At 39.3% G+C, this 82,259-nt stretch carries 79 protein-coding genes and 2 pseudogenes (1 of these 81 only partly in view); 24 read left to right on the forward strand and 57 right to left on the reverse strand.

Annotated elements, in window-relative coordinates; all coding sequences use genetic code 11:
* Together FFM68_RS01710 and FFM68_RS01715 are read left to right on the forward strand one after the other, a co-directional pair.
* A protein-coding gene (locus FFM68_RS01710) for a TPM domain-containing protein (protein ID WP_137617706.1) crosses the window boundary here: on the forward strand, window positions 1-757 show its 3' portion. The gene continues 38 nt to the left of window position 1, outside the view; the window shows 757 of its 795 coding nt (coding positions 39-795); its start codon lies beyond the left edge, outside the window; its stop codon occupies window positions 755-757.
* 135 nt (window positions 758-892) lie between these two features.
* The gene (locus FFM68_RS01715; RefSeq protein WP_137617707.1) at window positions 893-2,218 is read left to right on the forward strand and encodes a serine hydrolase; all 1,326 of its coding nucleotides are present in this window, start codon (window positions 893-895) and stop codon (window positions 2,216-2,218) included.
* Window positions 2,219-2,343: 125 nt separating this feature from the next.
* Here FFM68_RS01715 and FFM68_RS01720 read toward each other — a convergent pair whose 3' ends face one another.
* Window positions 2,344-2,829 carry a GyrI-like domain-containing protein gene (locus FFM68_RS01720; protein ID WP_137617708.1) on the reverse strand — a complete coding sequence of 162 codons (486 nt, stop codon included), beginning with the start codon at window positions 2,827-2,829 and terminating at the stop codon, window positions 2,344-2,346.
* 183 nt (window positions 2,830-3,012) lie between these two features.
* Between FFM68_RS01720 and FFM68_RS01725 the strand changes: the two genes are divergently transcribed.
* On the forward strand, window positions 3,013-4,206 hold the full coding sequence (locus FFM68_RS01725; protein WP_137617709.1) for a YdcF family protein: 1,194 nt from the start codon (window positions 3,013-3,015) through the stop codon (window positions 4,204-4,206).
* Between the two features lie 37 nt (window positions 4,207-4,243).
* Here FFM68_RS01725 and FFM68_RS01730 read toward each other — a convergent pair whose 3' ends face one another.
* Window positions 4,244-6,592, reverse strand: a complete 2,349-nt coding sequence (locus FFM68_RS01730; RefSeq protein WP_137617710.1) for an ABC transporter ATP-binding protein/permease — start codon at window positions 6,590-6,592, stop codon at window positions 4,244-4,246.
* A 130-nt stretch (window positions 6,593-6,722) separates the two neighbouring features.
* On the opposite strand from FFM68_RS01730, the gene FFM68_RS01735 reads away from it, so the two are divergent.
* The 3 genes from FFM68_RS01735 to FFM68_RS01745 all read left to right on the forward strand — a co-directional run bounded on the left by FFM68_RS01735 (window position 6,723) and on the right by FFM68_RS01745 (window position 8,838).
* Window positions 6,723-7,397 (forward strand): response regulator transcription factor, encoded by a 675-nt coding sequence (locus FFM68_RS01735; protein ID WP_137617711.1) that lies wholly within the window; start codon window positions 6,723-6,725, stop codon window positions 7,395-7,397.
* The gene (locus FFM68_RS01740) at window positions 7,394-8,443 is read left to right on the forward strand and encodes a sensor histidine kinase (RefSeq protein WP_137617712.1); all 1,050 of its coding nucleotides are present in this window, start codon (window positions 7,394-7,396) and stop codon (window positions 8,441-8,443) included. Before FFM68_RS01735 ends, FFM68_RS01740 begins: the two co-directional genes overlap by 4 nt.
* Window positions 8,444-8,529: 86 nt before the next feature.
* On the forward strand, window positions 8,530-8,838 hold the full coding sequence (locus FFM68_RS01745; RefSeq protein WP_137617713.1) for a hypothetical protein: 309 nt from the start codon (window positions 8,530-8,532) through the stop codon (window positions 8,836-8,838).
* Between the two features lie 102 nt (window positions 8,839-8,940).
* On the opposite strand, the gene FFM68_RS01750 is transcribed toward FFM68_RS01745, so the two are convergent.
* From FFM68_RS01750 to FFM68_RS01765, 4 genes are all read right to left on the reverse strand, one after another.
* Entirely contained in the window at window positions 8,941-9,258 is a 318-nt protein-coding gene (locus tag FFM68_RS01750; RefSeq protein ID WP_137617714.1) for an AzlD domain-containing protein, read from the reverse strand.
* Window positions 9,251-10,006, reverse strand: coding sequence for an AzlC family ABC transporter permease (locus FFM68_RS01755; protein WP_137617715.1), 756 nt, complete (start codon window positions 10,004-10,006; stop codon window positions 9,251-9,253). The genes FFM68_RS01750 and FFM68_RS01755 overlap by 8 nt, the downstream gene beginning before the upstream one ends.
* 280 nt (window positions 10,007-10,286) lie before the next feature.
* The gene (locus tag FFM68_RS01760) at window positions 10,287-10,934 is read right to left on the reverse strand and encodes a hypothetical protein (RefSeq protein WP_137617716.1); all 648 of its coding nucleotides are present in this window, start codon (window positions 10,932-10,934) and stop codon (window positions 10,287-10,289) included.
* Between the two features lie 24 nt (window positions 10,935-10,958).
* Window positions 10,959-11,660: a helix-turn-helix domain-containing protein gene (locus FFM68_RS01765; RefSeq protein ID WP_137617717.1), complete on the reverse strand. Its 702-nt coding sequence runs from the start codon at window positions 11,658-11,660 to the stop codon at window positions 10,959-10,961.
* A 108-nt stretch (window positions 11,661-11,768) separates the two neighbouring features.
* Here FFM68_RS01765 and FFM68_RS01770 point away from each other — a divergent pair, with 108 nt between their 5' ends.
* Both FFM68_RS01770 and FFM68_RS01775 read left to right on the forward strand, forming a co-directional pair.
* Entirely contained in the window at window positions 11,769-12,668 is a 900-nt protein-coding gene (locus tag FFM68_RS01770; RefSeq protein WP_137617718.1) for a hypothetical protein, read from the forward strand.
* Window positions 12,669-12,736: 68 nt separating this feature from the next.
* Window positions 12,737-13,426 carry a YoaK family protein gene (locus FFM68_RS01775; RefSeq protein ID WP_137617719.1) on the forward strand — a complete coding sequence of 230 codons (690 nt, stop codon included), beginning with the start codon at window positions 12,737-12,739 and terminating at the stop codon, window positions 13,424-13,426.
* A 33-nt stretch (window positions 13,427-13,459) separates the two neighbouring features.
* Here FFM68_RS01775 and FFM68_RS01780 read toward each other — a convergent pair whose 3' ends face one another.
* The 3 genes from FFM68_RS01780 to FFM68_RS01790 form a co-directional block, all read right to left on the reverse strand.
* Entirely contained in the window at window positions 13,460-13,975 is a 516-nt protein-coding gene (locus FFM68_RS01780; RefSeq protein ID WP_137617720.1) for a VanZ family protein, read from the reverse strand.
* 28 nt (window positions 13,976-14,003) lie between these two features.
* Window positions 14,004-14,816 (reverse strand): DUF4097 family beta strand repeat-containing protein, encoded by an 813-nt coding sequence (locus FFM68_RS01785; protein WP_137617721.1) that lies wholly within the window; start codon window positions 14,814-14,816, stop codon window positions 14,004-14,006.
* Between the two features lie 75 nt (window positions 14,817-14,891).
* Complete coding sequence (locus tag FFM68_RS01790; protein ID WP_137617722.1) at window positions 14,892-15,842, reverse strand: aromatic acid exporter family protein; 951 nt, start codon at window positions 15,840-15,842, stop codon at window positions 14,892-14,894.
* 248 nt (window positions 15,843-16,090) lie between these two features.
* Here FFM68_RS01790 and FFM68_RS01795 point away from each other — a divergent pair, with 248 nt between their 5' ends.
* The 4 genes from FFM68_RS01795 (at window position 16,091) to FFM68_RS01810 (ending at window position 19,892) form a co-directional block, all read left to right on the forward strand.
* On the forward strand, window positions 16,091-16,552 hold the full coding sequence (locus FFM68_RS01795; RefSeq protein WP_137617723.1) for a DUF441 domain-containing protein: 462 nt from the start codon (window positions 16,091-16,093) through the stop codon (window positions 16,550-16,552).
* 140 nt (window positions 16,553-16,692) lie between these two features.
* Complete coding sequence (locus FFM68_RS01800; protein ID WP_137617724.1) at window positions 16,693-18,432, forward strand: ABC1 kinase family protein; 1,740 nt, start codon at window positions 16,693-16,695, stop codon at window positions 18,430-18,432.
* Window positions 18,433-18,595: 163 nt separating this feature from the next.
* A complete protein-coding gene (amaP, locus tag FFM68_RS01805) occupies window positions 18,596-18,943 on the forward strand; it encodes an alkaline shock response membrane anchor protein AmaP (RefSeq protein WP_137617725.1) in 348 nt (115 codons plus the stop codon).
* A 229-nt stretch (window positions 18,944-19,172) separates the two neighbouring features.
* Entirely contained in the window at window positions 19,173-19,892 is a 720-nt protein-coding gene (locus tag FFM68_RS01810; RefSeq protein WP_137617726.1) for a DUF8817 family protein, read from the forward strand.
* Window positions 19,893-20,017: 125 nt separating this feature from the next.
* Here the strand turns inward: FFM68_RS01810 and FFM68_RS01815 are convergent, their stop codons facing one another.
* The 4 genes from FFM68_RS01815 to FFM68_RS01830 form a co-directional block, all read right to left on the reverse strand.
* The gene (locus tag FFM68_RS01815; protein ID WP_137617727.1) at window positions 20,018-20,968 is read right to left on the reverse strand and encodes a P1 family peptidase; all 951 of its coding nucleotides are present in this window, start codon (window positions 20,966-20,968) and stop codon (window positions 20,018-20,020) included.
* 174 nt (window positions 20,969-21,142) lie between these two features.
* Window positions 21,143-22,147 (reverse strand): nucleoid-associated protein, encoded by a 1,005-nt coding sequence (locus FFM68_RS01820; protein ID WP_137617728.1) that lies wholly within the window; start codon window positions 22,145-22,147, stop codon window positions 21,143-21,145.
* Window positions 22,148-22,307: 160 nt separating this feature from the next.
* The gene (locus FFM68_RS01825) at window positions 22,308-22,979 is read right to left on the reverse strand and encodes an ABC transporter ATP-binding protein (protein WP_137617729.1); all 672 of its coding nucleotides are present in this window, start codon (window positions 22,977-22,979) and stop codon (window positions 22,308-22,310) included.
* 1 nt (window position 22,980) lies between these two features.
* Complete coding sequence (locus FFM68_RS01830; protein WP_137617730.1) at window positions 22,981-24,048, reverse strand: ABC transporter permease; 1,068 nt, start codon at window positions 24,046-24,048, stop codon at window positions 22,981-22,983.
* A 99-nt stretch (window positions 24,049-24,147) separates the two neighbouring features.
* Here FFM68_RS01830 and FFM68_RS01835 point away from each other — a divergent pair, with 99 nt between their 5' ends.
* Window positions 24,148-24,741, forward strand: a complete 594-nt coding sequence (locus FFM68_RS01835) for a TetR/AcrR family transcriptional regulator (protein WP_137617731.1) — start codon at window positions 24,148-24,150, stop codon at window positions 24,739-24,741.
* A 26-nt stretch (window positions 24,742-24,767) separates the two neighbouring features.
* On the opposite strand, the gene thrS is transcribed toward FFM68_RS01835, so the two are convergent.
* The 4 genes from thrS to FFM68_RS01855 all read right to left on the reverse strand — a co-directional run bounded on the left by thrS (window position 24,768) and on the right by FFM68_RS01855 (window position 31,529).
* Complete coding sequence (thrS, locus tag FFM68_RS01840) at window positions 24,768-26,675, reverse strand: threonine--tRNA ligase (RefSeq protein WP_137617732.1); 1,908 nt, start codon at window positions 26,673-26,675, stop codon at window positions 24,768-24,770.
* A gap of 374 nt (window positions 26,676-27,049) precedes the next feature.
* Window positions 27,050-29,731: an FtsX-like permease family protein gene (locus FFM68_RS01845; protein ID WP_137617733.1), complete on the reverse strand. Its 2,682-nt coding sequence runs from the start codon at window positions 29,729-29,731 to the stop codon at window positions 27,050-27,052.
* A 172-nt stretch (window positions 29,732-29,903) separates the two neighbouring features.
* Window positions 29,904-31,247 (reverse strand): PFL family protein, encoded by a 1,344-nt coding sequence (locus FFM68_RS01850; RefSeq protein ID WP_137617734.1) that lies wholly within the window; start codon window positions 31,245-31,247, stop codon window positions 29,904-29,906.
* Between the two features lie 12 nt (window positions 31,248-31,259).
* The gene (locus tag FFM68_RS01855) at window positions 31,260-31,529 is read right to left on the reverse strand and encodes an ACT domain-containing protein (RefSeq protein WP_137617735.1); all 270 of its coding nucleotides are present in this window, start codon (window positions 31,527-31,529) and stop codon (window positions 31,260-31,262) included.
* Between the two features lie 239 nt (window positions 31,530-31,768).
* Here FFM68_RS01855 and FFM68_RS01860 point away from each other — a divergent pair, with 239 nt between their 5' ends.
* Window positions 31,769-32,500, forward strand: a complete 732-nt coding sequence (locus FFM68_RS01860; protein WP_137617736.1) for an NADPH-dependent oxidoreductase — start codon at window positions 31,769-31,771, stop codon at window positions 32,498-32,500.
* Between the two features lie 165 nt (window positions 32,501-32,665).
* Here the strand turns inward: FFM68_RS01860 and FFM68_RS01865 are convergent, their stop codons facing one another.
* From FFM68_RS01865 to FFM68_RS01875, 3 genes are all read right to left on the reverse strand, one after another.
* A complete protein-coding gene (locus FFM68_RS01865; protein WP_137617737.1) occupies window positions 32,666-33,604 on the reverse strand; it encodes an NADP-dependent oxidoreductase in 939 nt (312 codons plus the stop codon).
* Between the two features lie 172 nt (window positions 33,605-33,776).
* Entirely contained in the window at window positions 33,777-34,457 is a 681-nt protein-coding gene (locus FFM68_RS01870; protein ID WP_137617738.1) for a fructose-6-phosphate aldolase, read from the reverse strand.
* A 162-nt stretch (window positions 34,458-34,619) separates the two neighbouring features.
* Window positions 34,620-35,576, reverse strand: coding sequence for a sugar-binding transcriptional regulator (locus FFM68_RS01875; protein WP_137617739.1), 957 nt, complete (start codon window positions 35,574-35,576; stop codon window positions 34,620-34,622).
* Window positions 35,577-35,761: 185 nt separating this feature from the next.
* Between FFM68_RS01875 and FFM68_RS01880 the strand changes: the two genes are divergently transcribed.
* Window positions 35,762-36,238 carry a YbaK/EbsC family protein gene (locus FFM68_RS01880; protein ID WP_137617740.1) on the forward strand — a complete coding sequence of 159 codons (477 nt, stop codon included), beginning with the start codon at window positions 35,762-35,764 and terminating at the stop codon, window positions 36,236-36,238.
* A gap of 27 nt (window positions 36,239-36,265) precedes the next feature.
* Here FFM68_RS01880 and FFM68_RS01885 read toward each other — a convergent pair whose 3' ends face one another.
* Window positions 36,266-36,913 carry a B3/B4 domain-containing protein gene (locus tag FFM68_RS01885; protein ID WP_137617741.1) on the reverse strand — a complete coding sequence of 216 codons (648 nt, stop codon included), beginning with the start codon at window positions 36,911-36,913 and terminating at the stop codon, window positions 36,266-36,268.
* Between the two features lie 107 nt (window positions 36,914-37,020).
* On the opposite strand from FFM68_RS01885, the gene FFM68_RS01890 reads away from it, so the two are divergent.
* Window positions 37,021-37,704 carry a metal-dependent hydrolase gene (locus FFM68_RS01890; protein WP_137617742.1) on the forward strand — a complete coding sequence of 228 codons (684 nt, stop codon included), beginning with the start codon at window positions 37,021-37,023 and terminating at the stop codon, window positions 37,702-37,704.
* Window positions 37,705-37,928: 224 nt separating this feature from the next.
* Here FFM68_RS01890 and FFM68_RS01895 read toward each other — a convergent pair whose 3' ends face one another.
* Window positions 37,929-38,513: an ATP-dependent Clp protease proteolytic subunit gene (locus FFM68_RS01895; protein WP_137617743.1), complete on the reverse strand. Its 585-nt coding sequence runs from the start codon at window positions 38,511-38,513 to the stop codon at window positions 37,929-37,931.
* Window positions 38,514-38,739: 226 nt separating this feature from the next.
* On the opposite strand from FFM68_RS01895, the gene FFM68_RS01900 reads away from it, so the two are divergent.
* From FFM68_RS01900 to FFM68_RS01920, 5 genes are all read left to right on the forward strand, one after another.
* Window positions 38,740-39,438 carry a DUF554 domain-containing protein gene (locus FFM68_RS01900; RefSeq protein WP_137617744.1) on the forward strand — a complete coding sequence of 233 codons (699 nt, stop codon included), beginning with the start codon at window positions 38,740-38,742 and terminating at the stop codon, window positions 39,436-39,438.
* A 329-nt stretch (window positions 39,439-39,767) separates the two neighbouring features.
* Window positions 39,768-41,210, forward strand: coding sequence for an amino acid permease (locus FFM68_RS01905; protein WP_137617745.1), 1,443 nt, complete (start codon window positions 39,768-39,770; stop codon window positions 41,208-41,210).
* A gap of 148 nt (window positions 41,211-41,358) precedes the next feature.
* Entirely contained in the window at window positions 41,359-42,078 is a 720-nt protein-coding gene (locus FFM68_RS01910) for a methyltransferase domain-containing protein (RefSeq protein ID WP_137617746.1), read from the forward strand.
* A 29-nt stretch (window positions 42,079-42,107) separates the two neighbouring features.
* A complete protein-coding gene (gene pepA / locus FFM68_RS01915) occupies window positions 42,108-43,181 on the forward strand; it encodes a glutamyl aminopeptidase (protein ID WP_137617747.1) in 1,074 nt (357 codons plus the stop codon).
* Between the two features lie 354 nt (window positions 43,182-43,535).
* The gene (locus tag FFM68_RS01920) at window positions 43,536-46,205 is read left to right on the forward strand and encodes a cation-translocating P-type ATPase (RefSeq protein ID WP_137617748.1); all 2,670 of its coding nucleotides are present in this window, start codon (window positions 43,536-43,538) and stop codon (window positions 46,203-46,205) included.
* Window positions 46,206-46,321: 116 nt separating this feature from the next.
* Here FFM68_RS01920 and FFM68_RS01925 read toward each other — a convergent pair whose 3' ends face one another.
* From FFM68_RS01925 to FFM68_RS13315, 5 genes are all read right to left on the reverse strand, one after another.
* Entirely contained in the window at window positions 46,322-47,053 is a 732-nt protein-coding gene (locus FFM68_RS01925) for an amino acid ABC transporter ATP-binding protein (protein WP_137617749.1), read from the reverse strand.
* 16 nt (window positions 47,054-47,069) lie between these two features.
* Complete coding sequence (locus tag FFM68_RS01930; RefSeq protein ID WP_137617750.1) at window positions 47,070-47,723, reverse strand: amino acid ABC transporter permease; 654 nt, start codon at window positions 47,721-47,723, stop codon at window positions 47,070-47,072.
* Between the two features lie 77 nt (window positions 47,724-47,800).
* Window positions 47,801-48,580 (reverse strand): amino acid ABC transporter substrate-binding protein, encoded by a 780-nt coding sequence (locus FFM68_RS01935; protein WP_137617751.1) that lies wholly within the window; start codon window positions 48,578-48,580, stop codon window positions 47,801-47,803.
* A gap of 68 nt (window positions 48,581-48,648) precedes the next feature.
* Window positions 48,649-49,788: a cystathionine gamma-synthase gene (locus tag FFM68_RS01940; RefSeq protein ID WP_137617752.1), complete on the reverse strand. Its 1,140-nt coding sequence runs from the start codon at window positions 49,786-49,788 to the stop codon at window positions 48,649-48,651.
* A 417-nt stretch (window positions 49,789-50,205) separates the two neighbouring features.
* A complete protein-coding gene (locus tag FFM68_RS13315; protein ID WP_239585023.1) occupies window positions 50,206-52,173 on the reverse strand; it encodes an ABC transporter ATP-binding protein in 1,968 nt (655 codons plus the stop codon).
* 140 nt (window positions 52,174-52,313) lie between these two features.
* Here FFM68_RS13315 and FFM68_RS01950 point away from each other — a divergent pair, with 140 nt between their 5' ends.
* The gene (locus FFM68_RS01950) at window positions 52,314-52,967 is read left to right on the forward strand and encodes a TetR/AcrR family transcriptional regulator C-terminal domain-containing protein (protein ID WP_244925801.1); all 654 of its coding nucleotides are present in this window, start codon (window positions 52,314-52,316) and stop codon (window positions 52,965-52,967) included.
* 89 nt (window positions 52,968-53,056) lie between these two features.
* Here the strand turns inward: FFM68_RS01950 and dapB are convergent, their stop codons facing one another.
* Both dapB and FFM68_RS01960 read right to left on the reverse strand, forming a co-directional pair.
* Window positions 53,057-53,968, reverse strand: coding sequence for a 4-hydroxy-tetrahydrodipicolinate reductase (gene dapB / locus FFM68_RS01955; protein ID WP_239585024.1), 912 nt, complete (start codon window positions 53,966-53,968; stop codon window positions 53,057-53,059).
* 50 nt (window positions 53,969-54,018) lie between these two features.
* A complete protein-coding gene (locus FFM68_RS01960; RefSeq protein WP_137617753.1) occupies window positions 54,019-54,663 on the reverse strand; it encodes a hypothetical protein in 645 nt (214 codons plus the stop codon).
* Window positions 54,664-54,870: 207 nt separating this feature from the next.
* Here FFM68_RS01960 and FFM68_RS01965 point away from each other — a divergent pair, with 207 nt between their 5' ends.
* On the forward strand, window positions 54,871-55,092 hold the full coding sequence (locus tag FFM68_RS01965) for a hypothetical protein (protein WP_137617754.1): 222 nt from the start codon (window positions 54,871-54,873) through the stop codon (window positions 55,090-55,092).
* A 100-nt stretch (window positions 55,093-55,192) separates the two neighbouring features.
* Here the strand turns inward: FFM68_RS01965 and FFM68_RS01970 are convergent, their stop codons facing one another.
* The 13 genes and pseudogenes from FFM68_RS01970 to FFM68_RS02030 form a co-directional block, all read right to left on the reverse strand.
* Window positions 55,193-55,957, reverse strand: coding sequence for an acyl-CoA dehydratase activase (locus tag FFM68_RS01970; protein WP_137617755.1), 765 nt, complete (start codon window positions 55,955-55,957; stop codon window positions 55,193-55,195).
* A complete protein-coding gene (locus tag FFM68_RS01975; RefSeq protein ID WP_137617789.1) occupies window positions 55,939-57,123 on the reverse strand; it encodes a double-cubane-cluster-containing anaerobic reductase in 1,185 nt (394 codons plus the stop codon). The genes FFM68_RS01970 and FFM68_RS01975 overlap by 19 nt, the downstream gene beginning before the upstream one ends.
* Before the next feature lie 541 nt (window positions 57,124-57,664).
* The gene (locus FFM68_RS01980) at window positions 57,665-58,603 is read right to left on the reverse strand and encodes a serine hydrolase (RefSeq protein WP_137617756.1); all 939 of its coding nucleotides are present in this window, start codon (window positions 58,601-58,603) and stop codon (window positions 57,665-57,667) included.
* Between the two features lie 30 nt (window positions 58,604-58,633).
* The gene (locus FFM68_RS01985) at window positions 58,634-59,563 is read right to left on the reverse strand and encodes a zinc ribbon domain-containing protein (RefSeq protein WP_137617757.1); all 930 of its coding nucleotides are present in this window, start codon (window positions 59,561-59,563) and stop codon (window positions 58,634-58,636) included.
* A gap of 149 nt (window positions 59,564-59,712) precedes the next feature.
* Window positions 59,713-60,702, reverse strand: coding sequence for a serine hydrolase (locus FFM68_RS01990; RefSeq protein WP_137617790.1), 990 nt, complete (start codon window positions 60,700-60,702; stop codon window positions 59,713-59,715).
* Between the two features lie 192 nt (window positions 60,703-60,894).
* On the reverse strand, window positions 60,895-61,257 hold the full coding sequence (locus FFM68_RS01995) for a hypothetical protein (protein ID WP_239585026.1): 363 nt from the start codon (window positions 61,255-61,257) through the stop codon (window positions 60,895-60,897).
* Between the two features lie 302 nt (window positions 61,258-61,559).
* Window positions 61,560-62,297 (reverse strand): 2-dehydro-3-deoxy-phosphogluconate aldolase, encoded by a 738-nt coding sequence (gene dagF / locus FFM68_RS02000; RefSeq protein ID WP_137617758.1) that lies wholly within the window; start codon window positions 62,295-62,297, stop codon window positions 61,560-61,562.
* A gap of 90 nt (window positions 62,298-62,387) precedes the next feature.
* A pseudogene (locus tag FFM68_RS02005) lies at window positions 62,388-62,534 on the reverse strand (SelA-like pyridoxal phosphate-dependent enzyme); the annotation flags it as partial.
* Window positions 62,534-64,201 (reverse strand): BglG family transcription antiterminator, encoded by a 1,668-nt coding sequence (locus tag FFM68_RS02010; RefSeq protein WP_137617759.1) that lies wholly within the window; start codon window positions 64,199-64,201, stop codon window positions 62,534-62,536. The gene FFM68_RS02010 and the pseudogene FFM68_RS02005, both read right to left, overlap by 1 nt.
* A gap of 336 nt (window positions 64,202-64,537) precedes the next feature.
* Complete coding sequence (locus FFM68_RS02015; RefSeq protein ID WP_137617760.1) at window positions 64,538-65,443, reverse strand: magnesium transporter CorA family protein; 906 nt, start codon at window positions 65,441-65,443, stop codon at window positions 64,538-64,540.
* 115 nt (window positions 65,444-65,558) lie between these two features.
* A complete protein-coding gene (locus FFM68_RS02020) occupies window positions 65,559-65,771 on the reverse strand; it encodes a DUF2922 domain-containing protein (RefSeq protein ID WP_137617761.1) in 213 nt (70 codons plus the stop codon).
* Between the two features lie 14 nt (window positions 65,772-65,785).
* Entirely contained in the window at window positions 65,786-65,986 is a 201-nt protein-coding gene (locus FFM68_RS02025; protein ID WP_137617762.1) for a DUF1659 domain-containing protein, read from the reverse strand.
* 98 nt (window positions 65,987-66,084) lie between these two features.
* Window positions 66,085-66,564 (reverse strand): RNA polymerase sigma factor, encoded by a 480-nt coding sequence (locus FFM68_RS02030; RefSeq protein ID WP_167483430.1) that lies wholly within the window; start codon window positions 66,562-66,564, stop codon window positions 66,085-66,087.
* Between the two features lie 245 nt (window positions 66,565-66,809).
* Here FFM68_RS02030 and FFM68_RS02035 point away from each other — a divergent pair, with 245 nt between their 5' ends.
* Complete coding sequence (locus FFM68_RS02035) at window positions 66,810-67,685, forward strand: GH25 family lysozyme (RefSeq protein WP_174784490.1); 876 nt, start codon at window positions 66,810-66,812, stop codon at window positions 67,683-67,685.
* A 96-nt stretch (window positions 67,686-67,781) separates the two neighbouring features.
* Here the strand turns inward: FFM68_RS02035 and FFM68_RS02040 are convergent, their stop codons facing one another.
* From FFM68_RS02040 to FFM68_RS02110, 15 genes and pseudogenes are all read right to left on the reverse strand, one after another.
* A complete protein-coding gene (locus tag FFM68_RS02040) occupies window positions 67,782-68,102 on the reverse strand; it encodes a hypothetical protein (RefSeq protein WP_239585027.1) in 321 nt (106 codons plus the stop codon).
* Window positions 68,103-68,147: 45 nt separating this feature from the next.
* The gene (locus FFM68_RS02045; RefSeq protein WP_137617765.1) at window positions 68,148-68,747 is read right to left on the reverse strand and encodes an alpha/beta hydrolase; all 600 of its coding nucleotides are present in this window, start codon (window positions 68,745-68,747) and stop codon (window positions 68,148-68,150) included.
* A 105-nt stretch (window positions 68,748-68,852) separates the two neighbouring features.
* Window positions 68,853-69,419 carry a VanZ family protein gene (locus FFM68_RS02050; protein WP_137617766.1) on the reverse strand — a complete coding sequence of 189 codons (567 nt, stop codon included), beginning with the start codon at window positions 69,417-69,419 and terminating at the stop codon, window positions 68,853-68,855.
* 228 nt (window positions 69,420-69,647) lie between these two features.
* On the reverse strand, window positions 69,648-70,616 hold the full coding sequence (locus tag FFM68_RS02055) for an ATP-grasp fold amidoligase family protein (protein ID WP_167483431.1): 969 nt from the start codon (window positions 70,614-70,616) through the stop codon (window positions 69,648-69,650).
* Window positions 70,617-70,693: 77 nt separating this feature from the next.
* The gene (locus FFM68_RS02060) at window positions 70,694-72,127 is read right to left on the reverse strand and encodes an oligosaccharide flippase family protein (RefSeq protein ID WP_137617768.1); all 1,434 of its coding nucleotides are present in this window, start codon (window positions 72,125-72,127) and stop codon (window positions 70,694-70,696) included.
* Between the two features lie 122 nt (window positions 72,128-72,249).
* Window positions 72,250-73,299 carry a glycosyltransferase family 2 protein gene (locus FFM68_RS02065; RefSeq protein ID WP_137617769.1) on the reverse strand — a complete coding sequence of 350 codons (1,050 nt, stop codon included), beginning with the start codon at window positions 73,297-73,299 and terminating at the stop codon, window positions 72,250-72,252.
* The gene (locus tag FFM68_RS02070) at window positions 73,292-74,242 is read right to left on the reverse strand and encodes a glycosyltransferase (RefSeq protein ID WP_137617770.1); all 951 of its coding nucleotides are present in this window, start codon (window positions 74,240-74,242) and stop codon (window positions 73,292-73,294) included. The genes FFM68_RS02065 and FFM68_RS02070 overlap by 8 nt, the downstream gene beginning before the upstream one ends.
* Window positions 74,235-75,647 (reverse strand): hypothetical protein, encoded by a 1,413-nt coding sequence (locus FFM68_RS02075; RefSeq protein ID WP_137617771.1) that lies wholly within the window; start codon window positions 75,645-75,647, stop codon window positions 74,235-74,237. The genes FFM68_RS02070 and FFM68_RS02075 overlap by 8 nt, the downstream gene beginning before the upstream one ends.
* The gene (locus FFM68_RS02080) at window positions 75,640-76,785 is read right to left on the reverse strand and encodes a glycosyltransferase family 4 protein (protein WP_137617772.1); all 1,146 of its coding nucleotides are present in this window, start codon (window positions 76,783-76,785) and stop codon (window positions 75,640-75,642) included. The genes FFM68_RS02075 and FFM68_RS02080 overlap by 8 nt, the downstream gene beginning before the upstream one ends.
* 19 nt (window positions 76,786-76,804) lie before the next feature.
* Window positions 76,805-77,608, reverse strand: a complete 804-nt coding sequence (locus tag FFM68_RS02085; protein ID WP_137617773.1) for a glycosyltransferase — start codon at window positions 77,606-77,608, stop codon at window positions 76,805-76,807.
* 1 nt (window position 77,609) lies between these two features.
* Complete coding sequence (gene cps2T / locus FFM68_RS02090; protein WP_137617774.1) at window positions 77,610-78,791, reverse strand: beta 1-4 rhamnosyltransferase Cps2T; 1,182 nt, start codon at window positions 78,789-78,791, stop codon at window positions 77,610-77,612.
* An 11-nt stretch (window positions 78,792-78,802) separates the two neighbouring features.
* A complete protein-coding gene (locus tag FFM68_RS02095) occupies window positions 78,803-79,516 on the reverse strand; it encodes a sugar transferase (protein ID WP_137617775.1) in 714 nt (237 codons plus the stop codon).
* Window positions 79,517-79,535: 19 nt separating this feature from the next.
* Window positions 79,536-80,305 (reverse strand): annotated as a pseudogene (locus FFM68_RS02100) (tyrosine-protein phosphatase).
* Window positions 80,306-80,308: 3 nt separating this feature from the next.
* Window positions 80,309-81,082 (reverse strand): CpsD/CapB family tyrosine-protein kinase, encoded by a 774-nt coding sequence (locus FFM68_RS02105; RefSeq protein WP_137617776.1) that lies wholly within the window; start codon window positions 81,080-81,082, stop codon window positions 80,309-80,311.
* A gap of 14 nt (window positions 81,083-81,096) precedes the next feature.
* Entirely contained in the window at window positions 81,097-81,858 is a 762-nt protein-coding gene (locus FFM68_RS02110; protein WP_137617777.1) for a YveK family protein, read from the reverse strand.
* Between the last annotated feature and the right edge of the window lie 401 nt (window positions 81,859-82,259).

Genomic DNA, 82,259 nt, shown 5'->3' on the forward strand with positions numbered 1-82,259 from the left:
GTTCAATCCACTGAAAGTTTTCGCCGCGGACAACACAATTGACGATCAAGCCAATCTGCTGACAACTGAAGAACGAGTAAAACTTTCAAATCAAGCGGATGCGATCAATCAAAAAAACAAAGGCGAAGTCTTTATTTTGACGACAACTGACAATACCGAAGAACCGCGAACATTTGCCAATGAACAGTTGATGACTCGTGTTGGTAAAAATAATAACGGTGCCCTACTTTTATTAGATATGACTCAGCGCGAAATTTATTTATCAACTTCAGGCAATATGATCGATTATATAACTGATAAACGGCGTGACCAGCTTTTGGACGATGTGGAAGCTGCAATGAGCGCTGGTGATTATTATCAAGCCAGTACGGATTATTTAACCAACGCCGAACAATTCGTAGACGACGGCATTCCCAGCGGATCTTACCGCATCGATGAAAAGACTGGCAAAGTGACCTATTACAAATCAATCACTGGAATCGAGCTTACAATTGGCTTGATCATTGCATTAGCCGCGGCTATCGGATTCTTCTTTACGATTCGTTTGCGCTATCAATTAAAAATCGGTACCTATCGTTACCCTTATCGAGAAAATGCCCAGTTGGAGCTGACTGAACGGCAAGATCAATTGGTCAATTCTTTCGTTACCACTCGTCGAATCCCTCGGCCTACTAAAAATAATGGCGGTGGTGGCGGTGGAAGTACAACAAATTCCAGTGGCGGCGGAACATTTGGCGGTGGCGGGCGCGGCTTTTAACTATGACATACGAATAGTTTTATACCAGAGTCTTTCAAAAATTAATAAGAAACTCTGGTATTTTTTGTGTTTTCTTGAATTCATCCAATGATTTTGCTAAGCTTTTAAAGGTAAAAGAAATAAAGGAGCCCATCGATGAATAAAAAGAAAAGATTCCCCCTTATTTTGGTTGTGCTAGTACTTTTTCTCCAAGGCCTCATAGGAATCACCGCTCAAGCTGCAGACGATTTTACAGTTAATGCAGATGCAGGATTCGCTATCGATGCTGATTCAGGGAAGGTCTTTTTTAATCAGAATGGAGATACCCCAAAAGGCATCGCATCTATCACTAAAACGATTACGGCATATCTCGTTTTAGATGCGATCAAACAACAAAAAATTACTTGGGAACAAGAAGTACCTATTTCAGAATATGCTGAAAAATTAAGTACAGTTCCCGATCTATCCAACGTGACCTTAGTCCGTGGACAGAAATACACGGTCAGAGATCTTTTTGAAGCGATGATCGTCGAGTCAGCTAATGCCTGTGCCGTTGCTTTAGCAGAACTGGTCGCTGGTAATGAGCACACGTTTGTTGATCAAATGCGGGCACAATTAGTAAAATGGAACATTAACGACGCGACTATCATCAATGCTTCTGGTTTAAGTAATGTCTTTCTGGAAGACCAGATTTATCCCGGTACTCAAAAAGATGATGAAAACTTGATGTCTGCTCGTGATGTTGCGATCGTAGCACAACATCTGATCAAAGACTTCCCCGAAATTTTGGAAGTCTCTAAAATCAAAGAAAAGACATTTGCACCGAATACATCTCATCCAGATGATATGAAAAATGTGAACGTCATGCTGTTTGATGGGCCAAACCATAAAGACGGTGTCGATGGTTTGAAAACTGGGACCACTGATTTAGCGGGTGCTTGTTTCGTTGGGACGATCCAAAAAGACGGACGACGGGTCATCACCGTGATCCTGAATGCTTTGGATCAAGACAATGACAACGAAGCACGTTACGTTGAAACGAACAAATTAATGGATTATTGTTTAACTAATTGGAGCCAACAAGATGTGACTACTGCTGGACAAACACCGACTGATCAGCCAGAACTAGCCGTTACTGAAGGCGCACAAAAATCTGTCGCTTTAGCAATGGAAAAACCTGTCAAACTCTGGGTTCGAAAAGATATGGATCCTACAAATCTAACGTTTAAAACGACGTTGGATCAATCTTTGTTAGACAACGATACAATAATCGCACCGGTGTTCAAGAATGAAAAAATCGGGACTGTCACCGTTTCGCTGACCCAAGATACTTTAGGTTATGTTCAAACAAATGAAGGTGCCGAAACAAATCTCATAACTAAACAGGCGGTAGAAAAAGCGAATACCTTTGAGATGATTTGGCAAAAAACTACGGATTTATTCGCAGACATTTGGCAAAAAACTACAAATCTATTTGCTTAACTCAAACAAAAAATCGATCTAAGGGTTGTGTGACAAACGTTTTGTCACAACCCTTTTTTATATTCCATGCAAAATGGTCAGAAACAGATTTGTTTCTGACCTTCAGTTTGTAGTTAGGAAATTTTTTATTGTGTTTTAAAAGGAAAATACAATTCAACTTCTCCTTCTGCAAAATGCGGCAAATAATGTTCATGGATCGCACCGGCAAGCTCTAATTTCTCTAATGGAAAAATCTCGCCCAACATTAAATTTGTTGCTTCTTCAATTTTTTCTGCACTGGCTTTCACGGTCAAATAACTCATTGGCGGCAGTTTCCAACCGACCCAGCCTTCAGGAACTTGCGTATCTTCGGGTACTTGAACACCTGCTAAATAACGACCTTCTTGCTGCCACGGCTCCAACCAATGGTCACCATCACTCATCAATCCCCACAAATGCAGCTCCTTGATGTCTTGTCCTGCTAAACATTCGACTAGTTCCTCAAAATGAGCATTCAGCTGATCCCATAGCAATGGAACCCAGGATGGTCCTTCTTCTGCTTGCCCTCGTCCTTCTTTACCGATCACAAAAAGTGTCGGTAAATCTACTCGATCAATTCCTTTGATTTTCATGTAGATCTCCTCCCTGCATTAGCACTGACTTACTATTAATTCTACTAATCTTTTTCTAGAAAACCAACGAATCGTTCTTTACTGCTCTTTGTCGTGTTCTTTGATATACTGAATATCGAAGCTGTTAAGTTCGACTGTACAGCTGAAAAATCATTTATCGCTACTTAAAAAGGATGTGACACAGTGGATATCCCACGAGATTTATTTGCTTTAGCCTTTTATTTCATCATTTTGCTTGGTGTGCTACTTCGTTTCAACCAACGAAAGTTCAGCAAATTTTTATTATGGACTAGTATCTTTCTAGCCGGCTATTTTTTTACCATCGAGATTCAGAACAAAACATTTTTTATTTTGATCCCGCTCTTCTTTTTTTTATTGTTCTGCTATTTTTATTTCAAAGAAAAATGTCGGTTGCGAAACGGCTGGCTGTTGAATCTTTTCTTACTCAGTTTTGTGGGGTACGTAACGTTTATCACTGTTACTTCCACTTCTTTGATTGGGATAGGAATCCTTAGTATTTTGATATTCGTCTTCTTCTTGGTCGTTTTGTTTGGCTTGTATGCGGCGATTATTTTTCTGATTGGTAATAGTTTCATCGTTTTACGTCACGAATCTCGCAGACTACCGAATCTTTTGACTTTGATTTTAGCGCTGGCGATCATTGGGTTAGTGGTCTTGCAGACGTTTGGACCAAAAATTCTACCTAGTTGGTCAGTCATTTTATTAGCGATCCCGACGACAATCGCCTCTTACTTTTTTGTCGTCTTTTGGAATTTTTTATCGATTTCGATACTTTATCAATTCAACCAACCAAAATACGATCAAGACTATGTGATCGTTCTAGGAGCCGGCTTGATTGATGGACTAAAAGTTACACCACTGCTAGCGAAACGGATCGATCGTGCGATCCAATTTTACCGCAAGCAAAGTGCAGAAACTTTATCACCGCCACAACTTTTAATGTCGGGCGGACAAGGCGGCGATGAAAAGATTCCCGAAGCTCAAGCGATGCGCGAGTATGCTATCGAACAAGGGATTCCTGCTGAAGACATTTTGATGGAAGCACAATCGACTAATACATTGGAAAATATGCAGTTTAGTAAAGAAATCATGGAACGTGAACGACCTGCAGGGTACCATGCGATCTTTACGTCTAACAATTATCATATTTTCAGAGCTGGGATGTATGCCCAAGATGTTGGTTTGAAAATTGATGGGATTGGTTCAAAGACTGCGCGTTACTATTTGCCAAATGCCTTTTTAAGAGAGTTTATCGCTGTGGCTTTGATGAATAAACGGCTCCATCTTATTATTTGCGGATTGATCGCACTAGGCTTTAGTTTGATTTCGATCATCAACTATTTCTTTGTATTTTAACCAAAAAAGGAACGCCAAATTTGGCGTTCCTTTTTTATTATTCTGCCCGTAAAGCGATCGCAGCATCTTTTTTAGCTGCCATCCTTGCAGGGATATGTCCGCCGATCATTGTTAAAACAGTTGAAACAAGGACCAAAATAATTCCATGAACTGGATTTAATTGTGCGACATCTTTTAATTCAGTCATGTTATACAAAATTGCATTGATTGGGAAAGTTGCTAAGTACGCGATCACTACCCCAAGTGTTCCAGAAGCAACACCTAAAATACACGTTTCTGCATCGAATACCCGAGTGATATCTTTTTTTCGTGCTCCTAAAGCTTTCAAGACACCGATCTCTTTTGTCCGTTCAATCACAGAAGTATATGTGATGATCCCGATCATGATCATGCTGGTCACTAACGAAATTCCAGCAAAAGCAACTAATACATAAGTGATCGCGTCCATCAAGCCGCCGGTCAATTCCGTCATCGTTCCTGCCAAGTCAGTATAGATGATCTTATCTTCTTTTTTCTTGCCTTTATTGTACGCATCCAAATAATTCAATATTTTATCTTTATCTTTGTAATTGTTTGGATAGATCATGATGTTGCTAGGGATACTGTCGCCGCCTAAATAGGCAAGCGTGCTCTCTTTTGCTTCAGTATCCAGTTTTTCATTAGTCATGACATTCGTATCTGTTTCTTTTTGGGCTTTTACAATCTCAGAATTTTCGTTATCACTCACGATTTTAGACGTCAGTTCATCGCTGTAAGCAATTCCTGGTGCCAAAAGATTCATTGTTGACGATTGTTTTACTCGCAAGATTCCTGAGATTTTTAAAACTTCGTTATTCCCATTGTCGTACATTGCTTGGTAATCAGTATTAGGAATAAAGTTGCCGGTTGGTATTTTTTTGTAATACTCATTGTTGTTAACCAATTTAAATTCCGTTCCAACAATTTTAGCAAAATCTAGTTTGTCGCCATCTTTAACATCGAAACCTAAATTTTTCAATGAATTGATATTTGTACTGTTATTGGCATCCACAATCAGAACTACATCTGTATTGGTTTTAGGATATTCACCTGACAACAATTTATAGTTTTCTTTTAAGAAGTTGCCGGAACTTTTATCCAACTGTGTTGGAAAGGAAGAAACACCCATTCCTGTCATACTTGCCATTGCACTCATCATGGATGGACTGCCGTCTGACGCTTCATTAGACAGCTTCACAGGTTTTACAGTGCCGTCGACGTCTCGTAACAGATTCATTCCTACCACACGAGTAAAACCGATATTGTTGCTCAACTCAGGATTGATATCATTGATGTAATCCACGTAGTCTTGATCAATTTTATTTGTATGTTGCGCTTTGTCTTCATCACTGATTTTAGCGACGATTTGATTTTTGTTTTCTTTACTTGCTTTAGCGGCTTTGTCCGATCCAAGCGCCTGGTTTTGATTGGCTGTTTGATCGGTCGTTGTTTTTGCGATCGTGATTGGGTATTTCGCCATCGCTTCTGCTTGTGTGCTGTCGATTTGTTTTTGGAATCCACTCGACAACGAAAGTACGATCCCGATACTGATGATCCCGATACTTGAAGCAAAAGCCGTCAAAAATGTCCGACCTTTTTTCGTTCGTAAATTATTGAAAGAAAGTTTTAAAGCCGTCGTAAATTTCATCTTCGTACGTTTTAATTGAAATTCTGAGCCCTTCTTGCCTTCAATGTGGGGATGCGAATCATTCAAAATTCGTCCATCAGAAAACTCGATGATCCGATCGGCATATTTATTGGCCAATTCAGGGTTATGGGTCACCATGATAACTAATTTTTCTTTTGATAACTCTTGGATCAAATTCATGATTTGAACACTAGTTTCTGTGTCTAGCGCTCCTGTTGGTTCATCACAAAGCAAAATATCAGGATCATTGGCTAAAGCCCGCGCGATTGCAACCCGCTGCATTTGTCCACCTGAAAGTTGGTTTGGTTTTTTGTGCATGTGATCGGCTAGACCGACTCTTCGCAAAGCTTCTTCTGCCCGCTGTTTTTTTTCTTCTTTTGAAACACCGCTCAAGGTCATTCCAAGTTCTACATTTTCGATGATCCCTAAATGGCTGATCAAATTATAACTTTGGAAAACAAATCCGATTGAATTGTTTCGATAAGCATCCCAGTCAGCATCTTTGAATGTTTTTGTGGAAGTCCCATCGATCACCATGTCGCCTGAGTCATAGTTATCCAATCCCCCAATCACATTCAGCATCGTCGTTTTACCAGACCCACTGGCTCCTAAGATTGCGACAAATTCTTGTCGGCGGAATGAGACGGATACGCCGTCTAACGCTTTGGTCGTCGTATCGCCTACATGATAATGTTTCTTTATATCTTTTAGCTCTAACATCGTGTCACCTTTTCCCTATTAATTTACTTCATCAAGATAGCATGGCATTATTAACTCAAAATGAACAAAAATTCACACTAGGTTCATAGTAAGCTGGTACTATTATTGAGCAAAAAGGAGGGCAAAGCAAATGAATCGAATACTTATCGTAGAAGATGACGAAAACTTATCCTTACTTTATCAAACAGCGTTGAAAAATGAAGGATTTGAAGTTTTTCGGGCAATGAACGGGATCGAAGCCTTAACCATTTTAGACAAACAGTTCATTGATTTGATTATCAGCGACATCATGATGCCAGAAATGGATGGCTACGAGCTCGCAGAAAGTCTGCGTGAGACAAAATATACGCTGCCGATCTTGTTTATCACGGCCAAAGATGCTTTTGAAGATAAAAAACGCGGATTTATGATCGGGATCGATGATTACATGGTGAAACCGATTGACGTGAAGGAAATGCTTTTGCGGGTGGAAGCCTTATTGCGTCGAGCTAAAATCGTCCACACAAAAGAATTAGTTGTAGGCAGCACACAACTCAATCAAGAAACTTATGAAATCAAAACAGCAGCTGACACTGAGACGCTGCCGCAAAAAGAATTTTTGCTTTTATATAAACTATTGGCTTACCCGAATAAAATCTTTACTCGTCAGCAATTGATGGATGAAATCTGGGGATTGGACTCAGATACAGATGAACGGACGATTGATGTTCATATCAAACGGCTGCGCTCCCGGTTAGAAGCCAATCCTGATTTTTCGATTGAAACGATTCGCGGACTGGGATACAAGGCGGTCATTCGCTCATGAGAAAAAAACTATTTCCGCAATTATGGATGTATTTCGTTGCGATTACCTTTTTATTGATGGTAGTCGTACTGTCTGTTTTTGTCTGTCTGCTCTTTATTGTCAATCATTTTAAACTATTGGCGCCAGAACGTGAAAATCATCTTTTCCCGTTTTATTTCATCATTTTTTTGAGTTTGGTCATCGGTGCTGTGCTATCGATTTTTGTTGGAAAACGAATTTTGCAACCGATTGAAAATTTGCGGCAAGCTATGAACAAAGTCGCTAAAGGCGACTTCACGCTGCAATTAGGTGAAGAACAGCAAGTAGAAGACGTCGCTGAGCTCTACCATGACTTTAATGTGATGGTAAACGAACTCAACAGCATCGAAACATTGAGAAACGATTTTGTTTCAACTGTCTCCCATGAATTCAAAACACCGCTAGCAACGATTAAGGGCTATGTCCAACTGCTGCAAAACAACTCGTTAGCCGAAGAAGAACGGCAAAGTTATTTAGAACGTATGTTAGAGGGCACCCAGCAATTGACTCATTTGACCGATAATATTTTAAAATTGAGCAAACTTGAAAATCAGGGAATCGGTTTAGATTTTCAGTCTTTTCGCTTAGATGAACAGATTCGCGAAGTGATTTTATTTTTACAGCCAAAATGGGAACAGCTGGATTTGACACTAGATCTAACCTTGCCTCGAACAAATTATTACGGCAATGAAGAGTTTCTTTACCAAGTTTGGCTGAACCTCATGGATAATGCGATCAAATACAGTCAAAAAAACAGCAGTATTCGTGTCCAATTAATCAATGAAACGCAGGGTCAGCTCATCATTATCAGTGATGAAGGGATCGGCATGACGGAAAAAGTCGCTGATCGGATCTTTGATAAGTTTTATCAAAGCGATACGAGCCGTAAAACTAGCGGAAATGGATTGGGCTTAGCATTAGCCAAGCAAATCATTGAACTACACCATGGAACGATCAAAGTCAATAGTATCCCTGGTCAAGGCAGCAGTTTTAAATTATTTTTGCCAAATGACTTAGAAAATTCATAATTGTTTGCTAGAAAAAACGAATTAATTCATTATTAGTTAATATTTCTTTTGTAAGCTATAGATAACTTAAAGAAGGAGTGACCGATATGATGGAGGAACAAAAAGTTACCAAGTCCGTGTACTTTGTTGAAGAAACACAAAATATCGAGGGTGCGTACGTTGAAGTCAATACACTTTTTGTCGCTGACAATCAAAAACAAGCGACTGAAGTTTATGAAAAATTAGTCAAAGAACAGCCAAGAAAATCATTTGGCCTTTTATTAAACGAGTATACGATCAATGCAGAAGGCGGCTTTTTTCATAACTTATTCAAATCATGGAAAAACTTGCCTGCTGAATTTTATCGTAAAATGCAAATCTTAACTTACCGTCCAATCGCCGAATATCAAAATTAAAAGACCGCGACCTTGATGGTTTTCTTTCCTTAATAAAGGAAACAACCGCCTTCCCCAAAAGCAAAAAAATCGGAAACACATTCAGGATGTGTTTCCGATTTTTTAAATCAAGGATAGTAAAAATACAGCGGCTATCCCGGTGATTACCGAGACTGCCATCGAGCGTGTTTTGTAGGCAACACCTGCGACTAAGAACATCGCGATAATCCGGCCGTTGCCGATGAGTTCAAATTGATTGTCACTGATGAAGACATCTTTGAACACTAATGCTGCAAACAGTGAAATCGGCACATATTTCATCCAATCACTAAACCATTGCGGAACTTGTCGTTGTGAAAAATACAACATCGGAAACAATCGCGGCAAATAGGACGCGCCGAATAGACATAAGATCAACAGCAACAAAGCAGTATTACTCATGATGGACCTCCCCGCCAGTCAAATCATAATGATCTGGCCCATCTGTATTTGTATCCGCAGTCTTATGGATCCGTTCGATCAAGTAACCTACAAACGAGGCCAACAACGTTGCTAAGATCAAGCCGAAAGTATTTTTAAATACTAGCATGAAAACAACCGCTAAGCCGCCAGATAATAAACCAGTAACTAATAACAAGCCATTGTTCAACTGCATCATAAACATAAAAATAAACATCGCAGTCAACGCAAAGTGGACCAATTCAGTATCGACATGGATGACTGAACCAAAAATCGTTCCGACTACCGTACTGATCGTCCAAGAAGCCATTGAAAACCAGTTAACGAACAAAGCTTTTTTTCGATCCCATTCAGGATCAGTAGAATATTTCAAATAATTTACTGCATAGTTTTCATCATTCATTGACTGCGAGAACAGAGCAATAAACGATCGTTTTTCTTTTTTAAAAAATTGTGACAAGCTGGAGCCTAGCAGCGCATAACGCAGCTCCAAGAAGAAAACCATTAAGATTGTGGACACAAATGATGCATGAACACTTATCATCGAGACGACTAAAAATTGTGCGCCTCCTGAAAAAACAAGTATCGAAAGCAAGGCCGTTAAAAAGATGTTAAATCCTGCCTTTTGCAAAAGCATGCCGCATGCTAAGCCGACTGGGATGTAACTAAAACAAAGCGGCATCGCCGCGTATAACGCCTCTAACCATGGTGTCCTTTTTTTTACAGGCATGGTGTGGTCTCATTTCCCTTCACGTTCACAGGATAAAAAGCATTTTCATTCTAACACATTCCTGTAAAAAAGATAATATTCACTGGATGCTTGAATCTTTTCTCATTTCCAGTCAATCATTCGTAAAAAATACTTTATCTAATTATTTTACGCTAACTTTCAGGGCCATCCTAGCACCTAACACGAATTATTATTCTGTTATACAGAACAAACATCTGCTTTCGATAAATAAAAAAAAGGAAAGTTTTAAAATTTTCTTATGAAAACTTCATGTACGTTTTCAACTGCTTCTTTTTTTCAATAACTGCCGAATCATCCGCAAATCCCGTGCATCGATGGTGGAACGAACTTGCAACGACTTCTTGTCAGGAGTGGGAAGATTCGATAAAGTCAAATCTGCGCCTTCTTCTGATCGAACAAACTCGATTCGATAATCATTGCCTAAACCGGCGATCAGCAATTCTTTTTGCATCGCTTCAAACGACTGCCCCAAATCTGACAAAATAAATACCTTGATGCTTGGACGATAGGATAAATAGGAAACGACCGTGTTAGCCAGCAGCAATGAAAAAAGTGCCGTCATTTTTGGATTGTGTGAACCAATTGCAGCAAATAATTTTTCAATAAAAGCTGAAAAATTTTCCATATATCCAGGCGCGTTTTTCTTCAAGCGTTCTTCATCTACGATCGGAAAAAGACCGGTCAATGTATGGACTTCATTCAAGTAACGATTGAACAAAAACAACTGGTTGAGTTGATCGCTGATACATGCTTTATCCTCGATCAAAACATCGAAAGTTTCTTCAAACAACGCAAGCCAGGCAGTATTTTTTTCAGTGATTTCTTTTTGGAGTTTTTGCGGAATAATTACTAAAGACCGCTCCTTGCTCAAATCAAAAAAGAGCGGCAGCAACTGTAAAAAGAACAATAACATTCCCCAATCATCTTGCTGTCAATGGCTGAATAAAGACGGAGCTTCAAAAGCTGGTTTTAGACTGCCTTCATAGCTAGGCTCGATTTTAGTTCGACACTGAAAAACAAATAGCAATACACCTAATTGACTTCGTTGGACACTTGTAAATTCAAACTCAAAAAGAGTCGCCAATTGTTCGATTGGATAAAACATTTGTTTTTCGATCTCCCAAGGCAGTTCTTTGACTCCTCGATAGATCGTCCAAAGATATTGATAAAAAAGATACCGAATTTGATGCTCTGGTCCGATCATTCGTATCGTTGTTCCTTTTGTTAGACTCAAACCCAACGGCAGCAACTTTTTTTCTAACTTGCGAATATTTCGACGCAAAGTTGATGTACTGACAAAATGCTCCTCGCAAAAAATTTGGATATCAATCTCTCCTTGAAGTAGTAACTCTTCAAAAAAGGATGTGAGGATACTTTGACAGATCACTTCACTAAATAAACGTTGCATAGGAAAATCTGCTTTTCGATTAAATCGTGCGCCATAATTTCGATGTTTTTCTAAAGAGACATCTGAAAAGTCTTTGATCAATTCCTGTAAATGATCCAAATATTTTTGAACAGTATTCACATTCAATCCACTAGCCTGCGCCAACTCTACCCCACTGCACCAACTATCCTTTTGCTCCAGCAACATTAAAAGTTGCAGCTGTCCATATATTTCTTTAGTAAACACCAAACCCCTCCATTATTTTAATTATTAGGTTAGCCTAACTGAAAAAGTGACCTATCCTTTTCTTTTTCCGCGTTATACTCCTACCTAGCTTATTTAGGAGGAGAAAAAATGAAAAAAACCTTTTATTGTCTAGCAGCCTTTTTGTTTCTTTTTCCGTTAACAACATTTGCTGCAAACAAATCTGCGTCACCATCAATGGATATCAACAATATTACTGTCTCATTGGACGGCAAAAACGTCAACTCAGGGATCGTCAATGTCACACCCGGTCAGCAACTACAGATGCATGTCTCTTTTACTTATTTCGGTGGGGAAATTACAAATTATCCGGCGACACAACTTAAACTGATTGATGAAACTGGCGGCAATAATATTCAGGCATCTGCCAATCATTTTCAAAAGGTCACGAATACTCAAGCCGCTGAAGATGTGATTCTCTCAGTTTCACCGACTGTCAAAGTTGGAGCCGTTATCCCAGTGAAATTCACTATTGTCGGACCGGATATCAATAGTGTCAGCAGCCAAACCGTCACTTTTATTATCAATGAACCTGCAACTAGCACGACTGACACGAGTTCGTCAACTGAGTCTAGTTCATCAAACGAATCTAGTTCATCAAACGATTCTAGTTCATCAAACGAATCTAGTTCATCAAACGAATCTAGTTCATCAAACGAATCTAGTTCATCAAACGATTCTAGTTCATCAAACGATTCTAGTTCATCAAACGATTCTAGTTCATCAAACGAATCTAGTTCATCAAATGAGTCTAGTTCTGCAACGAAGGAGAGTTCCACAACTGACTCGCGTTTATTGCCAAAATCAAACTCTAAGGGCTCTAATCCCCCTGTTCAGTCGGAAAAATCTATTCCTAAAAATGCCACTCAGCCTTTAAAACGAGCCTTTAAACTTTTGCCGAGAACTGGGATGAAAAGTTCAGCGCTTGCTTGGCTAGGACTCGGTGTAACGAATATCGTCGTTGCAGTCTATCTGTTGCGTAAAAAATAATCATGAAACTATTTATCTGTTTTCTGAAAAATATGGTAAAATAGTCAGCGAAAAGAGTTGATTTACAGATGAATACTAGTTTCCATGAGAATCGTTCTGTTGGTCTGCTGCTGACTTTTATCGGTGGAATGATTGACAGCTTCACTTATATTCGTTACCAAGCCTTCGCTTCTGCTCAGACCGGCAACTTGATTTTGGCGATCATCCAAGCTTACGAGCGCGAATGGAACATGGTTGGAAAAAAATTACTTTCCACCTTATTCTTTTTTATTGGAATTCTTTTAGCAAAATTTATGATTGATTACTTCAAAAGAAAAGCGCTACATTTTTGGCGCTTGTTTCTGCTTTACTTTGAAGCGGCAATCTTTTTTATCATTAGTTTACAATTTTTGCAGCCGCACCCTGCAATCATCACGATCATGATCGCCTTTACCGCCGCGATTCAATGGGTGTCTTTTGACAAAATCAATGGACTGGCTTACACGAATCTATTTACGACTGGAAATCTAAAAGGGGTTGCGACCAATCTTTATGATTACTTGAGTACGAAAGATCAGGCGGCTAAAACACGCTTTATCCATTTTTTACTCGTCGTGATTGCTTTTATCTCTGGTGCGATTGTCTCAGTTTTTGCTTATCGGATGCTGGGAACCCGCGCAGTATTGGTTATCGCCGGCTTATTTCTTTATTTAGCACTTTCCGAAACCTTTTTAGTTTGGCAGTTCCAACGCGATACGAATATCTTGCAAAAAAAATAACTCTTCAGCCTCTGCTGAAGAGTTTTTTGCTGATTAATGATACGAAAAACGCAGTAAAGAGACCATACCTAAAAAGAGAATACCGATTGTTAGACCAACGATGATCAACCCTCTATCCAATTTTGTTTCAGGAACCAATAAAGCCAGTCCGTAGTAAACACCAACTCCTAAGATTCCACCAACAGAATTCATTAAAAGATCGGTCACATCCGTCACTCCGATTCCTAAAATAAACTGCATAATCTCAATAGCAAAGGAAAACAAGCAGATAAAAACAAACTTTTTTATCAGTGATAAATTTTTAGCCGCGATTCCCAGCAGAACCCCCAGTGGTACAAAAATGAGTCCGTTCAAAATAATTTCATTAAGCACGAGCTTGCCGTTCACGACTTTTGATCCTTGAAACGGCAGCAGATTGACCGATCGAACAGCTTGATCTAAACGAGCAGCGATATCGGAAAAAGATAGCGAAAATTTGAATAATAAGATCCAGATCAATAATAACAGGTAACTGATCAGCAGCACGCTGCTTAGTTTTTTATGACTCACTCTGCCGCCTCCTCTAAAAAATTTTCAATTAATGGATGAATGTGACCGCAATATCTCCATTACTTGTTTTGACTGTTAACTCTTTTGAACCGTTGGTTTGATTCGTTAAAGTATTTGATCCGTTACTTGTTTTGGCCCGCGTTGAAAAATCGGCTTGATCCCCGATTATCGTACCAGTTACTTGAGCATTGCTCGTTGCCAACAATACAGATTCCGCAGGTTTTACATTCTTCAAATTGATCTTGCCATTTGATGTTTGAAAGTCACCTTCCCCAAAATCCAAGTCTTCCAAGTTTATTTTACTGTTGCTTGTTTCAAAGTCTCCCTCGTTGAACGTTAGTTTCGCAAGATCAATTTCACCGTTGCTTGTTTCAGCATCAACCGTCTTTGCATCGACATTAGTGATATGCAATTTGCTGTTACTCGTTTCTAACTCTAACTGATTCAATGTAAGATTTTCCGTTAAAATTTTACTATTGGACGTTTCGACCTGAAGCTCGTTCAACTCAGCTTTTGGTACCTCGACAGTTACTTTAGGCTCCCGTCTACCAAAATCAAAAAAGTTGAAGTTGAAACCAAATACTTTTTTTCGTTCCATGTCTAATGTATTACCCGTTTGTTTGATTTTATATTTGATGTCTCGACTTTGATTGTATTTTATCCGAGTCTGTTCGCCAGATACACCAACGATCTCGATCGGTATATTTCGATCCTCTATGATCAACTGTTTAACGGACTTTTCTGTAGTAAATGTTTCATTGCTTACGCGCTGTGAAGACAAATTGACCATCCCCACTAACGCAATACCAATCAAAACCAAACCAGCAATTATTTTTTTCATTTTCCACCTCAACTATTTTCTTTTTATTATAAAGAAATTTCTACCTGTTTCTATCAGACAAAAGACTGATTTTTCTTATTTGTTCCGATGGAAGCCAGCTTTGATCTCAATAAACTCTTGAAATAATCGAAAAAGTTGAAAAAGCATGGCGCGTTCTTCAAATGTCTGACGATCTTCTGGTAATTTTTTTTGCTGGTAACGCTGATCTAGCGCTACAATTTTCGTCAAGATCGCTGAACCATCGTTGTCTTCAGCTAAAGTCTGGGCAGTAAACTCAAACAGTTCTTGCAATTCTTTCACATCGACTGGCGACGCGTTTAATTGATTCAAGATTTGCAGCATATCGGCTAAAACGTTCAGCTGCAGGCGGCGCATCGCAAAATATTCAAAATAATAACTATTTCCCGAAAAGAAACGATTCTCTTCAAATTCTTGTGCACGAATTTGCGCGGTTTTTATGAACTCCCTCAAAGCCAAGCATTCGCTGACCAACTGTTTTTCTTTGTCCAATTGATTCAAATTATTAGACATCGCTCCTAACATTTTTCGTAAGGAAACTTCAACGACTGCTTGATCTTCCTGAATTTTTTTCTCCGTGTTAGGCATGTAAAGATTAACTGCCAGCGCACAGCCGACACCGATGATCATCAACAAATATTCATTGATAATCAAATTCACAGACATTTCGCCTGCCACCAGATAATGTGTGATCAAGACTGAGCTGACCGCGATCCCTTCTGCTAAACCCAAGCGAATGGAAAGCGGGATAAATAATAACAGATACAAACCAAAAACTAGTGGATGAAATCCTAAAAGAATAAAACACCCAGCTGCGATACTAGTCGCCAGTGTCAGCGAAACCAAACGGTTGATCGCAGTCCTAGCAGTAGAGCGTTTTGTATTGGTTACAGTCAATAGCGCGATGATCGCCGCTGAAGCAGCCGATTCTAGGTCGAAACTGCTGGCTATCAGTAAAGCAATCGGTGCAGCGGCAGCCGTTTTGATTGTACGTAATCCGATCTTCATTGGTTTCCTCCTTTATTATTTAAACTAACATGCTGTTTTTTTCCACAAGTTAATTAAAAACTGCCTCTTGCAAGAATCGTTTCTACTTTAGCAAAATAAAACTGGCAAATCTATTTAGAAGCTTGTGGTAACGCCGTTTTGGAAAACAGTCGCAACTTCTTGAATTATCTTGTATAGTAATTACGATGGATCATCAGATGACGTATTAAACAAACATCTGATTACGATGTAAGAAAAGGAGTGAAAAGATGGAAAGTTGGCTTTTCTTAGGGATCATTTTATTGATCGCATTGCTCGCAAAAAATCAAAGTCTCTTGATTGCAACCGCGGCAATTTTGCTTTTAAAATTGATTCCTTATTCAGATAAATTTTTATCAATCCTAAATAAACAAGGGATCAATTGGGGCGTTACCTTGATCTCAGCCACGATCTTAGTGCCGATTGCAACAGGCGATATCGTTTTGAAAGATCTTTTGAACACCTTAAAATCGCCCCTCGGCTGGGTAGCGACGATCTGTGGCGTATTAGTTGCCATCTTATCTGCCAAAGGCGTCGGTTTGATTAATCAATCGCCGGAAGTTACGGTAGCATTAGTTTTTGGTACGATCATTGGCGTGGTCTTTTTAAAAGGCGTGGCTGCTGGACCTGTGATTGCCGCCGGTATCACTTATTCTATCATGCAAGTCATCCAAATCGTGACTGCTAAATAAAACAAACCTCTAATTCTTTTTGATCAAAGAGCATTAGGGGTTTGTTTGTATCTTGTAAAAATCTTTTGTAAGATAGAAATGAGCCGAAAATTCTCGGTCATCTCTGTCACGGAGCTAGCTTACCTTAGGAGGTGGAATCAATGCGTGAACAATCTAAAGCTGCTCGTTTGCGGCAAATCGTAAAAATCCTCAACCACTATCATGTTGTAAAAAATATTACACAACAAAAAGATCCTGTAGCGGTCCGAAAAGCGTTTGAAGAATTGGGACCGACCTTTATCAAAGTAGGACAAATGATGTCGGTTCGAACAGATATTTTCACGTTGGCTTTTACAAAAGAACTACGAAACTTGCAAGACGATGTAAAAACAGATCCTTTTGAGTCAGTCAAAACACTTGTTGAAAAAGAGCTGGAGTTGCCGTTGACCGAAATTTTTGAGTCTTTCGAAGAACAGCCCTTCGCTTCTGCCTCGATCGCACAGGCACATCACGCCCGTTTAAAAAATGGACAACCCGTCGTGGCTAAGGTCCAACATCCAGGAATCGCGGCTGAGATTGATTTGGATCTTTCCTTATTTGAAAAGGCTGTGCCAATAGCTAACTGGGTTCCTGAAAGCAAAGTGATCGACCTAAAAAGCATTTTGAAAGAGATTCGAGAGTCTTTACAAAACGAATTGGACTTCCAAAAAGAATTAGTCCTAGCGGAAGAATTCTATCGCTTGAACAACGGGTGGAAAGAAATTCGCGTACCTAAAATGGAAGACGCCTACTCTACAAAAAAAGTCATCATTATGGAACTAATGTCTGGAACGAATTTAAAAGAATTGATCAGCGCACCAGATGACACGATTGCTCAGGGAAAGACGACCTATAAGGAATTGAAAAAAACAGTCAGTGAGTTGCTGATCGAACACTTCATGAAAGAAGTCTTCGAAGACGGTTTTTTCCACGCCGATCCCCATCCGGGAAATATTTTATTGCATTTGCTAGCAGAAAGCGAGCAGCCAACCCCGCAAATAAAAAGCCGCGAACATCAAGGACAGTTTGGCAAAATTCCCTATAAGATCACCTATGCAAAAGCCGAAACACTGCGTCCTTTTCGCTTGAATTTTATTGATTTTGGCATGATGGGCACGCTCAATCGCGAGATGCAAGTCAAAATGAGCAATGTGATCATTGCGATCTATAGCAAAGACAATCAACGAATCACCAATGCCGTCCATGCAATCTGTAAACAAGTCGGTCCTTTTGATGAAGAAAAATTTACTGATGAGTTGGATGATTTTTTAAATCGCTATTTGAATCTGCCGGTAAAAGAAATCGATTTGCAAAAAGTCTTCTCGCAAGTCATCCTTATCTGCCACGATAATAATTTACAGATTGATGACTCTGCCACGATGCTGATCAAAGCTTTCGGCACATTAGAAGGTGTCATCGAAGATCTGAATCCAGATCTGTCTTTATTCGAAGTTATTGCACCTTTTGCCCAAAAATATTTCATTCAACAATTGAATCTAAATGACACGCTGCGAGAAACCGGCTTAGATTATTTATCTACCTTAAAGGCGCTACCGAAAATCCCTAGTCACGCGCTAAATGTTTTGGATACTTTTGCTAAAGGAAAGGGCAAACTGAATCTTGAATTAAAAAATCAGCGAAATCTTTTAGAACGAGCAGAAGCAATGGTCAATCGTTTAGTGATCGGGTTGATTCTTTCTGCCTTAGTCATCGGCTCTTCAATCTTGGTCCAGACTTCACCAAAAGGGGATACCTTGATTTCTGACTTAGGAATCTTCGGTTACTCAATTGCTGCACTTTCGATCCTTTTTTTGATCATCGAAAGTCTCTACCGTCGTTATCGCAAATGGAAAGATCATTGATAAAGGCAGTGACAGATTGCTGTCACTGCCTTTTTTGCTATAACTAATCCTCTTCGTGCAATGAATCTTATGATTGAGTGAGCAGATTCGTTTACTTAAGCAAAAGAATATTTTATCATTTTTATGAAAAGCATTCTATTTTTTTGACAAAAGGAGGCAGAAAATGAATCGATCCCTCAAAATCATTTTGATCATTTTTTCTTTTGTTCTGCTCTCTATTTTTCTATCTACTGCGGCTATTTATTATTTTATCGCCAAAAATCCATTAAATTTCAGTTCGTTGCGGTTGTTCATTTTAACAAATAATTACGCACAGCTGTATCTATTTTGGGTAAGCGTGATTTTAGCCATTTTAACAATGATCACTATCTTTGTGATTTTATTTTATCCAAAGCGGATCATCAAATTTACTTTAAAAGAAGAACACAAACAAATAAATCCCCAAAAAAAATTTTTAGATGAACAAACTAGACGCAGTGACGACTCAGAAACCGAACAACGAGTCAAATGAGCCTTCCCCACTGACTAGTTTTTTGCTAGTCAGTTTTCTAAAGAAACAGCCAAGAGCGCTCTTGGCTGTTTTTTATGTCTCACAACCAATTTTCTGAATGGCTTTTTTTGAAATAGGAACTTCCTAGCATTTTTCTTATCTATTTTTGCCAAAATGATACAATCAGAGTCCCATAATATAAAAACAAGTAGAATCCGTTTCAAAAAAATCTCAACTTAAGGAGAAATAAATGACTTTCAAAATTTCAGCAACGCTCCCTACAGTTCCAGCCAAAGACTTTGCAGCAACGGTTCAGTTTTTCAAAAATCTTGGTTTTGTCAATCAGTATAAAGATCAAGAGCGTTCCGGCGGGTATGCCGTCATGCAATATCATGAATTAGTTTTTCATCTATTTGCCTATAAAAAATTAGCGGTCCCTACGCCAACGAATATCGTATTAGTGATCGTAGAAAATGTTGACGACTTGCAAACGACTTTGCAAAAAAATTTCCAAGAAAGTACAGGAAAGAAAATAAGCCGCTCTGGTCTGCCAAAAATGAGTCTGCCGCGTGATCTTAATTCCGATCGCCGTTTCACGCTGACAGATCCCAACGGCAATTATTTTATTTTTGCGCAAAGCCATGAGAAAAAGACAACGACTGAAATGACACGGTTGGAGAAATTGTATAAAGAAAGCAATACGTTGGCTTATTCCCATGAAAGTCCCCGCGAAGCGATCCAAATGATGACACGAGCATTAGCTAAAAGTAATCTGGCTACAGAAAGCGACTGGGTCATTTTCCAAGCATACGTGCTGCTTGCCGATATGTATGCTTTAGAAGAAGACGAACCGCAATCTTTTGACTACTTGCAACAAGCGGAAAACCAACTAAAGCAACTTTCGACAATTGATCGAACAAGCGATAGTTATCAGTATTATCAAAAATTGCAAAATAAAAAAGAACACTAATTTGTTAAATTAACAATCACACCGTTTGCTCTTCTATCCGGTGGAAAGCTATTCTCTGCTTAGAATACACAGCACAAAAAAACGACAGCGTCAGACTCAAAATCGAACGCGGTCGTTTTTTATAGTTAAATATCCCGATAGGCTAAATAATCCCCATATGTTTTAGCCGCCTTTGTACCTTTAAGGATCGCTTGACGAACGGCTTCAACGGCTAAAATCGATACCGCCTCAAAGCTCGTTTCAATTTGATTGGCACCTAGAACAAATAAAGTATCCCCATCATAAGTTGTATGCGCTGGACGAATGGCCCGTGCGATTCCATTGTGACTGAGGTCTGCCAATTTATTCATCTTAGCTTTAGAAAACGTCGCATTCGTCATGATACAACCAATCACCGTATTGCCATCAAACAATGCTTGCTCATTTTGATAATGTTCTAGAAAAAGTGCTTCAGAAAAACCAATTTTCTGCTCGCCAGGTTTGCGTGCACCCGCGATGATTTTGCCCAACGCTTCATCATAAACATCGCCCACTGCATTGACTGCGACTACCGCAGTAACCCACAATTTTTTATGACGCATCGTGTGCAGACCAATCCCGCCTTTCATGGCATTTCTTTCACCATTGATCGTCCCAACACTGCAGCCTGTTCCCGCGCCATAATTTCCTAATTGAAACGTTTGATTGTTGAAAGCCTGCTCGCAAGCTTTATACCCTGCTTGAAAATCCGGTCGAACATCAAAACGTCCGATCCGAAGATCAAAAAGACTCGCACCGACAACGTTCGGGATATAGGTGATTCCCATATCTCGCCCAATTTTATGCTTTTCTAAAAAATCTACGACGCCTGCATTGGCTGCTAAGCCAAACGCACTGCCGCCAGATAACGTCACTCCATGGACAAACTTTCGATTGTTTTCTGATTTCAAGGCATCGGTATCTCGCGTATTCGGCGAACCGCCTCGAACAGAAACACCGCCAGTTACACCATCTTCACATAAAATCACGGTACAGCCGGTCATCGCTTCTGTATCAGTATATTGTCCGATCCGAAAAAATTCTTGGTATTCTTCCATGTGATTTCCTCCGACTACTTTTTGCTGCTTTGCTTTAAGCTAGTTTAACTTTTTACAAACTTTTTTTAAATAGAAAAAGTCGGCTTTTGCATCTTACATAGCAAATTATTGCTCGTTGGATCATTACATTTATTTTTGTATCTAATCAATTCTGCCTCAAAACTAGGCATTTTTTTACAAGCGATTGATCACTTCGTCGACATTTTTGATTGTTACAGAGATCGTCCCATCTGGATTATTGATAAATTCAATCAACTCAGGATTGCGATAGACCTCAAGCGGTACGATCAATTCGATTCCGTTCGATAATTTTAATTTTTGTTTGCCGTATTTTTTCTCCGTGATCTCGCGAACTTCCCGTAAAAGCGGCGCTTGATCGACATACCCTTTTTCTACGACTTCTTCTTGAAAAGCAATCTGAGCCGATACATTATCTTTGAAAACTTTTTGGGCCACGATTTTAGCATCAATCTGACCACTTTCTTCTACTACATCATAAACAGCTTCTTTCACATCAGCGATCACATCATGTTTTGGACTTTCAAACTTTGCACCGATTTTTTCCGCTACTTTCTTGATGACCCGTACATTTTCTTCCAATGAAGGAGCTGGACGACTTTCAATCACTTGGGTTGAAAAATACAAACGTTTCTCCCCGGAAAAAGGATATTTTTTTTCAATCAATTCATAACTTAAGTTGCCTAAATTAACGACGATTCCTTCGTCGGCTTTTTGTGTTTTATTTGAAAGTAGTGCACGATGAAGGATCAATTCATTTTTCAATCCCGCTTCATCGGAATCAACGATATGGGTGTAACCTTCATGATAATTGACTTTCAAAAAAGCTAGATAGAGCTGCGTATCTTCTTCGTATAATACGACAAACGCATCCGCACTAGGCGCCTCTTCACTTTCTTTATAGGCTTCATACCAGCGAGCTACGATTTTTTCACTAGCCGATAAAAAATCATGTTCTGCTTGCCGGCTCAATAGAGCAAAAGGTGAATCTTCTGCTAATGTTCCTGTCTTTGTTTGGGCCGAAGATAATTTTTGAACTTTTTTCGTTACATAGTCGTGAATGTACTCTTTCGTCAAATCTAATTCACTTTGACTGTAGATTGGATCGCCAGATTCCCGGTCAACGATGTGAAGGGCGGCCTTTTTTAAATAGATATCCATCTGTTCCCTGCTTTCTATTGAATTCGTTGGATCCTTAAACGTTGCGCCTTGCTAAACTTAGATTTAGTCAGACGGTTTCATCTATTTTATCCTAACTGCTTCTCGCTTGAATAAAATCAGCAGCCTAACTATCATACACAGGAAACAGGAAATTTAGCAACTATTGTTTTAGCAACAATTCTCCATCTTTCATTTGATAAATATGATCACTCCACTGCGTCATTCGTTCATCATGAGTGACCATGACAATCGCTTTCTTGCGCTCATGGGCTTCTTTGGCCAAAAGTTTTACTACATCATACGCGTGCTCAGAATCAAGGCTGGCTGTCGGTTCATCCGCCAAGATCAACTGCGGGTCGTTAAATAGCGAACGCGCGATGGCGACTCGCTGTCTTTCGCCGCCGGATAAGGCTTTGGGATATTGTTCTCGCAACTCCCAAATATCTAAAGATTTCAGCAACTCTTCGATCTTTGCCGATTTTTTTTCTCCCTCGATTTTTTCTACCAATTGAAATTGTTCTTGAACTTTTAGAAACGGAATTAAATTGGAACTTTGTAAAATAAAACCGATTTCTTTGAACCGCGCTTTTGAACGTTCTTTCTCATTCATCTGACTGAAATCTGAGCCATTGATGCTGATTTTTCCTTCAGTCGGTGTCTGTAAACCACCGGCGATCGTTAAAAACGTACTCTTACCTGAGCCTGAAGGCCCGATCACACTTACAAATTCGCCTTTTGCAACAGTAAAATCAATCTTTTTTAATGCCGTGACTTCTGTATGTCCTTGACCAAATTTTTTTACGATTTTTTCCATCAGTAAGACATTACTCATCTTATTCTCCTCCAATCGCTGTTACTGGGTCTACTTTTGTGACAGTCCGCATCGAGAATAATCCGCCGATCATCGCGACAATTACTAAGATCACACTATACAACGCCCATTGAGTAGCATGGACCGCAAACGGCAACGCGCTTGGTAGAATCAAACTAGTGAGTACACTTAATCCAACAGCGACGGCAACTCCGATTATTCCTACGAGAAATGCTTGTGCTAAAACTGAGCGCACTAAATAGCTAGTCGCTACTCCTTGCGCTTTCATCACACCAAAAATCGACGTTTTTTGCAACGTGATCACATACATAAAAATTCCAATAATCGCAGTTACAACAACAAACAAGAAATAGATCATTGTATTCAGCGTCAATTTCTCTGGAGTGTACCCGGGAATATTTTCAATAAATGTTTCTGGAGTTATTTTCTCCAACTTTGTCTGACCTTCTTGTTCAATTGTCGTTTGACCTTTTGTCGCGATCATATTGATGGGGTCATTTCCGTTAGTATGCGTCCCATATTTCAATGTATTGAATACAGTTGGATTCAAATAGATCACCGGCGCGATCATATATGTCGTTTCTTTGATCACTCCAACGATCTTCAATGTTTGATCATTGATTTTTATCGACTGATTCAAACGATAGCCTTCTGCTAATAAATTTTCAGATACGATCGTTTCATCTTTGTTTTGATACAGGCGGCCTTTGATGATTTTTGGAACGATAAAAGCATCATTAGCAGTCCCAAAAATTGAAACATTTGTTTTTTCACCGCCGCCTTTTTTCTTAACAGCAGTTGCATAGACGCCTACTTCGGCTTTTTCTTTCGCCGTTACACGATTCGCATCGCTTTGTTGCAACTGTGAAGCATTGACTACTTTGTTGCTATCTTCTGACAAAATAATTGCCGTTGCGTTCCAATCATCGATCGCCTTGCGATTGCCATCAGCCAGCCCGCCGGCTAATCCTGACAACATAAAAACTACATACGCAACTAAAATCATGATCCCTACGATCAATCCGTATCTCAATTTCGCATAGCGAATTTCTTTCCAAGCTAAAAACATCTACTCACCCTTTCTGAAACTAGCGTACACTTATAGTGACAAAATGTCACTAGTTTTGCTCCTATGTTATAATGAAAAAAACATGATTCGAGGTGCCCGATGCCTAAAAAAACTTTTCAAAATTTACCAAAAGCACGTCAGGCTGAGATTCGTGACTTATTGCTGACGATTTTTTATGAAAAACCTGTCAGTCAAGTAAAAGTCAGCGAGATCGTAGAAGCTTTACAGATGTCGCGGGGAATTTTTTATAAATATTTTGAAGATTTAAATGATGCCTATGATTATTTGATCCACTTCTACGCTGGACAGATCCATGGAGAGATCATCCAATATATGATCGAGCAAGAAGACGATTTCTTTCAAGGAATCGAAGCCTTCTTATTGCTTTATGTCGATTTAACTCAAGAAGATCCCCGCTACCGTCAATTGGTTCTGTTGTCTCAAAATAGTCATCTCTTTTCCTATCGCTCAGCAACAGAGCATAGTCTCTCTGCCTGGACACAACTTTTGGCAAAAAATCATTTTATTATGCCTGGCTTAGACGAGCAAATTAGTTTTTTATATTTTTCAATGAAATTAGTCATCGATTCGTTAACAGACATGCTGGCAAATCATTGGAGCGCGGCAGAGTTGTTGCGCGATTTCCATTTTAAGACACATTGGTTGCTTGAAGGAATCAAAAAGGGGTCGTGACCAAGTCACAACCCCTTTTCAATGATTTAGTAAGATTGATGATTTTTTTCTAGTGCTTGCTGCTTTAATACGTCCATAAACTCTGCTTTTGACATTTGTTTAACACTGGCACTGCCGTGTTTGCGTACGGCAAAACTGCCGTCTGCTAATTCCTTGTCGCCAATAACTAAAATATACGGAATTTTCCGCAGCTCTGCTTCGCGGATTTTTTTGCCTAATTTTTCATTCCGCAGATCTTTTTCGACTCGGATCCCGGCGGCATGAAATTCTTGGAACAATTCTTCTACGCCAGTATCATGTGCTTGCGCAACGCTGAGCAGTGCTACTTGTTTTGGCGCCAGCCAAAATGGAAAGGCACCTGCGTAATGTTCAATCAAAATACCTAGGAAACGATCCAGTGAACCAAAAACTGCCCGATGGATCATTACTGGTTGCGCCGCTTCGTTATTCTCATCGATATACGTCAAATCAAATTTCCCCGGCATTTGAAAATCTAATTGAACGGTCGCACACTGATGGCTGCGATTCAAAGCATCTTTGATATAAATATCGATCTTCGGTCCATAAAAGGTGCCGTCGCCCTCATTGATATTGTATTTATAGCCAAGGTCCGTCAATACTTTTCCTAAAGAAGCTTCGGCTTCGTCCCACAATTCAATCTCGCCCATGAAATCATCTGGCCGCGTCGACAGCTCGACAGCATATTCAAAACCAAAGATCTTATAAACTTCATCAATGATTTTTAAAGCTAATGCGATTTCTTGTTCGATTTGATCTCGTCGTACAAAAATATGTGCATCATCCTGACAAAATGTCCGAACTCTAAGCAAGCCGTTCAATGCTCCGCTGAATTCGTGGCGATGGACTTGACCAAACTCAGCCATTCGCATCGGCAGATCGCGATACGACCGCTTGCGGTCTTTAAAGATCAAACAATGTCCCGGACAGTTCATCGGTTTTAATGCATAATCTTCATCTGCGACTTTTGTGAAGTACATATTGTTTTTATAATGATCCCAATGACCAGAACGTTCCCATAAACGCTGATTCAAAATCAATGGAGTCTTAACTTCTTTATAATCATATTTTGCTTGCAGTTCACGCAAAAATTTCTGCAATTCATTGCGAATGATCAGCCCATTTTCCAAGTAGAAAGGCATTCCTGGTGCTTCTTCAGAAAACATAAATAGATCCAGTTCTTTGCCGAGCTTTTGATGGCTGCGTTTTTCCGATTCCTCTAAATAATCCAAATGCGCTAAGAGCTGCGCTTTTTCCGCAAAAACGACACCGGTCACCCGTTGCAGCATTTCATTATCCGGGTTTCCCTGCCAGTAAGCGCCAGAAACTTTCAATAATGAAAAATATTTGGCAGTTGCTAGTTCCAAGGCGGCCGGTTCAAGGAAAAATTCCGTCACATCCCCGAAAGAGTAAACGAAAACGAGTCGGTTTTCTTCCAATTCCGATAAGGCAAAAAGCTTCAATTCATTGTCTTTGAAGATCTCTTTTGCTTCTGACACGGTCAATGTCAGACTTTCGATTTTTGCATCGGCTTTGATTCTTTTTTTGATGTGGTATTCCAGATCTTTCAAGGCTAGCGCACTCAGTGGTTGATTTACGCGCAAGTCGACCCAAATCGTTTGATCTTCACGTTGCGGTTTAGCAAAAAGAGCTTCAGGATGTTGTGCTTTGATCGCTTCTTCCAGCAAAAGACTGACCAATTGACAGATTGCTGTCGCCCCTTCAGGAGAAGTACAATCATAAAAAGCAATCTCTGAATTTTTTTTGACTGGAGTTGATAAGTCAACAAGCTCGCCATCAATACTGCCTACAACTGCGTCTTCTTGCAATTGATTTTTTATTTCAAATAAGGTGGTGTTTTCTCTCACCTTTTGTTTGCTTCCATCCGGTAAAACAATTTCGATTTCTTTTGACATTCAACTCAACTCCGATCCGCTTTCTCACTAAAAAATTTATTGTTGCGTACCTTTTCTTTTTAATTCTAACAAAAGGTCTGGAGGGTTTCCAATAAAAAAACGTCCCTATAAAATAGGGACGTGAATAAACGTGTTACCACCCAGGTTCCCAAAAAGTTTTATCCTTTTTGGCTCATAAGATACATAACGAGTATCGACCGGACCGTTTACGGCCGCTCAAAGGGAGTAATCTATTTTTCCCAATCAGAAGCTTCCAGCCATGGCCTCTTTCTCTTGTGATGGAAATTAAAATCAGATCGTATCCTTCTCATTGCATTCAACTATTGATTAAAGCATAGACTGGGCTAAAATGTTTGTCAACGCTTTTTTGATGGTTATTCATTTGATTTTAAGGCATCGATCATATTGATGTGGCGCAAGCGGAAATGGGTCGCGAACATCACGACTCCTGAGAATAAAATCGTCAGCCCGCCCGAAAGAAGATAGGCGCCCGGTCGAATAACTAATGGGAACGTAATTGTCTCCATCGAAGCCTGGTCCAAAATGAATTTCGTCAGAACGATTCCTAAGCCATACCCGAACAAAATACCAAGCAGTGTAAAAACAAAATTTTCCCGGAAAATATAGGCGGTAACTTCTCGATCGTAAAAACCTAACACCTTGATCGTAGACAATTCCCGCAGTCTTTCAGAGACATTAATATTCGTCAAATTATAAAGCACGATAAACGCCAACAGTCCTGACAAGACGACAAAGATCCAGACGATTCCATCGAGGTTTTCCATTGAATGTTCTTGTGTTTTGATTTGAGTAGACATAAATGACGTATTCATCACTTGATTACTGCTTAACAATTTTTGGGACAATCCTTTCTCTTCATTCCTAGTCATTTTTTGACTTTTTAATAGATAACTATTCATCACAAACGCTGTCCCGCGAGTTTTTTGATAATAATCTTTTGATAAATAGAGAAAATTTCCTAAATAGTTCTCAGTGATTTTAGCTATTTTGACTTTAAAAGTTTGCTGGTCTTCATCATAGACCGTCAAGCTGTCCCCTTCGGTCAAATCAAATAATTCAGCCATTTTTTGCGTGATCACCGCACCGCTAGCTGGCAGCTCGAATGAATTCCCCGCTTGTTTTAAATGCAGGTAGTTGCCGAATTTTTGCCGGTTTTCCGGCACCATCATCATCAACCTTTGATTTGCTTGCCCTTTTTGTTTTAATTCGACCGTTTGATTCAGCGCAGCTAAGTGGCTCGTGATTTTTTTATTCTGTGAAAAGAGCGCTTCTATTTTTTTCTGATCTGGTTGATCTTTTAACGTAACCGTAGCCTCATAATCGATGATCGGTCCAAATTGCTTGTCCCCGACAGAGCCAATCGAATCTTTCAAACCGACACCTGCCACCATCAAAGCCGCACAACCTGCAATCCCGATCACCGCCATGATCATGCGCGACTTATAACGAAATAGATTTCGATAGCTGACCTTTGAATTAAAACTCATCCGTGACCAAATCGGCGTGATTCGTTCTAAAAAGATTCGTTTCCCAGGCTTTGGTGCTTTAGGCTGCAGCAGTACTGCTGGTTTTTCATGAAGTTCCCGTAATAAAACAAGTAATGCCGCACCTAAACTAGCAAATAAAAAAGCGAGCGCCGCTTGGATCATCGGCCGTACTAAGTAAAAAGCCTCGACTCCGGGTAAATTGTACCGATCGCTGGAAAGTTCAAAGATCAAACGCGGCAACGTATGTGTCCCAATCAAACTACCTAAAACGATTCCGATCGCAGCAGCCGATAAGGCGTAAATAATATACTTGATCGAAATTTCAAAGCGCGAATAGCCTAGTGCTTTCAAGGTCCCGATCTCTCGCCGATTTTCTTCTACCATCCGCGTCATCGTCGTAAATGTGATGAGTGCTGCGATAAAGAAAAAAAAGACTGGAAAGACATTGGCGATCGCGGCGATTCGCTCAGAAAGATCGCCGTATTCTTGAAAACCAGAATTATCTGCTCGCTGATTATATGAATAGCTAGGCGTTTTTAATTCGCTGATTTCTTTTTCACTAGCGTTGAGCTTTTCTTGCGCAGCCAACAGCTGTTCGCGATTTTTCGTAAGTTCTTTTTGCTGTGCTTGTAATTCTGCTTGCGCTTGCATCAATTGCGGATTTCCTGCTGGAATCGCACTCGCTTGCTGTTCTAGCTGCGTACTTGCCTGATCCAACTCTTTTTGAGCGGCTGTCAATTTTGTTAAATGATCCGTCACTTCAGCTTTTTGGGGCGACAATTCTTTTTCTGCGTCGGTTTTGATTTCTGCCAACCGTTCTTTCGGCCGATCCGCAAATAATGTTTCGGTTTTCTCAATATTTTTATCCATTATTGCTTTATAAGTTTTGCCGTAGGTTTCTTTGTTTTTAACATTTGCAAAACGAACATAGATTACCGATTTTACTTCGTTAGAAAAATTATTTTCTGGCAAATAAGCAAAAAAATCAACACTGCCATTTCCAATAGTCGAAAGCCCGCGTTCTTCTGTATTGATATAAAGCGGAGATTGGACAAAGCCTACGATCTTAAAATTTTGGCGCTCCAATTGATCTGGCTGTTTGATTTTAAATGTCTGATTCAATCGATACCCTTCGTTTAACGCCTTTTCATCCAAAACAATCTCATTTTCTTTTTTAGGCAGACGACCTTTTTTGACGATTAATTGATTTTGCTGATTCTTTTCAGCGTATGAATACAGTTTGATTACTTGATTTTTTTCATCGTCTGCATAAAAAAATTGATAACCGCTTTCAACTTGTGCATGAGGAATTTTTTCTGCCATCGCTTCATCTTCTGCTGTCAAACCGCCGGTAGAGATAATCTGCAAATTAGACAGCTCCTGCTCGTCCATATATCGACTCGCTGAGTGATTCAAGATCGGACCGGTAGCTTTGATCCCAACATACAGCAAAGTTCCCAATAAAATAATTAGAACGATCGCAATGAACCGTCCTTTTGAATAAAAGATTTCGCGTAAACTTGCCTTTAAATACGTCTTGTTTTTCATTTGTCCGCTCCTGTTTTTTTGTCCATTTCATTCTAACACAAAATTTTTTGATCGCTGACTTGAATATTTCTGACTAAATAAAAAAATGGTGCAAAAGAAAAACCTTCGCCCCATTTTTTATGATCTAATTCAGTTCGTGTATTCTCAGAAAAACGCGACGCTTTCGACTAACTTAATTTTTAAAGGAATGAATCGGTGCCGGGATCCGCCCGCCGCGAGCGACAAAATCTGCAGACCCCGCTGAATTGACCGCCATGACTGGTGCCCTTCCTAATAAACCACCAAATTCAACCATCTCGCCAATCTTTTTACCTTTGGCAGGAATAATTCGGACAGCCGTTGTTTTGTGATTGATCACTCCGATTGCTGCTTCGTCTGCGATCATCGCTGCGATACTGCTTGCTGGTGTTGCGCCAGGAATCGCAATCATGTCCAATCCTACTGAACAGATTGCAGTCATCGCTTCCAGTTTTTCGATCGTCAACGAACCATTATTGACCGCATCGATCATCCCAGCGTCTTCTGAAACCGGAATAAATGCACCTGATAGTCCACCTACGTGATTACAAGCCATTACGCCGCCTTTTTTAACTGCGTCGTTTAGCAATGCTAATGCTGCTGTCGTGCCATGGGTCCCGACACTTTCTAGCCCCATCTCTTCCAAAACGTGCGCGACTGAATCCCCAACTGCCGGTGTCGGTGCTAACGATAAATCTACAATTCCAAATGGCACACCCAAGCGTTCCGATGCGATTTTACCGACCATTTGTCCCATTCGTGTAATTTTAAAAGCTGTTTTTTTCACAACTTCGGCTACTACGTCAAACGGTTCACCTTTCACTTTTTCTAAGGCACGTTTTACTACACCTGGTCCGCTGACACCAACGTTGATGATGCAATCAGCTTCACCTACACCATGAAAAGCTCCTGCCATGAAGGGATTGTCTTCGACTGCATTCGCAAAAACGACCAGTTTGGCACAACCTAAATCAGAAGCTTCGGCGGTTTTCTTTACGATTTTTCCCATATGAGCGACGGCATCCATATTGATTCCTGCTCTTGTTGAACCAATATTCACCGAAGCACAGACAAAATCTGTCTCCGCCAAAGCTTGCGGGATCGAGTCGATCAAAATTTTGTCGCCGTGTTGATAGCCTTTTTCGACTAATGCAGAAAATCCGCCTAAAAAATTCACGCCGACAGCTTTGGCCGCTCTGTCTAAAGTTTTAGCAAATTTCACATAATCCGTATCCGGAGTCGCCGCAGCAATGATACCGATTGGTGTAACAGAGATTCGTTTATTAATGATGGGAATCCCATATTCCGCTTCGATCGCCTCGCCTACTTTGACAAGATCGCGAGCTTTAGTCGTAATTTTTTGATAGATTCTTTCACATGCACGATCGCTGTCGCTATCGATACAATCTAACAAAGAAATCCCCATTGTAATCGTTCGAATATCCAGATTTTCCTCTTCGATCATTCGAATCGTCTCCAGTATTTGATTCGTTTCCACAAGCAGACCTCCTTATAATTTATGCATTGCATCAAAAATTTCTTGGTTTTGAATACTGATCTTAACACCCAACGTTTTTCCTAATTCATGAAACTGTGCTTTTGCCGCTTCAAAATCAACTGTCGCAGCAGACAAATCGACTGACATCATCATCGTAAAATATTCGTCCATAATTGTTTGCGAAACATCAAGAATATTGATATTTTGTTCCGCTAGGTTTTGACTGACTCCGGCAATGATCCCGACCTTATCTTTTCCAATAACCGTTACTACTCCCCGCATTTACCTATCTCCCTTCAGATAATGTTTTTCATTATAACACAACGATTATAAAACAATTAAAATTTTATTAATAAAAATAATGTTTTTCCATCGATTGTTCGTGTTTTCCTCACTTGTGTTGATTGCTCGTCGAACTGAATCCTTTATTAAGGTGCAGCAAATGATTGTTCTAAAGAAACAATTCTTCTTTACTTCTAGATTCGTCAGCATTATGCTGATTAAAAAAAGGAGGTTCTTTAATGGAACTTTTTGAAACAATGATTCAACACACATCCGTCCGCTCATTCACCTCGCAAACATTAAACTCAGAATTAAAAAGAAAATTAATCTTAGCAGCTCAAAGTGCCAGCAGCTCAAATTTTTTACAAGCCTTTTCCGTCGTTGAGATCACCGACCAGAAAAAAAGGGAAACAATCGAACAGCTCGCAAATTTTCCAGTCACTAACGGAAACAACGGTGAACTTTATATTTTTGTAGCAGACCTGAATAAACACGCACAAGTCTTGGCACTGAATGAAGATACGGACGATCATTTACGAAAGATGGAGTCGTTGGTCACAGCAATTGTCGATACGGCCTTAGCTGCCCAATCGATGGCGGTTTTTGCAGAATCAGAAAAACTAGGTATCTGTTATGTCGGCGGTATTCGTAATGATTTATTCAAAATGAAAGAATTGCTCGAACTGCCTGAATTAACTTACCCGGTATTTGGGATGTTCGTTGGCTATCCTGCCGAAAAAAATGAAGTCAAACCACGTTTGCCCCTCGATGCAGTGCTTGGAACCAACACGTACCGCTCACTCACACCCACGTTGATTGAAAACTATGATAAAAAAACTGCAGCCTACTATCAGCAACGTAATGCCAACAATCAGCAGACCAACTGGTCAGAAAAAATTCGTCACCATTTTAACTACCCGCGCCGACAAAACACCGGCGAATTTCTAAAAGAACAAGGCTTTATTTTCTAAAATACTTGCTCATTTATTGGCGAAACTAAATCTGATTTTAATCATTTCACTCAGGTTGACTGCTCATAAAAAAAGCAACTCTTGCCGCATTCATTTTTACTTGAATACAACAAGAGCTACTTTTTTTATTTAATTATTGGATTAAAGCAAAAATCGATTCCATTTTTATTCATTGCTTAAAACGATTTTTCCTTTGGCATGATGGGTCTCGCTCAATTCATGAGCAGCTTTTACACCTGCTGCTGTGAGGGGATAGGTATGCCCCACGATACTTTTTACTTTACCTTCAGCCATTAGATCTGCGATTTCTTGCAGTTGTTTCCCATCTGGTTGCAACCAAATACTTTCCGCTACTGCAACCTTTTTAGCCAATTCTTCATCTGGCTTGCCGACGATCGAGATCAAACGGCCATTTTCAGGTAAGACTTTGAAACTATTTGCTTGAACCTCGCCGCCCATTGTATCAAAAACTAAATCAATCTCTGATACTACTTCTGAAAAATCTGTCGTATGATAATCGATCACTTGATCGGCACCTAATTCTTTTAGCAACGCATGATTTTCTTCACTGGCTGTCGTAATGACTGTTGCTCCAGCATTTTTTGCTAATTGGATAGCATAGATTCCGACACCACCCGCACCTGCATGGATCAAAACTTTTTCTCCAGCTGTTAATTTTCCATGAGTAAATAATGCTTGATATGCGGTTAAGCCCGCCAAAGGAACTGCGGCTGCCTCTGCAAACGAAACAGTATCCGGCTTAGTTGCTAATAAATGGTCGTCAACGATTGCATAATCTGCGTAAGTACCAAAACGAGTCGTTTCAGGCCGAGCAAAAACAGCTTGACCAACTTGCCAATCAGCTACTGCCGAGCCCACTTCTGCAATCTCGCCAGCAACATCCCAACCTAAAATAATTGGAAAATCCCATGGCATCATTTGTGCCAAGTAGCCCTCCCGCAACTTCCAATCAATTGGATTGACAGACGTTGCTTTTACTTTGACTAAAACTTGATGTTCACCTAATTTAGGCAACTCCACTTGACTTTCTTTTAATTGGTCTGCATGACCATATTGTTCGATAACAATTGCACGTGTTTCCATCCATACATCCCCTCTCGTACCTGTCATTATAGAAGTCTATCCAAAAAATCGGAAATGATTTGCTTTTAGATGCTCCTCACAAAGATTTATTTGGCTGAACTAGCTGTCAAAAAAACTGCAGACATCAATCATCGTGTCGTCTGCAGTCTGAATGTCGCACTTTCTTTGCGACTTATAAATCAGAAATAGTTGTTCCTTCGCCAAAGATTGTTTCCCAATCACCGGTAAAATCAGTCACTGCTTGAGCAATCGAAGGCATCGATAGCGCTTGCTGGATGATATCGACCCCCATTGTTGCCGCTTGACTGCCATTTTCCAATGCGGCATTGACTTGACCGACATTTTTAAAACTTGCTGCCAAAATTTTTGTTTTACTCTTTGTCCGTTCGATTTCTTCTGCCATTTCAAAAATCGCTTCTCGCGGATCGATGTTCAAATTTTCCATCCGATTAAAGTATGGTGCAATGTAATCAGCACCTGCTGCGATCGCTAAATACGCTTGAAACTTTGTATAAATAGCGGTCGCTGTCACATTGATACCTCGGCTTTTTAATTCTTTAATCGCTTTTAATCCAGGTTCATTTACTGGGATCTTGATGAAAACGTTTGGATCAATCTTCGCTAAGATCGTTTCTGCATCTCGAATGATTCCTTCATAATCCGTTGCTACGACTTGAACATGCAATGAACGCTGTTCGCCAATAATTTCGTGAATTGCTTTCATGTGTTGGAAGAATTCGATTTTCCCTTCTTTTTTTACGATCGAAGGGTTCGAGGTAACACCAGCGATCGGTAAACTAGCAACAAATTTTTTAATATCGGCGTGGTTGGCTGTGTCTAACATAAATTCCATTTAAAAAAATCTCCTTTGCACTTTTCTATAGCTCAAGCGTAGCATCCAAACAAAGAGATTTCTGTATTTGCTCGCTAAAAAAAAACGAAAAGCCCCGTAACAAGCCTTTCGCAAATAAATTTTATTCACTAATCGCACAAATGTGCATTTTTTATAAAAAAACTACTTTCGTTCGTTTAATCGCAAAATTTCTTGTGCGGTTTCTTGATCAGTGATCAATGTTTTCAAATACCCTTTTTTCAATAACGGTACGATCGAACGAGCCTTAAAAATCCCACGTGCGATTCCCACCGACTGCGGAACTTTTGCCAATTCTTCTAAAGACAATCCGATCGTGCGCCGACTCAGCTCACCAGTCAACTCTTTTCCGTAACTGTCATAAAACCGGCAGCAACAATCGCCAACTGCTTCGCGTAATTTTAATTCGGCATAATCTGCTGGGGATAATAAATCACGCCACTGGCTTTTATGATAGCTCAACGGACCGCCGATCCCAACGATTACTAGATCCAGATGCTGCCAAGCTTCCTTTAAATCATAAAAATATTTTGAATTGAAGATCCCTTCAGCCAATTCTTTAGTTTCTTGGATCACCGTAGCATTCACGAATAAACTATTGCCGTTTAATTTACGTGCAAGTTCATAGACCAATGTATTTACATGATAGCGCGAATTGATGTGGCTCGGACCACCGACTACCGGTACAACCGTGATATTTGATAACTGTTTTGACTCAATTTTATTGACCGCCTCGCCGACACTGGCACCCCACGACAAACCTATAGTCATTCCATCTGTCAACTGACGGCGGATCCATGCGCCTGCGGCTGTTGCCAACCGTTCTTCTTTTACTTCTTCACTAGTATTGCTTTCTGTCGATACTAATTCAACAGCGGTTAAATTAAAAGTCCGTTTCAACTGTTCTTCTAACTCGAACAGACTCGCATCAAAATGATTGATTTTGATCTCCACGAGGCCGCTTGCTTTAGCTTGGCTCAACATTCGGCTGACTGTCGTACGATAGATTGCTAGTTCTTTGGCAATCTGCGCTTGCGTCAGCTCTTGTTCATAATACATATATGCTATTTTAGCTAATAATTTCTTCTTGTCCTCTTTCATCGCGGATCCCTCCTATCAAAAACTCTTCTTCTATTTTAGCAAACGACCATTTACTGTGTTGGGCAAAGCGCGTATGATTATTAATTAATCCAAATGAAAAAAATTTTTAGATCTTAACAAACTAGTCTGCAACAGAAAAGCTATTTTCTGCTGAAAGAAAGTCGAATAAACAAGGAGGAATTTGTATGTCTGCTGAAGCTGTAAAAACATTTTTTTCACAATATGGTCTGGCCGAACGTATCCAAGAATTTTCCATCTCTAGCGCTACAGTGGAACTAGCGGCGCAAGCGCTGCATTGTGCACCGGAACGTATCGCTAAAACGTTGTCTTTTAAACAAAAGAAAGCTCATAAAAATATTTTGATTGTTACTGCTGGTGATGCCAAGATCGATAATGCTAAATACAAAGCAGCTTTTGGCGAACGAGCTTTGATGTTGAAAGCAGATGAAGTGGAACCGATCATCGGACATCCAGTCGGCGGTGTTTGCCCGTTTGCTGTTAATCCCGGAGTTGAAATTTATCTGGATGAGTCGCTGAAGCGCTTTGAAAGCGTCTATCCCGCCTGCGGCAATCCAAATAATGCGATTGAATTGACACTTCCAGAATTGGAAAAATATGCTCCATTTGAACAGTGGATCAATGTTTGTAAAAATTGGGAATAGAGGCGGCAGAAAGTTTGTCTCGTCTTTTTAACTGATGCCTTGTTCAACGACTCGACAATCAGATAAATAGTTTTCTAAAATAGTTTTTACTTCAGTTTGTTCAATGACTGAGTCGCTTGCAAATTGATAGCCAATCAATAAGGCCTTCGTCGTCTTTTCAGTGATCATTCCTCTAGTTGAATCCGCGGTTGGACTGCCAAATGCGCCTGCTTTATCCGTCAAAATTAACAGATTTTCGAGGTTGAGCGATTTATTTCCGATCCCCGCATAATGTTCTGCTTGTCCGACCGTTAATTGGATCGGCTCTGTTATCTTTGCAAGGTCATAGACCCCAAAAGGCAATTTCCATTTTAAAGAAAAGTAATTATTTAAATCGACAAGTGCATTGATCTGATACAGACCCTTTTGCTGAACGATTCGCCGCCACAGACTCTCAGACGACGGTCTAAAACGCGCCGGATCTTTTCCAAAAGTTCGATACACTTTTTTGGTCGCACTAATTCGCGGCTCCTCTCTGATCCTTTCGATCGTGTCCTCCGTTTCAATTTGTTTAAGTAATGGATCTACTAGTTCCTGCCAAATTTTTTTATTATACGCTTCGTTGGTAAATTCAATGACACTATAAGCCAAGGTCACACCTTGTTCAGCTATTTTTGGATCAATCGTCAACTCCATTTTCTCGCCTCCGCATTTTTCTTTTTAGTTTAACCGATTTCACATTAAAGCAAAAGCTTACTTATTATTGGCGGCTTTCGTTATAATAAAAGTGAGGAGGGTATCTTATGAAAATCACTTATCATGGTCATTCCGTTTTATCGATCGTTATGAAAGATGGACAAAAATTACTATTCGATCCATTTATCACAGGAAATTCTTTGACCGACCTGATCGCAGATGAAGTCAAGACAGATTGGATCTTAGTTACCCACGGACATAGCGACCACATCGGCGATATGATCCCAATTGCCAAACGCAACGATGCCACAGTCATCAGTATCGTCGAAATTTGCAACTTCGCGGAAAAAAACGGGGTGCAAAAAACACATGGCATGAATATCGGTGGAGAATTTGATTTTCCTTTCGGTCGAGTCAAAATGGTCCAAGCCTACCATAGTTCAGGTTACGAGGTAAACGGACAAATGCTTTACATGGGTGAACCAGCTGGTTTTATTTTGCAAGCTGAAGGAAAAACGATTTATCATGCTGGGGATACCGCCTACTTTGGCGACATGGCATTTTTAGGTGAGACTTTTGAGATTGATCTTGCTTTCTTACCAATTGGAGACAATTTCACGATGGGACCTTCTGATGCCGCTATTGCCGCTAAACGATTGAAAGCAAAACACGTCGTACCGATCCATTACAATACCTTTCCTGTCATCAAGCAAGATCCTGAAGCTTTTGTTCAATTATTACCAGAAAATGTCGGCACCATCATGACAGTTGGCGAAACAATCGAACTTTAGAAGAGAATGATGACAGAAGCAGGGGGGGCAAGAAACAAGAAAGAATTTCCAAAAATTACTTCTCCCATTTTTGTAGAATCTCGGCTTATTTCCGAAGAGGCTACTTCTGAACACTGTTTATTCGAAAAAAGGAGTGCGACAAGATGTTTGTCCCACTCCTTTTCTAATTTTGTATTTGGTCTTCTGTTAAAATCTGGACATTCATTTTTGAAAAATAGTTGGCTTTATTTGATTCCCGTATCCGATTCAATGATTTTTCCGACGATGCCATACTCCTTCGCTTCTTCAGCTGACAACCAGAAATTACGATCGGTATCTTTTTCAATTTGCTCAAGTGTTTGCCCTGTCGCTTTAGCGATCAATTGGTTCACACGTTTGCGCATTCGTAAAATTTCTTTGGCTTCGATCTGAATCTCGGTAGATTGTCCTTGCACGCCGCCTGCTGGCTGATGGATCATGTATCGAGTATTCGGCAAACTGTAACGATCTTTTTTATCAGCGGCTAAATAGATCGTGATCCCCGCACTTGCCACCCAGCCCGTTCCAATCATTTTCACTTTTGGCTTAATAAATCGGATAACATCATGAATCGTATCACCCGATTCCACGTGACCGCCTTGGCTATTGATAAACATCGTGATAGGATCATCATTGATTGCTGATAAATAAAGCAATTGCTCCGTCACTGTCTTGGCTAATTCTTGATTGATCTCACCATAGATCAAAATCGTGCGTTGTTTCAATAATTTTAACATTAGCGGATTTTTTTCTTCCGCTTTTTCTATTTCCTCGGCAAAAAATTCATTCATATAAATTCCCTCCCTTTCTGCTAAATCCAGTATAGCTAAAAAAATTATGTCTGGAAAGAAAGAGCTTTCATAAAATCGATGCCTAATTTGCTAGAACCCGCCGCTAACCCAATAGCAAAAAGTTCGGTACTTTTTCTATTCAAAAAAGATTTCCCACATGTTAAGATGATATCTACGTAATATTTAATTATTCTTTAATCAAATACATAGAAACTAGGTGTGCTTTATGTTGTTAGGGTCAATCGTCAATTGCCTCGCAATCATTGTGGGAAGTTTTTCTGGAGTTATTTTGCGAAATATTACGGAGCAAACAAAAGATACGGTCACAAAGGGAATCGCTTTAGGTGTGATCGCTTTAGCACTCCAAATGTCGTTGCAAGCAAGCTCGTTTATTGTGATCATCATCAGTATCTGTCTTGGCGGAATGATCGGTGAGTTTTTAAAAATCGAAGACTCGATGACTCGGTTAGGTTTATTTTTAGAAAAACGCTTTGCTCACGGCAGCAGCAATTTTGCTGAAGGCTTTGTCACCGCTACTTTGATCTATTTGATTGGATCAATGGGGATCATTGGCGCGATCGAAAGTGGTGTAACCGGCAGTCATCAAACCTTATTTACTAAAGCTGTAATGGATGGATTCATGTCAATCATGCTGACTGCTTCACTAGGGATTGGTGTCCTTTTCTCGGCTTTTCCTGTCTTAATTTATCAAGGTGCAATCACGATTTTTGCAAGCATCATCGTCCGTTATTTGCCAAAAGAATTACTGGATAGCCTCATGAATGAAATCAGCGCGATTGGCGGTTTAATGATCTTAGCGATTGGTTTAAATGTTATGAAGCTGACTAAGATCCGTGTCTCCAATTATTTGCCGGGAATCTTAGTTTTGATTGCTATCATGGTCGTACAATATTACTATTTTTAAAAAGTAGAAGATCAGTAATTTCTTAGCCGTTCCCTAGTCTTGAGTAAAACAATTGCACCACATTAAGACTAGGTGAAGGACTTTGATCTAAAATGTTTGAACCCCCTGTCTTTTTTATTATTCATTTAGAAGCACTCTCCAAATAAACACATCATTTAAAAGTTATTATTTGCTAACTTTAGATAAAAATAATCGAAAAATTAAATTTAGAAGAAAAATAAATGAAAAATCTGCCAAGTAGATTCTTTTTCCCTCCTTCTTCTCTATACTTAAAACAACTATGTAAGCGCTTTATTTTAGAATATTTGGAGAGAAGGGAAGAAGTACAAATGACTGATAAGAAGATTCGTTGGTTCACGGTTTCAATGATTGCCTTTAGTATGGTCTGGGGATTTGGTAATGTCGTTAATAATTACGCCCAACAAGGCATCTCGGTAGTTGTTTCTTGGATACTGATCATGCTGCTTTATTTTGTTCCGTATGCACTGATCGTTGGGCAGCTGGGTTCCACTTTTAAAAGTAGTTCAGGTGGTGTTAGTTCTTGGGTCAAAGAAACGACCGGCAAAAGAAAAATTGCTTACTATGCAGCATGGACTTATTGGGTCGTTCATATCACTTATCTCGCACAAAAACCGCAATCTGTTTTGATTGCTCTAGGTTGGGTGTTTCAGGGCAACGGCCAAGTCGCTACCGATATGAGTGTTCGGACCGTCGCGATCATTTCATTAGCAATTTTCTTAATTTTTTTAGTTCTGTCTACTAAAGGTCTGACTACCTTGAAAGTCATTGGAAGTGTCGCGGGTTCTGGAATGTTGATTATGTCGATCTTATTCATTATCTTAGCAGTGACGGTTCCTTTTATTGATCCATCTTTCAAAATGGCTACACCTGATATGGGGGATGTCAAAACGTACATTCCTGATTTCAATCTTAGTTATTTCGCTACGATTTCCATGTTAGTCTTCGCAGTCGGCGGCGCGGAAAAAATCTCCCCTTATGTAAATTCGATCGATCGCCCGACTAAAAACTTTCCAAAAGCCATGATTTTTATGGCAACAATGATCGGATTAAGTGCCGTGCTTGGTTCTGTTGCTATGGGTATGCTGTTTGACAGCAACAATATTCCAGACGACTTGATGGCGAACGGTGCCTACAGTGCCTTTCAAATTTTAGGAAATCACTTAGGTGTCGGCAACCTTTTGATGATCATCTACGGATTAGCTCAAACTGCCGTCCAATCTTCTGCTTTAGCCTTTTCTATCGACGCACCATTAAAAATTTTACTATCAGATGCCGATCCAGAATACGTTCCTCAGTGGCTGCGTAAAAGAAATCATAAAGGCACTTTGACTAATGGGTATTTATTGACAGGAATCCTTGTAAGTATCATTATCATTTTGCCGATTTTCGGGATCAAAAGTATGAGTATTTTAGTCCAATGGTTGACCAATCTGAATTCAATCGTAATGCCGATGCGTTATATCTGGGTATTCTTTGCCTACATGATGTTGAATGCGCAATACAAAAAATTCAATTCAGAATACAAATTTATCAAAAATCCTAAACTAGGCTTTTTAGTTGGTTCTTGGTGTTTTATTTTTACGATCTTAGCTTGTGTACTGGGAATGCTGCCAAAAGTGGATTATGCAGCTGATCCTAGTTCTTGGATGTTCCAATTGACGCTAAATATTTTGACACCGATCGTGCTGCTTTCATTAGGAATGATCTTACCGATGATCGCCAAGCGTGAACAAAAAAATTTATTGAAATAAAGAAACGCAGCAAAAAGCCTTTGATCTTCAGAAAAATTTACCAAAGGCTTTTTGCTTTATTTCAACTGCTTAAAAAATCTACAACCTTCAAATTCCTTTACTGGAAGTGTATACTAAATCCTAGCGATACGCAGAAAGAAGGTCTTTGATGTCTGATTATTTAAGTGAACTAGAATCCTTTTGGGATGAATTTGCTGAAGATTATGAAGCAATTCAGCAAGAATCTACCTTACCGATTGCACAAGATCTCCGTGAATTTTTATTCACGCAAAAGCTGCTTCCTTGTCACACATTTTTAGATCTTGCCGGTGGAACAGGCCGTTATATTCCTGCCCTACAAACCGCGGTGAAAGAATATGATCTTGTAGATATCTCTGAGAAGATGTTGCAAATAGCTGCTGCAAAATCAGCAGAACATGTACGATTGATTAAACAAGCGCAAGAACCTTTTTTAGCCCAAAATAAACATCGCTACGACCTTGTTTTTTCAGCGATGAATCCGGCTTTGCAGTCGCAATCAGATTTGCTGGCCTTTTATCATACCAGTCGCAATTGGTGCTTGCTGTTGCGAGTCGTAAAAGACGAGGATCAATTATTCTCACCTTACGAGGAAACAAATCCCGATTTATCATTAAATGAACGGTACAAATCCTTTTTAGCGGAATTACATATTCCTTTTCAAACAAAAAAATTTAGCTATACTAGCTATGAAATGATCAGTCGTGATTTTTTTCAAGCATATTTTGCTGATACATTCACACCTGCAGAACTAGTACCCATTACTCAAAAAATTTTTGGTGCTACACACGAAAAACTCAATCAGTCGATGATTGAGTTTGAATTGATTTATTTTCAAGTTGTAAAATAAGATTTCGATTTTCAAGGAGTGGACAACAGATGGAAGAAAAAACATTTCAACGAATCAAAGAATTAACCGAGTTGCAAGGAACGAGCGGTTTTGAAGAAGATATTCGTAGCTATATGCGAACAGCACTTACGCCATTAGTCGATGAGGTGCAACAAGATGGTTTGGGCGGTATTTTCGGTCTACGCCAAGCAGACACCAATAAACCACGGGTAATGGTCGCAGCTCATATGGATGAAGTCGGATTCTTATTGACGGAGATCACTCCGCGCGGCCTGTTCAAAGTCGTCCCTTTAGGCGGTTGGAATCCTTATGTCGTTTCGGCACAACGCTTTACTTTAAAGACTGGCAAAGGCAATTATCCGTGTGTCTCCTCTTCAGTCCCACCACATTTATTGCGCGGAACAAGCGGCCAAGGTCAAGTAAAAGTCGAAGATATTTTATTTGACGCAGGCTTTGAATCAAAAGATGAAGCGTTGGCTTATGGCGTGTTACCCGGAGATACAATCGTCCCGCAAACTGAGACGGTTAAAACAGCCAACGGCAAAAATATTATTAGTAAAGCTTGGGACAATCGTTACGGTTGTACCGTTGTATTAGAAGCATTAGAAGCTTTGCAAAAGGAAACATTCGATTATACATTAATCGCCGGAGCAAATGTCCAAGAAGAAGTCGGTTTGCGCGGTGCCAAACCAGCTGTTACAAAATTCCAGCCGGATCTGTTTTTCGCAGTCGATTGTTCAGCCGCAGATGATTTAGTCACAACTAACGGAACGTTCGGTCATTTAGGCGAAGGGACGCTTTTACGGATTCAAGATCCCGGTATGATTTTACTTCCTCGCTTGCGGGAATATTTATTAGATACGGCGGAAACTTACAACATCCCCTACCAATACTTTGTCTCAAAAGGCGGGACCGATGCTGGAGCAGCGCATACTTCTAACACAGGCATTCCAAGTACAGTTATCGGTGTTTGCGGACGCTATATCCATACCCATCAAACAATGTTCAACATCGCAGATTTTGATGCCGCAAAAGAAATGCTGATCCAAGTTTTAAAAGGCTTAGATGAAAGTACGATCAAGACGATTATTGCGGGAAAATAGTTTCTTAATAAAAATTAAATAACCTTTTAAAACAGACTCAGCAAGGCACAAGTAAAATTATTTTATGAATTTGCTCTGTTAATTCAACATTTTTCTTGTAATCATAAATAGTTTACGTTAGAGTATAAATATATTAATAACTCCTTAGGGGAGTAACCGGCAACGTTGTTGTTGTGATATCAACAGTAAGTAAACCAGTGATGGTTTTCTGGTATCGTATGAAATGGTGAGACCTAAGACAAGTATAACTACTTGCCTTGGGTCTCTTTTTTGTTAGTTCTACTTGCTGAAATACAATCAGCTAACGACTGCAAAAAACCAAGTTAAGTAAAAAAAATCATTGGGGGATGTAAATTGACAAAACATGTGTATCAAAAAGAAACGGATCTGTTGATGAAAGATTTGAATACGACTGCAGACGGTTTAAGTTCAGAAAAAGCGCAACAGCTACTGCAAGAAAATGGTCCTAATCAACTGTTAGAAGCTAAGAAAAAATCAGCGCTGACCTTGTTTATCGAAACATTCAAAGATGCGATGGTGATCGTCTTACTGATTGTAGCAATCGTCCAGATGGTCATGGGCGCCCATGTAGAATCGCTCGTTATCTTTGCCGTATTGCTCTTGAATTCTGTGGTCAGTGTGATCCAAACAAAAAAAGCAGAAGGTTCGCTTGATGCGTTGAAAAAACTTTCAGCACCTGATGCCAATGTCCTTCGCAGCGGACAAGCACAAACGATTCCCGCAAAAGAAATCGTACCTGGCGACATTATTATTTTAGAAGCGGGCGACTATGTTCCCGCAGATGGCCGCTTACTTGAAGTCGGCTCGTTAAAAGTTGACGAAGGTATGCTGACTGGCGAATCGACACCCGCGGAGAAAAAAATCACCGTACTTTCTGCTGAAGCCCCTGTCGGCGATCGCATCAACATGGTGTTCAGCGGAACGATCGTCACATACGGTCGCGGTAAATTTTTAGTAACTGCGACAGGCAGTGGCACTGAAATCGGTCAAGTTGCTGGTCTATTAGAATCAACTACAGAACAAAAAACACCGTTGCAACGAGGCTTAGATCTCTTCAGTAAAAAATTGAGCCTTGCAATCTTGATTTTGTCGTTAGTAATCTTAGGCGTTCAGCTGATGCGTGTCTTTTTAGATGGTTCAGCGGATGTGACCCAAGATATTATGAATGCCTTCATGTTCGCTGTAGCAGTCGCTGTAGCTGCTATTCCTGAAGCCTTGCAATCAATCGTAACGATCGTCCTTTCATTAGGAACAAAAAAAATGGCAAAACACAATGCCATTATTCGCAAACTGCCAGCCGTCGAAACTTTAGGCTCGACTAGTATCATTTGTACCGATAAAACCGGCACACTAACGCAAAATAAAATGACTGTCGTTGATTATTACTTAGCCAACGGACAAAACGGTGAATTTTCTAACGACCCACAACAATGGCAAATAGACGAACAACGTTTGATCGACATCAGTGTTTTAGCCAACGACGCAGCAATCAGTAACGATGGAACGAAATTAGGCGATCCAACTGAAATCGCACTGATCGACTTCAGTGAAAAACAAAATCAGTCTTATCGCGAACTGCGAGAAAAATATCCTCGTGAAGCGGAACTACCGTTTGATTCGGATCGTAAGTTGATGTCTACCCTTCATACAATCGCTCAGCAAAAACTTATGGTGACTAAAGGCGGACCAGATATCCTCTTTGAGCGCAGTACAAAAGTTTTATTAAATGGGCAAGTCGTGGAGCTGACTGCTGAATTAAAAGCACGTTTCCAAAAACAAAACGAACACTTTTCCGAACGTGCCTTACGTGTTTTAGCTTTTGCTTATAAAGAAGTTTCAACAAATGAGTTGACCTTAGCTGATGAAGAAGAGCTTGTCTTAGTCGGATTGTTGGCAATGATCGATCCACCACGAGAAGAAGTTTTCCAAGCAGTCGCAGATGCTAATTCAGCCGGCATCAAAACAGTGATGATCACCGGCGATCACAAGACGACTGCCGTTGCTATCGCCAAAGAAATTGGGATCTTCCAATCCGGCGATCAAGCTTTGACGGGTGCTGAATTGGATCAATTAACGGATGATGAATTGGCTGAATGTTTAGAACAAGTTACCGTTTATGCCCGTGTCTCACCAGAAAATAAAATTCGGATCGTTCGCGCTTGGCAAGAAAAAGGCAAGATCTCAGCTATGACCGGTGATGGCGTCAATGATGCTCCCGCCTTGAAACAAGCAGATATCGGAATCGCAATGGGAACTGGAACCGATGTGGCCAAAGATGCTGCCGCAATGGTCCTAACAGATGATAACTTTGCTTCTATCATCAAAGCGGTTGAAGTTGGCCGAAATGTTTTTGACAATATCAAAAAAGCGGTCGCTTATCTCTTTGCTGGAAACTTAGGAGCGATCATCGCAATTGTTTTTGCTTTAGCGATTGGTTGGTCAAATCCATTCACCGCATTGCAGCTGCTTTTCATCAACTTAGTCAATGACTCATTGCCAGCGATCGCATTGGGCATGGAAAAAGCAGAACCGACCATTATGAAACGCCAGCCTCGTGATCCAAATAGTGGAATCTTTACTGGCAAAACGTTAGTTTCTGTAACTTATCGCGGAATTTTGATTGCTTTAGCAGTGATCACTGCTCAATGGTTAGGGAATCAACAATCACCAGAAACCGGTGTGGCAATGGCGTTTACTACATTAATCTTGAGCCGAACCTTGCAGACTTTCGCGGCTCGTTCAAATACACAAACTTCGTTGCAAGTTGGCTTGTTTTCTAACAAAATGGTTTTACTAGCGATCCTAGTTTGTTCTGGATTGTTCAGCTTGACCTTGCTGCCTGGATTACGCGAAGTCTTCGCTATCCCAAGCACCTTCGCATTGACAGAGATCGGTTTGGCATTGTCATTAGCCGTCTCGGCTGTCTTATTGATGGAAATTACTAAATTGATCATAGTAAAAATCCAAGAACCAAAACCCGAGATACAACTTACTAAGTCTTAAAAGGAGTGTGACAAACGTAAGCAGCTTCAAGAAATAAACAGGATTTTCTTGAAGCTGTTTCTTTCCGTTTATTCGAAAAAAGAGGAGAGGACAATTTTTGTCCTCTCCTCTTTCTTTTATAAAAATTGTTGCAAGTATCGCTGGATCCGTGGATTGTCGCTTTCAAAAAAGGCTGCGCTGCTACCGTCAAAAGTCACTTGTCCGTCTTCTAGAAAAACGATCCGATCGGCAACTTTGCGGGCAAATTCTAAATGATGAGTCACAACAATCTGCCCATTACCTGCCTCTGCCAAATCTTTGATTACTTGCAAAACTTCTTGTGCAAGTTCCGGATCAAGCGCGCTGGTAGGTTCATCATAAAGCATGAATTCTGGTTCCATCGCTAGAGCTCGCGCGATTGCAACTCGCTGCATTTGTCCGCCAGACAATTGTTTGGGTCGTTCCAAAGCTTTATCTAATAGTCCAACCTTTTTCAGCAGTTCTTCTGCTTGTTCGTGTGCTTGCGTTTTCGAAATTTTCTTCACCTGTGTCGGACCTTCCATGACGTTTTGAATGACCGTCAAGTGGGGAAAAAGATTGTATGCTTGAAAAACAATACTAAAATGGCCACGATATTCTTTTAATTGGCGAAATGATAAATTTTGTGGAAATGTAAGTTTGTCTTGATCAATCTTGATCGTGCCGCTGTCCGGCGTTTCTAATAGATCGATTGAACGCAGCAACGTACTTTTCCCTGAACCCGACGGTCCTAAGATGACGGTCGTTTCTCCTGGCTGAAAGACTAGGTTGATCTCTTTTAAAACTTGCGTTCCGTTAAAACTTTTATTTAATTTTTCAATTGTCAACATAGCTAGCTCCCCCTTCCTAATAAATCATCCGTTTTTCAAGTACGGATTGCAGATAATTCAAGAAGGTACAAAAGATCAGATAGTAGATCGCCACCATGCTGTAAAGCAGCAGCGGTTCATAGGTCCGAGCGGCGATTCTTTGCGCAGTCATAAAAATCTCAACAATCGTGATGCTCGCTGCCAGCGACGTATCTTTGACTAAACTGACAAAACTGTTAGACAACGGCGGTAAAGCGATCTTGAATGCTTGCGGTGCAATGATGCGGTGCAAAATCTGCCAGCGACTCATTCCTAATGAAGCTGCTGATTCGTATTGACCTTTTGGGATTGCCAGTAAAGCGGAACGAATATTTTCAGAAGCATACGCGCCGGTATTTAATGAAAAAGTTAAAATCGCTGCTGTCCAAGCATCCATTTGGATTCCCACCGACGGAAGCCCAAAAAAGACAATGAATAATTGGACCAATAGCGGGGTTCCGCGGAAAATCCAGACATATAGAAAGAAAATTCCATTTAAAATACGATTCTTTGAGATACGTGCTAAGGCAGTGATCAATGCTAAGATCATACCTAATGCAAATGAGATCAACGTTAAGGGAATCGTCATTTTTAACAGTGCCCAAAATAACGGCAGCGCTGAGCTTTGAATAATATCAATCGTTCGTTCCATTTTACTTACTCCTCGTTTTAACGAATTAATTTGCTGCGTAGATAGCTAGTTTGGTCAACAAGATCGAACCAACTTTCTTATTTAGAGATATCTCTCTTAAAATATTTTTCTGATAGTTTTGTCAAAGTCCCGTCATCTTGTAATTCTTTGATAGCTTTATCGACTTTTTTGACTAACGCTTCGTCGTCTTTATGAAACATTGCAGCGACTTCGGTAGATTCATCTGATGTTTTAACAATTTTAATCGGTGCGTCAGGTTTTTGATTCAAATAGTCATAGTAAGTCACGTCATCATTCAAAGTGGCGTCTGCACGGTTATTGCCGACTAATTCGACTGCTTTACTGAAGCCATCAACACTAGAGATTTTCGCGCCAAGGTCTTCTGCCATTTGTGCGTAGTTGCTCGTTAATGACTGCGCAGAAGTTTTTCCTTTCAAATCGGCAAAATCTTTGATTTCATTATTGTCTTTATTAACGATCAGCGCTGGATGTGAGACAGAATATGGTGTGCTGAATAAATATTTTTCTTTCCGCTCGTCAGTGATCGCAACTTGATTGAAGACCACATCGGATTTGTTTGCGTCAAAAGCTGCTAACATTGAATCCCACGGAGCTTCGACAAATTCAACTTTATAGTCGATTTTTTTAGCAACAGCTTTTGCTACATCTACATCATAACCAGTTAATTTATCGTTATCATCCCGGAAAGAAAATGGGGAGTACGTTCCTTCTGTTCCCACTCGCAACGTTTTTTCTGAACTTGCGCTATCATCCGCCTTATCATTTGACTGGCACCCTGCCAAAAATAGGACTCCTACAACTAATAAACTAGCAATGGCAATCATTGATTTTTTCATTTTGATTTTCCTCCAGCGATCGTTTGCTTCATAAACGATCTGTTCTTAGTATTTTTTAGTCTTGTTCTTTATTTTATAAGCAAAGCCTGCTCTAAATCATTTTTTAAATCTTCAACTGCTTCGATCCCCACCGATAAACGAATCAATCCATCTTTGATACCTGCAGCTTCCCGTTTTTCTTTTGGAATCGAAGCATGGGTCATGACCGCTGGTACTTCGATTAGACTTTCGACACCGCCTAAGCTTTCAGCCAAAGTAATGATTTTCAATGCTTCGACAAATTCGGCAACGCGGCCTTCATCTACTAATTCAAAAGCAATCATTCCACCGAAACCGCGCATTTGTTTAACAGCAATTTCATGTCCCGGATGAGCCGCCAAACCTGGATAGTAAACGTTAGCAACCGCTGGATGATTGATTAAAAATTCTGCGATCATTTCTGCATTCTTTTGATGTGCTTCCATTCGTACCGCCAATGTTTTGATCCCACGTTGCAATAACCAGCTGTCTTGTGGGCCTAAAACACCACCAATCGAATTTTGATTGAAGCCGATTTTTTCAGCTAAATCTGTTTTATTTGTCGTTACTAGCCCCGCAACTAGATCACTGTGACCGCCTAAATATTTAGTCCCGCTGTGCAGTACAATATCAGCGCCTAAAGCCAACGGTTGTTGCAAATAAGGTGTCGCAAACGTATTGTCCACGATCGTTAACAATTTGTTTTTCTTTGCCCAAGCTGCACTTTTTTCTAAATCAATGATTTTTAACAGCGGATTGCTGGGAGTTTCTATATAAAGCGCCTTTGTGTGAGCTGTCAGCGCCGCTTCAATCTGTGTCAAATCTTGGCTGTCTACCATCGTATAACTCAAGCCCAATGGTTTAAAAACTTTTTCTAATAAACGGAAAGTACCTCCATAAACGTCGTCGCCCAAGATCAAATGATCCCCCGGTTGAAATAATGATAAAACTGCATGAATGGCAGCTAAGCCTGATCCAAAAGCAAAACCTTTCACACCGCCTTCAAGATCTGCAATCAGCTCCTCTAAGGCATTTCGCGTTGGATTGCCCGAACGAGAATACTCAAAGTCTCCTGGTTGGCCTAATTTTTTTTGGCGGTAAGTCGATGTTTGATAGATCGGTACGCTGACCGCTCCAGTCAATGGGTCTTCGCTGATTCCCCCGTGAATCAATTTCGTTGATAAATCCATGAATTTCTTCCTCCTAGTTTGTTTTATCTACGTTCAGCTATGCAGCGACAACACATGGTTGTTCCTCCTCTTTTGGGTAAAAATCCTAATCTTATCGACAAAAAAAGAGATGCAGACTATTAAAGCTGCACCTCTTGCAATCGCTAAAAATTAGAAATTTCCTTCTTTTTAAACGAGTCCAGAACAGTTAATAGACATGACAAAATGGTATGCTGCTTTCGGCACCATACAACAACACGCTGATTCAACTGATTGAAGCTCTATGCATTTCACCGTACTGCTTGTCATGAGTTCTGACCTCCTTAAATGATTACATTGAATTTAGCATTTACAAAATGAGAAGTCAATAAATAAGTCATTAAAAAATGTTAAATAACAAAAATCGCAACAGAAAATTTTCTGCTGCGATCAAACATCTTAATTGAAAACAAATTGATTTCGGTAAAGTTCCGCATAAAATCCGTTTTCTTTTAATAACTCGTGGTGATTTCCTTCTTCAATCACTTGACCCTCGCGTAAAACAACGATCCGATCTGCATTCAAAATCGTTTTCAAGCGGTGAGCAATCACAAAACTTGTTCGTCCTTTGATCGCTTCATCCATCGCTTTTTGGATTTTTGCTTCCGTCACTGTATCCACGTTGCTGGTTGCTTCATCCAAAATCAACAGCGCAGGATTGGTAATGATCGTCCGCGCAATACTGATCAATTGTTTTTGGCCTGTACTGAACAAATTATTTTCTTCGCTGATGACTGTCTCATATCCTTCATCCAAACTTATAATGAAGTCATGGATGTTCGCCTGTTTAGCCGCCGCGATAATTTCCTCATCCGAAGCATCTGGTTTACCAAAGGCAATATTTTCTTTGATCGTACCCGAAAATAAAACAGATTCTTGCAAAACGATCCCAACATGTTGACGTAAACTATCCAGATCGACCTCTCTAATATCTTGACCATCAAATGAAACAGATCCGCTATTTACATCATAGAAGCGATTCAACAAATTCATAATCGTCGTCTTTCCAGAACCCGTTGGTCCAACTAATGCTACCATCTCGCCTTTGTTTACTTTGATTGAAACATCTTTCAAGATCAGACGGTCATCATCATAGCCAAAATCAACATGATTCAAACGAACCGCATCTTTTACATCCGTAAGTTCCACACCATTTTCTGGTTTTACTTCATCAGGTTCATCAAACATTTCATTCAACCGTCGCGCACCGGTCACAGCTAATTGAATCATGCTGTATCCAGAAGAAATCTGCATCAATGGTTGATAATATTGTTGCGAATATTGAATCCCGATCATTTCACCTGATTGAATCGAAAAACTAATATCTTTCAGCGTGTCTTTTTCATCTCCCGGATAACGGAAAGACACATGATCAAACCGAACACTGCCGGATAGATCTTGTTCGGGAACATCTGGATAAGTCAAATCTGGTTCTGTTTCTAAAATTTCATTGATCCGTTTTAATGAGACCGCTGCACGAGAGGTCATCATCATCATCATTCCACCAATAATGATCGCCATCATGATCTGCATCAAATAGTTCATAAACGATGCGATTCCACCGATTGCTGACGGATCCTCCTTCACTAGATTGCTGACAAAGAAGATTGCTCCAACGACTGCTAAGTTGGCCGCCAACATAAAAGAAGGAATCATGACAGAAAAGAGTGTTCCGACAATGATATTGTGTTTCGTCAATTCTTCACTCGTTTGACTAAAACGCGTCAATTGATTTTTTTCTTGAACAAAAGATTTTACAACGCGAATCCCTAAAAGATTTTCTTTTGCTTGTTCATTGACTTTATCGATCAATGTTTGGATAATCATAAAGTGTTTGCCCATTTGCGTGAACGATAAGCCCGTAATGATGACTACGACAACGATCAGCGCAACGATCACCCACCACAATTGCGGCAATGTGATCATCGCTAAAATGAGACTGCCGATAAAAAGAAAAGGAATTCTAAACAATGATTGCAAAGCGATCATGACTAAATTTTGAATTTGAGTGATATCATTCGTCAAACGAACGACTAAGTTTCCTGCAGAAAACTGTTCGATATTTCCAAAAGAAAAGGTTTGGATTTTACGAAAGGCTTCCTCGCGAATATCCGCACTGACACCCTGAGCCACTTTAGCGGAAAAAATCGTGTTAAAAAAACCTGCAATTAAGCCTAATAAAGCGATACTAATCAAGTAAATACCTAGTTCAGATATTTTTCCTCGGTCATCTCTAACAATTGCTTCTAAAACTTTTTCTAATAATTTGGGTTGCCACAAAGAAGCGGCTACCATGATACTTACGGATAGTAAAGACACTACAGCAGCCGGAGTGTAGTTTTTTACGTGTCGCAAAATCAATTTCATTTTATCGCCTTCTTTCAAAAAATTGACGGCTCTTATTTAACACTGTAAAATAAGAACGAGAGATAATTTACCACGATACAAAATGAATTGCAAGAAGAATGATTGTCATTTCAAAAAAAACATAAGGAAGGAACAGTACAGTGGCCGAAAATAAACTTACCCGCGAAAAAATCGTTCAGGAGGCGTTTGACTTATTAGCAGAAAATCAAACGATCGAAGCATTATCGATGCGAAAACTCGCGACTCGTTTACATGTTCAAGCACCCGCACTTTATTGGTATTTCAATAATAAACAAGCGTTGCTGCAAAAAATGATAGAGACGATGGAAGAGGAATTGATCATCCCCGATCAAAACCTAGTTTGGCATGAACAACTTTTTCAATTTATGGAAAGCTACTATGATCTCTACACAAAATTTCCTTGTGGTGCTGAGCTTGAGATTCACACGGTTCCAGCTTACCCTAGCCGCTTGGAACATTTAGAAACGATGGCACAACTATTGATTTCAATCGGTTTGTCGCCTGTTGAAAGTCACAATGCTTTACTTTCGATGCATCATTTATTGATTGGACAATTGATCGATCAACAACATGAAGACATCTTGCGAAAAGATTCCTTGAAAAAACAAAATGAATTGATGGTCTATGTTACTAAAATGCGCGACTATGCCAATGAACATCAGTTGTCTTCCTTGGTAGAAAACTTTGCCCATCGGCGGCAACAAGATCCAAAGGCAAATTTTTTAAACAGCATTCGAATTTATTTAGCCGGTATAGAAAAGAAGTTGTCATAGAAACGAAAAAGAGCTTAAACAATCGTTTCTGGAGTACTTTTTATTCGGAAAAAGAGGGAGTGACAAGATTTTTGTCACTCCCCCTTGCATCATTTGTTTAAAATATCAGCGACGCCATAATATCCTGACGGCTGTTTCGCTAAAAAGACCGCACAGTCACAAGCTCCCTTGGCAAAGCCGCGCCAATCGGTCGAATGATGAGTGATTTCCAGCCGTTCTCCAAGGCCACTAAATAAAACTGTATGACTGCTTGGCGTATCTCCCATTCGAACAGAGTGAAATCCAATGGTTCCTGGTTCTCGTTCACCGACTCCTTCACGACCATAAGTTGCTACGGCTGAAAGTGTTGTATCTAATTCAGCGGCGATCAACTCGCCCATCTCTTTCGCAGTGCCGCTTGGCGCATCTTTTTTCCAGCGATCATGCATTTCCACGATCTCAATATCCGTTTCTTTGCCGATTGCAGCTGCGGCTGTTTGCAATAACTGATTCATCACGTTTACTAATTTAGACGTATTCGCCGCATAAAGTAGCGGAATCTCCTCACCCGCATTACGAAACAACTCTTTTTCTGCTGAAGTGAATCCAGTTGTCCCGCAAACTAACGCTTTTTTATATTTTTTTGCCAATTGTAAAACATCTAATCCCATTTCCTTAGTAGAAAAATCAATGATGACGTCACATATTTCAATTACTTCTGTTAAGTCATCTACCACTGGTACACCCAAATCATATCCTAGTGATGCCACTTGCCCTAAATCTTGACCAATATAGTCGCGCCCTTTCGGACCAACACCTGCAACTAATGTCAATTTCTCACTAGCAGCAGCAATTTGCGTGATCAAGCGCCCCATTTTCCCGCGCGGTCCTATCACGATCGTTTTGATCATTTTTTCTCCTCCTTCTTTAAAAAAATTTGTACTAGGCTCTTTAATCCCAATTTTCTCTGCTAAAGCAAAAGATTCTTTTAACGTCATTAAATAAACCGTTTTCAAAATCATAGCATGAAACTCCTTAAAAAAAATCACCTGAGAAATTTTCTATCAAGTGATTAGAACAGCATCCGCAGAAATGACCAAACATAACGCAGCAAACGATACAAAATGAATAAAAGAAACAGATTTCCTAAAATAAAACTCATAGCATTTCCTGCACTTGCTTTTAAATTCCGCAATGTAAAACGTCGCAAAATACGCGGCACTTTAGTATAACCGTTGCGTTTCAGCCGAAAATTTTCTTCATAAGTAAGATCAAGCATGTCGTAATAAACGATCTGCAACGGTTCCCGCGAAAAAAACGCCTTAGAAAAGCCGACCATCATCGTGTATTGCTTGTTATTAGAAGGCAGATTACGAACACCTTTTTTGTTAATTCGCGTTTTTCCTTTCGCCAACACATTGTAACTATACTCTTCTTCTTGAATTTTTCGAATCTGTACCTCAGGCTGATTCTCTGCCAAAAAAGCATGATAGACCTCTGAAAATTTTTGCTTTTCTAAAAACAGATAGCCCCCAGCACCGGCGATCGCGATCATCAACAAGAGATTCAACATCAAATTATCTTGAAAAATCCCGCTGTAGATCATGATAATAACTAAGGCAATCCCGCAGATCACGATTCGTTTCCAATAATAATTTTGATACATGATCTTGATCGTACGCTCATAATACTCAAAATCTGATGCAACAAAGTCCATCGTTGCTCCTCCTAAAAATTTTATTTTTATTTAGTATAACGGAGTGACCAATGAATGTCAGGATAAATAAATCATCTAGTAAAAATACAGCCCCGCTTTAAAGTTCTCTTTAAAAATGAAAACATTCTCTATCTCCTATTCTTTGTTTTCAGCGCGTATAATGACAATAGAAAAATCATTATTTTCAATTTATAAAGGAGCCTATTTATGAAGATTGCCATCATTCTTTCAATCGTATTATTCATCCTAGTTAATCTTTACCTTTTTTTAGTTTATTTCAAAGAGAAAAAAATCGAAGATACGTCGGAAAGATTGGCCGTCCTATTTGGGGTCAATATGAGTGTCTTATTTGTAGACAGCTTGATTCTTTTTTTCGGTGCGCTAGCAGAAAAAGGATCTTTCTTGTTGATTATTTTTGCGGCTTGCTGACTTCTTCCAGCCTCATTTTTCTAATTGCTTCGACTTTACCAAAGTTTGTTCTTCATAAATGAGTAAAAGGATCCGGCTAATTCTGCCGGATCTTTTTCACTTATTTTAATTTCTTTATTCCAATCTGTGCCGCGCCGATTGCTCCAGCGTACTGGGAAAGTTCATCGCTTTTGACTGGGGCTGCCACATATTGTTCTAAGACTTTTGCAAAAGTTTCGCTTTTTGATAGACCACCAGTAAACAATACTTCTTCACCTCTAACCGGTCTAAGTTTTGAATATTGGCCGCTGATTCGCTGTGCAATAGAATGCAAGACTCCTAGCGCGATATCTTCGCGTGCTTCGCCTTTTGAGATCAAACTGATAACTTCTGATTCTGCAAATACCGTACACATACTATTGATTGTGACTGGCTCTGCCCCTTGAACAAAATGATCCAAATCAGAAATATCTTCCCCCAAAGTTCGCATCATCACCTCAACGAAACGGCCAGTTCCAGCTGCACATCGATCATTCATATTGAATTCCACAACACTGCCTTTGCCATTTAGCTGAATCGTCTTACAGTCTTGCCCGCCAATATCGATCACTTGTTTCACTCCAGGGTGTAAATATTCCGCTCCTTTACTGTGACAGGTGATCTCTGTCACTACTAAGTCAGCCGGCAATAACTTGCGGCCGTAACCGGTTGTCACAAGTTTTGCATTTTTTATTGCATGATTTTGCTTAAAGTATTCAACGACTTCTGACATCGCACCTTTGGGATTACCGGCAGTCGGGATCAGATATTTATCCAATAACTCGCCATTAGAAAATAGAACACCTTTTGTCGTCGTCGAACCTGAATCTAAACCGATTGTGTACATACAGCATCTTCCTCTAACATTTCAATAAATGCAGTTACGCGTGTGTTAATCTGTTCGATATCTGAAGTCGAATAATCCGTTTCTAAATACATATAAGGGATGTGTTTTTCTTCGTTCAAGAAACGTTTGATCTTCAATGACTCTACTGAAAATGGGATGCAGTTTTGCAAAACCATATCGATCACGCCATCGACTTGATACTCATCGACCATTTGACTCAGCAATTCTTTTCGTGGCTGATTATTCGTCATACAGGCACAACCGATATTGATGTATTTATCGGTCAATGCTTGATAGACATCAGCTTCTGTTTCATCAACTAAGCGTTCCACTGCTTTGGCGACTGTACAATTTTCATAGGCAACGACTATCCCACCGTTTTCTTCGATCGCTCGAATAACTTTTTCAGTGACTCCGCCCATTGGTGATCCTGTTACTAAGATACGCGGTTTCTGCTCCAACCGTTCACCAGCTTCATATCTTTCTTTGACTTTAGCCGTCGTTTCAGCCAGCATTTGAATCACTTCTTCTTTATCAAACTTATATTGCGAACCGTACATCACTTTGAAGATCTCTTGCCCTGTAAGTGCTGGTGGATTCAATTGACCTAACTGATAAAAATCTTTCTTTGCTTGACGCTCGCGATTTTTCAAAACGATTGCTTCTCGAATTTTTTCATCCGTGATTTCGACCCCAAGAAAATCTTCCAGTTTTTCTTTAAACCGGATCAATTCGCTGTACCACATTTTTTTACTTTCTTTCGTATTACGCATATGCGGCAATTGCATCAAATACGTATCTTTGAATTCTTCCATATATTCATACATTTTCTTCTTGCCATCACACGTCGTTTCTCCGACAACTAAATCAGAAAAATAAAAATACGGACATTTATCCGTCTTTCCAAAACCATAACTTGATTTAATCAGCGGACACAAATTGCGCGGTAGATCTTCTTCGGCATCAGGGATCGTTTCATCTGAAGTCGAACACAAACTGATTTGAATCGCTCCGCCAGCCAATACCAATTCTTCCGGCATAAAGGTGCAATACACTCCCACGATTGGTTTGCCCGTCTCTTTTATTTCCTTGACTGTCAAAAATCCTTGTCTTCTTGCTTCGCCAAATTCATCAAAAATCTCCGGCAGGCTTGTCCTTACTTCCACATTATCCATTCCTTTCTCATTTTGAGGCTTTTGTTTTTGAATCGTTCCATTGAAAACTTTGCCGTATACGCACCATTCATTATTTTCCTCAACAGAAAAAAGCACGCCTAAAAAAGACCCGCTCCTGGATAATCACTACTTCAACTGATCCAAGGAGGAAAAATAGTTAGTTGCTGCACTTAGAACCTCTAAGCTTTGCGGCACTCAAAGTCATCGGCTAACCATTTTTTCCACCCCCTGATGTAGTCAAAAGTTATGAATGTCTTGAAACAAGACTCATAACTTTGTGTAAGCATTTACAATCACTTCCCTCAGTATAACGAAGGTATTTTTCTCCCGCAAGCCTACTAAAAGAGAATCGTTCTCATTATTAAATGACTAGCTAATGATTTTTTTGATTAAAAATTTTTTGAACTAAACTTTATTGAAAACAAATAATCGATCATGTGGTTGCTTCTCTGGCTTGCTGAATTTTCTATAGACTTCTTTGACACAAATAAAAAGCCCACACTTAGCAAGCAAGTGTAGGACTTTCTATTCGTTACTTTATTTGTGTTGCGGCTAATGAAAAATCGCCAATGGCGTTTCGTATACCCGCCACACTGGTCATATTTTTAGTTAAGACGACCAACGCAAATGGATTGTCTTCAGTCAAAACCAAAGCAATATCATTTTCTGCATTGTCGAGTTCGCCAGTTTTATTAGCCACTGTGATTTCTCCAGTTAATTTGCTGGGTATCTTGGTGCGAACAGTCTGACCTTTCATAATCTCAAGCATGGTTGATTGCGGATACGCTCCTTGTTGCTGATAGAGCTTCTTTAAAAAAGCCATGCAGTCATTTAATGAAGTATAATTTTCTTTGCCTTGACTGCGTGCGGCATTGTCCAACATTTTGCGTTCTAGCCGGGTATCTTGATATCCTTGTGCTTGAAAAAACTGATTCAATGTATCCATGCCAAAATAGTCGATCAACACATTGGTCGCACGATTATCACTTTGCTGGATCATTGGAACAACCCAATCATTGATTGTTCTTCCTTGCACGACTTCTGCTGGATCAGCTTTAGTAAAAGCATACTCCATAATAAAAACTTTGATCACGCTGGCAGAAACGGTTGGAGCAGAATTGTTACTGGACAACTCTTGATTGTTTTTAAAATAATAAACACCATAATACACTTGTTCCGCATTCGCCAACAATTCAGCAGGATCTAACTGCGGCTTTGTTGGCGAATGCGTACTGCTGCTTGTACGACTAGCTGAATTAGTCGTCGCTGTGCTGATTTCCGCACTCGTTTCAGTTTCTGGCTGCGTACTTACCTCTGTCTGACTGCTTTGTTCTATGGTTTGTGGCTTATTTTGTTGCGCAAAAAATTTATTCGCAGCTACATACGTCGAACCCGCTACTAATAGAAATAAAATCCCTATCCAAATTGATTTAGCAGTGCCAGATTTGTTCGAGCCTGAATGTCTTCCCAAAAGGTTTCATCTTCTTCCTTATACGTTGTTTTATGAAATCCAGACTTCGTTAACTCCGCCATTTTTCACCACGCCATCAGTCAATGCCAAGCGTGAAGAATAAGAAAGATATCCATAATAAATCTGAGTGCCGCCGCCATTGTCCCAGGTCACAGTGATCTTTACGTTCGGATTGATCGATTTCGTATCTGGCATATCAGAAGGATATTGTTCATTTGTTTCATAACTTAAAACATCCCCGCTGGCACTAGTGATCGTTGCTTCACCAAAATATTGGGTGCCGTTCACATTTTTTTGAGTCACACTGCCATTGGCCCCAATAGTCAATGCACTTTGTTTTTGGCTTGATTGTGAATAATAGAAATAATACGTGTTCGCCCACTTAGCATAATCCCCGCTGAAAGTACTCGAACTTCCTGAAGTGGTCACCGCCGATTTATTGGCTTCTTGGGCTTTTTGAGCGGCAGTTTTATCTTCTTCTTGCTGCAAACCTTCTTCATTTTTTTCAGTCAATTCATCCACTTCATCAGCGATTGCTGAAAATTCACTCTTACCTAAGTCGCTAGCAGAAATTCGGCTTAACTTTAGATTTGATTTCTTGTACTCACCGTTGATCGTCATTTCTTTGGCTTCTGCAATGATGTCATCGTATTTGCTTGTGTTTGTTAAGCTGGAGGACGACGTTGCACTTGGTTGAACAACCTGATTATCTCCGCGACTTGCCATAGCAAAACCAACGCCCACAACGACTGCCAATAACGCTACTCCCGCGATAATGAACGGCCATTTAGGAACTGATTTTTTATTTGGTGTATACGTTGCTGAACTCGACAAATCTTGCAAGTTTGTTCCTTGAGTTCTTTTGGGTGATTCGTCCACCTTAGCAAATTCAAACCCGCAGTGTTCACAAAATAATGACTGATCGCTGTTTTCTTCCCCACACTTTGGACAAATTTTCATTTTTAACTCCGCTCCTTTTTGAGTTAGATTCACTAAAATAATAGGCTCATTTTATGTTTATTTTATCACATTCCCCCCACTAAAAATCATGAATGTTTTTATAATGCCTGTCTCTTTTGTAAAAAAAAGAACCTACCCTTATGGTAAGTTCACTTATTCAAAGTAGCTGCCAAACTGAAATCAGCAATGGCATTTCTTGTTTTTACGATATCTGAAACTTCTCGGGTCAGTACGACAATTGCAAATGGTTCTTCTTTTGTCAGCACAAGTCCGATGTCATTTTCAATTTTCTGCTGTTCACCGGTGATATTCGCTACCGTAACATCTGCTGGTATTTTTTTAGGAAGCTTCGTACGAATCGTTTGTCCGGTTAACATCTCTAACATCATTTTTTGCGGTACTTTTTCACGTCCGTCATAAATTTTTTTCAATAATTTCATGCAATCATCTAACGAGGTATAATTATCCCCGGCTTCAAATGGGACGTTGATATCAATCATCCGATGTTCGATCCGCGTATCTGAATATCCTTGCGCGGCGAAATAGGCATTCAAATTCTCCATGCCATAATGATCAATCAAAACATTGGTTGCACCAAGATCATTTTGCTGGATCATCGGTGTCAGCCACTCCGTTAACTGTTTGTCTTGGATTACTTGGTCGCTGCCGCCTGCTTGCGCGAGGGCATAGTCCATAATGAATAATTCGATAATATTTGCGGCGGTTGTCGGTTCAGAATTTTCACTGGAGATTGTTTGTTCATTTTTAAAATAATGAACACCATAATACACTTTCCCCGCATTTTTAGTTAAATCAGCGGCTGCTTTGACCACTGCTTTTTTAGTTTGCGTTGCGGTTGTTTTAGCGGTCTTTTTTTCACTAGTCTTTGTTGTCGTCTTTTCAGAAGAAGCTGTCGACTCCGTCTGTCTGTCCTTTTGGTCGGTTGGTTGTTTCGAGTCGGCAGTCTTTGTTTCTAACGTCGTTTGGCGTTCGTTTGCGGCAGCTTTTTCTGATTTTTCAGTTGAATCATTTAACCGTGTCACGCCAAAATATACACCGCCGATCAATAAAAAGGCGATCAAACTTGCTGCAAGATATTTTCCTAGTTTTGTTTCTTTAGGTGCGCTATGTCTGCCCAAAATTTCCACCTGCTCCCTTTCGACTAACTGTAACTCCATTAATAAGTTTATCATATTTAATCATTAAAATAATATATTTTGAAAAAAATGCAGCTATCCGTTAATAAAATCAATGAACTTTGCGGACAAAAAAAGCCTCCAACGATTTCTGAAAAAAATCGGGAGACTCTTCATTAAAAAGTTTATTAGACATTACATCAATTGATCAAATCGACTTTCAATCACCCCTAAGTGCAACTGGTCAAAATTTCTGAAGGAGGGACAAGTCAGCGTTTCTTGACTGCAATCTTCGGCAAGATAAATCGGCCTGAAACCTAAATCTTTAGCTTCACACAAATTATCTAATGAATCTGAAATGAAATTGACTTTTTGATGTGCTAAATCCACCTGCAAAAAATCGACCAATCCTTGCGGAATCTGCTCGGTTTTTTTACCCAGTACCGAAAAATCTAAGTAATCGGCCAGATGGTGTTCCAATAAAAGTTGATTCATCTTCGCTTGATCATAAAAAACCATACCGATTTGCTGCTTGCGACTTTTTAAATAGTCCAACAATTGTCGGATCTTCGTTTAATCTTCATTCAAAAAAACATGTTCGCTAGAAAACACAAAAGTTTCGATCATTTCAATTCCTCCTATTATTTGTTCATTATTTCACTATTCGTTTTAAAAAAAGAGTTATTCCTCTATTTTTTATTTGCCCAGCAATAACCCATTGCTTAACTTTAAACCTACAGTACTTTCTAAGAACTGTCAATTTTTGTTAGTTGATTCACTAGTGTTTTTCGCCTAAAAGAGCTCGTTCTATCTATAAAAAAAGGAGCATGATCTCATCAATCATGCTCTCTAGTGTATTTTTATAATAATTCTTTTACTTTATTGAATAGTGTTTTAACGTCTTCTGGACGCGTATCGCCCGTTTCTGCATCAATAATTGAACTGTATACATGAGGAATGACTTTCTTCACGCCTGCATCCAATGCAATTTTAACGATTTCTTGGAAGTTTTCCAAATCGATTCCGCCAGTTGGTTCCAAATAAAAATCGTGTTCTGCACAAGCTTTTGCTACTGCTTCGTATTCTTCTTTATGCGCTAAACCTTTCATTGGGAAATACTTAACTGAGCTGCCGCCCATATCTTTCAACAAAGCGATCGCTGTTTCGATCGGTACGATAGCTTCTGGTGATTGAGAGCTCAATGGACCCGTTGCAATATTAACGTAGCCAACTTTGCCGCAAGGAGAAACTAAGCCGTTGATGATCGTGTCATTTTGTCCCAATAATGCTCGAGATGCGCCGATACCAGTGAAGACTTGGTTCACATGTTGCGGTTGCAATTTCCCTGAGATTCGTGAAACCATTTGACTTTGGTTTGGGTCACCGGCACCAAGTCCGACTGAAAGGGCGTTGTTTGTTGCCGCTTGGTATTTTTTCATATCTTCAATAGCAGTTGCATCGCTGTCATAATTTTTTGATAAAACACCTAAAACTACGTGTCCTTCTGCTGCACTGTAACAATCACGCGCATTTTCGACTGAATTAGCTAAAACGTTTAAACTTACTCGATCTTTATAATAATTTGGGGTTAATGACATAATTGTTTGCTCCTTACTTCTATTTTAAATTTTTTCTTTAGAAAATTAGATCAGATTCCCTTGTCAAAATAATCTGGCAAGTATTAGACATTACATGATTGCTTTTAATCGTGTAACGATTTTGTTCATTTCTTCTTCGTTTACTGCACGGATATCAAATTCAATGATACCGTTATTGGCTTGATATTCTCGCGTATAAATTGCTGGATCTTCTGCTTTTAATTCAGCAATGACTTCTATACATGCAGTAAGAAAGCTTCTCGGTATTCTTGGCTTAGTTGATCGCGAAACAGCAATATTAATTTTTCATAAATCGTATACGCTTGTAAGATCAGTTCTTTGCTGAAATCTTCTAATGACGCCCTACTTCCAGCCGATTCCAACCTTAATTTTCTGCCGCTTTTTTGCGGTGATTGACTTAGAATTTTTTTAGCTGCCTGCTGGATCTTGTCTAGATCTTGCTTTGTCGGCAACGGATGAACTTTAATAAATTCACAATCTATTCCTTCGATAGGAAAGATACTGATAACTAAATCTGGTTCTTTCTGTTTGATAACTTCTTGTGCATTCAGCACCGAAGCAAAAGCTGCGATTTCGATATTGGAAAGTTCCTCAGAAATCTTTTGCTTGATCAAACTTGTTACCCCTAATCCCGTCGAACAAACATAAACTACTCGGACACTCCTTAAATCCGCTTCTTTCTCATACGAAACGAGAAAGTGCAATGCGATATACGCGATAAACGAGTCGTTGACTAGCAAGCTTGTTCCGCGGATCTCTTTCAGTACAACCTTTTCGATTGCTTCAAATAGCTGCGGATATTTAGCTTTAATGTCGTCTTTAAAAGGATTGTATTCATTCACAAATTTTTGTTTGCGCGACAACCGCATCGATAAATGCGCGTAAAGATTGGTTAAAAGCTGCGGATCATTATAAAACGCATAATTGATCTTTTTGCTTACCTTTTGGATTAGATTTTCCGTTAAGAGCATCACATCTTGAGTCGGGCTATTTTCAAAGGTATCACTGTAAATGTAGCGATACTCATCTTCAAACAACGGCAATTGATAATGCGCAAAAACTTGTTGCATCAATAAGTAAGAGAGCTCTTGTTGCTCTTTTGGATCATTCAGTAACTGATAACGACCGATCGTGTATTCATTTTTTAAACGAACCGTCGCGATCGCTACTCGGATCAGCATATTCAGCAATTCTGCGTAATTCAAATCGGATGTATCGATCTGTTTCAACAGTTGCCGCATATCCGTCAGTACTTGATTCAACACTACTTGAAAAGCAGTTCCCTTAGCGGCATACAATTCGTAGCCTTCGTGTTTTTCACTTTGCAAAAGCAGATCCATGATTTTGTAGATGTCATAATCAGTCAAATCTTTTTGAAACACCTTTTCGATCAACAAACGAATTTGTCGTTCCGGACCAGTGATCAAAAAACCTTTGCGCGGCAAACGTTCAAGTGTCATTCCTTGAGCATTCAACCGTTTTTCTAATACATCTAAATCATGCAAAATCGTATCCTTGCTGACAGCCAAACGTTCTGCGAGTTCAAACGAAGTCACCGCTTGATTTGTAAGCATCAATTGGATACTTAAACGATCCAAGCGTGATGTTTGATCAGCAAACAACTCTAAGCGATCGACATCCATCAGCTCGCTCTTCAACTTGATCCGTTCGGAATCACTTAACACTAACCAAACCCCTTGGCTTCTTTTACTGGTCAAGTCTTGATTTCTTTCTTGCAGCCACAGCCGAATAGTGTCGAGATCATATTTGATAGTACGTACGCTTACATTTTGCTGGTCCGCTAACTCCTTAGTCGTTGTTGCCGCTGAACTTTCCAGCAATTGAAGAAGAATCTGAATCTGTCTTTTAGTTATCTGTTGCATCATGCTCTCTCCTTACATTTATAACTATAGTGCGTCATTTCACTTATAACAATATGAAATCCTTGCACTTATTCTAGTGCAAAAAATGCAAATATCATCAAACGTACAGTCAGTTCTACGTAAAACAGTTCAAAAATACTACACATTTGCTGACAACTCCACTTAATTTGATTGCACTAACGATTAATTAAAATAATACCACATCGGTTGATGCAAACTTTTTTCAAAAAATTTATTTTATAAACAAAAAAAGTCTTTTCCCATTTTTGAACAAATCAAAGGGAAAAAACTTTTTATTCATTAAAAATTACGATGTAAGTCAGTCTTTATAGGCTATTATTTCATCAACTTCCTTAATATATAAGATAAACCCAACCACAAGAATAGGCTGACAATAATCGTAATGACCCAACCTATTGCACTATGCTCTAACGGCAGCGGCATGTTCATACCAAAGAACCCTGAAACGATTGTCGGAACGGTCAACAACACAGATAACACCGTCAAAACTCGCATCGTATCATTTAAATTATTATTTAAAATATTGTTGTAGGTTCCTGACAGCTGCTGCAAAATTTGTGAAGAGAGTTGGGTCATTTCGACTAACTGCTGTGCTTCGATCAATACATCATCCAGCCGTTCTTTTTCTTGATCACTCAATCTGCGATAGATTCCATGGCTTTTGACCTGTTGCACTAACAATACATTTTGCCGTGAAGCTGTCACAAAATAAACGATGCCAGTTTCTAAATCAGACAATAATAATAAATTTTGTTTTGTCGTTTTTTCTTTCAGCAGATTACTGATGCGCTTGCGCTCGCGATCCATTCCCTCAACAAATGGGAAGTACTGATCCGAAACAATGAAAAGACTACTGAAAAGCAATTCAAACAAGGTGCTCTCAGGATTTTTTTCTAAATAATTTTTGATTTCAAAATATAAATAGTTGCTCTGCTGTGTGGTAACAGTGATCAATGTTCGATCGACTAAAATAAAAGTCACCGGTACCGTCTCATAGTGATTATCGATTTTACGACGGTTGGGTGCGTTAAAAATCAGCAGCAAGACATCCGTCGCTTGGTCATAGTCTAAATGTGCTCGTTCATTGCGGTCCAACGAATAATCCACAAACTCACGATCAATCCCAAAATCACGATAAAGATTTTTCAATTCTGCTTCATTTTCTGCATCGATATTGATCCAGCGATTCATCTTTTGATTAAACACTTCTTTTGTATACATTTTTCCGTCTCCTATATCATTTAGCCCGCCTGCATTTTATCATAGAAAGTGTAGGGTCACAATTCGCCTAGAATCAAGAAAAAAGACTGTGCCGAAAATCGACACAGTCTTTTGATTAAAACAAGGGTGTTTCGATCACTTCCACAAACTTTGCACTTGTTACATGGGTAAATAATTGTGCGCCATCTTTTTCAAAAAGTGCTAATTCAGACAGCTTCTCCAACTGCACTCGAACTTCTGCACTCGTCAAATCTTTGTTTGGGTCGCTAAAACTCCAATGGTGCATTTTGCCTAAACTATTTTCAAAGGTACCGGACAATTTCAACATATCGTTTCCTCCTCTTATTTAGTGATTCGTGATTGCTCAGTCAGCACGATTCCGTCCAATTGTTTGTCTTTAGATAAACTAACTAAAATATCGCCTAAAGCCAAAGCCTGCTCTTCAGTTGGTGCATCGATTACATGACTGAAATTGACATTTTGTTTTTTTCCATCAGCTTTTTCTAATTGTACTTGCAGTTTGTTGCCAATTTTTTGAATCATCTGAAATTCCTCCATTGTTCTTTTTTTGTAAGGTCGCGACTGCTTACACTATTATTAACGTAAGTTTTCCATCCAATGCTTACCTAAAAAATTATTTTTTAACTAAAGCGCTCAGCTAATTTTCGTTTCCAATTCAAAACCGTGGAGCGACTGACTTTATAAGCACCCATGATTTGTTTCATCGACAGACCTAAACACAACCGAGCAAACAAAAAGCGTCGTTCACCAAGCGAAAGTTTCGGCCACAAACGTTCTAAAAAATCTTCCCACAAAATACGATCTTCCATCGAGACTTCCTGCTCTAAATCATAGTGCATAACTTTTTCGATCAATGTTTGTTGATATTGCTGTTTCCGCTGATGATCCCGCACTCGCCAACACAAAAAGCGATACATCAACGTTAATTGATTCGTGTACTTTAAATCCAGCTGTTGACTCTTTTCAAAAAAGCTGAGCCGGATTATTTGTAAATAGTCTTCATAGTCAGGATTATTACGGAAAATGCTGCACGTGATCAAAACTTTATGAAACATGGGTTCATATTTTTGTACTAATTCTTCTGCATTTTCTGTCGCCATACTCTCTCCTTCCATTTTATTTCGGCCGATACCGTAAAGATGAAGGAAAATTAATTTTTTTACGACAATCAATTTGACTGGTCTTAAAGCAATATTACAGTGACAACCTTTACCGACCCGCTTAAACCGACTGTTTCTGCTTTGATATTTTTTCTAAATCGGTAAAATCAATTTTTGGTTTTTTACTATTTTTTGCCAAACTAATGGCACATGATCATGTAAATTAAATGAAAGAAGGAAATCAAATGATCCGACCAATGATTATCGACATCAGCGAGTGGCAACATCCTAACCAAATCAATTACCCATTATTGGCAAAACAAATTGATCACGTGATCGTACGTGTGCAATATGGTTCTGCCCATTGCGACAAGTTTTATCAAACCCATTTGCGGCGCTTTCAAGAACTAGGCGTCCCTACAGCCGTCTATGCTTGGGTCCGTGGAACAAATCACGCGGATATGGCTCAGGAAGCTCGTATTTTTTTTGAACGAGCAAAAATTTTTCAACCGACTTTTTATTGGCTGGACGTAGAAGAACAGAGTATGTCAGATATGCGCGGCGGGGTCGAAATGTTTCGACAAACATTGAAACAGCTGTCAGGAAAAAAAGTCGGTGTCTATGTCGCTCACCACTTATACCGTTCCTTTAATCTTGCGGTGGAAAATTTCGATGCGCTGTGGCTACCAAGTTACGGCAGCAACTCAGGCAGTTATCATGGAATCAAGCCAACCGTCAATCAAAATTATGATCTTCATCAATACACGTCAAAGGGGCGTTTGCCAGGATATAATGGCTTCTTAGATTTCAATCGCCTAGCTGATAGAAAACCATTCATTTTTTTCACTGATCGTCCGCAAGATTCGACTGCTTGGGGAATGGCGGAAAAAGGCTCCTTTTCTTTAAAAACTGCGATTCATTTGCGTACCGCACCAACTATCCACGCACAAAGTCTCGCGATCTTACAAGCTGGGCAAACGATTGATTACGACGCGTTTGCTCACGAACAAGGCTATGTTTGGATCCGCCAAAAACGAGCCGATGGAACTTACGGCTATCTAGCTACCGGGCCATCGGATGGTCAAAAGCGGACTGCGCCAAGTTGGGGCGTCTTTTATTGATCACGACGTTTACGAAAAAAATTCAGAGCAAGTACTGATCAAAAGCTGTCAGAGTAAACAAAAAAATAAGCGATGAAAGAAAAATTCTTTCATCGCTTATTTTTTGATCATCACTTGCATAAATCCCCAGTTTGTCGGCAGATAATAGCCCGCTACTGATAAGTTTTTTAGATCGCTGGAAACTAGCTGCCCTGTGATGTAATAAATTCGTTTAGCTTGGCGCTCTGCTGCACCGAGTTTTGCTAATAAACCGTTCAACTCATATTCTGCCATCAGATAATAATGAAAGTTGAACCCTTTCAAACGTTCATGCGTGATCGCACCTTCAAACGTCAACAATTTTTGTAACTCTTCATTGCTGAATGATAGGTCCGTCGGTGTCAAAGTCAAGCCTTTGTAATCAAATGAGTTTGTCATTACGCCACCCCTTTGATTTATTTTACCATATCCGAAATCGGGTCACTATCCCTTCAGCCATTCACGAGCATTTTGGACTTCTTCCATCGTTACTTGATGACCATGAGTTGTTTTTACTGCCGCAACTTCGGCATTCCGATCGCGAAAAGCTGAAACCAACGTTGAAAAAGAAAGATCGCTGACGATCGGATCTTGGCCCCCGCCGTAAGAGACCCAAATAGTTTTATCTGCTAAATCAAATGATTGTGTGTGGACTTCTAACGACATCGGATGGAAAAAGATTCCTTTAGCTAAAGCCGTTTCTCGTTCCAACAATAAATGTGCCGCAATATTGGCACCATTGGAATAACCAACTAAGATCCAATCTGCTAACGCGATCCCTTTTTCCTGGCTGATCTGTTTGATCACATCATGCAAGTTGTCTGTTTCTTTTTCCAAGCTCTCAAAATCAAATTGATTCAACCCATTTCGTTTAAAGAAACGATTCATTCCTTCTTCATTAACCTCTCCTCGAAGAGACAAGATCGTACTATCTGGATCTAAAACTTTTGCTAATTCGACTAACGATGTTTCATCGCCGCCTGTTCCATGCAGTAAAATAAACTTTTTTCCATTCGGTTTTCCCGCTTGATAAAGATATTCCATCTCTACACACCTCACTTACTTATTGTAAGTTATCATAAATTAGTTTTTTGGACAAATTTTCTGTTTGAAAAAAACTAGCTCGTCTAACGGTTGGTATTCGCAGAGTTAAACAGCCATTCGTTTTTTGATCAAGCTGAAAAAATAATAACCGATCATACAGCCTGCAAAGTTTGTCATGATATCCCAAATATCAAAGGTCCCTAAATAAAAAAGATATTGCAACGTTTCGATTCCAAGGATCGTTGTCAAAGTAATCACAACCGTTTCTGCTTTTTTGGCCCGCATCCCATACAAACAACCTAATGGGATGAAATAGCACGTATTTAAAATCAGCTCAATGACCTGTTGCTTGTTATTCAAATACAATTCAAAGGGATTTAAATTGAAGGAATGATACGTCTGCGCTTTTGTAAACAACATGATGAACAACAACAAAAAATAGCCGCTGTAAAATAAATACAAATAACTATTCCATATTTTTTTCTGTTCCCATTGCCAATAAAAAAGCCATAAACTAAAGAAAATAAATAACCAAAGCGCCTCATCCGTATAGTCAGAGCGCTGGACCATTCCGGCTAAACGCGGATAAGTTTCCAATGTCGGCAAGACTAAATAATAAACCGCGCCATAACTCGCTATGAAAGAAATAATACCTGCAACGATTTTTCTCATCTGATCCCCTCCTCGCTATAAAAACAGATTAGCTCAATCGAACAAATAAGTCAGTAAATTCAAAGAAAGCTTAACTATCTTGTCGATTTTTTAAACAAAAAAAACCAAAGGCATGCCAATGGTCGTTTAACTAGTTCAATTGAGTATTCGCGATAAATTTATCAATCCGCTCTATTTCACGAATGATCGTAGGAGCTAACTTTCCAGCTTCGACGAAAAAATTTCTGATTAACTACGCTGAATAGAACTTCCTGCTGCTCTTCTTTTTTCATGGGGCAAGCTGATTTTTTCCCCAAGCCACTGTTCGATTTCTTCTGAATAATTATCTAATCCTGCCGCCGGGGTAAAGGTCAGCTCACCTAGAAAAAGCTGACCGTCATTAACAAAAAAATCTACTCTAACAAAAGGAAAATCTTCGGCAAGAATTCGGCCGTAGTCAATCATTTGCTCAAATTGGGGCGGCAAATCGATAAACTTCAAACCGCTAGTCTGAATAGGCTGAGCCATTTGTTCATCCGCATCGATTTGCAAAACTTTCCCATTGAGATCTGCTGTAATATAAACTGTTTTTCGATGACCAACTAATTTTTCTTGTTTTTCCCACAAATACGCCTCAAGCATATACGGCTCGCCATTACAGAAAAATATTTTCCAATCTCGCTCAATATTTGGGATATATTTTTCGATGATGAAGCGGCTTTGCATCTTTTCGTAATGAGGTTCTGCTGTCGCTAAGCCAAATACCTGTTTCTCCCATTTTTTCAAAATTTGCTTGAGTTCATCCACAGATAGCTGAGCCAGATCTCGAACGATCAGATTCATTTTTGACGCATTGGATTTTTTGATCACAAACTGATTCGGCAGTTCTGTCCACTGTATATCCTTAACTGAATCAGCAAGAGCAACCATCGGAACAGCAAGATTCGCGAGTTGTTTCTGCTTTAAAAAAGCATGCAATCCGATTTTATCTCCGGCTAAAATGGCTTTTTCATCATTGGCATAATAAAGCTTGAGATAATTTATTTTTTCGGTGAATGTTTTCGGATTGTTTAGATTCAAGTCATAGTTGTATCGTTTTTTAAAAACATTTTGCACGTGGCGTTTATCGCTCATTAGATATTTATAATAACCATATTTAAGTTTTCGATACAGCGAATTAATAGACGCGTTCGCTTTGATTTTTGCTTTGAATGTCATCCCTGCTCCCTCTTTCATTTTAGAGTTTAACAATCGAAAAGTCCGCGAAAAAATTAGGGTCAAGTTGCCTGAGTAAATTAGTCTTGCTGCTTGTTTTCTTGTAAATACCTCTGCACCATTTCTATTAAAGGATTTACTTTCAAAATACTTGTCAGCAAAATATAAATACTCACCGCAATAACCAGCTGAATACAATTCGTAATGATAGTTGATGGCATATTTGCAGATACGATTCTTGTAATGATCATCATCGTGAAAGCAGAAAGTGTGAATGAAATGATCTTTTTCAGATTGAACTTGAATTCCGTCTGTTTCAAAAAGGATTTCAATCGTACAAAAGTTACGAAAAATTCAGCTAAAATATTTGAAAAGACTGCGCCAAAGAAGCCGAAGAATGGCAATAAGATAATATTGCCCAGCATATTGATTCCCGCACCAATCGTGACTGAGCGATTGTATTTGTTCACTTGGCCGATTGGGATTAGATATTGCGTTGCAAGAGAAGAGCCTAATGGAATAATCACTATTAAAATTGAAAAAAACGGGACGATATAATTCATGAATAAAAACTGATCTCCAAAAAACCACGGGATCAATTTGTCGTAAACCGTCAACATCCCAAACATGATTGGAATAATGAAAAACAACTGTAGATGCAGTGTTTTTTCCATCAGTTCAATAATCCGCTCCGTATTATCTTTAGCAAATAAACTACTCATATGCGGCAGTAAAACCATATCTAGCGTAGTGATCACTGTAATAAATACCGTATTTATTGTCACTGAATTCGTATAATACCCAACTGCGGCACTACCTAAAACTACTCCCAAAACCGTTTTATTCAAATTTGTATATAAAACAATGGCTACTTCCGGTAAAAAGAACTCAACGGAGCCTTTCAGATGTTTAAAAATATTACTTAGACTGATTTTTTCAAAAACAATATGTTGTTTGATAAAAAACCAGACGAACATCTGTGATGCTAGTAGGCCAGTTGTTTGAATCACCGTATAAATGATCAGATCAGATCGATCTTTAACCAATAAAATGATGGCTGTAAAAGTGATGGATTGGACGAGTACATTACAAATACTGGTTTTCTTAAAATCCTCGATTCCCATAAAAAACCAAGAAATATCAAATAAGACTGCTAAAATAGTGATTCCCTGTACATATAATATGAAGCGATTTTCAAAAAAACTGACCGTAATCAAGTACACGAACAAAACGACGAGAGTAAAAATCGCTTTAAAGAAGAATAGCTCCAAAAATAGTATAGAGATATTCTCATCACGGTTATACGCTAAAGCAATCGCTCGATTTCCATACATGGCGACTCCTAAGCTGGCAACCAAGACAAAATATTGGGCGATCGAATTAGTATAATTATATAGACCGACCCCAGACGGTCCTAACGCTTTTGAGACGATCGGGATCGTGATAATGGGGACAATAATTTTCATCACTTGAAAAATAATTTGGTAAATGAAGTTTCTAGCAACATTTCTCACAAGTTTTAGTCCTCCCCAAAAATATCTTGTATAAACATTTTCCTTTATTGCATACGTCTAGCGAAGAACGAATCCTCGCCAGACCGCATAGCCGAATTCAAAAATCTAAATCGGCTCCTGCCTCACGCCTCAGAATCTGCCACTTTACCAGAGTCAGTTTTAACACTGCTCAAATGTTTTTCTGCTTTATTCGATCTTTTTAAATCAATACCTAGCCAAATAAAAATCAGACCTGAACAATACGTTAATATTTTGTCGTTAAACGACAGCTCAGTATCTCTAATGACAGCAATAAACGCCTTTGTTTGATTGTTTCGCCATTTTTTTAAATAGAAACGGAAGTTAGCATAATTGGTTCTTTTCATGTCCTTAAGCAATCGCATTCGATTAACTATTTTCAAATTTTTGAAATACAATTGGGTCCTTTGATCAAAATCATCGGTCGCTTCGATACAATATTGGAAGGCTCGATCCCTCAATAAATCTTTTTCACGAAATCCGGTAAACAATCGGCTTCGACTCGTGCTTTCATTATAAATATAATAATGGTATAAAATTTTATTGATCAGTTTGACTGATTTGATCTTTGTAAAATACTCCAGGTGGAAGGGCCAATCTTGCGCAACGAGCAAGTCCTCGCGAAAACGGATCTTAAATTTTTTAATAATGCTTTTACGAAAACTCTTATTCCACAAATACGCATGGTAAGAAGGAAATTTCCCAACTTGAATGGTCGCTTGAGGATTGATTTCTGCTAATCCATCATTTTTAAAAGATACAGAGACTTGTTGTGTATCGTACTCGATTCGATTAAACCCGCAAATAGCCATTTCGACTTCTTCACCAATGACCTTAGAAAATTCTTCTAGAAAAGTGTTCTCGACGCAATCGTCTGCATCGAGAAAAAACAACCATTCTGACTTTGACTTTTCGATTCCTAGATTGCGAGCTGCGGCACTGCCTTGTTTGGATTCATTCAAAATGGTCAACGTTGGCAATTGCTGACTAAACTCTTTGGCGATAGCAATCGAATTGTCGGTGGAGTTATTGTCTATGACCAACACTTCAAAATGTCTGTATGTCTGCGCTGCCAGTGAGGGCAACATCAGCCTCAAACGATTGCCTGCATTATAAACAGGGATGATCAATGAAAATTTCTCTGTATTAGTCATTTTCGAGCCCCCACAATTCAGTTTCAGCTTCTTTTGTTTTGGTCTGCTTGCTTTTCAATAACTTTGACAAATACTGTTGATCATTCAAATAGAAACTTACTTTCAAGACTTGCATTCGCGCTTTACAATCTTCCCGATACCCAAAGATCAATTTTTTTCTCTTATTCGCATAGGTCGCTGTAGTTGATGCTTGTTCCTTGTGATGGATCACTAATTTAGGCGTATATACATACTGCAGTCCTAATTGACGCAAAACTATATACAATAGCGTCTCTTCTTCATACATAAACGTAAGATCTGGGATTTTATCAAATTGCTGATTAAATTTTTCAGTCAATATGAAGGCTGCTCCATGAAACATGTAATCATCAGTCTCACTTTTTAATTCCCTAACAGCAAGTCCTAGCGTATAGTCTCTGCCAACATTTCTTTTCTCCCAAAACTCCTTTGTCCCAAGTAAAATAAAGAAATATTTAACAAGACCGATCAATGCCAGTCGAATGGCCATCTGCTTATTTTTGATAAAATGATTGGTGACCATAAACGGATTTTGATCATTGCCGTCGATGGCTGAAATGATCCTTGGGCTGATAATGTACGTATCTGAGCGCTCTAGTTGATAATATTTTTCGATAAACTGTCGATCATGGATCACCGTGTCATTGTTAATGACGGCAATATCAACTGCTCCTTTTTCTCTAGCAACTGCTATCCCAACGTTGTTGCCTTTTGAAAAGCCTAAATTTCGATTCGTTCGGATAACAGCGACAGCACGCTGCTCACGATACTTCTTTTCTATAATTTCAAAAGCGTTCGTTGTTGAGCAATTATCCACTACAACAATCATAAATTCACTGGTTGTCTGTTTTAGTAAACTTTCGACACATTCGATCGTATCAAGATGATTATTGTATTGCAGCACAACAAAACCGAATTTATTCATACGAACCCTCCTTTAATCCAAAAATAATTACGATAGATAATGAGAATATTATTGCAGAAATGTCGAAAAACGGTCGAAACGATAGACTGTTAAAGACATTGACTGCTAGAAAAACAACGATCACAATTAAGTATTCATACGTTACTTTCAATCTTCCCAATAGAAAATTAAATCTTGCCCAGATCAAAGCGAATACGACGCCGCCGCCAGATAACAGCATCATCGTCGAGCTATGGGAAACGACGCTGCCTAAGCCAAAACCAAAAATCGGCCGCAAGAGAAAGACTTTCGCATTTTCATAAATGCTCAATAGCCGTACTCGATTCGACCATTCCAAAGAGTGAGAAGACTGGCGCCAACGCCCAGAAGTAACAATTGAGATTTCTTCAAACACACTTCTGATCCTTCTGCCCCAAAATCCAGTAACACTCAGTTCCTTTACTAGTTCAGGCAAGACTTGCGTTACTAAAAAGACTAAAACTAGAAGAATAGCTAACTGAAGCACTCCCCACAGAATTTTCTTCTCGATTCTCATGTTTCTGAATTTCCACAGCAACACGATATGGATAATCGCTACAAAATAGATCAAACTGCTGAATGACATTGAAACGGCTAATAGTAACAAGAGGCTAGCCAAACGATAAAGGTCTGAACGTTGTTTCGTTAAAATGAAATTGGCTAAAATTACAAAAAACAGGATAAACAATACATAAACATAATGCGAACTTTCTTGGGTCAATCCTTGCAGTAAGAAACCACTCCCCCGCGCAGTCACTTCGACATACGTCGACTCGGAGATTCCAAAAATAGTATTTACGATCGTATTAAATACATCGCTTCTAAAAAGATATTTGCTGATTAGTTCCCCGATCCCAATGATTAAGATAAAATCAGTCATCTTTTTCAAAGACCTCACTACCAGCTTAGGACTTTCTTTTTTAAATACTGACACAATCACGATAAAAAGCATGATGTACGTCACTAGATAAAATAGATTCAATAAATTGAATGAAGTCAGATGGATTTTTTCAAAGATCAACCCAGGCAGTACGATCTTATTATCCCAACTAATATTGATATTGGCGGTTCTGACTTGAGTTGGAAAAAAAACGAGCAAAATATTTCCAAGCATTCCCGCTCCCACAAGCAACATTCCGGCTAAGAAAAATTGTTTCGGAATCGTTTCTTTTATCAAACTGAATAAAAGATAGACGAACAAAAAGAGATTTACAAAAAATGCATAGCCAATCTCGATATTCCCAAATCGTAAGAAATAACCTACTTCTAAAAATGATTCATAAAAAAAGGTCAAAGGAATCAAATAGATCAAGCGCCGTTCTTTCCCTTTTATAAAAAAAATTCTGCCGATCCATAAAATAGTAATAAGACTGAAGGGATTAATCATAAGGTTGCACCGTTATTTCTTTATACAGTGCAACAACTTGATTCACATGTCTTTTTATAGAAAAATTCGCTATCGTATAGTCCGCTCGATACTCTTGATCTGTCTTATAACGCTCTTCAACAAGTATCTTTTGCAATTTTTTTGCGTTGGCTTTCGGCTCATCGGAAAAATCAATCAACCAACCCAATTTACTATCTGTAATTATTTCCGGTGATGCCCCAGTGTCGGCTCCCACCACAAACAGTCCCTGTTCCAAATATTCAGCGGTAACTCTGCCGAATCCTTCTCTAAACGACGCATTCACCCCAATATCATATTCACGAATCTGCTCTAATGCTTTTTCGCTGTAAGGATGGAACGTAAAAATTTCGGCTAAATGACGGTATTTCATTTTTAAAAATTTCGTATAGCCGTTGGCGCCGCTGCCGATAAAATCGATCTGTATTTTAGCCAATATTTCTTGCGGCAAGCTTGAAATGATTTTTAAAAAGCGGTCTTGGCCCTTCATTTTGGTAATCCCGCCTAAAAAAAGGATCTTTATTTTATCGGATCTAGTCCCTTTAGATGGATAATCTGTCGTTTGGATCCCGTCGTAGACTAATGAAATATTTTTGACTCCTTTGTCTTTCCATTCATTCAAAACAGACTGGGAGATCGCTACAAAATGACTATTGAAAGAATTCATATGTTCGATTTCATCTTCTAACAAGAGATTCTGCAATTTGAAATCGTCCCCATGCTCTCGGATATGCCAAACATGCGGAATAGAATATCGTTTTGACAGATGAGCCCCTATATCAAAGCGGTTTAAGTTTGAATGGATCAAATCGATCGTCTCAAGCTTTAGTTGACTTCCCACGGTCTTGAAAAAACTACTTTTAGATAAAAGATATCTGCTTAGTAAGGCTGCTTTCCAAAATATTTTTGGTTGTCTTCCAGTCGTCAGAAAGTTATTAAAATTAATAACATATACTTCAACTGATTTTCTGGTGAAGTATTCCGCGAGTGCATTCTTTTTCGCTAATAAAACTACAGGCGTTATCTTAGGATGATTGTCCAGAACCTCATCAATCATATCTTTAAATGCTAAGGCGGCACCGCCCTTATCGACATTATTCATAATGTACAGAACTCTCATAGTAACACCTTCTTCTATTTTATTTGATCGCTTCAAACAAGTATTTAACAGACTGCGCTTTGACCGTCAGCTGGATTCCTAACAGTAAAACTTTGATTTTGCTAAAGAGGATATTGCTGTTGGGACTAATTCTGCCATACTGCAAAACGTCTTTTTTTCTGATTGAGAATCGCGAGAGATACTCATGTTTTCTGATCACATTTCTTTGACTGAAATTTTGTTTGATCACGTGATCGATGATCAAATAATTTAACGTTTGCTTTCGCATCGTATCGAAAAATAATTGATCCACTTGATCTAAAAAAAGCGCCTCATCGTACTCAAATGAATCAAAGATCGACAGTCTCATTGTCAAACAAGAATTGATGCCGTTTATTTTGTCAAAATCCAGCTGGTCTGTTTGATTCAGTACCAGTTTATTTCTGATCGCGCCTCGTTCATTTGGTGAATAGATGATGCCATTTTGTCCTACGATTTTAGGTAAAATAATATCGTAAGCTTGATCGATCCCCTTCATTACTTTTTTAAAGAACGCAGGCGATATTTCCGTGTCATCATCGAGCCATATTAAATAGTCTTCTTGCTTCTCTTTAGGCAGTTGCTGCAAAATCGAATTGTAAGCTTTAGACAATCCGATATTGCCTTTATTGTTGATATATTGGATTTTATTTGCTTTTGCATAGCGGTTGTTCTTTGCTCTAATCGTTTCAATGTTGCTATTATCAGAAAAAATAATCGAACAATTTATCCCGTCGATCTCAGCATTCAATATCTTAGAATGCTCGATCAATGAGTTGTATAAAACAATCCCTATATACAGCATATTAACCTCCTAAATATTCTTTCTCATACTCATCAATAATGTAATCCCAACAAAAACGCTCGGCGATCGGTGCTGCTCGTCTTTCTTTGACAAAACTTTTATGATTTTCTTCCACCTCATTGATCCGAGCCTTTAACGAGTCTTCTGACTTTTTAAAATACAGTGCCCGATCCTCGCCAACTTCGCGGTTAAATCCGATGTCTAATAAAATATTTAATTTGGTTGCTGCTAAAGCTTCTAATAACGAAGGGTTGGTCCCTCCAACTTCATGTCCATGCAAATAAGCAAAGGCATTTTCACGAATGTATTTCAATAACTCCTGATCATAGACGGTCCCAACGAATTTCACTCGTTGATCCTGGTCAAAATTGGTCCGCTTCTTCAACTGGTCATAAAATTTATTTTGTTCAACATTCGTGATTAAAATAAAGTCCCGCTTCGTATCAGATTTCATAAATTCCCGGATCATCGTTTCATAATTATTTTCCGGCACGAATCTGCCTACCACTAAATAATACTCATTCGGCTGGACCTGTTTTTGTTTGAACCACTCGCATACTTCTGGACTGGACGCCGTTAATCGTGATTTTTCTAAATCTGTTCCATAAGCGATGTACGTGGTCTTAGGATCGTATTTTCGATAATCTTTGCGGATATATTTTTCAATCGTCTGACTATCGCAGATCATTAAATCGGCATGCTTCACCATTAGCCGCTCAGAATACTTCCAATACTGCCGCACGGAATAACTCCACTTAGCTCGCAGCCATTCGTGTCCATCCGGATTAACAAATAATTTTCCGCCCAATTGCTTGATCTGCTGTTTTAAACTGCCAATAAACGGCCCGATCCGACAGGCCAATATATAAAAGATAGGGCGCTGATTTTGATTTTCCTTCGCTATTTGAATGGCTTGTTTCAGCGCTGCGATATCATAATAGATTGCTCTGGCTGGTCCAATCTTCGGTACATCGACGTTAAAACATTGCGCGCCATTATACTCGAAATTTTTAGTACTGATACCAGATTTCGCTGAATTTTCTGCCATACAAGCCACGTGATATTGAATCTTGCTGTCTGATCGGTATTCCGTCAATTTTTCAACAAATGTTTCAAATCCGCCATATTTCGCTGGGATCCCTTTTGAACCAATGATATAAACGTGCTGTTTTTTATCTTTCATACAAAAGCTCCTTAATAAGCGCCATCTTTTTTCAAGATCACTTTTATCGTTTTAGCGATTAAAGAAATGTCATATCCTAAACTTCGCTTTTTGATATATTCAATATCAAGTTCGACCATTTCTTTAAATTGGATCTCGCTGCGTCCGCTGACTTGCCACAAACCGGAACAGCCCGGTTTGACAAACAAACGCTGCAGATCATAATTCGTATATTCTGCAACTTCTCTTTCCAACGGCGGCCGCGGTCCAATCAAGCTCATATCGCCCTTGATCACATTGAACAGCTGAGGCAATTCATCTAGACTGGTCCGCCGAATAAATTTGCCAAAATTAGTGACTCTGGGGTCATCTTTCATTTTGAACATAGCGCCGTCGACTTCATTTTTTTTGAGCAGATCCCCCAATTGTTCCTCCGCATCGACACACATCGAGCGAAATTTATACATCGTAAAGGCTCGACCATTTTGACCGATACGCTGCTGCGAAAAAATCACTGAAACATCAGGATTTTCTTTACGTATTTTGTAGGCGATCCACAACATGATGGGTGAAATAAAAATAAGTCCTAAACAGCCTAAAATAATATCTACAATTCGTTTGATTAAGTTATAGCCTTTTCGCTCTACTTTTGATTTGTCTAACCAACCCAGTTTAAAATGTCTTTGATCAACGTGAATCTGATTCTCTAAACTTTCCGCGCTGCCATAAGTTTTCTTATTTTTCATCATTGACCTCCCAAACAAATTATTTTGAAAAGAACTTAAAACGTGGCTCTTTTATTATCTGGTATGCGGGTCTTACGATCGAATCACCATTTACTAAGTCTCTTGCCCTCTGCTGCATCGCTGAACTCATTTCACTGCCACCGATTTTCTCGATTTCTTGATACGCTTCCTTCATAAAAAATGTTCGCTGATTTAGATTGTGGGCATCTGAAACAACTGTATGCAGCATCTGATGTTCCAACATCTTCCTGGCTGTTTTCTGGATTTTTTTCCAAATACGCCGACGATACTCGGGGCCGTCAATTGTGTCAGCACCCCCATCTCGAGAAATGGAATCAGCTTATTAGGATCTTTGCAAAATACAGCATTTCGTTCAGGATGGGCAAGAACGGGTATGTGCCCTCGAATAAGCAGCTGATAGAACAGCCATTCCGAATAAGGCGGCACTTCATTTGCTGGAAACTCGACCAATAGATAGTTTTTTTTCTCATCAATGAACAAAATCTCTTGTCGTTCGATCTCGGCAAGAAGCTGTTCTGTCAGCCGTACTTCTTGACCTTCAAACAAAGTCAGCTCCCAGCCGCGTTGATCAATCGCTTGTTGCAAAGTTTCTACTGCCGAAATTACTTTTCTTGCCGGATTATTGTATTCTCCATTATTGTGATGAGGCGTACACATAATATGAGTAATTCCTTGATCGATCGCTTTTTCGACCATCGCAAGACTATCTGCTAATGTCTGAGCACCGTCGTCTAATCCCGGTAAGATATGACAATGTAAATCGATCATTTATTATTCTCTTACTTTCTTTTCGGTACCGTAGTAATGGTATTGATCATTGCCCCTTTTTTTCCCGTTATAAACGACACCGATAATTTTTGCGCGAACCATATCCAACAATTTTTTTGCTTCTAAAAGTGTCCGTTCGGCAGTCACTCGCTCGCGTGCGACTAAAATAGTTCCATCGACATATGCCGACATGATTTGAGCATCGGTCACCGGCACTACCGGTGGCATATCAAAAATCACCAGATCAAAAGAATTGCTTAGATTATCAACCAACTTCCGCATCCGAGTTGAATTTAGTAATTCAGATGGATTTGGCGGCGTTGGCCCGCTTGGCATCAAATACAGATTTTCAGTGTCGGTTTCAATTAAACGAGTGGATTGCTCTTGATCTTCGTTACTTTCCGTTACTAAAAACGTACTATCAGCCAACTTTTCTTCCGTCAAATAGTTGCTCAAGCCGTTGATATTCGGGACTTTGAAACTCAACCCATTAACGTTTGGCACTTCGAAACTTAGGGCTACATTTGGCCGTCTTAAATCAGCATCTACCAATAAAACTTTGTTCCCTGCTTGTGCAAAAACTACTGCTAAATTGGCGGCTGTCGTCGTCTTTCCTTCTGAAGAACTTGCCGAAGTTATCACTAACGATTTTATTTTTTTGTCTGATGAAGAAAATTCAATATTGGTTCGAATCTTACGATACTGTTCAGCTATCGCTGAAAATGGATTGGTTTCTGAAACTAGATTAACCTTTGAAACAGCTTGCTTTTTTACCATCTAACATCCACTCCTTACACACGTTTTCGTTTTCCCTCAGATACTGCCCAGTCGCTTAATGTTTCATTATTATAAGTATCAAGCAAATCTTTTTTGCTGAACTCTGATACTTGACCTAAAACAGGTAACTCTAGTGATTCCCTGATAAAACGTTCATCTTTGAGTGTTTTATTGAATAACTCCAATAAAAATGCTAGACCTACACCAAGCATTAAGCTCAACATTCCACCAATCGCTAAATTCAATTGATTATTAGGCGATACCGCTTCAGTCGGGACATCTCCTTTAGAAGTAATGGTCACTTTATTAATCGTCAAAATTTCTTCGGCTTTTTCTTTGAAAGTTTCGGCGGTAGTGTTGGCAATGATTGCGGCCCTCTTTGGATCAGATGTCGTCACGATGATCTTAAAAATTTGCGAATTTTCGGCTTGTTCGATCTCGATCATTTCGTCCAGCTGACTGTTGCTGTAATTGTAGTTATGTTCCTTTTTCAATTCTTCCTGCACTGCATCAATGACGATATCTCCTTTGATCATGTCTCGATAAGTATTGATCAAAAGTACATTGCCGCTGATGTCATTTTGCAAATTGCCATAGGCATTATTGGTTTGTTCTGTTTGGACGATTAGCTGCGTCGAGGAATCATATTGAGGAGTAATTACAAAAAATGTGATTCCTGCTGCAAGGACAGTGCCAATAATTGTAATAATTAAAATCAATAGACTCTTTTTTCTTAAGATCAGAAATATTTGTTCAAAATTGATCATCTCTTCCATTTTTTCTCCTCCGGAAATTAAAAATATTTTTGTTTACCTAGATCTCATAAAAACTAAGCACCAATACTGCGTTGCAACGAACCAAGAAAACGGACAAATTTGAAAAATAAACCTATCCGATCATCTGCTTGAAAAATTCGCACGAACAAACTAGTATTCCTTCCACAACAAGAAAATCTTGCTACTCTTTATTCGTCTACTGCTGAAATATTGTGTCTAAGTTAAGATTCTAATATTATTCACATAGTTATTTTTAACGATATTATTTATTAACATATATCTAATTAAAATATTTATTATTATATTCTCAGTATACTTTCTATCGGTTGCGTCAAGAATTATGTGTAAATGGAAAAGCCCATTCTGTTGATCAAGTTAAAACATTGATTCTAATGTATCAT

Source organism: Enterococcus xiangfangensis (assembly GCF_005405365.1).
GTDB classification, from domain to species: Bacteria; Bacillota; Bacilli; order Lactobacillales; family Enterococcaceae; genus Enterococcus_A; species Enterococcus_A xiangfangensis.

Excerpts from the sequence above, each read along its gene's own strand:
- FFM68_RS01830 (WP_137617730.1), bottom strand. The coding sequence starts at position 24,048 with ATGTTTTTAGCTTGGAAAGAAATTCGCTATGCGAAATTGAGATACGGA.
- FFM68_RS01870 (WP_137617738.1), bottom strand. The coding sequence starts at position 34,457 with ATGGAATTTATGTTAGACACAGCCAACCACGCCGATATTAAAAAATTT.
- FFM68_RS01880 (WP_137617740.1), top strand. The coding sequence starts at position 35,762 with ATGTCTGCTGAAGCTGTAAAAACATTTTTTTCACAATATGGTCTGGCC.
- FFM68_RS02070 (WP_137617770.1), bottom strand. The coding sequence starts at position 74,242 with ATGAATAAATTCGGTTTTGTTGTGCTGCAATACAATAATCATCTTGAT.
- FFM68_RS02075 (WP_137617771.1), bottom strand. The coding sequence starts at position 75,647 with ATGATTAATCCCTTCAGTCTTATTACTATTTTATGGATCGGCAGAATT.
- FFM68_RS01720 (WP_137617708.1), bottom strand. The coding sequence starts at position 2,829 with ATGAAAATCAAAGGAATTGATCGAGTAGATTTACCGACACTTTTTGTG.
- dapB (WP_239585024.1), bottom strand. The coding sequence starts at position 53,968 with ATGATTTTGAAAACGGTTTATTTAATGACGTTAAAAGAATCTTTTGCT.
- thrS (WP_137617732.1), bottom strand. The coding sequence starts at position 26,675 with ATGTCAAAAGAAATCGAAATTGTTTTACCGGATGGAAGCAAACAAAAG.
- FFM68_RS01970 (WP_137617755.1), bottom strand. The coding sequence starts at position 55,957 with ATGTACACAATCGGTTTAGATTCAGGTTCGACGACGACAAAAGGTGTT.
- FFM68_RS02080 (WP_137617772.1), bottom strand. The coding sequence starts at position 76,785 with ATGAGAGTTCTGTACATTATGAATAATGTCGATAAGGGCGGTGCCGCC.
- FFM68_RS01905 (WP_137617745.1), top strand. The coding sequence starts at position 39,768 with ATGACTGATAAGAAGATTCGTTGGTTCACGGTTTCAATGATTGCCTTT.
- FFM68_RS02085 (WP_137617773.1), bottom strand. The coding sequence starts at position 77,608 with ATGCTGTATATAGGGATTGTTTTATACAACTCATTGATCGAGCATTCT.
- FFM68_RS01890 (WP_137617742.1), top strand. The coding sequence starts at position 37,021 with ATGAAAATCACTTATCATGGTCATTCCGTTTTATCGATCGTTATGAAA.
- FFM68_RS01865 (WP_137617737.1), bottom strand. The coding sequence starts at position 33,604 with ATGGAAACACGTGCAATTGTTATCGAACAATATGGTCATGCAGACCAA.
- FFM68_RS01940 (WP_137617752.1), bottom strand. The coding sequence starts at position 49,788 with ATGGATTTATCAACGAAATTGATTCACGGGGGAATCAGCGAAGACCCA.
- FFM68_RS01900 (WP_137617744.1), top strand. The coding sequence starts at position 38,740 with ATGTTGTTAGGGTCAATCGTCAATTGCCTCGCAATCATTGTGGGAAGT.
- FFM68_RS01785 (WP_137617721.1), bottom strand. The coding sequence starts at position 14,816 with ATGAAAAAAATAATTGCTGGTTTGGTTTTGATTGGTATTGCGTTAGTG.
- FFM68_RS01730 (WP_137617710.1), bottom strand. The coding sequence starts at position 6,592 with ATGTTAGAGCTAAAAGATATAAAGAAACATTATCATGTAGGCGATACG.
- FFM68_RS02045 (WP_137617765.1), bottom strand. The coding sequence starts at position 68,747 with ATGGAATATCTTTATCAAGCGGGAAAACCGAATGGAAAAAAGTTTATT.
- FFM68_RS02025 (WP_137617762.1), bottom strand. The coding sequence starts at position 65,986 with ATGATTCAAAAAATTGGCAACAAACTGCAAGTACAATTAGAAAAAGCT.
- FFM68_RS02095 (WP_137617775.1), bottom strand. The coding sequence starts at position 79,516 with ATGAAAAATAAGAAAACTTATGGCAGCGCGGAAAGTTTAGAGAATCAG.
- FFM68_RS01935 (WP_137617751.1), bottom strand. The coding sequence starts at position 48,580 with ATGAAAAAATCAATGATTGCCATTGCTAGTTTATTAGTTGTAGGAGTC.
- FFM68_RS01735 (WP_137617711.1), top strand. The coding sequence starts at position 6,723 with ATGAATCGAATACTTATCGTAGAAGATGACGAAAACTTATCCTTACTT.
- FFM68_RS01985 (WP_137617757.1), bottom strand. The coding sequence starts at position 59,563 with ATGAAAATTTGTCCAAAGTGTGGGGAAGAAAACAGCGATCAGTCATTA.
- FFM68_RS01860 (WP_137617736.1), top strand. The coding sequence starts at position 31,769 with ATGGAACTTTTTGAAACAATGATTCAACACACATCCGTCCGCTCATTC.
- FFM68_RS02105 (WP_137617776.1), bottom strand. The coding sequence starts at position 81,082 with ATGGTAAAAAAGCAAGCTGTTTCAAAGGTTAATCTAGTTTCAGAAACC.
- FFM68_RS01875 (WP_137617739.1), bottom strand. The coding sequence starts at position 35,576 with ATGAAAGAGGACAAGAAGAAATTATTAGCTAAAATAGCATATATGTAT.
- cps2T (WP_137617774.1), bottom strand. The coding sequence starts at position 78,791 with ATGAAAGATAAAAAACAGCACGTTTATATCATTGGTTCAAAAGGGATC.
- FFM68_RS01820 (WP_137617728.1), bottom strand. The coding sequence starts at position 22,147 with ATGGATATCTATTTAAAAAAGGCCGCCCTTCACATCGTTGACCGGGAA.
- FFM68_RS02050 (WP_137617766.1), bottom strand. The coding sequence starts at position 69,419 with ATGAGAAAAATCGTTGCAGGTATTATTTCTTTCATAGCGAGTTATGGC.
- FFM68_RS01825 (WP_137617729.1), bottom strand. The coding sequence starts at position 22,979 with ATGAGTAATGTCTTACTGATGGAAAAAATCGTAAAAAAATTTGGTCAA.
- FFM68_RS02030 (WP_167483430.1), bottom strand. The coding sequence starts at position 66,564 with ATGGCGACAGAAAATGCAGAAGAATTAGTACAAAAATATGAACCCATG.
- FFM68_RS01715 (WP_137617707.1), top strand. The coding sequence starts at position 893 with ATGAATAAAAAGAAAAGATTCCCCCTTATTTTGGTTGTGCTAGTACTT.
- FFM68_RS01740 (WP_137617712.1), top strand. The coding sequence starts at position 7,394 with ATGAGAAAAAAACTATTTCCGCAATTATGGATGTATTTCGTTGCGATT.
- FFM68_RS01795 (WP_137617723.1), top strand. The coding sequence starts at position 16,091 with ATGGAAAGTTGGCTTTTCTTAGGGATCATTTTATTGATCGCATTGCTC.
- FFM68_RS01895 (WP_137617743.1), bottom strand. The coding sequence starts at position 38,513 with ATGAATGAATTTTTTGCCGAGGAAATAGAAAAAGCGGAAGAAAAAAAT.
- FFM68_RS01910 (WP_137617746.1), top strand. The coding sequence starts at position 41,359 with ATGTCTGATTATTTAAGTGAACTAGAATCCTTTTGGGATGAATTTGCT.
- FFM68_RS01885 (WP_137617741.1), bottom strand. The coding sequence starts at position 36,913 with ATGGAGTTGACGATTGATCCAAAAATAGCTGAACAAGGTGTGACCTTG.
- FFM68_RS01810 (WP_137617726.1), top strand. The coding sequence starts at position 19,173 with ATGACTTTCAAAATTTCAGCAACGCTCCCTACAGTTCCAGCCAAAGAC.
- FFM68_RS02015 (WP_137617760.1), bottom strand. The coding sequence starts at position 65,443 with ATGTATACAAAAGAAGTGTTTAATCAAAAGATGAATCGCTGGATCAAT.
- FFM68_RS02110 (WP_137617777.1), bottom strand. The coding sequence starts at position 81,858 with ATGGAAGAGATGATCAATTTTGAACAAATATTTCTGATCTTAAGAAAA.
- FFM68_RS01755 (WP_137617715.1), bottom strand. The coding sequence starts at position 10,006 with ATGCCTGTAAAAAAAAGGACACCATGGTTAGAGGCGTTATACGCGGCG.
- FFM68_RS01815 (WP_137617727.1), bottom strand. The coding sequence starts at position 20,968 with ATGGAAGAATACCAAGAATTTTTTCGGATCGGACAATATACTGATACA.
- FFM68_RS01800 (WP_137617724.1), top strand. The coding sequence starts at position 16,693 with ATGCGTGAACAATCTAAAGCTGCTCGTTTGCGGCAAATCGTAAAAATC.
- FFM68_RS01790 (WP_137617722.1), bottom strand. The coding sequence starts at position 15,842 with ATGAAGATCGGATTACGTACAATCAAAACGGCTGCCGCTGCACCGATT.
- FFM68_RS01835 (WP_137617731.1), top strand. The coding sequence starts at position 24,148 with ATGCCTAAAAAAACTTTTCAAAATTTACCAAAAGCACGTCAGGCTGAG.
- FFM68_RS02040 (WP_239585027.1), bottom strand. The coding sequence starts at position 68,102 with ATGACAAACTCATTTGATTACAAAGGCTTGACTTTGACACCGACGGAC.
- pepA (WP_137617747.1), top strand. The coding sequence starts at position 42,108 with ATGGAAGAAAAAACATTTCAACGAATCAAAGAATTAACCGAGTTGCAA.
- FFM68_RS01750 (WP_137617714.1), bottom strand. The coding sequence starts at position 9,258 with ATGAGTAATACTGCTTTGTTGCTGTTGATCTTATGTCTATTCGGCGCG.
- FFM68_RS01960 (WP_137617753.1), bottom strand. The coding sequence starts at position 54,663 with ATGGACTTTGTTGCATCAGATTTTGAGTATTATGAGCGTACGATCAAG.
- FFM68_RS02020 (WP_137617761.1), bottom strand. The coding sequence starts at position 65,771 with ATGTTGAAATTGTCCGGTACCTTTGAAAATAGTTTAGGCAAAATGCAC.
- FFM68_RS02035 (WP_174784490.1), top strand. The coding sequence starts at position 66,810 with ATGATCCGACCAATGATTATCGACATCAGCGAGTGGCAACATCCTAAC.
- FFM68_RS02065 (WP_137617769.1), bottom strand. The coding sequence starts at position 73,299 with ATGACTAATACAGAGAAATTTTCATTGATCATCCCTGTTTATAATGCA.
- FFM68_RS01775 (WP_137617719.1), top strand. The coding sequence starts at position 12,737 with ATGAATACTAGTTTCCATGAGAATCGTTCTGTTGGTCTGCTGCTGACT.
- FFM68_RS01770 (WP_137617718.1), top strand. The coding sequence starts at position 11,769 with ATGAAAAAAACCTTTTATTGTCTAGCAGCCTTTTTGTTTCTTTTTCCG.
- FFM68_RS01965 (WP_137617754.1), top strand. The coding sequence starts at position 54,871 with ATGAAGATTGCCATCATTCTTTCAATCGTATTATTCATCCTAGTTAAT.
- FFM68_RS01925 (WP_137617749.1), bottom strand. The coding sequence starts at position 47,053 with ATGTTGACAATTGAAAAATTAAATAAAAGTTTTAACGGAACGCAAGTT.
- amaP (WP_137617725.1), top strand. The coding sequence starts at position 18,596 with ATGAATCGATCCCTCAAAATCATTTTGATCATTTTTTCTTTTGTTCTG.
- FFM68_RS01855 (WP_137617735.1), bottom strand. The coding sequence starts at position 31,529 with ATGCGGGGAGTAGTAACGGTTATTGGAAAAGATAAGGTCGGGATCATT.
- FFM68_RS01930 (WP_137617750.1), bottom strand. The coding sequence starts at position 47,723 with ATGGAACGAACGATTGATATTATTCAAAGCTCAGCGCTGCCGTTATTT.
- FFM68_RS02055 (WP_167483431.1), bottom strand. The coding sequence starts at position 70,616 with ATGACATTCAAAGCAAAAATCAAAGCGAACGCGTCTATTAATTCGCTG.
- FFM68_RS01845 (WP_137617733.1), bottom strand. The coding sequence starts at position 29,731 with ATGAAAAACAAGACGTATTTAAAGGCAAGTTTACGCGAAATCTTTTAT.
- dagF (WP_137617758.1), bottom strand. The coding sequence starts at position 62,297 with ATGTCATTAACCCCAAATTATTATAAAGATCGAGTAAGTTTAAACGTT.
- FFM68_RS01745 (WP_137617713.1), top strand. The coding sequence starts at position 8,530 with ATGATGGAGGAACAAAAAGTTACCAAGTCCGTGTACTTTGTTGAAGAA.
- FFM68_RS13315 (WP_239585023.1), bottom strand. The coding sequence starts at position 52,173 with ATGAAATTGATTTTGCGACACGTAAAAAACTACACTCCGGCTGCTGTA.
- FFM68_RS02010 (WP_137617759.1), bottom strand. The coding sequence starts at position 64,201 with ATGCAACAGATAACTAAAAGACAGATTCAGATTCTTCTTCAATTGCTG.